The organism is Paraburkholderia sp. CNPSo 3076 (assembly GCF_026343935.1).
Lineage (GTDB): Bacteria > Pseudomonadota > Gammaproteobacteria > Burkholderiales > Burkholderiaceae > Paraburkholderia > Paraburkholderia nodosa.
The window spans coordinates 56975-170673 of sequence record NZ_JAPMAL010000005.1; the positions used below are offsets into that span (position 1 = coordinate 56975).

106 protein-coding genes, 2 tRNA genes, 4 pseudogenes and 1 riboswitch (2 of these 113 running past the window's edge) are annotated in these 113699 nt (G+C 63.0%); of the genes and pseudogenes, 42 read left to right on the forward strand and 70 right to left on the reverse strand.

Annotated features, from left to right (window positions below; genetic code table 11):
* From M3A49_RS07465 to M3A49_RS42645, 4 genes and pseudogenes are all read left to right on the forward strand, one after another.
* On the forward strand, nt 1–1023 hold the 3' portion of the coding sequence (locus M3A49_RS07465) for an NAD(P)/FAD-dependent oxidoreductase (RefSeq protein ID WP_254339537.1). 165 nt of this gene lie to the left of the window's left edge; the window shows 1023 of its 1188 coding nt (coding positions 166–1188); the start codon falls outside the window, past its left edge; its stop codon occupies nt 1021–1023.
* 44 nt (nt 1024–1067) lie between these two features.
* Nucleotides 1068–1841: an electron transfer flavoprotein subunit beta/FixA family protein gene (locus M3A49_RS07470; protein WP_266228123.1), complete on the forward strand. Its 774-nt coding sequence runs from the start codon at nt 1068–1070 to the stop codon at nt 1839–1841.
* Between the two features lie 96 nt (nt 1842–1937).
* Entirely contained in the window at nt 1938–2093 is a 156-nt protein-coding gene (locus M3A49_RS42640; RefSeq protein WP_416338929.1) for a hypothetical protein, read from the forward strand.
* 39 nt (nt 2094–2132) lie between these two features.
* A pseudogene (locus M3A49_RS42645) lies at nt 2133–2303 on the forward strand (electron transfer flavoprotein-ubiquinone oxidoreductase); the annotation flags it as partial.
* On the opposite strand, the gene M3A49_RS07475 reads toward M3A49_RS42645, so the two are convergent.
* The 5 genes from M3A49_RS07475 to M3A49_RS07495 form a co-directional block, all read right to left on the reverse strand.
* Entirely contained in the window at nt 2257–2550 is a 294-nt protein-coding gene (locus M3A49_RS07475; protein ID WP_266228124.1) for a hypothetical protein, read from the reverse strand. The pseudogene M3A49_RS42645 and the gene M3A49_RS07475 overlap by 47 nt on opposite strands.
* 80 nt (nt 2551–2630) lie before the next feature.
* The gene (locus M3A49_RS07480; RefSeq protein ID WP_254354356.1) at nt 2631–3044 is read right to left on the reverse strand and encodes an Hsp20/alpha crystallin family protein; all 414 of its coding nucleotides are present in this window, start codon (nt 3042–3044) and stop codon (nt 2631–2633) included.
* Nucleotides 3045–3078: 34 nt separating this feature from the next.
* The gene (locus M3A49_RS07485; RefSeq protein WP_266228125.1) at nt 3079–3519 is read right to left on the reverse strand and encodes an Hsp20/alpha crystallin family protein; all 441 of its coding nucleotides are present in this window, start codon (nt 3517–3519) and stop codon (nt 3079–3081) included.
* Nucleotides 3520–3825: 306 nt separating this feature from the next.
* Nucleotides 3826–3898, reverse strand: a tRNA-Lys gene (locus M3A49_RS07490).
* A gap of 45 nt (nt 3899–3943) precedes the next feature.
* Nucleotides 3944–4507 (reverse strand): Hsp20/alpha crystallin family protein, encoded by a 564-nt coding sequence (locus M3A49_RS07495; RefSeq protein ID WP_266228126.1) that lies wholly within the window; start codon nt 4505–4507, stop codon nt 3944–3946.
* Between the two features lie 227 nt (nt 4508–4734).
* On the opposite strand from M3A49_RS07495, the gene M3A49_RS07500 reads away from it, so the two are divergent.
* Nucleotides 4735–5379 carry a diguanylate cyclase gene (locus M3A49_RS07500; protein ID WP_266228127.1) on the forward strand — a complete coding sequence of 215 codons (645 nt, stop codon included), beginning with the start codon at nt 4735–4737 and terminating at the stop codon, nt 5377–5379.
* Between the two features lie 63 nt (nt 5380–5442).
* Here M3A49_RS07500 and M3A49_RS07505 read toward each other — a convergent pair whose 3' ends face one another.
* The 3 genes from M3A49_RS07505 to M3A49_RS07515 all read right to left on the reverse strand — a co-directional run bounded on the left by M3A49_RS07505 (nt 5443) and on the right by M3A49_RS07515 (nt 8848).
* Nucleotides 5443–7569, reverse strand: coding sequence for an acetate--CoA ligase family protein (locus M3A49_RS07505; RefSeq protein WP_266228128.1), 2127 nt, complete (start codon nt 7567–7569; stop codon nt 5443–5445).
* A gap of 14 nt (nt 7570–7583) precedes the next feature.
* Nucleotides 7584–8366 (reverse strand): enoyl-CoA hydratase/isomerase family protein, encoded by a 783-nt coding sequence (locus tag M3A49_RS07510; RefSeq protein WP_266228294.1) that lies wholly within the window; start codon nt 8364–8366, stop codon nt 7584–7586.
* A 194-nt stretch (nt 8367–8560) separates the two neighbouring features.
* Nucleotides 8561–8848 carry a hypothetical protein gene (locus M3A49_RS07515; protein WP_266228129.1) on the reverse strand — a complete coding sequence of 96 codons (288 nt, stop codon included), beginning with the start codon at nt 8846–8848 and terminating at the stop codon, nt 8561–8563.
* Nucleotides 8849–8976: 128 nt separating this feature from the next.
* Between M3A49_RS07515 and M3A49_RS07520 the strand changes: the two genes are divergently transcribed.
* Nucleotides 8977–9771 (forward strand): IclR family transcriptional regulator, encoded by a 795-nt coding sequence (locus tag M3A49_RS07520; protein ID WP_266228130.1) that lies wholly within the window; start codon nt 8977–8979, stop codon nt 9769–9771.
* A 1-nt stretch (nt 9772) separates the two neighbouring features.
* Here the strand turns inward: M3A49_RS07520 and M3A49_RS07525 are convergent, their stop codons facing one another.
* On the reverse strand, nt 9773–11101 hold the full coding sequence (locus tag M3A49_RS07525; protein WP_266228131.1) for an MFS transporter: 1329 nt from the start codon (nt 11099–11101) through the stop codon (nt 9773–9775).
* A 283-nt stretch (nt 11102–11384) separates the two neighbouring features.
* On the opposite strand from M3A49_RS07525, the gene M3A49_RS07530 reads away from it, so the two are divergent.
* From M3A49_RS07530 to M3A49_RS07550, 5 genes are all read left to right on the forward strand, one after another.
* On the forward strand, nt 11385–12326 hold the full coding sequence (locus M3A49_RS07530; RefSeq protein ID WP_266228132.1) for a LysR family transcriptional regulator: 942 nt from the start codon (nt 11385–11387) through the stop codon (nt 12324–12326).
* 73 nt (nt 12327–12399) lie between these two features.
* Nucleotides 12400–13809, forward strand: coding sequence for an FAD-dependent tricarballylate dehydrogenase TcuA (gene tcuA / locus M3A49_RS07535; RefSeq protein ID WP_266228133.1), 1410 nt, complete (start codon nt 12400–12402; stop codon nt 13807–13809).
* Nucleotides 13796–15010, forward strand: a complete 1215-nt coding sequence (gene tcuB, locus M3A49_RS07540) for a tricarballylate utilization 4Fe-4S protein TcuB (RefSeq protein WP_323183116.1) — start codon at nt 13796–13798, stop codon at nt 15008–15010. The genes tcuA and tcuB overlap by 14 nt, the downstream gene beginning before the upstream one ends.
* A 68-nt stretch (nt 15011–15078) precedes the next feature.
* On the forward strand, nt 15079–16395 hold the full coding sequence (locus M3A49_RS07545; protein ID WP_266228134.1) for an MFS transporter: 1317 nt from the start codon (nt 15079–15081) through the stop codon (nt 16393–16395).
* A gap of 1139 nt (nt 16396–17534) precedes the next feature.
* Entirely contained in the window at nt 17535–19445 is a 1911-nt protein-coding gene (locus tag M3A49_RS07550) for an SMP-30/gluconolactonase/LRE family protein (RefSeq protein WP_266228135.1), read from the forward strand.
* A 452-nt stretch (nt 19446–19897) separates the two neighbouring features.
* Here M3A49_RS07550 and M3A49_RS07555 read toward each other — a convergent pair whose 3' ends face one another.
* A complete protein-coding gene (locus tag M3A49_RS07555; protein ID WP_266228136.1) occupies nt 19898–20938 on the reverse strand; it encodes a transposase in 1041 nt (346 codons plus the stop codon).
* Between the two features lie 284 nt (nt 20939–21222).
* Between M3A49_RS07555 and M3A49_RS07560 the strand changes: the two genes are divergently transcribed.
* The 3 genes from M3A49_RS07560 (at nt 21223) to M3A49_RS07570 (ending at nt 24525) form a co-directional block, all read left to right on the forward strand.
* Nucleotides 21223–22827 (forward strand): PQQ-binding-like beta-propeller repeat protein, encoded by a 1605-nt coding sequence (locus tag M3A49_RS07560; RefSeq protein WP_266228137.1) that lies wholly within the window; start codon nt 21223–21225, stop codon nt 22825–22827.
* 234 nt (nt 22828–23061) lie between these two features.
* Entirely contained in the window at nt 23062–23343 is a 282-nt protein-coding gene (locus M3A49_RS07565) for a hypothetical protein (RefSeq protein ID WP_266228139.1), read from the forward strand.
* Between the two features lie 294 nt (nt 23344–23637).
* Nucleotides 23638–24525, forward strand: coding sequence for a hypothetical protein (locus tag M3A49_RS07570; RefSeq protein WP_266228141.1), 888 nt, complete (start codon nt 23638–23640; stop codon nt 24523–24525).
* A gap of 135 nt (nt 24526–24660) precedes the next feature.
* On the opposite strand, the gene M3A49_RS07575 is transcribed toward M3A49_RS07570, so the two are convergent.
* The 13 genes from M3A49_RS07575 to M3A49_RS07635 all read right to left on the reverse strand — a co-directional run bounded on the left by M3A49_RS07575 (nt 24661) and on the right by M3A49_RS07635 (nt 36802).
* Nucleotides 24661–24993: a cache domain-containing protein gene (locus M3A49_RS07575; protein ID WP_266228143.1), complete on the reverse strand. Its 333-nt coding sequence runs from the start codon at nt 24991–24993 to the stop codon at nt 24661–24663.
* Between the two features lie 74 nt (nt 24994–25067).
* Nucleotides 25068–25484, reverse strand: coding sequence for a PaaI family thioesterase (locus M3A49_RS07580; RefSeq protein ID WP_254354366.1), 417 nt, complete (start codon nt 25482–25484; stop codon nt 25068–25070).
* 55 nt (nt 25485–25539) lie between these two features.
* The gene (locus M3A49_RS07585) at nt 25540–26316 is read right to left on the reverse strand and encodes an enoyl-CoA hydratase/isomerase family protein (protein WP_266228144.1); all 777 of its coding nucleotides are present in this window, start codon (nt 26314–26316) and stop codon (nt 25540–25542) included.
* 8 nt (nt 26317–26324) lie between these two features.
* Complete coding sequence (locus M3A49_RS07590; protein WP_266228145.1) at nt 26325–26987, reverse strand: 4-carboxy-4-hydroxy-2-oxoadipate aldolase/oxaloacetate decarboxylase; 663 nt, start codon at nt 26985–26987, stop codon at nt 26325–26327.
* The gene (locus tag M3A49_RS07595; protein ID WP_266228147.1) at nt 26984–27652 is read right to left on the reverse strand and encodes an RraA family protein; all 669 of its coding nucleotides are present in this window, start codon (nt 27650–27652) and stop codon (nt 26984–26986) included. The genes M3A49_RS07590 and M3A49_RS07595 overlap by 4 nt, the downstream gene beginning before the upstream one ends.
* Before the next feature lie 34 nt (nt 27653–27686).
* Complete coding sequence (locus M3A49_RS07600; RefSeq protein WP_266228149.1) at nt 27687–28340, reverse strand: RraA family protein; 654 nt, start codon at nt 28338–28340, stop codon at nt 27687–27689.
* 40 nt (nt 28341–28380) lie between these two features.
* A complete protein-coding gene (locus M3A49_RS07605) occupies nt 28381–29379 on the reverse strand; it encodes a protocatechuate 3,4-dioxygenase (protein ID WP_266228151.1) in 999 nt (332 codons plus the stop codon).
* A gap of 43 nt (nt 29380–29422) precedes the next feature.
* Complete coding sequence (locus M3A49_RS07610) at nt 29423–30661, reverse strand: CaiB/BaiF CoA transferase family protein (protein WP_266228153.1); 1239 nt, start codon at nt 30659–30661, stop codon at nt 29423–29425.
* A 13-nt stretch (nt 30662–30674) separates the two neighbouring features.
* A complete protein-coding gene (locus M3A49_RS07615) occupies nt 30675–31118 on the reverse strand; it encodes a Zn-ribbon domain-containing OB-fold protein (RefSeq protein WP_266228155.1) in 444 nt (147 codons plus the stop codon).
* Between the two features lie 2 nt (nt 31119–31120).
* A complete protein-coding gene (locus M3A49_RS07620) occupies nt 31121–32284 on the reverse strand; it encodes a thiolase domain-containing protein (protein ID WP_266228157.1) in 1164 nt (387 codons plus the stop codon).
* Entirely contained in the window at nt 32281–33426 is a 1146-nt protein-coding gene (locus M3A49_RS07625) for an acyl-CoA dehydrogenase family protein (protein WP_266228159.1), read from the reverse strand. Before M3A49_RS07625 ends, M3A49_RS07620 begins: the two co-directional genes overlap by 4 nt.
* An 18-nt stretch (nt 33427–33444) precedes the next feature.
* On the reverse strand, nt 33445–34626 hold the full coding sequence (locus M3A49_RS07630) for an acyl-CoA dehydrogenase family protein (RefSeq protein WP_266228161.1): 1182 nt from the start codon (nt 34624–34626) through the stop codon (nt 33445–33447).
* A 16-nt stretch (nt 34627–34642) separates the two neighbouring features.
* A complete protein-coding gene (locus tag M3A49_RS07635) occupies nt 34643–36802 on the reverse strand; it encodes an acetate--CoA ligase family protein (RefSeq protein ID WP_266228163.1) in 2160 nt (719 codons plus the stop codon).
* A 311-nt stretch (nt 36803–37113) separates the two neighbouring features.
* Between M3A49_RS07635 and M3A49_RS07640 the strand changes: the two genes are divergently transcribed.
* From M3A49_RS07640 to M3A49_RS07670, 7 genes are all read left to right on the forward strand, one after another.
* Nucleotides 37114–37878, forward strand: coding sequence for a GntR family transcriptional regulator (locus M3A49_RS07640; protein WP_266228165.1), 765 nt, complete (start codon nt 37114–37116; stop codon nt 37876–37878).
* A 16-nt stretch (nt 37879–37894) separates the two neighbouring features.
* Nucleotides 37895–38272, forward strand: a complete 378-nt coding sequence (locus M3A49_RS07645) for a RidA family protein (protein ID WP_254354379.1) — start codon at nt 37895–37897, stop codon at nt 38270–38272.
* A gap of 70 nt (nt 38273–38342) precedes the next feature.
* Complete coding sequence (locus M3A49_RS07650) at nt 38343–39347, forward strand: amidohydrolase family protein (RefSeq protein WP_254354380.1); 1005 nt, start codon at nt 38343–38345, stop codon at nt 39345–39347.
* 2 nt (nt 39348–39349) lie between these two features.
* The gene (locus tag M3A49_RS07655) at nt 39350–40588 is read left to right on the forward strand and encodes a Rieske 2Fe-2S domain-containing protein (protein ID WP_266228166.1); all 1239 of its coding nucleotides are present in this window, start codon (nt 39350–39352) and stop codon (nt 40586–40588) included.
* A 47-nt stretch (nt 40589–40635) separates the two neighbouring features.
* Nucleotides 40636–41622: a PDR/VanB family oxidoreductase gene (locus M3A49_RS07660; protein WP_266228167.1), complete on the forward strand. Its 987-nt coding sequence runs from the start codon at nt 40636–40638 to the stop codon at nt 41620–41622.
* A 31-nt stretch (nt 41623–41653) separates the two neighbouring features.
* Nucleotides 41654–42457 carry a crotonase/enoyl-CoA hydratase family protein gene (locus M3A49_RS07665; protein ID WP_266228168.1) on the forward strand — a complete coding sequence of 268 codons (804 nt, stop codon included), beginning with the start codon at nt 41654–41656 and terminating at the stop codon, nt 42455–42457.
* Between the two features lie 24 nt (nt 42458–42481).
* A complete protein-coding gene (locus M3A49_RS07670; protein WP_266228169.1) occupies nt 42482–43816 on the forward strand; it encodes a 3-hydroxyacyl-CoA dehydrogenase in 1335 nt (444 codons plus the stop codon).
* A 75-nt stretch (nt 43817–43891) separates the two neighbouring features.
* On the opposite strand, the gene M3A49_RS07675 is transcribed toward M3A49_RS07670, so the two are convergent.
* The 12 genes and pseudogenes from M3A49_RS07675 to M3A49_RS07730 form a co-directional block, all read right to left on the reverse strand.
* Nucleotides 43892–44638, reverse strand: a complete 747-nt coding sequence (locus M3A49_RS07675) for a GntR family transcriptional regulator (protein WP_266228170.1) — start codon at nt 44636–44638, stop codon at nt 43892–43894.
* A 472-nt stretch (nt 44639–45110) separates the two neighbouring features.
* On the reverse strand, nt 45111–46253 hold the full coding sequence (locus M3A49_RS07680; RefSeq protein WP_266228171.1) for a porin: 1143 nt from the start codon (nt 46251–46253) through the stop codon (nt 45111–45113).
* 80 nt (nt 46254–46333) lie between these two features.
* Nucleotides 46334–47728, reverse strand: coding sequence for a spinster family MFS transporter (locus tag M3A49_RS07685; protein ID WP_266228172.1), 1395 nt, complete (start codon nt 47726–47728; stop codon nt 46334–46336).
* A 563-nt stretch (nt 47729–48291) separates the two neighbouring features.
* Nucleotides 48292–48565: pseudogene (locus M3A49_RS07690) on the reverse strand (LysR substrate-binding domain-containing protein); the annotation flags it as partial.
* A gap of 676 nt (nt 48566–49241) precedes the next feature.
* Nucleotides 49242–51056 (reverse strand): allophanate hydrolase, encoded by a 1815-nt coding sequence (gene atzF / locus M3A49_RS07695; protein WP_266228173.1) that lies wholly within the window; start codon nt 51054–51056, stop codon nt 49242–49244.
* Nucleotides 51057–51074: 18 nt separating this feature from the next.
* Nucleotides 51075–54674 (reverse strand): urea carboxylase, encoded by a 3600-nt coding sequence (gene uca, locus M3A49_RS07700; RefSeq protein WP_266228174.1) that lies wholly within the window; start codon nt 54672–54674, stop codon nt 51075–51077.
* Nucleotides 54675–54846: 172 nt separating this feature from the next.
* The gene (locus M3A49_RS07705) at nt 54847–55488 is read right to left on the reverse strand and encodes an urea amidolyase associated protein UAAP2 (RefSeq protein WP_266228175.1); all 642 of its coding nucleotides are present in this window, start codon (nt 55486–55488) and stop codon (nt 54847–54849) included.
* A 14-nt stretch (nt 55489–55502) separates the two neighbouring features.
* A complete protein-coding gene (locus tag M3A49_RS07710) occupies nt 55503–56207 on the reverse strand; it encodes an urea amidolyase associated protein UAAP1 (RefSeq protein ID WP_266228176.1) in 705 nt (234 codons plus the stop codon).
* 13 nt (nt 56208–56220) lie between these two features.
* A complete protein-coding gene (locus tag M3A49_RS07715; protein WP_254354392.1) occupies nt 56221–57009 on the reverse strand; it encodes an ABC transporter ATP-binding protein in 789 nt (262 codons plus the stop codon).
* Nucleotides 57006–57821: an ABC transporter permease gene (locus tag M3A49_RS07720; protein WP_254354393.1), complete on the reverse strand. Its 816-nt coding sequence runs from the start codon at nt 57819–57821 to the stop codon at nt 57006–57008. The genes M3A49_RS07715 and M3A49_RS07720 overlap by 4 nt, the downstream gene beginning before the upstream one ends.
* 33 nt (nt 57822–57854) lie before the next feature.
* Nucleotides 57855–58925 carry a putative urea ABC transporter substrate-binding protein gene (locus M3A49_RS07725; RefSeq protein WP_266228177.1) on the reverse strand — a complete coding sequence of 357 codons (1071 nt, stop codon included), beginning with the start codon at nt 58923–58925 and terminating at the stop codon, nt 57855–57857.
* 58 nt (nt 58926–58983) lie between these two features.
* Nucleotides 58984–59083: riboswitch (guanidine-I (ykkC/yxkD leader) on the reverse strand.
* A gap of 546 nt (nt 59084–59629) precedes the next feature.
* The gene (locus M3A49_RS07730; protein ID WP_266228178.1) at nt 59630–60541 is read right to left on the reverse strand and encodes a YihY/virulence factor BrkB family protein; all 912 of its coding nucleotides are present in this window, start codon (nt 60539–60541) and stop codon (nt 59630–59632) included.
* A 997-nt stretch (nt 60542–61538) separates the two neighbouring features.
* Between M3A49_RS07730 and M3A49_RS07735 the strand changes: the two genes are divergently transcribed.
* Together M3A49_RS07735 and M3A49_RS07745 are read left to right on the forward strand one after the other, a co-directional pair.
* Nucleotides 61539–62558 (forward strand): hypothetical protein, encoded by a 1020-nt coding sequence (locus M3A49_RS07735; protein WP_266228179.1) that lies wholly within the window; start codon nt 61539–61541, stop codon nt 62556–62558.
* 818 nt (nt 62559–63376) lie between these two features.
* Nucleotides 63377–63877 carry a DUF421 domain-containing protein gene (locus M3A49_RS07745; RefSeq protein WP_266228180.1) on the forward strand — a complete coding sequence of 167 codons (501 nt, stop codon included), beginning with the start codon at nt 63377–63379 and terminating at the stop codon, nt 63875–63877.
* Nucleotides 63878–64046: 169 nt separating this feature from the next.
* Here M3A49_RS07745 and M3A49_RS07750 read toward each other — a convergent pair whose 3' ends face one another.
* Nucleotides 64047–64370: a hypothetical protein gene (locus M3A49_RS07750; protein WP_266228181.1), complete on the reverse strand. Its 324-nt coding sequence runs from the start codon at nt 64368–64370 to the stop codon at nt 64047–64049.
* A 144-nt stretch (nt 64371–64514) separates the two neighbouring features.
* Between M3A49_RS07750 and M3A49_RS07755 the strand changes: the two genes are divergently transcribed.
* From M3A49_RS07755 to M3A49_RS07765, 3 genes are all read left to right on the forward strand, one after another.
* Nucleotides 64515–66044, forward strand: a complete 1530-nt coding sequence (locus M3A49_RS07755) for a CYTH and CHAD domain-containing protein (RefSeq protein ID WP_266228182.1) — start codon at nt 64515–64517, stop codon at nt 66042–66044.
* Nucleotides 66045–66123: 79 nt separating this feature from the next.
* Nucleotides 66124–66351 carry a hypothetical protein gene (locus M3A49_RS07760; RefSeq protein WP_323183119.1) on the forward strand — a complete coding sequence of 76 codons (228 nt, stop codon included), beginning with the start codon at nt 66124–66126 and terminating at the stop codon, nt 66349–66351.
* A gap of 149 nt (nt 66352–66500) precedes the next feature.
* On the forward strand, nt 66501–66974 hold the full coding sequence (locus M3A49_RS07765; protein ID WP_266228183.1) for an SET domain-containing protein: 474 nt from the start codon (nt 66501–66503) through the stop codon (nt 66972–66974).
* Nucleotides 66975–67257: 283 nt separating this feature from the next.
* Here M3A49_RS07765 and M3A49_RS07770 read toward each other — a convergent pair whose 3' ends face one another.
* From M3A49_RS07770 to M3A49_RS07790, 5 genes are all read right to left on the reverse strand, one after another.
* Entirely contained in the window at nt 67258–67731 is a 474-nt protein-coding gene (locus M3A49_RS07770) for a PRC-barrel domain-containing protein (protein ID WP_254354401.1), read from the reverse strand.
* 145 nt (nt 67732–67876) lie between these two features.
* Complete coding sequence (locus M3A49_RS07775) at nt 67877–68188, reverse strand: hypothetical protein (RefSeq protein ID WP_266228184.1); 312 nt, start codon at nt 68186–68188, stop codon at nt 67877–67879.
* A complete protein-coding gene (locus M3A49_RS07780) occupies nt 68185–68559 on the reverse strand; it encodes a phage holin family protein (RefSeq protein WP_266228185.1) in 375 nt (124 codons plus the stop codon). Before M3A49_RS07780 ends, M3A49_RS07775 begins: the two co-directional genes overlap by 4 nt.
* 53 nt (nt 68560–68612) lie before the next feature.
* On the reverse strand, nt 68613–69047 hold the full coding sequence (locus M3A49_RS07785; protein WP_266228186.1) for a DUF883 C-terminal domain-containing protein: 435 nt from the start codon (nt 69045–69047) through the stop codon (nt 68613–68615).
* A gap of 149 nt (nt 69048–69196) precedes the next feature.
* Nucleotides 69197–69358: a DUF1328 domain-containing protein gene (locus M3A49_RS07790; RefSeq protein ID WP_254354405.1), complete on the reverse strand. Its 162-nt coding sequence runs from the start codon at nt 69356–69358 to the stop codon at nt 69197–69199.
* A gap of 448 nt (nt 69359–69806) precedes the next feature.
* On the opposite strand from M3A49_RS07790, the pseudogene M3A49_RS07795 reads away from it, so the two are divergent.
* Together M3A49_RS07795 and M3A49_RS07800 are read left to right on the forward strand one after the other, a co-directional pair.
* Nucleotides 69807–70112: pseudogene (locus tag M3A49_RS07795) on the forward strand (divalent metal cation transporter); the annotation flags it as partial.
* An 847-nt stretch (nt 70113–70959) separates the two neighbouring features.
* Nucleotides 70960–71418, forward strand: a complete 459-nt coding sequence (locus tag M3A49_RS07800) for a response regulator (protein WP_266228188.1) — start codon at nt 70960–70962, stop codon at nt 71416–71418.
* Between the two features lie 703 nt (nt 71419–72121).
* Here the strand turns inward: M3A49_RS07800 and M3A49_RS07805 are convergent.
* Nucleotides 72122–72574 (reverse strand): annotated as a pseudogene (locus M3A49_RS07805) (manganese catalase family protein); the annotation flags it as partial.
* Between the two features lie 15 nt (nt 72575–72589).
* Nucleotides 72590–73090, reverse strand: coding sequence for a ferritin-like domain-containing protein (locus tag M3A49_RS07810; RefSeq protein ID WP_266228189.1), 501 nt, complete (start codon nt 73088–73090; stop codon nt 72590–72592).
* A 365-nt stretch (nt 73091–73455) separates the two neighbouring features.
* Between M3A49_RS07810 and M3A49_RS07815 the strand changes: the two genes are divergently transcribed.
* Both M3A49_RS07815 and M3A49_RS07820 read left to right on the forward strand, forming a co-directional pair.
* Nucleotides 73456–73656, forward strand: coding sequence for a CsbD family protein (locus M3A49_RS07815; RefSeq protein ID WP_266228190.1), 201 nt, complete (start codon nt 73456–73458; stop codon nt 73654–73656).
* Nucleotides 73657–73792: 136 nt separating this feature from the next.
* Nucleotides 73793–73864: transfer RNA gene (locus M3A49_RS07820), tRNA-OTHER, on the forward strand.
* A 510-nt stretch (nt 73865–74374) separates the two neighbouring features.
* Here the strand turns inward: M3A49_RS07820 and M3A49_RS07825 are convergent.
* The 5 genes from M3A49_RS07825 to M3A49_RS42650 form a co-directional block, all read right to left on the reverse strand.
* Nucleotides 74375–74671: a hypothetical protein gene (locus M3A49_RS07825; protein WP_254354410.1), complete on the reverse strand. Its 297-nt coding sequence runs from the start codon at nt 74669–74671 to the stop codon at nt 74375–74377.
* 103 nt (nt 74672–74774) lie between these two features.
* Nucleotides 74775–75053 carry a hypothetical protein gene (locus M3A49_RS07830; RefSeq protein ID WP_266228191.1) on the reverse strand — a complete coding sequence of 93 codons (279 nt, stop codon included), beginning with the start codon at nt 75051–75053 and terminating at the stop codon, nt 74775–74777.
* An 80-nt stretch (nt 75054–75133) separates the two neighbouring features.
* Nucleotides 75134–75547: an Hsp20/alpha crystallin family protein gene (locus tag M3A49_RS07835; RefSeq protein WP_266228192.1), complete on the reverse strand. Its 414-nt coding sequence runs from the start codon at nt 75545–75547 to the stop codon at nt 75134–75136.
* Between the two features lie 32 nt (nt 75548–75579).
* Nucleotides 75580–76020 carry an Hsp20/alpha crystallin family protein gene (locus M3A49_RS07840; protein WP_266228194.1) on the reverse strand — a complete coding sequence of 147 codons (441 nt, stop codon included), beginning with the start codon at nt 76018–76020 and terminating at the stop codon, nt 75580–75582.
* A 218-nt stretch (nt 76021–76238) separates the two neighbouring features.
* Nucleotides 76239–76427: a hypothetical protein gene (locus M3A49_RS42650; RefSeq protein WP_416338930.1), complete on the reverse strand. Its 189-nt coding sequence runs from the start codon at nt 76425–76427 to the stop codon at nt 76239–76241.
* A 402-nt stretch (nt 76428–76829) separates the two neighbouring features.
* On the opposite strand from M3A49_RS42650, the gene M3A49_RS07850 reads away from it, so the two are divergent.
* The 4 genes from M3A49_RS07850 to M3A49_RS07865 all read left to right on the forward strand — a co-directional run bounded on the left by M3A49_RS07850 (nt 76830) and on the right by M3A49_RS07865 (nt 79498).
* Nucleotides 76830–77147, forward strand: a complete 318-nt coding sequence (locus M3A49_RS07850; protein ID WP_254354414.1) for a co-chaperone GroES — start codon at nt 76830–76832, stop codon at nt 77145–77147.
* 75 nt (nt 77148–77222) lie between these two features.
* Nucleotides 77223–78845 (forward strand): chaperonin GroEL, encoded by a 1623-nt coding sequence (groL, locus tag M3A49_RS07855; protein ID WP_266228195.1) that lies wholly within the window; start codon nt 77223–77225, stop codon nt 78843–78845.
* A 111-nt stretch (nt 78846–78956) separates the two neighbouring features.
* A complete protein-coding gene (locus M3A49_RS07860) occupies nt 78957–79211 on the forward strand; it encodes a hypothetical protein (protein WP_266228196.1) in 255 nt (84 codons plus the stop codon).
* A gap of 20 nt (nt 79212–79231) precedes the next feature.
* Nucleotides 79232–79498, forward strand: coding sequence for a hypothetical protein (locus tag M3A49_RS07865; protein ID WP_266228198.1), 267 nt, complete (start codon nt 79232–79234; stop codon nt 79496–79498).
* Nucleotides 79499–79777: 279 nt separating this feature from the next.
* Here M3A49_RS07865 and M3A49_RS07870 read toward each other — a convergent pair whose 3' ends face one another.
* Nucleotides 79778–80026 carry a hypothetical protein gene (locus M3A49_RS07870; RefSeq protein WP_266228199.1) on the reverse strand — a complete coding sequence of 83 codons (249 nt, stop codon included), beginning with the start codon at nt 80024–80026 and terminating at the stop codon, nt 79778–79780.
* A 482-nt stretch (nt 80027–80508) separates the two neighbouring features.
* Between M3A49_RS07870 and M3A49_RS07875 the strand changes: the two genes are divergently transcribed.
* Entirely contained in the window at nt 80509–81690 is a 1182-nt protein-coding gene (locus M3A49_RS07875) for a cation:proton antiporter (protein WP_266228200.1), read from the forward strand.
* A 24-nt stretch (nt 81691–81714) separates the two neighbouring features.
* Here the strand turns inward: M3A49_RS07875 and M3A49_RS07880 are convergent, their stop codons facing one another.
* The 8 genes from M3A49_RS07880 to M3A49_RS07915 form a co-directional block, all read right to left on the reverse strand.
* Nucleotides 81715–82131, reverse strand: a complete 417-nt coding sequence (locus M3A49_RS07880) for a universal stress protein (protein WP_266228201.1) — start codon at nt 82129–82131, stop codon at nt 81715–81717.
* Between the two features lie 102 nt (nt 82132–82233).
* A complete protein-coding gene (locus tag M3A49_RS07885; RefSeq protein WP_266228202.1) occupies nt 82234–82935 on the reverse strand; it encodes a response regulator in 702 nt (233 codons plus the stop codon).
* Nucleotides 82932–85751, reverse strand: a complete 2820-nt coding sequence (locus tag M3A49_RS07890) for a DUF4118 domain-containing protein (protein ID WP_266228203.1) — start codon at nt 85749–85751, stop codon at nt 82932–82934. The genes M3A49_RS07885 and M3A49_RS07890 overlap by 4 nt, the downstream gene beginning before the upstream one ends.
* Before the next feature lie 82 nt (nt 85752–85833).
* Nucleotides 85834–86415, reverse strand: coding sequence for a potassium-transporting ATPase subunit KdpC (gene kdpC, locus M3A49_RS07895; RefSeq protein WP_266228204.1), 582 nt, complete (start codon nt 86413–86415; stop codon nt 85834–85836).
* A 3-nt stretch (nt 86416–86418) separates the two neighbouring features.
* The gene (gene kdpB, locus M3A49_RS07900; RefSeq protein ID WP_323183120.1) at nt 86419–88569 is read right to left on the reverse strand and encodes a potassium-transporting ATPase subunit KdpB; all 2151 of its coding nucleotides are present in this window, start codon (nt 88567–88569) and stop codon (nt 86419–86421) included.
* Between the two features lie 13 nt (nt 88570–88582).
* On the reverse strand, nt 88583–90391 hold the full coding sequence (gene kdpA / locus M3A49_RS07905; protein ID WP_266228205.1) for a potassium-transporting ATPase subunit KdpA: 1809 nt from the start codon (nt 90389–90391) through the stop codon (nt 88583–88585).
* A complete protein-coding gene (locus tag M3A49_RS07910; protein WP_254343476.1) occupies nt 90388–90483 on the reverse strand; it encodes a potassium-transporting ATPase subunit F in 96 nt (31 codons plus the stop codon). The genes kdpA and M3A49_RS07910 overlap by 4 nt, the downstream gene beginning before the upstream one ends.
* The gene (locus M3A49_RS07915) at nt 90480–90617 is read right to left on the reverse strand and encodes a hypothetical protein (RefSeq protein ID WP_266228305.1); all 138 of its coding nucleotides are present in this window, start codon (nt 90615–90617) and stop codon (nt 90480–90482) included. The genes M3A49_RS07910 and M3A49_RS07915 overlap by 4 nt, the downstream gene beginning before the upstream one ends.
* A 300-nt stretch (nt 90618–90917) precedes the next feature.
* On the opposite strand from M3A49_RS07915, the gene M3A49_RS07920 reads away from it, so the two are divergent.
* Entirely contained in the window at nt 90918–92885 is a 1968-nt protein-coding gene (locus tag M3A49_RS07920) for a potassium transporter Kup (protein ID WP_266228206.1), read from the forward strand.
* Between the two features lie 45 nt (nt 92886–92930).
* On the opposite strand, the gene M3A49_RS07925 is transcribed toward M3A49_RS07920, so the two are convergent.
* Genes M3A49_RS07925 through M3A49_RS07945 form a run of 5 tightly spaced genes read right to left on the reverse strand, consistent with a single transcriptional unit; the run spans nt 92931 to nt 98314 of the window.
* The gene (locus M3A49_RS07925; protein WP_266228207.1) at nt 92931–94904 is read right to left on the reverse strand and encodes a glycoside hydrolase family 127 protein; all 1974 of its coding nucleotides are present in this window, start codon (nt 94902–94904) and stop codon (nt 92931–92933) included.
* Between the two features lie 15 nt (nt 94905–94919).
* Nucleotides 94920–95861: a carbohydrate ABC transporter permease gene (locus tag M3A49_RS07930; RefSeq protein ID WP_266228208.1), complete on the reverse strand. Its 942-nt coding sequence runs from the start codon at nt 95859–95861 to the stop codon at nt 94920–94922.
* On the reverse strand, nt 95854–96795 hold the full coding sequence (locus M3A49_RS07935; protein WP_266228209.1) for a carbohydrate ABC transporter permease: 942 nt from the start codon (nt 96793–96795) through the stop codon (nt 95854–95856). Before M3A49_RS07935 ends, M3A49_RS07930 begins: the two co-directional genes overlap by 8 nt.
* Before the next feature lie 32 nt (nt 96796–96827).
* A complete protein-coding gene (locus M3A49_RS07940) occupies nt 96828–98072 on the reverse strand; it encodes an ABC transporter substrate-binding protein (protein ID WP_266228210.1) in 1245 nt (414 codons plus the stop codon).
* 50 nt (nt 98073–98122) lie between these two features.
* Nucleotides 98123–98314: a hypothetical protein gene (locus tag M3A49_RS07945; protein ID WP_266228211.1), complete on the reverse strand. Its 192-nt coding sequence runs from the start codon at nt 98312–98314 to the stop codon at nt 98123–98125.
* On the opposite strand from M3A49_RS07945, the gene M3A49_RS07950 reads away from it, so the two are divergent.
* The gene (locus M3A49_RS07950) at nt 98313–99149 is read left to right on the forward strand and encodes an AraC family transcriptional regulator (protein ID WP_266228212.1); all 837 of its coding nucleotides are present in this window, start codon (nt 98313–98315) and stop codon (nt 99147–99149) included. The genes M3A49_RS07945 and M3A49_RS07950 overlap by 2 nt on opposite strands.
* An 85-nt stretch (nt 99150–99234) precedes the next feature.
* On the opposite strand, the gene M3A49_RS07955 is transcribed toward M3A49_RS07950, so the two are convergent.
* Genes M3A49_RS07955 through M3A49_RS07965 form a run of 3 tightly spaced genes read right to left on the reverse strand, consistent with a single transcriptional unit; the run spans nt 99235 to nt 102127 of the window.
* Nucleotides 99235–100239, reverse strand: coding sequence for a substrate-binding domain-containing protein (locus M3A49_RS07955; protein WP_266228213.1), 1005 nt, complete (start codon nt 100237–100239; stop codon nt 99235–99237).
* 29 nt (nt 100240–100268) lie between these two features.
* Complete coding sequence (locus M3A49_RS07960; RefSeq protein ID WP_254354421.1) at nt 100269–101309, reverse strand: ABC transporter permease; 1041 nt, start codon at nt 101307–101309, stop codon at nt 100269–100271.
* Nucleotides 101306–102127 (reverse strand): ATP-binding cassette domain-containing protein, encoded by an 822-nt coding sequence (locus M3A49_RS07965; protein ID WP_266228214.1) that lies wholly within the window; start codon nt 102125–102127, stop codon nt 101306–101308. The genes M3A49_RS07960 and M3A49_RS07965 overlap by 4 nt, the downstream gene beginning before the upstream one ends.
* 380 nt (nt 102128–102507) lie before the next feature.
* Between M3A49_RS07965 and M3A49_RS07970 the strand changes: the two genes are divergently transcribed.
* Nucleotides 102508–102945 carry a GNAT family N-acetyltransferase gene (locus tag M3A49_RS07970; RefSeq protein WP_266228215.1) on the forward strand — a complete coding sequence of 146 codons (438 nt, stop codon included), beginning with the start codon at nt 102508–102510 and terminating at the stop codon, nt 102943–102945.
* A gap of 174 nt (nt 102946–103119) precedes the next feature.
* Here the strand turns inward: M3A49_RS07970 and M3A49_RS07975 are convergent, their stop codons facing one another.
* Nucleotides 103120–105330 carry a beta-glucosidase family protein gene (locus M3A49_RS07975; protein ID WP_266228297.1) on the reverse strand — a complete coding sequence of 737 codons (2211 nt, stop codon included), beginning with the start codon at nt 105328–105330 and terminating at the stop codon, nt 103120–103122.
* Between the two features lie 385 nt (nt 105331–105715).
* Between M3A49_RS07975 and M3A49_RS07980 the strand changes: the two genes are divergently transcribed.
* The 3 genes from M3A49_RS07980 (at nt 105716) to M3A49_RS07990 (ending at nt 109930) form a co-directional block, all read left to right on the forward strand.
* Entirely contained in the window at nt 105716–106873 is a 1158-nt protein-coding gene (locus M3A49_RS07980) for an AraC family transcriptional regulator (RefSeq protein ID WP_266228216.1), read from the forward strand.
* A gap of 141 nt (nt 106874–107014) precedes the next feature.
* Entirely contained in the window at nt 107015–109330 is a 2316-nt protein-coding gene (locus M3A49_RS07985) for a sigma 54-interacting transcriptional regulator (RefSeq protein ID WP_266228217.1), read from the forward strand.
* A 261-nt stretch (nt 109331–109591) separates the two neighbouring features.
* On the forward strand, nt 109592–109930 hold the full coding sequence (locus M3A49_RS07990) for a hypothetical protein (RefSeq protein WP_266228218.1): 339 nt from the start codon (nt 109592–109594) through the stop codon (nt 109928–109930).
* Nucleotides 109931–109962: 32 nt separating this feature from the next.
* Here M3A49_RS07990 and M3A49_RS07995 read toward each other — a convergent pair whose 3' ends face one another.
* The 4 genes from M3A49_RS07995 to M3A49_RS08010 all read right to left on the reverse strand — a co-directional run bounded on the left by M3A49_RS07995 (nt 109963) and on the right by M3A49_RS08010 (nt 113148).
* On the reverse strand, nt 109963–110175 hold the full coding sequence (locus M3A49_RS07995) for a hypothetical protein (RefSeq protein WP_028203895.1): 213 nt from the start codon (nt 110173–110175) through the stop codon (nt 109963–109965).
* Between the two features lie 408 nt (nt 110176–110583).
* On the reverse strand, nt 110584–111216 hold the full coding sequence (locus M3A49_RS08000; RefSeq protein ID WP_028203894.1) for a response regulator: 633 nt from the start codon (nt 111214–111216) through the stop codon (nt 110584–110586).
* Nucleotides 111191–112702 (reverse strand): ATP-binding protein, encoded by a 1512-nt coding sequence (locus tag M3A49_RS08005; RefSeq protein WP_266228298.1) that lies wholly within the window; start codon nt 112700–112702, stop codon nt 111191–111193. The genes M3A49_RS08000 and M3A49_RS08005 overlap by 26 nt, the downstream gene beginning before the upstream one ends.
* 137 nt (nt 112703–112839) lie before the next feature.
* On the reverse strand, nt 112840–113148 hold the full coding sequence (locus M3A49_RS08010; protein ID WP_028203892.1) for a hypothetical protein: 309 nt from the start codon (nt 113146–113148) through the stop codon (nt 112840–112842).
* Between the two features lie 288 nt (nt 113149–113436).
* Between M3A49_RS08010 and M3A49_RS08015 the strand changes: the two genes are divergently transcribed.
* Nucleotides 113437–113699 carry the 5' portion of an ABC transporter substrate-binding protein gene (locus M3A49_RS08015; protein WP_266228219.1) on the forward strand. Its footprint extends 859 nt past the window's final position, so 263 of the gene's 1122 nt are visible here — the first part of the coding sequence; the start codon lies at nt 113437–113439; its stop codon lies off the right edge, out of view.

Below are 113699 nucleotides of genomic sequence, written 5' to 3' on the forward strand. Positions count from 1 at the left end.
GTGCGCCAGAACGTCGAACTCGCCCGCGCTTCCTGGTGGGCCTTCAACAATTTCGCCGACTATCTCGGTGACGACGAAGCCTCCTGCGGCCTCGTCAAATGCGGCTACATGATCAGCGCGCCCGAGGGCGACAAGCTCGACCCGCTGGCAGCCTCGCTGCGCGCCCAGCAGGAAATGGGCATCGAGGTACAACTGCTCGACCGCCAGACGGCGCAGGCGCGCCTGCCGATCGCCACCTTCGACGACGCTGCGCTGATCGGCTTCGAGCCCGAAGCCGGCTTCGCCGACGCCTACCTCGTCGCGACCAGCTTCGCACGCTCTGCGCGCCGCCGCGGCGTGAAGATCATGGAAGGGGTGCGCGTGACCGGCCTCGTGCGCGAAGGCCGCCGCGTGGTGGGCGTGCAAACGTCGGCGGGACGCTTTGGTTGCGGCACGCTCGTCAGCACGCAAAACATCTGGACGCCTGAACTCTCCGAATGGATCGGCGTGCCGCTGCCGGTTAAGCCCGAGCGCCACACCGTGCTCGCGCTCGAATGCGAAGCCGCCCCCTACACGTTCGCCATGCCCGCGTTCAAGGACCTCGGCTCGCCGGGCATGCTCTATTTCCGCAGCTACGGCGGCAGCCAGATGCTGGTCTCCGAAGGTGTAGTGGGCGAAACGCTCAATGCGCCCGAGACCGAGCAGGGCGAGATCTCTCTCGACTATGTGGCCGAAGTCGGCGCACAGGTGGCCGAACATTTTCCCGCCTACGAAACGGCGGGCCTCGCCTCGTCGTGGACCGGTGTGTACGACGTCACGCCCGACTGGAACCCCGTGCTCGGCAACGTTGCCGACGTGGAAGGCCTCACGGTGGGCTTCGGCTTCTCGGGTCACGGCTTCAAGCTCTCGCCGGGCATCGGCAAGCTGCTCGCCCAGCACGCGCTCGGCCTGCCCACCGACGTCTCTCTCCAACCGTACGCACTCGAACGCTTTGCAAGCGGCGCGCTGCTGACCGGCAAGTACGGTCTGGGCGCGGTGTCGTAACGCCAGCACGCAATGTGCTTTTGCATGCAAACAGGAGAAAACAGATGACTGTCCGCATTCTCGTGCCCGTCAAGCGCGTGGTCGATCCGAACGTGCGCGTGCGCGTGAGCGCAGCCGGCGCGATCGAAACGGCGGGGCTCAAGATGTCGCTCAATCCGTTCGACGAATGCGCGCTCGAAAAAGCGCTGCAACTGAAGGAAGCCGGGGTGGCCTCGCACGTCACGGTGCTGACCTGCGGCCTGTCCGCGCACCAGGACGTGCTGCGCACCGCGCTCGCCATGGGGGCCGACGACGCGGTGCTGATCGACACGGGGGCGGCCACGGCCACGCTCGATTCGCTCGCCGTCACGCGGCTCGTGGCCGCACACATGAACGAGGTCGACTACGGTCTCGTGCTGTGCGGCAAGCAGGCCATCGACGGCGATGTGGGCGGCGTGGCCGCCATGCTCGCCGCGCTGCTGGGCTGGCCGCAGGCGCTCAACGCGAGCACGCTCGACGCCATCGACGGCGGCTGGCGCGCGAGCTGTGGCGACGATGCGGGCACCGCCGCGTGGCAGTTCGACGGCGCCGCCGTGATCAGCGCCGATCTGCGCCTGGCCGAGCCGCGCCGCGTGACGCTGCCGAGCATCGTCAAGGCAAAGCAGAAGGCGCTCGCCACGCGCGAAGCGGCGGCGCTCGGCGGCGTGTCGAACGCCCGCAGCCACGTGCTGAAACTGAACGATCCGCCCGTGCGCGGGCCTGGCGTGAAAGCGGACAGTGTCGAAGCGCTGCTCGCAGCGCTCGCCGATCAACGCGTATTCGAAACCGTGGGAGTTTGACTATGAGAACGCTGGTCCTGGCCGACACCGACGTGGGATCGATTTCCAATGTGACGCTGCGCGTGCGCGGAGCAGCACGGTGCCGCGCCGTGGTGCGTGAGCATCGCGACCCTCGATGGCCCCGCGAAGTTCTCGCAGTTCGCAGGCTACGACCGTACGCTGCTGCCCCATCGACGCCGCAGCGATCGACCTGCATTCGCAGGACGGTCAGTTGCTGGCGCGCGCCGGCCAGCCAGTGCATTTTTCCGGTAATCGTGAGTCTCGCCGGACAGTGGAATGTGGAGAGCGCGTTACAAGGCGCGCAACTTCAAGCAGTGGATGAGCAAGGGCCTGTACCTGGGCACGCTGATGGTGGGCATCGAGCAGAAGCTGCTGGGCGGCAACGTGCCGTGGACGCTGCATCACCAGCATCACTTCACCCGGCTGATTCCGGTGGCCTCGCATCTGCGAAGCGTTCCGTATCTGCGAAGCGCCCCGCATCGATCGCGCGTATGGCGTACTCGACCGTCTCCTGATGTGCGTCGTCCGCGCTCGCCCAGCGCTGTGCGACGCAAGGCAGGTGCCAGTCCTCGACCGTCTGCTCGCCGCGCCGGATACGCACAATGGCCATGTACCTGCCTGATCCCTGCGGAAGTACGCAGTGCCGCACAGCAATAGCGCTGGTTTCGATCGCGAAGCCTTTCCAGTTCTGATTGCGTGTATCGTCCATGGTTGTCTGAGCGCATGTGCCGAAACGGCGCGGACCCGGCGGCCTGCGCCGCACGACCGGAAACATTCCTGTGCATGTGCCTAACCAACGCTCACCTCGATACGACGGGGTTTCGCTTCCTCACGGCGAGGGATAGTCAGCCTGAGCACGCCATCGCGCAGTTGCGCGTCGATGCGCGAAACGTCGAAGTCCGGGCTGAGCGCGAAGGCGCGCCGGAATTGCGGGTGGCGAACTTCGCCATGCTGCAGCCTCAGCCCGGATGGTGTCGGAATCACCGCCTCCGCCTCGATGGTCAGATTGCCGTCCTGTACCCGCACATCGAGCTTCTCGCGCGGTACCCCCGGCAGGTCCGCATATAGCGTGATGCCCCTGCTGTCCTCCAACACGTCGACTGCGGGCGTGAGGCGGGCCGGCTGCTTCGCGGGTTCGCCGCGCTCACGGTCGGCGATGTCGTTGCGCGTCGCACCCGTGGCCAGTTCAGTGCGGTCGTTCATGGTGTCCTCCGTGATCTCATGGTTCACACCGTGCTCACTGCACGGTGACCGCGCGCGGCTTCGACGCCTCGGAACGTCCGATGCTGATGGTCAGGCAACCATTTGCATAGCGCGCATTGACGTTCCCGGGATCCGCGTGCTGGGGCAGCTCGATGACGCGCCGGAACGCGCCCATGAAGCGTTCGCTGGCATACACGCGCGTATCGTCACCCGCTTGCTGCTCGGGCGGCCTGCGTTCACCACTGATCGTCAGCAGTCCTTTATCAATCGAGACGTCGATCGCCGCCGGATCGAGCCCCGGTGCAAACGCAACGATCTCGACACTGTCGTCGGTGCTGCCGATGTTGAGTAGCGGAAACGTCTCGGTGCGCGTAGCGCGCAGGCTTGCGGGAAACCCCGCAAAGAGGCTGGCCATCTGCCGTTGCAGGCGGTCGAATTCGCCCAGCAGATCGGTGCTGAAGAAGGGATCGCTCATGACTGGCTCCTGGAAAACCGGGGCCGACACGGAGGACGAACGGAACCACGCGCCGAATGGAACCACGCGCTCCAGTCCGCCTGTCCGTGGGAAACCCCGCCGACAAACAAATCGAAACACGCAGCGCTTGTCGCGACTGCCTGAGCGATGGATAAAATAGCGCATGGAACGGAAATTTCAAGAGGCGCCGCAGCATGTCACGAGCGAAGTTTCATAGACGATGGCGACAGGCTTCAGGGACCGGCGCGAGTTTGCGCACGCCGCTGCGTCCCGTGGCCGCTGCGACGCACAACCCCCGGTTTGATGTGGGCCGTACTGGATTCGAACCAGTGACCAACGGATTAAAAGTCCGCTGCTCTACCAGCTGAGCTAACGACCCGGTCGACTTTTACCCTCGCCGTCACAGCGCTTTCGCGTCCTTGCCCTAACCGATATCGATCGTCCGGCGCGCGGACGGCGCTGGTTCCATTTTCGGAATGGTCAGCGTGAGAACCCCATTGTCGAACTTCGCCAGAGCGCGACCGGGATCGGCGTATTCCGGCATCGGAATCGTGCGCACGAAGCGCCCGTGGGCACGCTCCAGCCTGTAGCAGCCGTTCTCCTCACTGTGTACATCCTGCTTCTTCTCACCTTGGAGCACGATCGCGCCGTCCTCGACGCTCACTTTCAAGTCTTCGCGCTTCATTCCGGGCAGTTCGGCAGTCACACGCAGCACCGGTCCTTCATCGACGACGTCGATACGCGGCTGGAAACGCGACGAACTGAAGTCGCCAAACCACCGGTCGAGCGCGCCACGGCCCGCAAACGGGTCAAGAAAAAATTCCTCCATTGCGCGCCATGGTTCGCGTGAAAACAGTCGCGCGATGTCGGGCATTGAGGCACGTTCGTTTTCGCTCGCCGACGTGCTTTCCCGGCCTTGCGCATCGGACTTGCGGGAGGCTGCTCGAAGGAACTTGAAGGGATTCCACCTTTTCGGATCAGGGCTCATCGTATCCTCCTCCATGTTCTGGAAGGACAACCGGATTGCATCGACTGCGCCAATTGCGCGCCCCGGCGACCTCGCGATCCGTAAAGGGTAGCCGCAAGCGCCAGTGATTTCGCACCGGAGTATGGCTGCATGACAGCAACGCTTGTCGCGGCTGCCGGAACGATGCATAAAATAGCCCATGGAACGGAAATTTCAAGTGGTCTTTGCAACATGCCACAGGAGGCTTCATGGACCTATTCGACAGGCTTCGGGAACAGGCCGAAAGCGTGCGCCTGCCGCTCTTCGCGGTCACTGTCAGCGCCGCTGCGCGGGTCAATACGCCGCTCATCGCGATACTCCACTGGCACGGTTTCCGGCGCGCAACGCCGCTCATGCTGCCCGGCGTGGAGATACCGGCGCGGCCAGTCCCCGGCACCGCCATCCAGATTGATGCGCCCTGGCAGAGCGTGGAAGCCGTCGACGCCATGCTGCTCGACGCGGCCTGGCAGTTCGGTGCCTGGGAGGTCGAGCGTATCGAGCGGCGCGGCTGCAATGCGATCGGCGCCGGCGCTGCCGAAGCGCTCGCCTGCCGCCAGGCGTTTGGCGACTACGGAAACGGCATGCCGCCCGACGAAGCGCTCATCGACGGTGCGAATGATCGCGATGGCCTGATGCGACTGGCCGCGCGACGCGGCTACCTGCGGTGGCTCTTCCGACCGGTGAAGGGCGGCGTGTGGCGGGCGCTTGACGAAGCCGACGACAGCCTGGATGCGGACGGCGGTCGGCAGCCGCCCTGCCCCGTGGAGCCGCAGCCGCGCAGCGCGCGCAAGCGCGCCCTCGGACGTACGGTCTACCGCCTTGGGACCGTCCGCCGTATCCTTTTGCCGCGTTGAAATATTTTGTTACATTTGCGATTCGCGCCCCCTCTTGAACCGAGCGTTTGCTGGCAACACGTGCTAGTGCCCGGGTTGCGGGACCTCCGCAAAAATCTGCCCGATCACCGCGACGCCATCCGCAGCCCGTACGCCCTGGCCCTGAGGCAATACGAAGATCGGATTGATTTCCGCCTCGATCAGCCGGGAACCCGGCTCGGTCGCCATCCGGGCGAATGCGACGATCGCAGACGCCAGCGCATCAATGTCCGCGCGCGGGCGTCCGCGGAACCCGTCGAGAAGGGGAAACGTCTTCAGCTCCCGGATCAGCTCCAGTGCCTCTTCGTGCGAGAGACCGCACTCGGGATCGAGCATGCGCATCGAGGTGTCCTTGATCAGCTCGGCCGTGACCCCGCCCATGCCCAGAAGCACGGCAGTACCGAGTGGATCGCGGTGGAGTCCCAGAATCATTTCGACCCCTCCTGCCACCATTTCCTGGATCAGGAAAGCCCGCACAGGCACGCCCGTTGCCGTTTCAACATCATCGCGCATCCGGTTCAGACGCGCGCCGACGGAACCCCCGGGCACGCCCACGGCAACGCCACCGATGTCGCTTTTGTGCGTGACGGTGTTCGAGAGCATCTTCAACACGACCTTTTCGCCGAACGTACGCGCCGCATCTTCAGCCTGGGCGGCGTCACTGACCACCACCTCCCTCACTGACGGCACGCCAAACCGTGCGAACAGCGCTTTCGCCTGTGCTTCATCGAGCGAGCCTGAGGGAAGTTCGCTCTGGTCGAAATGAACACGCGCGGGCGGTGTCGGCCCCGAACGCCCCGTATGCAACGTCTGGCCATACCGCCACATCGCTTCGATCGCGCTCGTTGCACTTTCAGGGCTCGTGAACGCCGGGACACCCTCACCGTTCAGCAAACGGGTAATCGCCGGCGCGTGCGGACTCACGTACGCGACTACCGGCTTGTTCGTGCCTGGCAGGGAATCGCGAATCGCCCCCGCCATCAGATCGGGCATTGCCAGTCCCGATGATCCGACAATCACGGCGACTGCATCATAGCTGGGACTGTCAAGCAAGGTTCGAATCGCACCACGCAACAACTCGGGCTGCAGGCCGGCAAGCGTGACGTCGATCGGGTTGCGATCGAGCACGGCGTGGTCACCTGTTTGCAGGGCCCGCAAACAGGCCGCCGTCGCATCGTCGGGAGCGGGCGTTTCAAAGCCGGCGACACCCAGACTGTCGGCAACAAGGGTGCCCGCGCCGCCGGTCGAAGTCAGAATCGCGACGCGCTTACCCGCTGGCCGCCGGCCGATGGAGAGTGCATTGGGAAGGTCCAGCAGGTCCGCAAAAGTAGCCGCCCGGATCACGCCAGTCTGGCGGAACAACGCGTCGTACATGCGATCCGAGCCGGCAAGCGCACCCGTGTGCGACACGGCCGAACGTGCCCCCGACTCCGACCGGCCAATCTTGAACGCAACCACGGGCTTGCCCGCTTGCGCGGCGCGCAGTGCGGCGGCGCGAAATTTCTCCGGATGGCGTATCGCTTCCATATACAGCGCAATGACGGAGGTTGGGTCGTCGTCGATGAGATAGTCGATGAAATCCGCCATATCCAGATCGGCTTCGTTGCTGGTCGATACCAGCTTCGAGAGTCCAATGCCGCACGCGGCCGCGCGCGACAGCAGCGCGCCGAGAATGCCGCCGCTCTGGGACACCACACCGATAGAGCCCGCGCGGAACCCATTCGTTTCCAGCGCGCCGCTTGCCGAGAGTGTGATGCGGTCAGTCAGGTTGACAAGGCCGATGGTATTGGGACCAAGCAGCCGCATCGAGCCTGCCGCCTCCAGCAGTTTCGCCTGGCGTTGCGCGCCTTGCGCGCCCGTCTCCGCATAGCCGCTTGCGAGCACGATCGCCGCGCGCGTGCCGCGCTTCGCCAATTCCGCGACTGCGGTATGCGCACGCTCCGCACCGAGCAGCACGATACCGACGTCGGGCGCAGCGGGCAGCGACGCGACGTCCGCATAGCACGTCAGCCCTCCGATGGCGTCGTAGCGCGGATTGACTGGATAGACGGTTCCTGCGAAGCCGTGCTTCTTCAGGTAGGCCACGGGCCGGCCGGACGTCTTCGAGGGATCGGACGATGCACCGATCACCGCGACACTTTCCGGACGCATCAGATGGGCGATTGCGTTCATGTCGGTTTCCATTCTCATTGCGCCTTGTTCAGGAAAGCGTGCACCGCTTCGCGATGCTCACGGCTCGTATAGCAGACCGCTTGCGCCTGGCTGCCCTGAGCAAATACCTGACTGGCGGACAGTTCATAGCTCTGGTTCAGTAGCGTCTTGCCAAGCGCTAGCGCCGTCGCGGAACCCTGGCCAAGCTCCTGCGCCCAGGCTTGTGCCTCCTCGAGCAACCGCTGCGGAGCACATACGCGATCGGCGATACCGAGGTCGAGCGCTTCCTTCGCATCGACCCGGCGGCCGCTGAAAATCAAGTCCTTCGCGCGCGGCAACCCCACGCGCCGCGGAAGAAAATACAGGCCGCCGCCATCCGGAATCAAACCGCGCCGGATGTAGCTCCATGCAAAACTGGCGTATTCCGAGGCGATGACGAAATCGCAGGCCAACGCCATGTCGGCGCCAAGACCCGCCGCTGCCCCGTTCACTGCTGCGATGATCGGCTTGGGCATCGAATAGAGCAGGTTCACGCTGTGATGCACGCGCTGTTGCCGGGACCAGCCGTTGAACGCGACCTCACCCGTCGGCGCGTTCATGCGCTGCGCCATGCCGCCCACGTCACCGCCTGCACAGAAGCCTTTGCCATTGCCAGTCAACACGACGGCTCGCACTTCCGGATCGGACGATACGTTTTCGAGCGCGTGAATGAGTTCAGTGCGCATGTCGTCGGTAATTGCGTTGCGCTTTTCCGGGCGGTCTAGCGTAATGACCGCGACGCCGGACTCCACTGCAAGTTGAATCATTGGGGTATTCATGAGGGTGATGCCTGTTCGGTGTGGACGATCTGAGTTGGGTGCCGGCGCTGCCGCACAGGCAGCGTCTCGTGTGATGGAGCATAGCGTTGGCTGTCTCGATTCGAACGGGGGTCGTTCCACTGTGTGAAACAGGAGCTCTTTCACGCTCGACATGGCGAACCACGGCTCACTGCGGCTCGGGGGCCTTGACCGGATCACGACCGACCTCTTTGAAGGCGCTCCTCGCCCCGGGAGTTTGCAGGTAACGGATCAGAGCCCTTGCGGCGTCGGGCTTGGCGGCGTCGCGAGCGACGGCTGCGGAAATCGATCAGCCTGTTGCCGGTTGACTTCTCGAACGCCGGAGCGATCGTTTTAAACGCCGCTGACAAGGCGCCGGTTGCGAGAACGTGGATGTCTGCGGCCTGCGCGCTCACTGCACCGCACAGCGCGACCAGCATCGGTGCGACAATCCGTAGACCGACACGCCTGACCGGAATATTCATAACTTTTCAATGCTCCTGTTGATGAAGACAATTCATGCCGGACCGCGACGGTCCTCGCCGCTTCGGTTGTGCGAGTCTCGCTGCTGCCCCGTCACTGCGCGTGTCGCGCAACACCTCACGTCGATACGATGAACGCTTCCGAAAAGATGCCTCGCCATGCCTCTGAAACCGTGTTGAACCGCTCCCTCGAACGAGGGCTGCTATTGCTGCGAGCTTTCGGGCCGGGTGCAGACGCGCTCGGCAACGGCGACTTCGTCGAACGCACCGGATTGCCGAAATCCACAGTGAGCCGCCTTGCTCGCACGCTGGTGGAGTGCGGCTTTCTCCAGCACGATGCGGTGCGCCAGGTCTACCGGCTTGGCATTCCGGTACTGAGCGTGGCCCATGCGATGCGCACGGGCTCCAGAATCCTGCAGGCCAGCACGCCACTCATGCGCGAAGTCGCCCAGAAGCGCCAGATCAACGTGGGACTTGCAGCGGCCGACGGCGACGACATGGTCTATCTCGAATCCTTTCGCTATAACCAGCGAGCTTCGCTGCGCACGGTCGTCTCCGGCCAGCGGGTACCGATGGAGCTGACCGCGCTGGGACGCGCACACTTGTCGACCCTGGGCGATGACGAACGCGCGCAGCGGCTTGCATCGCTGGAGCGCCGCGGCAGCCAGCACTGGAAGCCAATCCGGCGGCAGATCCTCGAGGCAATCGATCACGTTCGTCGTCTTGGCTACTGTGTGGCGAGCTGGCAGCCCGAAGTTGTCGCACTTGCGACGCCGTTGACGGTACCTGGGCATCCGCCAGTCATGCTGAATTTCAGTGTGCGCACGACCGATACCCCATCAGACGTCTCGACCGCCCTCGCGGCCCCGCTGCTGCAGTTGCGCGACGCCATCGTTCATGCGATGGCGGTGCTGGAAGACGACTGAGTCATCGCTCGCTGACCGAGCGCTTCGGTACGCCGAGCACGACGGCCAGGCCACCGAGCAGGGAAACGAGCGCGACGGCGTAAAGCCCCATCGCCGTGCTGCCCAGACGCGAGGACGCAAGACCGATGACCGTCGGCGCAAAGATGCCGCCAAACTGCCCAAGACTGCTGATCAGGCCAATCCCGCTCGCTGCCACGGCCGGTTTCAGATAGGCCGGCGGCAAGGTCCAGAAGAGCGAAAGCATGCCGAGATAGCCAGCCGTAGCGACGCACAGCAGCACCATCAACGCGCCAACGTCATGCGCAAACAACGGCAGCAACACGACCCCGGCTGCGGCAAGCGTTGCACTGACCATGAAATGCCAGCGCCGTTCGAGCCTGCGGTCGGAACTACGTCCCATCAGATACATGGCGGCCGCTCCCACCACGTAGGGAATCGCCGAGAGTGCTCCGATATGCCAGAAGTTCGTCACGGCGCTGTTCTTGATGACGCTGGGCGCCCAGATATGGACGACGATGCTGGCCCACGGGACGCTGAAATAGGCAAACGTCAGGAAGTAAAACCTGGGCTCACGCAATGCAACCCAGATGGACCTCGGTGCTCGCGTCTCTTTCAGCGCAGCCTCACGCCGTAGCGCATCGAGCACAATTTCCTTTTCTTCTGCGTTAAGCCACTTCGCCTGTTCGGGCCGATCGGTCAGGCAGCGCCACGCAGCGATACCAGCCAGGATGGAGGGCGCGCCCTCGAGGATGAACATCCATTGCCAGCCGTTCAGCCCGAGTGCGCCCGTGAGCCGTTCGAGGATCAGCCCGGACACAGGTCCGCTGACGATGCCCGACACGCAAATCGCGCTCATGAAGAGGGACGTGACCCGTGCACGCCGTCCTGCGGGAAACCAGTAGGTAAAGTAAAGGATGACACCCGGGAAAAAGCCAGCTTCGGCGACTCCGAGAAGTACGCGAGCGAAATAGAACTGCATCGGGGTACGGACGAATGCGGTCGAAACCGACACCAGGCCCCAGAAAGTCATGATGCGCAACAGGGTCAAGCGTATGCCAATACGCTGCAGCCAGAGATTGCTGGGCACCTCCAGCAGCATGTAGCCGAGGTAGAAGAGGCCCACGCCAAAGCCGAATGCCGCTTCGGACAAGCCGACATCGCGCCGGAGCTGAAGGTGAGCAAACCCGATGTTTGCCCGATCGATATAAGCGAAGACATAACAGACGAAGAGCAGCGGCATCAGCTTCCAGGTTACCTTGCGGTAGACCGCGTCGGTCATTGAATGCTGCGCGGCGGTCGCCTCGGGCGAGGGACTTGTCACTGCTTGCATGGCGTCTCCGGTCATTTATTGGCTGCGGAATGTGAATTCCCGCCCGGACCGCCCGGTCGGATCCCGCATGAGCACGACTATGGTTGCCGCATGGAGAATGCCAAGCCACCGGTTCCACTGTATGGAACAGCAAAGCTGGCTAGACCACCCCATGTGTGAGCGCTTCCTCATGTGTCCCCCGGGGTCACCGCACATGTCTCATTCTCACGCCGGACGCGATTCGTGATGAAATGGCACGTCGCAAACCTGTTACGTTAGGGGACCGCAAACTCTGAGACTTTCGATGGAACTTCGGCAGTTACGATATTTTGTCAGCGTCGTCGAACACGGCAGCATGGGCAAGGCCGCGCTCGAGTTAGGTATCGTCACGTCGGCGCTCAGCCAGCAGATCAGCAGGCTGGAAGGCGAACTCTCGACGCGCCTGCTACAGCGAACTTCGAGCGGCGTCGTTCCCACCGACGCGGGACTCGCCTTCTGGCGCCAGGCGCAACTCGCGCTGCGCCACGTCGACGATGCCGCACTGGCCGCGCGCCAGGCTCGCCTCTCCGGCCATGTCAGCGTGGGCCTCGCTCCGAGCACGACAGGTGTGCTCGGTCTCGCGTTCATGCAGGCGATGCGCGAGCGCTATCCCGACGTGCGGCTGCGCATGGTCGAAAGCCTCTCCGGTTATCTCGGCGCGATGCTCGGCGCCCGGCAGATCGATCTCGCGATTCTGTTTCGTGAAGAGCCCGCACAGCGCTGGAGCGTCATGCCCTTGCTCGATGAGCGGCTGTTCGTGATAGGCGCGTCGACGCTGCAAGGCATGCCCGGAAGATCGCGCACGTCGATCGCGAAGCTGGGCGCCCTGCCGCTGATCCTGCCAAGCGGCACACACGGCCTTCGCGCACTGCTCGACGCCGCATTCAAGCGCGCTGGCTACACCCCGTGCATCGCCGCCGAAGTCGACGGCCTCGCCATGCTCATGGACGCCGTCCGCGGTGGACTCGGCGCGACGATTCAGCCCGGAGCGGCGCTCGCACGCGCAGAAAACGTTTCACTGGTGAGTGTGCCGCTCGTCGAGGCATACGCGACAAGACCGAACCTGATTGCGAGCGCCTCGGACGACGAACTTTCGCCCGCGGGGCTTGCCGCGCGCGTCGTACTCGCCGATATCGCGCGCGATACCGTCATGGCGGGCCGCTGGCCTGGCGCAACGCTGCGCCAACCCACCCTTCACGAAACCTGAAGACCCCTTGCCGCCTCCCTGATGGCCGCGCCGGCTGTAGCTTCTTATAGTTGTCTCAAAGGAGACAACTCAGATGGTGGACGTTCTTGTAATCGGCGGAGGCAATGCCGCGCTGTGTGCCGCTTTGATGGCGCGAGAAGCCGGCGCCTCGGTCCTGCTTCTCGAATCGGCACCGCGCGAATGGCGCGGCGGAAATTCCCAGCACACTCGCAATCTGCGCTGCATGCACGACGCGCCGCAAGACGTGCTGTTTGATGCTTATCCGGAAGAGGAATATTGGCAAGACTTGCTCAAGGTGACCGGCGGCATCACGAATGAGGCGCTCGCGCGGCTCGTGATCCGGGCATCATCGACGTGCCGTCCGTGGATGCGCAAGCACGGCGTGCGCTTTCAGCCGCCGCTTTCCGGCGCCCTGCATGTCGCGCGGACCAATGCGTTCTTCATGGGCGGCGGCAAGGCGCTCGTGAATGCCTACTACCGCAGCGCCGAAGCGCTCGGGGTGCAGATCCGCTACGACACGCCAGTCGACGCAATCGAACTCGACGCAGGCCGCTTCGTCGCAGCGCGCAGCGGCGTGCAACGTTTCGAGGCGCGCGCCTGCGTGCTCGCGGCCGGCGGATTCGAATCTAATCGCGAGTGGCTGAGAGAAGCGTGGGGACAGAACGAGCGCGGCGAATGGCCCGCCGACAACTTTCTCATTCGCGGCACGCGCTTCAATCAGGGCCTGCTGCTCAAGCACATGATCGACACAGGTGCGGATACGATTGGCGATCCGTCGCAGTCGCACTGCGTCGCCATCGACGCCCGCGCGCCGCTCTATGATGGCGGCATCTGCACGCGTATCGACTGCGTGTCACTCGGCGTAGTCGTCAATCGCGACGCTCAGCGTTTTTACGACGAGGGCGAAGATTTCTGGCCGAAGCGCTATGCGATCTGGGGGCGGCTCGTCGCGCAGCAGCCAGGCCAGATCGGCTATTCGATCATCGACGCGAAGGCCATCGGGCGGTTCATGCCTCCTGTCTTTCCGGGCGCGAAGGCTGATTCGCTAAACGCTTTGGCGCGTCAACTGGATCTCCCCGAAGCGGCGTTCGTCGAGACGATTCGCGCCTACAACGCCGCGTGCCGGGACGGTACCTTCGATCACACGGCACTCGATGACTGCCGCACCGAAGGCCTCACGCCAGCGAAAACCCACTGGGCGCGGCCTATTGATACCCCTCCCTTCTTCGGCTATGCATTGCGGCCGGGCATCACGTTCACATACCTGGGACTTAAGGTGAATGACCGCGCCCAGGTGCATTTCGGCGGACGCCCAAGTGAGAACCTTTTCGTCGCGGGAGAAATGATGGCCGGCAACGTGCTCGGCAAGGGTTATACAGCCGGCGTCGGCATGTCGATTGGCACCGCGTTCGGACGCATTGCCGGCACACGGGCCGCGATGGCTGCTGCTCATCACACTGGAGTTCAACGTGCAAAAGCTTGAAGCACTTGCCCGCGAGGCGCGGGAACTCGCCTCGCCTTCCGTCATCACCCGCCACACGGCCACGAGCGAGCCCGCCACGCCGGTCATCCGCGTGCTCCCCCTCACGCAAAATGAAGCGGAAGTCGCACGGCAGATGCAGATCTGCAATGCGTGCCGTTACTGCGAAGGATTCTGCGCGGTCTTTCCCGCGATGACACGGCGCCTCGAATTCGCCAAGGCGGACGTCAATTATCTCGCCAACCTGTGCCACAACTGCGGCGCGTGCTATCACGCATGCCAGTATGCGCCGCCACATGAGTTCGCCGTGAACGTGCCGAAGGCGATGGCCAAAGTCCGCGTCGAAACCTATGCGGAGTATGCGTGGCCCGCGCCGATGGGCGCACTCTACAAGCGCAACGGATTGACCCTCGCGCTTGCGCTCGCGATCGGACTCGCCCTCTTTCTGGTGCTTGGCATCGGGTTCAAGGGTACGCTGTTCGCAGGCATATTGGGCGGCAATTTCTATGCGATTTTCCCGCATAACCTGCTCGCGGCGATGTTCGGTTCGGTCTTCGGCTTCGCGATCCTCGCGCTCGGCGTCGGCGTGTCGCGATTCTGGCGTGACGTGTCTGCGGGACCGGCCAGCGCGACGGCCATCGCCGAGGCCGCGAAGCACACGCTTACCCTGACGTATCTCGACGGAGGCCATGGCGACGGCTGCAACGAGTCGAATGATGCCTTCACGCTTACCCGCCGGCGTTTCCATCATTTGACTTTCTATGGATTCATGCTGTGCTTCGCGGCTACGGCGGTGGCCACCTTCTATCACTATGCGCTCAATCTGCACGCGCCTTACCCGGTCCTGAGTCTGCCCGTGATGCTCGGCACGGCGGGTGGAGCCGGTTTGCTCGTCGGGCCGGCGGGCCTGCTCTGGCTCAACCTGCGCCGCGACCCGAGCCGGGGCGATCCGAAGCAGCGCCCGATGGACCGCGGATTCATCGCGCTGCTGCTCTTGACCAGCGTTTCGGGTCTAGCGCTCCTTGCGTGGCGCGACACCGCCGCGATGGCGTGGCTCCTGGCCCTCCACCTCGGCGTCGTGATGGCGCTCTTCGCCACGCTGCCTTACGGCAAATTCGCCCACGGGATCTATCGCTGTGCGGCGCTTCTCAAGTCGTCGATCGAAAAGCGACAGGCCAACCGCCTGCAACCTGGCTCGGACTAACGGCGGTCCTCGAGGCAATACCTTCGATGGGCGGCCGCACTCACATAACACATCCATGGAGACAACTTATGCATCCCTCATCGCTCAACGCCGGGGATAACGCGCATGGTCGAACGTCGAAGTTTGGCGCAGTGCTGCGCGTGACCAGCGGCAATTTTCTCGAGCAGTTCGACTTCTTTCTTTTCGGCTTTTATGCGACTAACATCTCGCGCATCTTCTTTCCGTCCACGAGCGAGTTCGCCTCGCTGATGCTCACCTTCGCCGTGTTCGGCGCGGGCTTCCTGATGCGCCCATTGGGCGCGATCATGCTGGGCGCATACATCGATGAAGTGGGCCGCCGCAAAGGGTTGATCGTCACGCTGTCGATCATGGCGAGCGGAACGATCCTGATCGCGTGCGTGCCCGGATATGCGACGATCGGATTTCTGGCCCCCGCTCTTGTGCTGCTCGGTCGCCTGCTGCAAGGCTTTTCCGCTGGCGCCGAGTTGGGCGGCGTCTCTGTCTATCTGGCAGAAATGGCGACGCCGGGGCACAAGGGCCTCTATACGAGTTGGCAATCCGCGAGCCAGCAGGTTGCAATCGTTGTCGCAGCCGCTCTCGGCTATCTGCTCAATCATGTGATGACGGCCAGCGAAATTGGCGCATGGGGATGGCGCATTCCCTTCTTCGTCGGTTGCGCTATCGTGCCGGTTATCTTTCTGTTGCGACGCACGCTGCAGGAAACCGACGAGTTCAAGGCGCGCACCCACCATCCGCGCGCACGCGAAGTGTTCGCCACGATGCTGCAAAACTGGCGGACGGTGCTCGCGGGCATGTTGCTCGTCGCCATGACGACTACCACGTTCTACCTCATCACGGTCTATACGCCGACCTTCGGCAAAGCCGTTCTGAAGCTCACTACCGCAGACAGCCTGATCGTCACGCTTTGCGTGGGCCTCTCGAACTTCTTCTGGCTCCCGGTCGGTGGAGCGCTCTCGGATCGCATCGGCCGCAGGCCGATTCTCATCGCCATCACGGCGCTCGCTATCTGCACTTCGTATCCGGCGCTCTCCTGGCTGTCATCGGCGCCGAGCTTTGCTCGCATGCTCGTCGTGCTGCTGTGGCTCTCGTTCTTCTTCGGCATGTACAACGGCGCGATGGTTGCAGCACTCACTGAAGTCATGCCCGCCGAGGTCCGCGTGGCCGGTTTCTCGCTCGCGTTCAGTCTCGCCACCGCGGTCTTCGGAGGCTTCACGCCCGCCGTATCAACGTTTCTCATCGAGATCACTGGCGACAAGGCCGCGCCGGGATACTGGCTGAGTTTCGCCGCCGCGTGCGGGCTCGTCGCGACACTCATGCTGTATCGCCGGGGCGGCGCAGCCGGGCGGTCCACATCGCTCGCCTGAACGCTACTCCTGCGTCAGCCACCGCAAGCGCGGCCGCCGCGCCGATGCGTTACCCGCTGCGGTGCTCCTCTTGCGTGTCGGCATTGATAACCATTGAACATCGATGCTTCGAAAAATTGCACTTCTCGTTTTGAGCGTCTTGCGCAAATATCGTTCTCAAGACGTTCACAACAGAGAACGCGTCGGAGACAGGCGCGAAGCGCAGAACCGCGTTTCGCCTCATCCCAGTGCAAGCCCGATTATGGCCGGCTATATGATTATCAAAACCCTTCGAAGCGCGTCCTGTACGCTCTGGTGAGCGCTTTCTGGTTTAGATTAACCTGAACTCCGTGCTCTCTGACCAGGGTTGCGTTATATCAAGAGATAAAAAAACAGAGGACTCCGACTAACGCGAAAACAACCCATACAGCAAGTGCACAATCGGCAAGACACGAGAGGGCAACGTCATCAAGTTGCCGATGCTCGCGTCGCATGAAAAAGCGCAGGCCTTCCCCTGTCAGGGGGCCGCCTGCAACTGGTCGACCCAGCTTTTCATATATGGATGGATGCTGTTTTTCGAGCCGGCTGAATGCTACGCGGGCCAGCCTCTCCCCAGGCAACCCACAGTAGAAACTGGATCAGGACATAGATAACAGCGTGGTAGGTTTGCATGCTTTCGGCCGGAGTTGGGTGCGCACGCTCATGCGTGCATCGGACTGCTTCGGGGTTCGGCAACGCGAGCGCCGAAGCCGAGGAAAATGCCTCCGGATCCCATCGGCACCACCAGCCCCGAGTTGGCTTCGGACAAAACCCGCAGCACAGCTTCGAACGCAAAGCTGCGAACGCGTCGGACGCTTCACCTCGTCGCGTCGTTGTCCAAGGTCGAACCAAAGTAGCAGGGGGGAAATAGAAACAATATAAATCTTTTTATTACGTATACCCTGGCATCCGGGAACGCACTACGTCTGTGCAGAGGCAATCACCGGATCAGCTGACCGACAGCATTGCGCGATCCGGGTTTGAAAACGGGGCGCATCACGACGACCATATTATTCTGCTTTTCTTTTGATTTTTTTAGGCTTAGCGTGCTTCGAGTGCCAACAGGGCGCTGGCAGGGGACGCAATCATGCAGGCCGCTGTATTCAGGGGGAGCATCGCTCATGCTGAGGAAGCGAATCCGTGCTGCCTTTCTTGCCGCCGTGAGCATCACGATTGCGTCAGTCTGCCAGGCACAGTACATCACCGACTGGCTGGCGAATACGTTTGGAACGCTTGCCACTCATGTGGGCAACACCGCGCGCTCGATGTGGGTCGCACCCGAAGGCGTCATCTATACGGCTTCCATGTGGGACGAGAACGAGGGCGGAGTCGCCATCTACGTGAATGGCAAGAGCGCCGGTTCCATCGGCATTCACAACGAGTTTCAGGGCAGCGCCATTACCGGCAGTGCCACCTCGATCTTCGCCGCGCTGCAGTACAGTAGGAAGTACGGCGGCGGTGCGGTCGGGCGATACAACCGGACTACGCACCTTCGTGATCTTTTCATCCCGGTCAGCGCGTGGACTAACTTACCCCGGGTCGATGTCATCACAGGCCTTGCAACGGCGGGCTCACTGCTCTATGCAAGCGACTTCTTTGGCAATCGCGTTCGGGTCTTCACCACTGACGGCGCCTGGCAGCGTGACATCAGTGTCTCAGGTCCCGGTGCACTCGCCGTGGATGCTGCGGGCAACATCTGGGTAGCCCAGAAAGACACGGGCACAATCGTCGAATTCGATCCGGCAGGTTCCTTGTCAAACACCATCCAGATGTCCAGTGCCTCGCGGCCGTCCGCGCTGTATTTCGATGCGTCATCGGGACAACTCATGGTAGGCGACGAAGGACCCGACATGAACATCAAGCTCTACAATATTTCGGGCATACCGACGCTGGCCAGCACGTTTGGCGTTAAGGGCGGTTACCTCGACAGCACTACCGGAGTCAAGGGACAGGTCGGTGACAGGCGCTTTACCCGCGTCTCCGGCATCGGCAAGGACGCTGCGGGCAACCTGTACGTCCTCAACAATCCGTGGGGCGGCGGTTGGGATCTTGGCCGTAACGGCGGCACCGACATTCATGCCTATGACCGTGCCGGCAACCTGCATTGGAAGCTTCAGTCTCTCAACTTCGAAGCCGTCGCAGCGCCCGACCCGGCCACGGACGCAGCCTTGTTCTATGGCGGCACCAACGTCTACACCGGCTCTGCAGGAGGCACGTTCATCGCGAACACGGTTGATCCGTTCACCTATCCGGCAGATCCCCGTCTCAACATGAAGGACACCACGCAGCGTGACGAACACTTTGGCCAGATTGTCGCAGTGGGGGGCAAGCGGATCCTCGTGGCGTCTGCCCAGAACCCCGATATCTTCTATCTCTTCCACTTTAACCCGGCGAGTGGTTTCATTGCGATACCGGATGCGTCAATTCCTGGCCCTGCTTTCAATACGACCCGCCCGGTGACGGGCGGATTCTGCATCGACAGCAAGGGGGATGTGTGGGCCGGACTGGACGGGACCAACCACATTTACCATTACCCATTCACCGGCTTTGACGCCGCCGGCAAGCCGAACTGGGGACCGGGCATCACGGTCCCCACTCCAGTCAGCATCCGGCCGCTGGAACGCATTGTCTACCTTGCCGAAAGCGACACCATGATCCTGGCGCAGGGGATCGTCGGCAGTATGGACTGGACGTCGATGGGGACGCGGATTGAGGTGTACCATGACTGGAGCGCAGGCAACACAACGAGGCCCGGTCCGGTGATCACCGTCACCAGCGCCAAATCGATTGCCGCAGCCGGCAACCATCTGTTTGTCGGCTATGGTAGCGTGCCCAACATCGACACCTTCAATCTCACCACTGGCAGACTCGACACCACGCTGCTCAATAGCAGCGCGGGCACCGTGGACGTCGGCCCCAACGTGGATTCGATGTATGGCATCCGTGCGTACCTTCGAAAGACGGGTGAATACGTGATCACGAAAGACAACTACGACGGCTCCAGCATCATCGTTTACCACTGGAAACCCTGACTTACTGGTCGAGGGGCTGTCTGGACAACACCGGAGGACTTTACGCGGTATGCCGATAAGGCGGCATCACGTGTGATTCGCGATATGAGTAGGAATCCTTATATAACAATGCATGGACCTGCCCAGGGATCATTCGAATATTGCCGTCGTCTGTCAACGGTCTCTTGAGCCTCATACGCATCGGTTCTCGCAGAAACCAGTCCATCCGCGAGATGGCACGCCAGTATGCGCGCGCAACGACAATGCTGGAAGAGACCCTCTCCTGTGCAGCGTGGACAGCCAGCGGCTGCGGCCTGCTGTGTTACTCATGCCCGCCAGCCCCTTGCCCTTGCATTTCACGCATTGTCGACAGTCCTGCTCACGCGTTCCTGACTCGCCTCACCGGAATGTCGGTCCTTGCGCATGTGCAAACGCCGCAGAATCAGCGTCTGCAGCCCTGGTCCCGGCAGCTTTCAGCGGTGCACGGCGGGCAACGCCGGTGCTGCGAGCGCGCGCGTCCGGGTGCACATGGTGATCGATGCGGGCAGGGTGCGGCATTCGCGATCGACCCATTGACTGGCCCAGTCGAGCCCGAACTGGCAGGCCTCGCGGTAATCCTCGAAGCGTGGACCGATGAGGCCGGAACGCTGGACACGTTTGCCGTCCTTCATGATTTCCACCCATGCTCGAAACTGGGTACTCCTCATCGGGTACACCGCGACCCGGATCTCATAGCCACGGCCATCCGTCACATGGGTGCCGTACGCGGCCAGAGAGTCCCATGAGCGGTAACACTGAATGCTGCCAGGACATGAATCGCCAGTTGGCTGCGGCAGGACGGAGCTAGCCTGCGGTGTGTCACACGCCCACGGCCGGGCGATGTCTGCCATTTGATCCGGGGAACACGCGGTCCGCACAGGGTTCGTTCTGCATGGTGGTGCCTGCCACGTCTCGGGGCTTACCCAGCACACACCGACGGTGTCACGCTTACGCTCGTGCCGGACCGGAGCGGGTTCCGGAACACAGACAAAGGTCCGGCCGGACTGCGTCAGCGTCTGCACCATCAGGGCGAGCGTCCCGCTCATCAGCCATTCAACAAACCGGTTGCGGCAGGTGACGCGGGAAGGATATCGCGCGGGCAAACTTGACCAGGGCTGGCCGGTCGTGAGCACCCAGAGCACGGCATTCGCCACAATGCGCGGCTCGGTACGAGGTCGACCGCGATTATTCCGCCGTACGACGGGACCGCCGGAAAAGAGCACGCGAAGCCGTGCCCATTCTTCATCGCTTAACTCGGTAAATGACATGCGCTTCTCCACACGGTGTCCGACCGGGCAGTCGTTTCGGATCGTCACGCATTTGTGATTCAGCTCGTATTGAGCAGCTGCTGGTTGCAGCGAATTGCCGGAACACCTTGGTCCGTGTTTGCCCGAAAAATGGAATCGGGCATAAGCGACCAACCAGGGAAAATGCCGACGCAAATTCATCGTGGCGGCGTCAAAAGACATTTTCATGACAACAGGAAATACCCGTTGGCCTCGGCTTCGATACAGCAAGTTTACCGGGAGCACCAAGCATTTTTTTCGTATTTTTTCCCGTTTTCTTCCCTGTACCTTTGCCGTGCATCTTTGCGCCTGCTTCGGGTACTAGACCATTGCCCAAGCCCCGAAACGAAGATGTAGCCATGCGAGCACCACGCGCTTTCTTCGTCTGCCGGCCTGCACTCGCCCGGTGCGTCGATGGGTTCGCTGCGCACGGACAACATAAACGAACAGCCTGACGAACAGGAGGTATCTCCATGACCCGCCTGCAATCCCGTCTCATAGCCGCTGGATTCGCCGTCGCTGTAACGATCGCCATTGCCGCTGCTCCGGGCGCCCGGGCGCAGACTTCGCCAGTAACCGAGTCAGCCAGCGGGGACATGCTGTCGGTGGATCCACCCTATCTGGCGCCTGCGAATGTCAGTGCAGCGGCGCGTTCCGTGACGCCCGGAGCAGTCGCGGCCGCAACCTTCACCGCGACTGACTGGCCGACGTTCGGCATGAACGCCCAGCGGACCGGCTACAACCCCGTTGAGACCGTGCTGACCACGTCCAACGTGATGAGCCTGCGAACGCATTGGACAACCGATCTTGGGGGCCCCATCCTGACCCAGCCGACGCTGGCCGCAGGCGTGAGCATCAGTGGCGTGCCAACCGATGTCGTATATGCGGCCACCCTGCTGGGCGACATGTACGCGCTAAATGCCTCGAGCGGAACGGTCATCTGGCACCGGCACGTCGCGCCTGTTCAATCCAGCTGCAGCGACTTTGCCGCGTCGGGCGGAAATATCGGATTCGTCGGCACACCCACCATCGACCGCACCAGGAACCAGTTGTACATCGTGAGCGGGGACGGCTTCTTGCATGCCTACAATCTTGCCACCGGTGCCGACCTGCCTGCCTTGCATGTGGCCATCCCTGATGCAGCGAATGCGCCTCCACGGACCTTCGTCTATGGAAGTCCTACGATCAGTACAATTTCATCCGGCACATCGCTATACATCGCAACGGCTAGCGCCTGTGATACCCCGCCCTATCACGGACAAGTTGTGCGTGTCTCAATCCCTGACGGGACGATTCTGGGACGTTGGTATCCGACCGGCGCAACTGGACCCAATGGCGGTGGTATCTGGGGGCCTGGCGGTGTGTCGGTGGTTCGTGGTGGTTCAGCTGTGTATGTGCTAACGGGTAACGCAATCGCCAAGCCACAGACCTTTGGCTATTCAGACCAGGCCGTTGAACTTACCAGTGATCTTAAGGTGCTTGCCTCGAACATACCGGCACCTCCGCCTATTGCGGATGCAGACTTCGGTGCAACACCAACTCTCTTTACGGCTCGTGGTTGCGCGCCAATGCTAGCGGCATTTCAGAAGACAGGCAATCTGTATATCTATGGTCAAAGCTCCATTCATTCTGGCCCGCTTCAAACGCTCAACATCAGTCAACCCAGATCCTCTGGAACTAACATAGGCCTGCCAGCATTTGACCCAGTGCTCAATCAGCTGTATATGGCATCACCATCCCATTCATTCACTGGATTCGACAACCATGGACTCCTGGCGCTCGGTTTCAGTGGTAGCTGTTCTATCAACCTGACCTGGCAACAGCCGGTTGGTAAGGATTCGGTGTCTGACAATCCGGCCATATCACCGGTCGCCGCAAAGGGCGTGGTGTACTACGCCGATGGCATCGCCAGCCAGGTGTTTGCGATGGACGCAAAGAGCGGACAGATACTCTGGAGCACCAATAGCCTTCCGCTGCCGGAACGTCCCACTGGGGGCATCCTCGCGTCGCCGACGGTTGTGAACGGACAGCTTTTCGTGGCAGGCATGGACCACAAGATTCATGCGTTTGGCCTGTGAGGCATCGGCAACTTCCCGAGTCCCCCAGCATGGGGGCTCGAACAGCCCGAATAGCTCCGCGAGTTCCATCGCACGTTCGAGACGGCCTTTATGGAAGAAAAACGTTAGTTGCGATTCCACCGCCCAACCCACCTGGCGCCCAGTTGCGCAGCTACGCTGATTCTCTGGCGCGGTTGTATACCTGAGCCTAGACTCTCAGAAGGACCGCCAACGGCGACTTATGGGGAGATCATCGTGGAGCGCACTAAGTTTGTCGCAGCCTCCCGGCAACTGGCAGCCGCCGCCGAAATTCTGGCCAAGGCTGGTCCTGAAGACTGGCGGTTTGATGCCTTCGAAATGCTCGCGTTCTTTCGCCAATTCGACCAACCTGGTCTCGGTTTGAATGCCAGTCGGACTTCCGTCGACGAGCTTTTCGCGCGCACCGGCGACGCCGCACTTACTATGGCTGGACGTAATGAGTTCGCCGCGTCGCACGCACTTCTTAAACAGGCCCGGTCGCTCCTGGCCGCTACATGACCGGCATCCATGTGTGCGAGCTTCCGTCAAAAATCGCTCGATAACTGCGCTATTACGATAAGTATTCTTATCACAACGCATCTGTTCTTAACGAAAACTAAGAAAAATGAAAACGCGCCCAGATCATCAGCCCAGCGCTCTTCGATAAAACCGCGCAAGAAGCTAATGCGCGATACCGAACATAGCCGAATGAAAAGCGTAAGGCACATATGCGGCTCAGTGTAAGCTGACCCAGCGATGTCCCGTACCACAAAACAATGTCAGAGGAACAGGCAGATGTCGTCAGGAACGTTTTTGGACGAAGCAGAGGCGCACTTCGATTCCGGAGAATGTAATCTTGCGATGCACCTGCTAGCTTCCGGCCTTGAAGAGCTTCGCAAAGAGATGTCGAAATCCGCGTGGCAGCGGTACGTTTCAGAGGTTCGGCAACATAACGCTCTCAAGACAACGCTACTTTGTCCTTTTGTCAGCCACGCTTTTTCGAGACCTTTCGGATACCCCGGCGACGCCACACTGATAGACCACATATACGGGTACGTGAAGCCGGTTTTAACAGGTTTGCCGCAGTCACTCTACGCATACATGACGGGCGCTTCGGCGCCAAGGTCTGTGAGATTCAGACGCCACCTCCTGGCCCACTACGTTGACAAAGTCCTCCACGAGCGCGACATCGACGCAAACATTCTTTCCGTCGGCAGCGGACATTTGAGGGAACTCGACGTAAGCCGCGTTATTTCCCAAGTCAGGCCGCGCCGATTTCTTGCATTGGACCAAGACGCAAACAGCCTCGCCGAAGTTGAGCGATGCTTCATGCCGTTCGGGGTCTCCACGGAAAGACGCAACATAAAGGACGTGATTGCCGGGCGGCTCACATACAACAACCTGGACCTCGTGTACGCCGGGGGCCTTTATGACTATCTGCCGATAAAAGCCGCTCGAAGTCTCACGCTGTGCCTGTTCAGCATGCTGGCGCCTGGTGGCACGCTCTTCGTGACGAATTTTCTATCGGATATCCCCGATGCCGGCTTCATGGAGGCTGCGATGGATTGGTGGCTGATATACCGGGAGGAAAGCGAAATGCTTGCGTTACTGTCAGGTATCGCAGAGTCGAATATCGCTTTGATTCAGCAGTACCGCGATCCGGATAACAACATCACGTTTCTCGAGGTACGGCGCCGTTGAGAAGACGGTGTCCAAGGGATGCCCTTGTTTTTTCCCTGTTGTTCGCTGCCTCAGAAGCGATGAATGTGGCGATGATGGGAACGCAACCACTGGAGAGCGCAATCACGCCCCATCGACCCAACACAGGCGATCGTGCTACGTGGAACATCCCGCAAGGCAAGACGACAGGCGCGGTGGATTCATCACGATCACGAGATGCGAGTCGATGACCGCGACATAGCCGTCCTTGCCGTAGTGCAGCGCGGCCAGCGCCTGTTTTTGCGCGTCGGTGTCGCTGAGCCCCCCTTGCTGGGCGAGGCGGTAATAGTGCTCGACCAGCGTTTCTGCCTGCTGAACGAGCGACTTCAACTGATCACGCCGGTCGTCCAGCATGGTCGAACGCATCTGCCATGCGTCAAAGCCGCCGATCAATACGAGGCCGATCCACAGCACGGCGATCATTGACAGGAGCTTGCGATTCAACGTCATGATTGTGTTTTTTTATAAGGATAGCGAATCAGATACAGAAAAGTGCCACGACCTGCGCCGTGCGCGGTGGGGCCTTACCGCGCGACGATCATGCACACTGCCGTTGCCGTTGCGATGAGCTTGTCTTCCTGCCAGAGTTCGCCGTGCACGTTGCATACGCCGCGCCCCCTGCGCACGAGGGTCGCGCGGCCGGTCAGCTTCCCCGGCTTCGCGGGCCTCAGGAAGGACGTGTTCAAGCTCAGCGTCGCGCAGTGCTCCCCTTCGGCGAGCGTGGAGGTAACGAGCGTTGCCGTCACGTCGTCGAGCATGGCGCACAGCATGCCGCCCTGCACTTGTCCCGCGGGGTTGCGAAACGATGGGGCGCCCTCGTACTCGGCTTCGAGTGCGTCGTCGCTCAGCGAGAGAAACGTGGCGCCCAGCGTGGTCGTGATCGGCGGCGAGCCGTTCGCGCCATACAGGCGCGCGAGAGCCGGGTTGTCTTCGATTTCCATGAATGGCTTCCTTTTGGTGTTCTTCGCGTGTTACCTGCGTTTTGATTCCGGGGGCTCATTCGCCGCGAAATACCGGCTTTCGCTTCTCCTTCCAGGCGAGCGAGCCCTCGCGCAAGTCGTGCGAGGCATCCGCCTGCTTCACGTCGCGCTGGAATTCGTCTTCGTCGAGCGTACCACTCGCGATCCGGTTCAGGTGCTTCTTCATACCGAGCAGCGCGAGCGGAGCCATTGCCGCCAACTCGCCGCTCATGCGCTCTACTTCCTCGTATAAAGTTGCTCGTGCAACAATGTCATCGAGGAAGCCGCAAGTCTCCATCTGCGCTGCATCGAAGGTCGTGGCACACAGCAGGAGCCTCTTCGCCACATTCAAGCCGAGCCGAGACACGTAGCGCTGCAAGCCGCCGCGGTAGAACAGCAGGCCGAGCCGTGCGGCGGGCACGAACATCTGGCTCGTTTCGACGCCGATGCGGAAGTCGCACGCCAGCGCCAGATCGGTCGCGCCGCCATACACCCCGCCATTGATCGCAGCGATTGTCACAGGCCGCGCCTGCTCCAGTTCGTTGGTGAGCGCCTCGAAACTCGCCCCCGCATTCTCGTCCGCCACGTTGCCGATGTTGAAGCCCGCACAAAAGTGCTTGCCTTCGGCACACAGGCGCAGCACGAGCACATCGCGCTGCGCATTCACTTCGCGAATGAAGCCGCGCAACGTGGCGAGGTCTTCGAACTCAAGGCGGTTCGCCATTTCGGGGCGGCGCAGCGTGATCGTCGCTATCTTCCCGGCGACGGTGAGTTCAGGCGCCTGTCCTGCCGAATGCGCGGATTTCGAGGTCATCATCAATCTCAGTGGAAATTGTAGATCTGCATGGTGGTCTCGCCGGCCTCGATGCGCTTGCAGATCGCGGCTTCGTCGGCTTCACGCCGGGCGCCTTTCGCCACCACTTCTGCCGCACAGGCACGCGGAACGGCCACCACGCCGTCGCGGTCTCCGACAATCAGGTCTCCCGCACAAACCGTAACGTTACCGATCATCACCGGCTCGTTGATCCAGCCAATCGCGCCATAGTCCTTGCCCGTGCCGCGAATGGAAAGCCCGCGCGAGAACACCGGGAAGCCGATCGACTCCAGCAGATCGGCGTCGCGCACCGCGCCGTCGATCACGAGCCCCGCAAGACCGCGCACCTTCGCAGCGGTCGTCATCACCTCGCCCCAGTAGCCGTGTTCATACACGCCGTTCGTGTAGACCACCAGCACGTCGCCCGGCTGCGCAAGCAGGATGGCGCGGTGCAGCCAGAGGTTGTCGCCGCCCGGCGAATGGACGGTGACCGCCGTGCCACAAATCCGAAAGCCTGGCGCCACCGGCTTGATTGCGGCGGGTAGCGCACCGATCTTGCCGCCGGCTTCGTGCAGCGTGGCTGCGGGCACCTGGCGGGCCGCCTCGACCACACTTGCCTCGACGCGTTCGATCGCAGTGCGAATCGTGGTTGCCGAATCGTGTTCTTTCATGCCTTTTGCTCCCGCGTTTGCAACTGGTGGTACTTGAACTGCTTGCGCGCTTCATCCAGACGCATGCCACCCCGGCACGCCTCGCGAATCGCTTCCTCTGCGTGATGGATTGCCTCCGCGGCATCGAGCACTGCGTCTTCGTGCTCACGCGGAATCACGAGCACGCCGTCGGCGTCGCCGCGCAGGATGTCGCCGGGCTGCACGCGCGCTTCGCCCAGGTTGACCGGAATATTGGTCGCCTCGACTTGCACGCGGTCCTTGCCGGTACGCATCCAGTGACCACGGCTGAACACCGGATAGCCGAGCTTCAGGCACAGCGAAACGTCGCGGCAAATGCCGTTGATCACCGTGCCCGCGATGCCGCGCCGATGCGCGATCTCGGTGAGGATGTCGCCCCACACGGTCGCGTCTTCACACCCGCCGTTGTCGAGCACGATGACCGCGCCTTCAGGAACATCGTCGATATAGTCGCCCACCGTGCCGGGAGGATTGGCGGCTGGACCGTACTTGAGCGTCCAGGCGCGGCCCGCGAGGCGGAAGTCCGTGCTGCGCGCCTTGATCTTGTAGCACTGCCCGTTGATACCGAGCTTGTCGAGCGCGTCGGAAAGCGTAGCGGTGTCGAGCGTGCCGGCGCGCTCTACGTTGCGGATGTCGTTCGTCGTCATGGTTCTAATGAGTTTCCGTGAATTGGGGATGCGCTCAGGCAAGCATGTGTTCGTAGTTGCCGCCCATGACCTTGGCAACGGGTACGCCGGCGAGAATCGCCTTGGCCATCGAGGCTTCCTTCGCCACGATCACCTCTGCGGTGTCCAGCACGAGGCCGATATCGGCAGCGCGGATGAAGATCACGGCGCTGTTGTCGGCCACGACGTAGTCGCCCGCCTCGACCTGCACCTCGCCGACCTGCACCGGCACGTTGGTGCCCTTCTCGACCACGCGGCCGCGCGCTGTGCGTGCCGTCGTGGCGCGGCTGAACACGGGCAGTTCATAGCCGATGGCCTCGTCGATATCGCGCACCGGGCCGTCGGCCACCACGCCCGCGACCTGGCGCACCTTCGCCGCGAGCGAGAGCAAACCGCCCCAGCAACCCGCTTCCACGCCGCTGCGCTGCTCGACCACGATCACGTTGTCGGCGTCGGCCTGTTCGATCGCGCTACAGCCCAGGTGCACCGGGGGCCCCGGCCGCGCTTCGCCGGTGCCGAGCTTGACGGTGATCGCGCGTCCCGCGATGCGGCCCTGGCCCGAGCGCTGCGGCAACCCGCTCACCACGCCGGGCAGTTTGAGTTTGTCGAGCGCGTCCGAGACGGCGCAGCAGTCGAGCCGCCGCAGGCGCTGTACGTTTTGGTCATCCATGTTCTTGTCTTCCGTGAATGTCTTGCGCGAATGAAGCGGGTCAGTCCAGCGTGCGCCACGCGGCGAAGCAAAGGCCCGTGCCGGTCAGGGCGGGGCTGCGATAGCCTGGCGTGTACGAGACCCATTCGAGGTCGAGCGAATTGACCGCCTCCACCGCGATGATCCAGTTGCGAATTTCCGAGCTGCCCGCCTGGAGTTGCTTCGGGTCGAGCGCAGCAAGCCATGCGCTGTCCTTGCGGCGAATCGCTTCGATAATGCCGTTGTCGAGTTCCTCGTCCACCACGAAGTGCGACAGGCCGCCCGATGCGAGCACGCCCACGCGCAGGTCTTCGGGGTAAGCCTCGATCAGCTCACGCAGCGCAGCGCCAAGCTGAATGCAGCGCCGCGGCGTGGGCTGATTGGGCGGGTCGAAGGTATTGACGATCACCGGAATCACCGGCAAATCGAGGCCTTGCAAGTAGCGGCGGTGAATGAACGAGAACGCGTGGCCCTCGTACTGACCGCGTTCCAGACCGTCCATTGCCGCCATGTCGAAGTCGCGTTCGCAGAGCTCGCGAATCATCCAGCGCGCCATCTCCGACTTGACGGGATAGTGCACGTCGGCATCCGGTTCCTGGCGCATGGTGCGGGCGCGGGCGTACCAGCTGTCGTTCGGGCCCGTTTCATGCTTCGCGTTGCGGATCGTCTCGCCGTAGTAAATGGCGAACGCAGGGTTATTCGTGGTGCGAAACAACTCGGTCTGATCGTCGCCAACCACGATCAGCACATCCAGCTTCGCTGCGCGAATACGTTCGCGCAACTCATCCATCGCCGCTTCGGACTGGTCGTAACGCTCGCCCATGCGCTCGGGCGTGACCATCGCTTCGGCGTCGGCGGGCGCGCGTTCCAGCAAGTCGTCGTACGTGACATGATTGCCCGCCTTGTCGTAGTAGTGCGGGTTCTTCGGGTCCACCGCGCGAAAACCGTGCTGCCAGTCTTCGCGCTGCGACACCAGCATAATGCTGTGCGACGAGCCGAATGCAGCTACCAAACGTGCCATTTCGTCTCCTTCTCCTGTGCGTTGTTGCCTTGCCGGCGTTCGTTCACACCACGAACGCCGCGCGCCATTGTTCGATTTGATCGTCCGTGTAACCGAGTTCGCGCAAGATGGCCTGCGTATGCTCGCCCTGCTCGGGCGCAAGCCGCGGCGACGCTTCGCGCGGATACCGCGAGAGCCGGAACGGCTGGCCCACGAAAGCGACCTCGCCCATGCCCGGCAACTCGACCGGCCACGCCATGCCGAGATGCTTGACCTGCGGGTCCTCGAATACCTCGTCGATACGGTGAATCGGGCCACACGGCACGCCGGCTTTGATCAGTACGGCGGTCCATTCCTTCGTCGTGCGAGTCTTGAAGACTTCGCTCACGGCGCGATTCACCGCATCGCGGTTCGCCACGCGTGCCGGATCGGAATCGAAGCCCGGTGCGCGCGCCAGGTGTTCGAGGCCGAGCGCCTCGCACAAGCGCGTCCACATCGTCTGACCAATGGCCGCGAGATTCAGGTAACCGTCCTTCGTTTCGAACACGCCGGTCGGGACCGTGAGCGGATGCTCGTTGCCGACCTGCTGCGGCACCTTCTTGTCCACGAGCCATTGAGCGGCCTGAAAGTCGAGCATCGCGAGCTGCGCTTCGAGCAACGAGGTCTGCACCCACTGGCCTTCGCCAGACGCTTCGCGCTCGAGCAACGCGGTGAGAATCGCCATCGCGCAGAAGTGGCCAGCACAAAGATCCGCAATCGGAATGCCCACTCGCATCGGGCCTTCGCCGGGCTCGCCGGTCACGCTCATGAGACCGCCCATGCCCTGAGCGATCGAGTCGAAGCCAGGCCAGTTCGCATAGGGACCGTCCTGGCCAAACCCCGAAATGCTCGCATAGACGAGACGCGGATTGATCGCCCGCAGCGCATCGGGGCCAATGCCGAGACGGTCCTTCACGTCGGGGCGGAAGTTCTCGATGAACACATCGGCGTGGCGCACCAGCTCACGAAGAATCTCGCGGCCCGCGGGGTCCTTCATGTTCAGCGTGAGGCTTTCCTTGTTGCGATGCAGGTTTTCATAGTCGGCGCGGTTGTGGTCGCGGCCGCCGATCATGTCGTCGCCACCCGGCGCGCCGGGCGGGATTTCAAGCTTGATCACGCGTGCGCCCATGTCCGCAAAAAGGCGCATGGCGGTCGGACCCGCTCGCACGCGCGAGGCGTCGATGATCGTGAAGCGTGACAGCGCGCCTTTGCGGGCGGTGGCCGTCGCCTGGTCGTGCTGGTTGTCCTTGATTGGTGCGCTCATGGGCGTTTTTTCCTCAGACCGGAGTGAACATCGGAACCGGATAGCCGCCGTCGCTCGGCTTGAACACGACCTGCACGCGCTGGCCGATGGCGAGCGTGGCCGGGTCGCAATCGACGATATTGGTGAGCATCGTCACGCCTTCATCGAGCGTCACATAGGCCAGCGTGTAGCGCGCTTCTTCCCTGCCCATCGTGCTGCACGAGTAGATCGAGCCCTTGCCCTTCGACTCGACCCACTCCGTGTTCGCGCTCAGGCATTGCGGGCAGATGTCGCGCGGATAGTAGTGCGTCTCGCCGCAGTCGGCGCAGCGCTTGGCGAGCAGGCGTCCATCCTTCGCCGCTTCCCAGAACGGCATCGCTTCGGGCAACACCCGCGGCGGCGCAATGCGGCGCGGACCGGTTGGCGCTGCGGGCTTGGCGGGCTTTTCCGCTACAGGATTCTGATTAGTCGTACTCATCGTTAAACCCGTTCCAAAATGAGCGTTGCGGCCGTATGACGCGAAGCCAGTGCGCCGCCAATTCCGTTTGCGAGCGCGATATCGCAGTTCGGCACCTGCACGGCGGGGTGCGCTTCGCCACGCAACTGGCGCACGGCCTCGATCACCTTCGTGACGCCGCCCCGATTGGCGGGATGGTTGTTGCACAGGCCGCCGCCATCGGTATTGAAGGGCAGCTTGCCCACACCCGAAATCAAGCCGCCGTCCTGCACGAACTTGCCGCCCTCGCCTTTCTTGCAGAAGCCGAGGTCTTCGAGCTGCATCAGCACGGTGATCGTGAAGCTGTCGTAGAGCGACGCGTACTTGATATCGGCGGCCGTCACGCCTGCTTCGGCGAACGCCGCCGCGCCTGACCACTTAGCCGCCGACCACGTGAGGTCGATCTTGCCGCCAGCCGCGTGCTTGGGCGCCTCACCCGCGCCGCGCACCTTCACGAGCGGGCGCTTGAGCAGTTTCGCGATCTCGGGACGCGCGACGATGAGCGCGCCGCCGCCGTCGCTCATCACGCAGCAATCGAGTCGATGCAGCGGGTCGGCGACCATCGGCGAATTCACGACGTCTTCGGCGGTTACGACGTTGCGCAGCATCGCGTTGGGGTTGTGCTGCGCGTGATGGGAAGCGGCGACCTTGATCCACGCGAGCTGCTCGCTCGTGGTGCCATACTCGTACATGTGACGCTTCGCGACCATGCCGTACAAGTTCTGCGTGGCCGGGCCGAACGGCAGCTCGAACTGCACCTCGGGCGCGTCCGGGTCCGGCGCCTTGAGCGAAAGCGCCGCGCCCGCCGCACGCGGGCGGCCCGCCAGCGTGATCAGCGCGATATTGCAGCGGCCCGCCGCAATCGCCTCCGCCGCGTGCGCGACGTGCAGGATCGGCGCCGAGCCGCCGCACTCCGTCGAATCGACATGGCGCAGCTTCAGGCCAAGGTATTCGGCGATGGTCGTCGTGCCGAGGCCGGGCGCGTCACCCGCGCAGAAGTAGCCGTCGATATCGTCTTTCGTCAGGCCCGCGTCTTCCAGCGCACCCTTCGCAACGTCGGCGTGCAGGCGCGCGACGGAGAGGTCGTCGGCCTTGCGCGTGGGGTGTTCATAGGCGCCGACGATGCAGGCTTGTCCATTCAGGCTCATATGGATTCCTTAGCGAGTCGTTGCGCCGTAAAGCGGTTCAGATGCCAGGTGGCGTCGCCGTAGGTCATGTTGATCGCGAACATGCGCTTTGCGTAGTGGCCTGCGCGGCACTCTTCCGTCATGCCCATTGCGCCATGCAGTTGAATTGCCCATTCGCCCGCGGTCTTGCACGCATCGCCGATGAAGGCCTTCACCGCCGAGACGAAGCGGCCACGGCGCGCCGGGTCGTTTTCATCCACGGCCATGGCCGCCGCGCACGCCATCGACTTGCCCTGTTCGAGTGCGATCAGCATGTCGGCCACACGGTGTTGCAGCGCCTGAAACTTCGCCAGTGGCGCGCCGAATTGCGAGCGCGTCTTCAGGTGCTCGGCGGTTATATCGAGCAACGCTTCCAGCGCACCGACCGACTCCGCGCACAGCGCAGCGTTCGCACGGTCGAGTGCCGCGTCGATAAGCGCATGCGCTTCGCCGGCCTCGCCGATCAGGTCGGCCTTCGTCACCGCCACGTTGGCGAAGCTCACGTGGGCCGCTTCGCGTGCGTCGATCGTCGCGAAGCGGCGCAGCGTGATGCCTTGTGCTTTCGCATCGAGGAGGAAGAGCGAGAGGCCATGCGTATCGCCGCGCTCACCCGATGTGCGCACGGCCACGACGAATGCGTCGGCGATCGCGCCGTCGAACACGAGTGTCTTGGTGCCGTCGATGCGCCAGCCGTCGCCGGTTTCCTTCGCCCGCACCGCGATGCGTGCGACGTCGTAGCGCGCATCGGCTTCGCCCACCGCGAGCGCAAGCACTTTGTCGCCGCACGCGGCCGCTTCGAGCCATTGCGAGCGCTGTTCAGCGCTGCCCGCGGCGCCGATCAACGCAGCCCCCGGCAAGCCGCTCGACAGCCAGCCTGCGCCGCCGAGCGCGCGGCCCAGTTGCTGCGCGACGAGCATCGTTTCGACCGCGCCGTAACCGCTGCCGCCCTGGTCGGTATCGATGGTGAGGCCGGTGATGCCGAGTTCGGCGAAGCCCTTGCGGCGATGCGCCGCAAGCGCCGCGTCTTCGGTGTTGCCGCGCTGGTGCGCGGGAAATTCGCCGTCGCAGAAGCGGCGTACCGCGTCCTGCAGCGCGACGTGATCTTCAGTCAGAGAAAAGTCCATGATTATTCGTGTCCCGCTTCAGGCATTGAAGAACGCGCGGCTGATCAGGTTGCGCTGCACTTCGTTGGTGCCGCCGTAGATCGACAGCTTGCGTGCATCGAAGTAGTTGGCCGCGACGGCAACGGTCTCTTCCAGGCTCGGCGGCTCGTGGCCCGCCTGGTCGAGCAGCGCGGCTTCGTCGAACGGAATGCCGTCGGGTCCGGCGACATCCGCGAGTAGCGCGTAGATCGCCTGGCGCAGCTCGGTGCCGCGCACCTTGAGCATTGACGCCTCGACTGCCGGGACGCGGCTCTGCTGGTTTGCGCTCAGCATGCGCAGGCCGGTGAATTCGAGCGCCATCAGTTCGATTTCGAAGCGGCTCACGCGCGCCTCGAAAAGCGGATCGCCCGCGAGCCCCTGCAGCTTGCCAAGCTGCTTGACGCGCGCAAGCTGCTGCTTGCACGAGCCGATGCCCGCAATGCCCGTGCGCTCATGGCCAAGCAGATACTTGCCGTACGACCAGCCTTTGTTGACCTCGCCCACGAGGTTCTCGACCGGCACGCGCACGTTATCGAGATAGACCTCGTTGAGGTCGGTGCCACCCTCGAGCATGCGGATGGGGCGCAGCTCCACGCCCGGCGACTTCATGTCGATGAGCAGGAACGAAATGCCTTCCTGCGGCTTGGCGTTCGGATCAGTGCGCACGAGTGCGAACATCATCTCGCACCAATGCGCATACGAGGTCCACACCTTATGGCCATTCACGACGAAGTAGTCGCCGTCGCGTACCGCCGTGGTGCGCACGCTGGCGAGGTCGGAACCCGCGCCCGGCTCCGAGAAGCCCTGCGCCCACCACGTTTCGCTGCGGCGGATTGCGGGCAGGTAGCGCTCCTTCTGTTCGGGCGTGCCGAACGCGTTGAGCACGGGGCCCAGCATGTTGATGCCGCTCGCGATGATGCGCGGCGCGCCGCCAACAAGCGTTTCCTCGTCGAAGATATAGCGTTGCAGCGGCGTCCAGCCGGGACCGCCAGCCTCCTTCGGCCACGACGGCGTGATCCAGCCGCGCTCATACAGGTGCGTGTACCACTCGACATAGTCGGCGCGCTCGATGCGCAGGCCCAGTTCGGCCTTGCGCTTGAGTTCGGGCGAGAGGTTCTTCTTGACGAACTCGCGCACCTCGGCGCGAAACGCCTCGTCCTCTGCGGAGAATTCCAGTCTCATTGATTCATTGTCCTTATTAGTGATGCGCACCGCTGTTTTCACCCTGCGAGCCGCACACGACGAGCGCGTCGAGCGCGAGCACGCGGTCCGGGTAAGCCACGAGCGGGTTCACGTCGATCTCGGTGATCTGCGGGTTCGCGCGCATCTGCGCGCCGATCGCGGCCACGGCCTTCGCGATGGCGGCCACGTCCACACCTTCGGCGCCGCGCACGCCGTCGAGCAGCGCAGTGGCCTTCAGGCGGCGCAGTTCCACCACGATGTCGGCTTCGGCCATGTCGGCGGGAATCAGGCGCACGTCCTTGAGCGCTTCGATCCAGATGCCGCCCAGGCCGACCAGCACGACCGGACCCCATTCGGCGTCACGCTTGGCGCCCACCACGAGTTCGAGACCGCCCGGGCCCATCGCCTCGACGAGCGCACCGTCGAGCCTCAGTTCGGGACGATGCAAAGCCACGCTCGCATGCAGTTTGTCCCAGCCGGCGCGCAGCGCGTTCGCATCGGCGAGACCGACCACCACGCCGCCCACGTCGCTCTTGTGCGGCAGTTCGCTCGCCTGCGCCTTGAGCACGACCGGATAGCCGATTTCATCCGCAGTCGTCAAAGCTTCCTCGATCGTCTTCGCGAGACGCCCCGGCGGCACCGGCAGACCCGCCGCGGCAAGCCATTGCTTGCCCTGATATTCGGCGTAAATACCGTTCGCCGGCACGGCGCCCGGCAACGCGATCGCGGCTGGCTGCGCGGTTTGCGCGCGCTGCGCGCGCTGAAGCGATTCGCCGTAGGCCGCCACGCGTGCGCAGGCGCGCAGCGCGCGGTCCGGCGAACGGAAGAACGGCACGCCGCTCGCGGCAATCGCTTCTACGAAGAACGGCTCCAGCACGTTGTTGTCGCCCATCACCGCGAGCACCGCGGGCTTGGTGGCGCGCGCGAGCGCAGGCACGAGGTGGTCGGCCTTGTCGCGCTGCGCGATGGGCGGGCCGCCCATGATCGAGAGCACGAGGCTGCCGATGTTCGGGTCGGCGAGCACCGTGTCGATCAGTTCGCCGATCAGGCCGGGGTTGCGCACCCCGATCGTCGTGTAGTCGAGCGGGTTGTCGGCCACAGCGAAGTCCGGCAGCAGTTCGGTGAGCTTCCTGAGCGTAGGCTCGGCGAGCGGCGGCAGGTTCAGGCCGATGTCGTCGGCGAAGTCGAGCGTAATGTTCTTCACCGCACCCGATGCCGTCATCACCGCCGTGCCCGCTGCGGGCGGCACCGGGAAGCGCGCGAGGATCGTCGTGGTGTCGAACAGTTCGTCGAGTGAATCGACCACCACCACGCCTTCACGCGCGAGCAGCACGCTCGCCGTGGCATGGTCGCCTGCGAGCGCACCGGTATGCGACTGCGCCGCTTCGCGCGCCCGCGCGCTCTTGCCCGGCATCAGCATCACGATCGGTTTGCCCGCGGTACGCGCGTCGCGCGCCAGCGCGAGGAAAGTCTGCGGGCGGCGCACCTGCTCCGCATACACGGCGATTGCGCTCGTCTGCGGGTCGGCGATGAACCATGCGAGATAGTCTTCGATGCCAAGCACGGCTTCGTTGCCGGTCGAGACGGCCGCCGTGATCGGCTGGCCACGCCCCATGAAGGCGTCGCGCAGGTTCGCGGCCATCGCGCCGCTTTGGGCGACCACGCCCACGCCCCTGCGGCCCGCGCACGGATACGGCGCGAGTACCTCGAAGGTGACAGGCACGCCGGCCTCGAAATTGGTGAAGCCCATGCAGTTCGGGCCGATCAGCGCGATGCCCGCGGCGTTCGCGGCCTCAGTGAGTGCCTGTTGTTTCGCGCGGCCTTCCTCGCCCGCTTCGGCGTAGCCCGAAGCGAAGATCACCGCCGCGCCCGTGCCGCGTGCGCCCAACGTGCGTACAGCGTCGAGCACGCCGGCCTCCGGAATGCACAGCACCGCGAGGTCGATGCCTTCGGGCAGCGCGTCCACGCTCTTCACGCACGGGCGGCCGTTGATTTCCTCGCTGCTGCGCGACACGAGATGGATCGCGCCCGCAAAGCCGAAACGCTCCAGGTTCTGCAGCACGAAGTTGCCGAACGAGCGGGGATCGGCGGAAGCGCCGACGATCGCGATCGATCGCGGCTTGAGCACGCGCTCGACGGACATCACGCCGTCTGCTTCGGAGAGTGACTTACTCATCAGGTCATGCCTCTTCTTGATTGGGATCCCGGCGCTGGCGTACCAGGATCAGTTCGATTGAGAGCCATTCTGGCATACCAGAACTGGTTTCTCAATACACCAGAGCCCGATTTGCAGGGTTGGTGTTTTCCCCTAGCGGCACCCATCCGCACCGCGATTGCATCTCCATCCCTTTGATTTTAATGCGTTTATGTTCCCCCTCAGTGTACATCCATTGGCCTACGCATCCGTATAAGAAAAACACCATCTTGAATACCACAGCGTCATATTGGTATATTTCGTTCATCCGAACACCAACAACCGCGCTTCTCATGAAACCTGTAGCCGACCTGACCGCCGTGCGCGAGGGCGCAGCTCCCGACCAACCGGCAGCCGCGCCGCGCATGCGCGCGAGTCTGGCGAACGACGTTCGCGAGACGCTGCAGGCCGAGATTGAAACTGGCCAGCTCGCGCCTGGCATGCCGATCGACGAGCGCGCGCTCGCGGCGCGCTTCAACGTATCGCGCACGCCGGTGCGCGAAGCGCTTCAGCATCTCGCGGCGCGCGACCTCGTGGTGATCTCGCCGCGCCAGGGCATGACCGTGGCACGGCTCTCGATCGCGAAGGTGCGTTCGATGCTGGAGTACATCGGGGAACTGGAGGCGCTGTGCGCACGCTTTTGCGCGAGGCGCGCGAGCGACGCCCTGCGCGACGCGCTCGACCGCGCGCTGCTGGCGTGCCAGCAGGCCGCCGTGGAAGGCGACGCTGGCGAGTACGCACGCGCCAATACGCTCTTTCACGACACGATCTACGAAGGCAGCCGCAACGAGTGCCTCGCCGACCAGATTCGCGCGGCGCGCCGCCAGTCGGCGCGCTACCGCGTGGCCGACCTGCGCAACCGCAGCCAGATCAGCCGCTCTTTGCAGGAGCACTTCGAGATCGCCCGCGCCATCCAGGCCGGCGACGAAGCGAAAGCCGCCGAGGTGATGCGGCGTCACGTTCCCGCGGGCACGACCGGCTTTTCCGAATTCCTCGCCGCCGTGCCGCGCCATTTCTTCGACTTCGGCACCGACAAGATAGGCGGTCAACCTGATTAATCAACACGGAGACAACATGCCCCGCTCCATCGACGTCCCAGGCCTCTCGCACAACGCTCCGATTCCGGTGGGCGCACGCGTGTCCAACGTGCTGTGCTCGTCGGCGATCGCCGGCAAGGACCCGGCCACCGGCAAGCTCGCCGCCGGCCCCGCGGACCAGGCCCGCCTCGCGTTCGACAACCTCGAGCGCTTTCTCGACGCCGGCGGCGCGACACTCGCGGACGTCGTGAAGCTCACGGTGTACGTGAAAGACGACAGCGTGCGCGAGCACGTCAACGCGCACTGGCTCGCCTTCTGGCCCGATCCGGCACAGCGCCCCGCACGCCATATCGTCGTGCACGACCTGCAGCACGGCATGGCTCTCCAGCTCGAAGCAATGGCCGTCGCGTCCTGAGCGCGCGGCCTACTCCACCAACGTCAAACAACGTTAGCGCATCCCTCCATTCATTGAGAAAGGTTCCAACGTGATCATCGATTCCCACGCCCACGTCGTCATGCCCCCGCAAAGCTTCCGCTACATGGCGGAACTCATTGGCGGCCGCGCCAACCCGTCGACCAACCCGAACATCCCGGACGAAGCCGTGCGCAAGCAAGCCGAGGAACTTGTGCGCAGCATGGACGCCGTCGGCACCGACGTTCAGTTCATCTCGCCGCGCCCCTACCTGCAAATGCATTCGGTGAAGCCTGCGCGCGTGACCGAGTTGTGGACGCGTCACTGCAACGACCTGATCAAGCGCTTCGTCGACATGTTCCCGGACCGCTTCCGTGGCGTGGCCGGCCTGCCGCAGTTCATGAACGAATCGCCTGCTGAAAAATGCGTGGCCGAACTGACGCGTTGCGTGAACGAACTGGGCTTCGTCGGCACACTGCTGAACCCCGATCCGACCGAAGGCGAAGGCCCGGCGCCGGCCGGTCTCGGCGATCCGTTCTGGTATCCGCTCTATGAAGCGATGACGGCGCTCGACGTGCCCGCGCTGATCCATTCGGCAGGCAGCTGCAGTCCGCGCGAGTCGTACACGCTGAAGTTCATCAACGAAGAAAACATCGCGGTCATTTCGCTGCTCGAATCGGACGTGTTCCAGAAGTTCCCGAGCCTGAAGATTGTGGTGGGCCACGGCGGCGGCGCGATCCCCTACCAGATGGGGCGCTTCCGCTCGTGGGCCGTGCGCCGCAACCATCCTCAGACCTTCGACGAGCAACTTCGCAAGCTCTACTTCGACACCTGCAACTACTCGAAGGAGTCGATCGAGCTGCTGCTCAAGGTGGCAGGCACCGACAACGTGCTGTTCGGCACTGAAAAGCCGGGCACGGGCAGCGCGCGCGATCCGATCTCGGGCCGCGACTACGACGACATGAAGCCGGTGATCGAAAGCATCGAATGGCTCACGGAAGCGCAGCGCAAGAACGTGTTCGAGTGCAACTGCCAGCGCGTCTACCCGCGCGCGTTCCGCCACTATCAGGAGGCCTGACCATGGCCATGACCGCTGAAGAAAACGATCTGCTCACGCGCGTCGAAAACGGCGCACCGATGGGCGAGATGATCCGCCAGCATTACTGGATTCCGGCGGTACCCTCGGCAAAGCTCGCAGCGGACGGCGCGCCCGTGCTGGTACGCCTGCTCGGCACGAACTACGTGGCGTTCCGCACGACCGACGGCAAGGCCGGCCTGGTCGACGAGCTTTGCCCGCACCGCAAGACCTCGCTGATGATGGCGCGCAACGAGAACAACGGCCTGCGCTGCATCTTCCACGGCTGGAAGGTGAGCGGGGAAGGCCAGGTGGTCGAGGCGCCGAACCAGGTGGGCGACCAGGCGCAGTTCTGCAAGCGCGTGAAGACGAGCCAGTACGGCGTGGAAGAGCGCGGCGGCATCCTCTGGGTGTGGCTCGGCAAGGGTGATACGCCGCCGCGCTTCCCCGACCTGCCGTTCACGCAACTGCCCGCCGACCAGCGCTCGGTCACGAGCGTCGAAGTGCCGACCAACTGGGTGCAGGGCGTCGAGGCGTCGATGGATTCGTCGCACGTGGGCGTGCTGCACGAATCGACCACGCAGATCACGGCTGGGGGCGGCAACGAACGCATGCACATGACGAAGGCGCTCGCGCCGCGTCTGGAGTTCGAAGAGCGGCCGTACGGCTATCGCTACGCCGCGCTGCGCGATCTGCCCGACGAGAACGTCTATGCACGCGTGAACAACTTCGTGATGCCGTGGTACGGCATCATCTGCGCGCCGGACTCGAACGGCCCGAGCACAGTGTTCTTCTCCACGCCCGTGGACGACGTCACGCACCGCGCCTGGTTCGTGCACTTCAACCCTACGCGCAAGCTCGGCATGACGGTGATGTCGGCCACGCCCGATGTGTGGAACTTTCCCCCGCTGCCGCCCGGCACGCGCGAAACCGGCTTCGGCCAGAACCGCGATCTCATGAAGCGCGGCCACGCCACGGGCTTCCACCAGCACCTGGGCACCGAAGACTTCGCGATGTTCCTGGGCCAGGGGCCGATTGCGGACCGCACCACCGAACAGCTTTGCTCCGCCGATGGCGCCGTGCTGCGCGTGCGCGTGCTGCTGCTCAAGTCGGCGCGCGAGTTCATGGCGGGCAAGACGCCCACGCTCGCCGACAGCCCCGAGCTCGACTACTCGCGCGCGATCTCGATCGGCGGCGTCCTGCCGAGCGGCTCGGACTGGCGCTCGCTGACCGAAACCGCCTGAGCGCCACGTAGTCGCCCGCACAACACAGTATCTCCGGAATGACTTCGATGCTTGTCCCACTGCTGCTCACGCTGCGCGTCGCCGCGATCGACTCCCCGACTTCGCTCGTCAAGTCGTACACGCTCGAAGCAGCCGACGGCGCGCTGCTGCCCGGCTTCGAGCCGGGCGCGCACCTCCAGATCGAGATCCCGTCCGCGACGGGCAGCGCGCCGCATTGGCGTTCGTATTCGCTGATCCACCTCGATCCGTGCGTCGATCCGCGCGACGGCGTGCACGCCTACCGGCTCGGCATCCGCCGCGAGGACGAAGGCCGTGGCGGCTCGCGCCACATGCACGCGCTGGAAGTGGGCGCCACGCTCAACGTGCGCGCGCCGGTCAACCACTTCCCGCTCGCAGCGCCGCCGCGCGTACTGCTCATCGCGGGCGGCATCGGCATCACGCCGATCGTCTCGATGGCCAGCGCCCTCGCGGCCCAGCAACGCGAATTCGAGCTGCATTTCAGCGGCCGCACGCGCGAGGCGCTGCCTTTCGTCGACGAACTTCGCGCGCTCGCGGGCGAAAAGCTCGTGCTGCACGCCGATGACGATCCGGCCACGCGCCTCTCGGTCGACGCGCTGCTCGACGGCGCGCAGGTGAACCAGCCGATCTACGTATGCGGGCCGGCGGGCATGATCGAAGCGGTGCTCGCAGCGGCGCGCCAGCGTGGCTGGCACGAATGCGATCTGCACTACGAACTGTTTACCGAGGCTGCGCCCCAAGAAGGCGACGCCGCATTCGAAGTCGAGCTGAAGTCGTCGGGCAAATGCTTCACGGTGGCCGCCGACAAGTCGCTGCTCGACACCCTGATCGAAAACGGCGCCGACGTGATGTACGACTGCCGCGCCGGCTACTGCGGCCTGTGCACGACCAAGGTAAGCAGCGGCCAGATCGAGCATCGCGACGTCTATCTCTCCGAGGCCGACAAGGCGGCCGGCAAGGTCATGCAGGTTTGCGTGTCGCGCTGCAAGAGCGGCCGCCTCGTGCTCGACCTCTAACACTTTCAACGCAATTCAAGCGGAATTCAGAATGAGCGAAATCCTGGTTACTTATGAACTCGACGGCCCGGTCGCCCTCATCGGCCTGAATCGCCCCGACAAGCGCAACGCCATCAACGAAGAGGTGATCGCGCAACTGCGCGCCGCCATCATGCGCGCGGGCGAGGAAGCCGACGTTGGCGTGCTGTTCGGGCACGGCGGCAACTTCAGCGCCGGTCTCGATTTGCGCGAAGCGCTTTCACGCGCGACCGGCGAGACCGCAGCCCCGCGCAAGCGCCGCCGCCACTCGTGGCACGAAGTGTTCGACATCATCGCGCGCGGACCAATTCCGTTCGTCGCGGCGCTGCACGGAGCCGTGGTGGGCGGCGGCCTCGAGCTCGCCACGGCGGCACACGTGCGCGTGGGCGACTCGACGGCGTTCTTCGGCTTGCCCGAAGGCCAGCGCGGCATTTTCGTGGGCGGCGGCGGCACGGTGCGCATTCAGCGCGTGATCGGCTACACGGTCATGGCCGACCTCATGCTCACGGGGCGCCTGCTTTCCGCCGAGGAAGGCTTGCGCGAGCACGTCATCACGTATCTCACGCCGCCGGGCGAAGCGCTCGCCAAGGCGAAGGAACTCGCCGCGAAAGTCGCCCAAAACGCACCCGACACGAACTGGCGCATCACCAACCTGCTGCCGCGCGTGAACGATCTTTCGCACGAGGACGGCCTCTTCCTCGAATACATGAGCTCTAACATGGCGCGCTCCCCCGAAACCGCGAAGCGCCTGCAGGAATTCGTGGACGGCAAGGCTAAGCCGCTGGAGCGTCCCGACGCCCAGAAGACCCCGGCATAACGACAGCGTGAGGCGCAACGAATCATGAATGCAGCAAACGAACTGAATCCGCAGGAAGCGGCCGCGCGCGAAGCGGCGCTCGCGCACGTGAAGGCTGCCGAGAAGGCCGCCGCGCAAATCCCGGTCGGTGACGCTACGCCGCGCCCAGTCGCACAGGCCGCCGTGATCGGCGCGGGCACGATGGGTGGCGGCATTGCGATGGCGCTCGCCGCCGCGGGCATCCCCGTCACGCTGGTCGACGCGAACGAGGAAGGCCTCGCGCGCGGCCTCGCCCGCATTCGCGACAACTACGAAAGCAGCGTGAAGCGCGGCAAGCTCGACGCCGCCGTGCGCGACGAACGCCTCGCGCGCATCACGGGCTCGCTCTCGATCGCCGACGTGAAGAACGCCGACATCGTGATCGAGGCTGTATTTGAAGACCTCGCGCTCAAGCAGGGCATCTTCCGCGAGCTGGACCTGCACGCGAAGCCGGGCGCCGTCCTCGCCACCAACACCTCGGGCCTCGACATCGACGAGATCGCCACCATCACGAAGCGTCCCGCCGACGTGGTGGGCGCGCACTTCTTCAGCCCCGCGCACGTGATGCGCCTGCTCGAAGTCGTGCGCGCCGCGCAGACCGCTGACGACGTGATCGCCACGCTCATGGATCTGGGCCGCCGCATGGGCAAGGTTTCGGTGCTCTCGCGCATCTATCCGGGCTTTATCGGTAATGCGCTATTTCGCAACTACAACCGGGAAGCGCACTTCCTTGTCGAAGACGGCGCGCTGCCGCACGAAGTGGACGCGGCGCTCAAGGAATTCGGCTACGCGATGGGCATCTTCGCCGTGCACGACATGGCCGGCAACGACGTGGGCTACCAGACGCGCAAGGCGCAGATGGCGACGCGCCCCACCGACCGCCGATGGAACGATCTCATCATGAAGCTCGTGGAGATGGGGCGCCTCGGCCAGAAAAGCGGCAAGGGCTGGTATCGCTACGAGGCGGGCAGCCGCGAGCCGCAGCGCGATGCGGAACTGGAGCGCTTCATCGTCGAGGAATCGGGGCGCATGGGCATTACGCGCCGCCCGATTTCCGCGAATGAAATCGTCAAGCGCTGCGTGTACGGCATGATCAACGAAGGCGCGAAGCTGCTCGAACAGGGCATTGCGCTGCGCGCAAGCGACATCGACGTGGTCTACGTGACGGGCTACGGCTTTCCCGCGCGGCGCGGCGGCCCGATGTACTACGCAGACCAGATCGGCCTCGCGAACGTCTATCGCGACATCAAGCGACTCCATGAGGAGTATGGCTACTGGTGGAAGCCCGCACCGCTGCTCGAAAAGCTCGCGGCGGAAAACGGCCGCTTCGGCGATCTGTGACGCAACCTTTGTCCTGCAGGCGCCGCGCGTTCGCGCACGGCGGCCGTTACGCATGCGCCCGGGCGGGCAACGCTTTCACTCTTCGTCCTGCTCTCCGTCGCGCGGCTCGGCTTCGGCCGACGCCGTTTCGCGCGCGTGGCTCATCGGCGCATCGTTGAAGAACTCGGCCGGCAACGTGGCGAGGAACTCCGAGAAGCCCGCGTCGCCGCCGGGCGAATGCTGTGCCATGACCTCCTCGGCGGTCGCCTCGTCGCCCGAAAGAAGCGCTTGCGCGAGGCGCTGGTGGTCGGCGATCACCTTTTCCCGGCGGCTCGGCGCCAGAAACAGCTTGGGGCGGTAGCGTGAAATCAGGCGGCGGATCGCCCGGATCTGCTCGGCCAGGTAGTCGTTGTGACATGCCTGGCAAATTACCTCGTGGAATTCGGCGTTGCTGCGCGCAAAACGGCGGGCGTCACTCTGGTTCAGCGCTTCCACGCCTTCGTCGATCGTGCGCTGCAGTTCCACGCGCTGCTCGTCGTTCATGCGGCGGGCGGCCAGGCGCGCCGAAACGGATTCCAGCTCGTGCAGCAGTTCGAGCATGTTCCGCAACTGCGGGACCGTCATCTTTGTCACGAACACGCCCTGGCGCGGCACGATCTGCACATACTGCTGCGCAGCAAGCTGCTGCAGCGCCTCGCGTATGGGCGTGCGCGACACATTGAAGCGGGCGGCGAGCGCGCGCTCGTCGAGCGCCGCGCCCGGCACGAGTTCGCCTCGCTCGATTTCCGATTCCAGGAGCGCCTTGATTTCGGCCGAGCGGCTCAGTTTGGGTGGCAGACTCATTGAATGGCTGACAGTGGGATCAAAGGGCCATATCGGCGGCTCGCAACCGCCAATAGCGTTTAAAATTCATATGATACCGTGCAGGTATACCAAACGCCCAGCTGTGTGTTACCCCAATAAAAAGAATGACTGATTCCCCCAGTATCGGGCTTCGACGCACTCGCGACGCTGCCATCGCGAGAGCCGTGAGACGCCACAGTGGCCGCGGCGCGTTTGCGACAGCACGTGTTCGCATTGACTCGGCAGGGCGTCCGTGCACGAACGTCGACTCAACCCGCGCAAGCGAAATTGCATTCTCTTTGCCCCGGCTTGCCACCGCTCGCCTTGAGCGCGAATGCCCGCCAGGTCCATGAGACTTTGGCGGGCACGCGGATGAGTCAGCCTGAACTAGCCGAGGTTACTGAATAGGATTCCTAAAAAATGCGCCGACATCCAGAGATCCCAATCCAGCTGCCGGCGCGTCGCGAAATCTTTAGAAAGTGTGTCGAATACCGATCTGCATGGCCAGTTGGTTGGCCGTGGTCGATGCGAGGTTGCCGTACAGAGAACCACCCGCGCCCGGAACCGAGTACGGCGTCGAAACGAGGAAGCTGTCCGCGAACTTCTGCCCTGCGAACGCATGCTGGAATACACCGAACATGTAGACATCGGTGCGTTTCGAAAGGTGATAGTCCACGCCGGCACTGTAGAGGTTGTACTTGCCGAGGCGGTGCTGGTCTACATAAGTGAAGCCGCCACCTACCGTGAGCATCGGTGAGATCCTGTAGCTCGTGCCGACCTCGTAGGCATTTACCGTGACGACACCGAGCGGGCTCTTCGACGCATTCGTGTACGTGTACACACCATTTATCGACCACGCCTCGTTCAGGTTCACCATGCCGCCAACGGCGACCGTGTAGATCGATTCCGCGTCGAGCGCAACCTGTGCCATCGTGCCGACGCCGCGCGTTGCATTGCCCCCGTCCGTCTTTGTGATCACGGCAGCCATCGAATATGGTGCGTTGAAAGTGCCGGTCGGGCTGTACTTGATGCCGCCGCTAATTACCCGCGGGTTGCCGGTCGGCGTGCCGCCGAAGGCGCCCGCAATATTGCTGAAGCCATACATCACGCCCGCGCCGAAGCCATGCCAGTTAGGCGTTTCGTAGCGCACCATGTTGCTCACCGGCTCGCCCGCGAGGCGGTCGATGTCGTAGGCGCCGTGGAACGCGTATGAAGGCGCGAACTGAGCGACGTTCGTGTAATAGGAGATGTAGTCGTAGGTGAAATCGTAGTCGTAGCCGGCGATCAGCGTACCGAACCTGTCGCTCGACAGACCCACGAACGCGCGGCGTCCGAACAACGCGCCACCGTGGCCCGCAGCGCCGGTGTTCAGCGAAAAACCATTCTCCAGAGTGAAGATCGCCTTCAGTCCACCGCCCAGATCCTCCACGCCTTTCAAGCCCCAGCGTGACGCCTGGTTGATACCGTCATCCATTTTCCAGAGCGAATGACCGCCCGCGTTGCTCACATAGGTGAGGCCATTGTCGATGATCCCGTACAGCGTCACGCTGCTTTGCGCGTGCGCGCCACCCGCCACCACGGCCGCTATCGCGCCCGCCAAAAGCTTCTTCTTCACTTGACGATCTCCTGAAATTGCGGGCTTTAGCACCCGCTTTATTTACTGCTGCATTTCCGTCGGCCGCCGCCGGCTTCGAACTACTTGCTGCGAGAGAGGTGGCGCGAGGCGAGGAAGTAATGCACGGCCGACCATACGAGCGCCAGGCTGACCGCCAGCATCGCGTAGCGAATGCCGTAAGCCGAAGCGTCGTGACACGCTGATGCGAAGGGCCCCTGAACGGCGGCGACTGCGCCATGCGGACCGTGTGCGCCGCCCGCCGCACAAACCAGCTTGTACTGGCCTTGCGTGAACTGGCGTACCGCAAGACGATCGCTAAGGAATCCTACGGTTGTCGGCCCCAGGCCCTGACCCACCAGATTCATGAGCAGGAACACACAGGCCGACGCCGTGGCGCGCATGCGCGGTTCGACGATGCCATGCACGACAGCGAAGGTCGGGCCGTTCCACATGCTCAGCAAGATCGTGGCGCCGAAGATCAGCGCGACCGCGGCGGGCCATTGCTCCAGAGTGAGCGCGAATGCCACGAGCGGGAAGCCGATTGCCGTGCCGAGCGCGGGCACCCAGGCATACCAGCGGCGATTCTTCGCGCCCAGCGAATCGGCGAGCAGGCCGCCCAGCGGGTTGCCGAGAAGGCCGCCCACGCCGATCATGAGGCCGAAGATCAGACCAGCCTGCGCAAAGCTCAGGCCGTACACGCGGTTCAGATAGATGGGGATGAACAGGTTGACGCCGTACTGCGCGAAGCCGCCGATCACGGTGCCGAGCAGCATATGCACGAATGCGCGGCTCTTGAACAGAACGGCAAGCACATCGCTCAGCGGCGGCACGGGGGCCGCGGCGTGCGCACCGCCCTCCTCCGCCCCGCCACGCTTCGGTTCGCGCAGCGTGATCCAGGCAAGCAGCCCAAAAATGAGTCCCGGCAGGCCGACCACGAAGAACACTGGGCGCCAGCCCATGTGCTGGACCATCAAGCCGCCGCCTAGCGCGCCGGCAAGCACGCCGATGGGCGGCCCGAACGCATAGATGGAGAGCGCGCTTGCGCGGCGGCGCGGGCCGAACTGGTCGGAAATCAGCGAATGCGCGGTGGGCGTGCTGCCCGCCTCGCCAATGCCCACGCCAAGCCGGTAGAGCAGCAGTTGCCAGTACGCGCCAGCGGTGCCGCACAGCGCCGTCATGACCGACCAGGCGCCAATAGAAAGCGCGATCAGCACGACACGGTTGAAGCGCTCGGCAAGACGCGCGATCGGCAGACCCAACAGCGAATAGAAGATCGAAAACGCGAGCCCATTCAGCAAGCCGAGCTGCAGATCGCTCAGGTTCATCTCGATTTTCATCGACTGGCCGACGACCGCGATGATGATCCGGTCGACAAAACTCGATGCGTAGATCAGAACCAGGAGCAGCAGAAACCAGCTGCGGTACCAGCCAGCTTCAGACCGGGCTCCGATGTTCTGGGCTGTCAGTTCCTTCATTGTGGTGTCTCCGAGGTGAGCCTCAGTCATGCTTGGCTCGCCGTTTGTATGCCACAAAGCGTCTGTGGGATTTTTTATGGATTCTGTAGCATAATTTTTGGGCGCGCAAGGCTAACTCGTGTCAAAGGCATCCTCGTTTTCACTAGGGCGAATCATCTAATCAATGCAGCCGCCGGAGACCGGAAAAGTCACAGCGGGCCGCAAAGGCGCGCTGGCCAAGGCGCTGCCGGGCGCGAGGCGGCCAACTGCAAAAGGATGAAGAGGGTGAGACGCGACAAGCAGCAATTTGTTGCGCACGCAACGAATATGATCGACCAGCGTGTCACTCATCTGGTGCCATTTAAAGTTTTATGTTTGGTGCCGCGGATACTGCGAGTGGCGTGCCTGGTATGAGTCGCCAGTTTTTCCCGCGCAGGACTGTGGCAGGAATCCGGTTCCTGTAGCTACGTCTGGTCCACTGGACGAAAAACCAGCTCAATAACGTTCAGGTCGCTCTCGGCCGATTTGTCGCCGCAGGCACAAATGCAATGATTCATGCACGCTACGCTTGCAGCAGCAGCAAGTTATTTCGGCCACCGCCACGACGGTTCGGACAGATGTTGCGCGAAGTAATCGGAGAGCGCGGTTACCTTCGCGGGCCGCGCACGCGCCGAAGGCGTCACGGAGCTCCCATGGATGCGAGGGCCGGCCTTCGCGCTGCAGATATTGCGGCGACGCCACCACGTACTGCGAGACCGCACACAGCCGCCTCGCAACCAGCGACGAATCCGGCAGCGCGGCAATGCGCAACGCCGCGTCGAAGCCGTCAGCGACGAGATCGACGCTCGCATCGGAAAGATCCCGGACGCTGACCATCAACGCTCAAGACGCCCCGGCCAGCCCGAGGCAAACGACCGTACACGCCGCCCGCCCTGCGGGCTGAAGTAATGCGCCGGGAGCCCGTCGCCGGGCGGCTCAGTATTCGGTGATGCCCGATATGGCATGACGGGGCGAATCGCCATTGACTCGCCTCGAGGTCAGACAAGGCAAGTGCTGTGCCAGTGCGTTCCGCCCATCGCCGGCCTGGGTATCGCTGCACGGCGGCGCAGCTCGGTTCTGGTGCGCAATAGCACCCAGGAGGATCATGCTGCACTACAGCGCACTGCCCGGCGCCTTGTCGTAACGACGCCGGGTTTCTGGCACGCACGAAGCACATACGCTACCGCGGTCGAGCACCGACTTGAGTGCCGCGTGGACTGCACCCTGAAACGATTGCTTCCACGAATTGCGCCTCGGCGACCAGCCTGCAATTGCGGACGATGAGCGCGTGCCGCACGCGCGGCCCCTCGGCGAACGCACTGTGTCGTGGGCTGGGCATCGCACAGGCGCGCAAGCAGATCCATCGAGCCAATAACTTACGTCAGAAGTCGAGACTGAACAGCGTCTACACACGGCGGCGGCAGGGAACCCGCGCGCCGCCTGGCGCATGAAGAAGGCGACACCCGAAGCCCCATTCCCCCTCCCTGCAGGCCCCTCATGCGTTAATGTCGCGCTCGCTGGCGAGCCACGCTCGCCATCCACCAAATCCGGATATATCGGTTCCCGACAGCACGCCATAGGGTTCGCACAGGAAGCCGGTCACCCACGAGCCGTCCGACAGTTCGACCTTCCCCAGTACGAGCGGAGACGGCACGGTTGCCATGAACGAGCCCAACTCGACGCTCGGCATTTCCCAGACTTCGACGGCAACCCTGGCGCCGTTCTCAGCAACTCGCCACAGTCCCGGGCGTCTAGTGCCGTCCGCAGAAGCCGGCAGCGCGGCCAGCCGATAATGGGCTGCCGTATGCGTTACCTGCATCCGTTGCGCGCCTCGCGAAACCAGGTCCTTGTTCAGCGGCAGCCCTTGCATGTGAGCGCCGCACACCGCAACGCGAATCCGGTCGTTGGCCGCTACTCGTCGCGAGGAAGGCTCAGGGTAGCTTCCGCCAACGCATTCGATGCCACTCGCCGTTTGCAGCATATCGGCAACGCCCAACAGATACTGGTCGGTGAACGCGCGGCCGAAGACCGTTACGCCCCACGGGAGTCCGTTCTTCATGAACCCAGTTGGCGTGGCGACAGCCGCGTAATCCAGCAGATTCATGAAGTTCGTGTAGTAACCGAGCAATGAATTCGGCCCAATTGGGTCCTCTTCCAGTTCAGCCAGCGTCACAGGGCGCGGAAAAGTCGGCGTTAGTACGAAGTCCAATGAATCGACCACCGCATCGCAAGTTGCCTTCAACGCCTGCAGGCGATATTGCGCGCGAAACAGTTCAACCGCCGTCGTACCCGGCGCCTTGGCCAGGACGTCTCGAATGACAGGAAGCACAGCGTCTGGCGTCCAAGACATCAACTCGCCGGCCACGCTGTAACGCTCGGCAACCCACGGGCCCTGATAAAGGAGATTCGCGGCCTCGACAAAGGGTTCGAAATCAATCTCCACAGCCTCGCCACCTGCTGCTTCCAGCCGCGCACGAGCCTTCTCGAACAGTTCCGGACTCTCAGCGCATCCCGCGAATTCAAGCCTCGCCGGAACCCCAAACCGGAACGATGCTGGCGTGCCGAACGCGCCTGCCGTGTTCCACTGCGGGTTTTTGCGACTGTATGCATCGCGCGAGTCGGTTTGCGCGGTCAATGAGAGAAGCTCACTGGCCTCTTCAGCGGTGGCCGTGAAGAACGTCACGCAATCAAGCGTGCGGCAGGCCGGGACTACACCCGCCGTCGACAGGATGCCCCTGGTCGGCTTGAGTCCGATGAGATTATTCAGGGCGGCGGGCACGCGGCCGGACCCTGCCGTGTCGGTCCCGAGTGCGAAACTTGCCACGCCTAATGCGACGGCAAGCGATGAACCGGCGCTAGAACCACCCGACGGGTAGTCAGGTAGCACACTGTTGCGGCATTTTCCGAATGGCGAACGCGTGCCGTTCAGACCCGTAGCAAACTGATCGAGATTGGTCTTCCCAATCGGGATCGCGCCAAGCGCAATCAGTTGGCTGACGAGAGTCGCGGACTCCTCCGACGTATACGCAAAGTCGGGGCATGCGGCGGTCGTGGGAACTCCGGCAAGGTCGATGTTGTCCTTGATTGCGAACGGCACACCGTACAACGGCAGACGCTCAAAGTCTTGCTTCTCGAGCCAGTCAAGGTACGGCGCGACTTCGCTTTCGTCCAGAAGATGAATAAAGAGGTTGAACTCCAGATTCAGCGCGCTCGCCTTTCCGAGCAGTTCTGCCACAAGCTTGCGCGGCGTGAGGCGTCCATCACGATACGCGCTACGGAGCGTGGAAAGTCGCAGATCGAATGTCGGCATGGTTCTCTGTCCTTGTAATTAGTGACGGTCAATGACTGCGACTCGCTGCCCTGCGCGCACGGGCGCGCCAGGTGCCACGTAAATTTCGCCGACTGTCCCCGCACACGAGGCAAACACCGAGATCTCCATCTTCATCGACTCGATAATGAGCAGTACGTCGCCAGCGGCAACGACGTCTCCAGTCTTCACCTTCACCTGCCAGAGGCTGCCAGCGATTTCACAGTCCACCGGGACTTGTCCGTCTTTTAGCGGAGCCAGTTGGGCGTTCTCCAGATCCGGTGCCTCGCTTGCCTCTCCCGGGGTGCCCGCTTCGCGCCAACGCTCGCGCTCGGCCTGGAAGGCCGCTTTCTGTCGCGAACGGAACTTGCCAATGCTGACCGCTTCGCTCTCAAGAAACGCTTGATAATCCGGCAACGAGAGTTCCGACTCTTCAATCTTCAACGGATAACGCCCAAGCGGAAAATCAGCGCGGATGCGAAGCAGTTCGTCGGCCGACACTTCGTAGAAGCGAATCTGGTCGAAAAAGCGCAGCAAATAGGGCTGACCGGCGAAATCTGCGACCTTGCGATAGCGATTCCACATCTGCAGCGTGCGACCGACGAACTGATAGCCGCCGGGCCCTTCCATGCCGTACACGCAGAGATACGCGCCGCCAATGCCGACCGAGTTCTCCGCGGTCCAGGTACGGGCCGGGTTGTATTTGGTCGTCACAAGGCGGTGACGTGGATCGAGCGGTGTCGCAACGGGTGCGCCCAGGTAGACGTCACCGAGGCCCATCACGAGATAGCTCGCGTCGAAAACGATCTCTTTTACGGCTTCGATGGACTCGAGGTCGTTAATCCGGCGAATGAACTCCAGGTTGCTCGGGCACCACGGCGCGTCTTTGCGCACCGTGGTCATGTATTTTTCAATCGCGAGCTGGCACGCCGGGTCATCCCAGGAGAGCGGAATGTGAACGACTCGCGACGGCACGCGCAGATCCTTCTTCAGCAAGACCTGCTCCCACGCCTGACGTACAACGTCCAGCAATTGCACGAGCGCCAGTTGCTCCGGTCGATAGTGAATCTGGAGAGAACGGATGCCAGGCGTCAGATCGATAACGCCGGCAAGCGCCGTGGCCTCGAGAGACTGCATGAGCGCGTGCCCACGAAAGCGCGAGACGAGGTCCAGCTCGGCAGGTCCAATTTCGAGCAGCAGGTGCGTGTCGCCGGACATGCGCGCCACGAGCCGCTCGCCGCCCGAACCCATGTCGAGCACGATCGGTGATGTGAGGGACGACCGTCTGCAGATCGGCGCGCTCGACTCGACCTCGAGACTGTCCAGTTCGCGGGCGCGTTGACGTGCGGCTTCACGCGCCTCTTCCACCTCCACCGGAACAAAGCGGATCTTGTCGCCGGCCTTCAACTGCCCGATGTGCCAGAGGTCGGCCTCGATGATCGTGACCGGACAGACGAAGCCGCCGAGACTCGGCCCATCGGGTCCGAGAATCACTGGCATATCGCCGGTGAAATCGATCGCGCCGACCGCATAGGGATTGTCGTGAATGTTCGATGGGTGAAGCCCCGCCTCGCCGCCGTCTTCGCGCGCCCACTCCGGTTTCGGCCCGATCAGGCGAACACCGGTACGGCTCGAGTTGAAGTGAACTTCCCAGTCGGTGTCGAGGAAGCGTTCGATGTAGCGGGAGCTGAAGTACTCAGGCGCGCCATGTGGACCATAGATCACACGGATGCTCCGAACCTCTTCGAGCTTCGGCACGTCGTTGAGCGTCTTGCCAGCCCGCGAGTTCTCGAGTGTATAGAGGTGAAGCACGTCCCCCGCGCGTATTGCGCGGCCGCCATGTCCGCCGAACTGACCGAGCGTGAAGGTGCTACGGCTGCCGAGATACACGCCGACGTCCAAACCGCCGCGTACGCACAGATAAGCGCGTGCGCCGGCGCCGCGAATGGTGCCGAGCGACAACGTCGAGCCTGCCGGGACAGGGAGACTCGTATTCAACGGTTGCTTGACGTCGTCGAGCAGTACGGGAATTTCTGCCCCCGTGATGGCGACGACCGCGTCCGTATTGAAACGCAGCGTCGGGCCGCTCATGGTGATTTCGAGCGCAGCGGCATCCGGGGCGTTGCCAAGCAGGCGGTTGCCCAGCCGCATGGCGCGGTCATCCATCGGCCCGGAAGGCGGAATGCCGACTGCCCAGTATCCCTGGCGGCCGGGGAAGTCCTGTACCGTCGTCTGCGTACCGCCGCTGACGACTTCGACCGTACTGGCCTGGTACTTGAGTCCCTCGAGGCACCGGGTCCATGGCTCGCCCGATGCAAACGGCTTGTCGTCCAGGATCTGACGCAGATAGTCGCGGTTCGTCTCCACGCCGTAAATGCGCGTGTTTTCGAGCGCGTCATTTAGCGCGCCGCGGGCCTCGTCGCGAGTCGGAGACCAGGCGATCACCTTGGCGAGCATGGGGTCGAAGTACGGCGGCACTTCGCAACCGGCTTCAATCCACGTGTCGATGCGAAGCGCGCGACCGTCGGCTTGCGGGAACACAACGTCGGTCAGCAGGCCGGGGCTCGGCTTGAAGTCCCGACCGGGATCTTCCGCATAGAGCCGTGCCTGAATCGCATGGCCGCGCGGCGTCAGGTTCGCTGCGAGTTCCTGCAACGGCTTGAGCGTGCCCGCTGCCAGCTCGATCATCCACCGCACGAGGTCGACACCCCACACCTGCTCGGTAACGCCATGCTCCACCTGCAGGCGCGTGTTGACTTCGAGGAAGTAGAACTGCCCGGCTGCGCTGTCGTACACGAACTCGACAGTGCCAGCGGAGCGATAGCCCACCGCCTTCGCGAGCTTCACCGCAGCCGCACAGAGTGCCCCGGAAATCCCATCCGGCAAGCACGGTGCGGGCGTTTCCTCGAGCACTTTCTGGTTGCGCCGCTGCACGGAGCAGTCGCGCACGCCGAGTGCGATGGCATCGCCCTTGCCGTCTCCGAAAACCTGCACTTCAAGATGTCGTGCCCGCTCGATGTACTTTTCGAGGAAAACGCCGGAGTCGCTGAAATTGTTTTCGCCCAGTCGCTTCACGGCTTCGAAATGCGCACTGAGTTCGGCCGCGTTCCAGCACACACGCATGCCGATACCGCCGCCGCCGGCCGTGCTCTTCAACATCACCGGATAGCCGATCCCTTCTGCCGCTTCCAGCCCGGCCATCAGGTCACCGAGCAAGCCGGTGCCCCTGAGCATCGGCACGCCTTCCTTCTCCGCGATTTCACGCGCCGTGTGCTTCAGGCCAAAGGCACGCAGCTGCGCGGGCGTGGGCCCGATGAACGCAATCCCTGCCGCTTCGCAAGCCTCGCCAAAGGCAGCGTTCTCGGACAGGAATCCATACCCCGGATGAATGGCCTGCACGGCCTCGCGGCGAGCGATCTCGAGGATTTTATCCGTGTCGAGATAGGTCATCGCGGCGGGGCCATCGCCCAGGCAGTGCGCGATGGGCGCCTCGCTCACATGACGGCTCGCTCTATCCGCCTCGGCAAAAACGGAGACTCCGGTGACATCGAGTTCGCGCAGCGTTCTCAGAATCCGGCACGCGATAGCGCCACGATTGGCGATAAGAATCTTCTCGAACATGGGAGAAATCTTGATTCAGGGGCGGGCCGTCCCGCCGTGGGAGATGCGAGCCGCGGTCGTCCACGGCCGTATTCGCGTCAGCGATCTGCCTGAGTCAGCGCTTCGCTGGTAAGCGTGAAATGACGTCCCGCGCGCACGAGCATGACGAACGAGATCCAGCTGCGCATACGCTTCAGTCCCATATCAGGAGTTCCGCTGGCGTCGGGTTATAGGCGTTGCACGGATTGTTCAACTGAGGGCAGTTGGAAATCAGCACAATGACGTCCATCTCGGCACGCAGTTCGACGTACTTCCCCGGTGCGGAAATGCCGTCTTCGAAGCTGAGCCCCCCTTCCGCCGTCACGGGCACATTCATGAAGAAGTTGACGTTCGCGCCAATGTCCTGCTTCGAGAGGCGGCCGTCATGTGCGCAAGCGCGCAGGAAGTTGTCGCGGCAGCTGTGCATATAGCGCTTTCCCAGCGCATAGCGCACGGTATTGCTCTCCTGTGCGCAGGCGCCGCCGAGCGTATCGTGGCGTCCGCAGGTATCCGCAACGACGGTCAGCATGGGATTGCCGAGATTCGAGTACAACACGGAGCCCGCCGTCAGGTAGAGCCTCTTCTGACGACGCAAGGTGCGTTGTGGGTCGAAGCGCTCGCGCGGGTTGGCGACGCTGTAGAACAGGGTATCGACCGCCTGGTTGCCTTCCAGATCGACGATGCGCAGTGTCTGGCCCGCCCTCACCTCGTGAAGCCAGGGCTCACCCGCAGCCACCGTCTCACGGTAGACCGCGCTCTCGGGCTGTTTGTCGCTGACGACAAGCGTGCTCATCATGAAGTCGCCTCCGCTCAAAGAAAGAATCGCTCGGTGTTGATAAAACCGCGCACGTTTTCCTCGCATGCGGTACGACATACTTCGGCCACGCTGGGCAGCGCCTCGCTCAATTCGAGTTTCACCGCTTTGGGCGCATATTCGGGGTTCGGGTCAAGCGGGTGTTGAATCGCGGTGAGCACGACAAGCGTGTTCATTGGCGCATACAGTTCAACGTAATCGCCGGCCTTCGAGTTGTTGCTCACAAAATTTAGATCTCCAACGCTAGTGACATCGACGCGGCTGAAAAGATTGAGCGTCATCAGCAGGTCTGATATCTCAAGCCCCCATTTGCCCATCTCGACGAGCAAATTGTCCGTGCCATTCCGGTAGAACGCGTTGCGCAGTTCCTGATAGCGGCCAGCACCATACCGCGCCGTGACCTCCCCGGCGTTCGAGACGCCGCCAATGCTGTCATGCCACCCGCACGTGTCGTCGACGATGGCAGCGAGAACACGCCCCATATCGGAGTACAAACAATGACCCGTCGTGAGCTTTGCGGTGTGCTGGCACTTCAGCGAATCCGGGAGGTTCAGTCGCTCGCTCTTCTCCGTTGCATTGACCATCATGACGCTGACATTGGCGCCACCGTGCAGGTCAGTCACGCGCAGAGATTGCCCGCGCTTCACGATGAGCGAGGTATGGCCCCCGCCCGGTACGGTTTCTTCAAGCAATAACTTCATGTTCGAATTCCCTTCATGAAACCACTTCGATGCTGGGCGCGCCTTGAACCGCCGCGCGCGCCAGATGCACCGCGGACACCGATTCGCGGCTGCGGTCGAGTGGAATGTTGTAGGTAATACGGGCTCCGTAGGCGCCCGGGGCGTGGGGGTCCACGCGTACCTTGTCGAAAACCAGCACACGGCTTCCCAACGTGAAGCCTTCTTTCAAGTCATGCGTAACCATGAAGATGGTTAGCTTCGCTTCACGCCACAGATCCGAGAGCAGTGCGTGCATGTCCTTGCGGATACCGGGGTCGAGTGCACCAAACGGCTCGTCGAGCAGGAGGACGCGCGGCTTCATCATCAACGCCTGCGCAATGGCGAGGCGTTGTTGCATACCACCGGAGAGTTGCTGCGGATATTTGTTCAAGGCCGCACCGAGTCCCACCCGCTCGAGCATTGCCGCAGCCTCGTCTCGCGCGGCGCGCCGTTGCGCTCCGAAGAGTCTGCCCGTGAGCTTCGCTTTCGGAAGCTCAAGTCCCAGCATCACGTTGCGCAATACGCTAAGGTGCTCGAACACCGAGTAGCGTTGGAACACCACGCCACGATGGGCATCCGGTTCGCCGGGCAGCGGTTGACCGTCCAGCAGGATCTCGCCGCGCGTCACTTGCTCCTGACCGAGCAGCAGTCGCAGAAATGTCGACTTTCCGCAGCCGGAAGCGCCGACCATGGAACAGAACTCGCCCTCCTGGATCGTCAGATTCAAACGTTCCAGAACCACCTGGCCGCCGTACTCTTTCCATACATTGCGGACTTCGATCATCGTCCACCTCCGCCGTACCAGGGGAACGACCACTGCGTGATCCGGCGAAGCAGTTCATCGGTGAGCCACGCGAGCAGCGTTATCCAGGCGACGTACGGCAGAATCAGGTCCATGGAGAGGTAGCGGCGCACGAGGAAGATTCGGTAGCCAAGGCCATCCGTCGACGCGATCGCTTCCGCGGCGATCAGAAACAGCCATGCAGCCCCGAGCGAGAGACGCATCGCCACCAGCAGGCGCGGCAAAAGTTGGGGCAACACCAGACGCAGAATCACCGTCCAGCTCGTGGCCCCCAAGGTCTGGGCCTTGACCCACAGCTCAGCGGGAATATCGCGGGCGCGAGCATGCAGGTCGCGAACGATCATGGGTGTAATGCCGAAAACAATGAGCACGACCTTGGATAGCTCATCGAGCCCGAAGACAATGAAAAGGATCGGCAGGACCGCCAGCGGAGGCACCATCGAGACGACGGTGATGAATGGCGAGAGCGTTGCGCTGACGAGCGGAAACGAGCCGGTGGCGATAGCGGCCACCAGTGCAATCACCGCGCTCACGACGAGGCCGATACCCAGTCGTCGCAAACTCGAGAGGGTGTCGTCCCACAACAGATATTCACCCGTGCGCTTGTCTTCGGTAAATGCGACCGCCTTCACGGCATCGCTCATTTGCACCGCGCCCGGAAGCAGCTTGTCATCGGGATTGAGCTTGAGCCGCGCCGCAGACCCCGTGAAATACACGGCAAACAGTACGACGAACGGCAGCAGGAGCAGCATCATGCTGCCGATTCGGCTCGGATGTCGATTGATGAGTCGCATGGTGACCGCCTGGTTGTTGCTTCGGAATCAGTCTCAGAGCTTGCCCGCAGCGGCCATCTCGACGTAGCTCGGGTCGAAACGCAGCTTGACGTTGTTCTTGTCGCCGACGATCACGTTCTTGTCGAACGCCATGCCTATGGAATCGGCACTCTTGGCATCCTGGCCGAGCAGACCGTGGTCAAAGGAGAACTTCGCCACGCGCGTCATGATCTTCGGCATGTCCGGGCTCGTGACGAAAGCGACTGCCGCCTGAGGTGTATAGAAGAGCGCGGTGGTCGACAGCTGCCCCTTGAAGTTCGCAAGGTCGGTACCGGAGGCCTTCGCCATCGACGTGAGCGCGCTGGTGCTGGCCGCCGAATTGCTGTGCATCAGCGCAACCATCTCGAACCATGCGCCCGTCAGTGCCTTACCGAGTGCCGGGTTCTCTTGCAGCGTCTTCGTGTTGACGACCATCATGTCCATGATTTCGCCGGGAATCTTGCTCGAATCGAAGACTTCGGTAACGTTCGGCTGCGCCTTCAGATCGGCGAGCATCGGATTCCATGTCACCGCGTTGTGAACTGTCGGGGTCGCGAATGCGCCTGAGATATCCGCGTCGGATGTATTCACAACCTTGAGATCACGCTCGCTCATATGCGCGCTTTCCAAAGCGCGTGCGAGCAGGTAGTGAGAGACCGAGAACTGCACGAGGTTGATCTGCTGGCCCTTCAGGTCGGCGATCTGCTTGCCCTTGCCCTTCATGAGCACGCCGTCGTTGCCGTTCGAGTAGTCGCTCACGATCAGGGCAGTCGAATCGACGCCGCCCGAGGCCGGGATGGTGAGCGCATCCATGTTGGTCATCGCGCAGCCGTCGAACTTGCCAGCCGTGTACTGATTGATGGATTCAACGTAGTCGTTCAGCTGGATGACATCGATCTTGATGCCATACTTCGTGGCCCACTTCGAGATGATGCCCTGGGTTTTTGCCTGCCCCCACGGCATCCAGCCGGCGTAGATGGTCCAGCAAACCTTGAAGTCGCTGCGGCCCGCGGCGAACGCGGTACTAGAAGCGAAGGTGGCGAGGGAGACGGCGGCGATGCCAAGACAGCGAACGAGCTTGCGCATGAGGTTGACCTCGAAGGGGACGGTTAGCAACGGCAGGGAGCAGCGCAAACATCGCGTTCTCTCCCGGGCTTTTATCCCGCCGTGTAACCTCGCCTGAGGTCGCCAGCTCTCGGACCAGCACCTGCGAGAAGCAGGCCGGAACCCTAGCTGTCCATTTCCAGATTGTCTGACGAACCGGATACTGCGCCGGCTCCTTGCCCATTCCTTAAAGCGAGAAGCGTGCCAATGAAAAAAGGCAGGCATTTGTGGCGCGTGAGGCATTTCCCCTGCCCTGCGCCGGTACCAATGTGCACTGGCATGCATCATGGCGCACCCGTTTCGGGCGCTGCGACGGTCGGATACAAATGCGACATCGGCAACGAATAGCCGCGCGCCGCCTGGCTGGATATCCAATGCCTCCTCGACGAATTCCTTGAGATAGCGATGTGACGACTCGACGCTACCGTTCTCGTGAGCCAGACCACGATTGTTGGGAGTTCCGCTATCTGCAAAACTCCGGCAGCTCAATTGTCCGCCGCGTTCTCATCGATGCCATCAGCAACCGGAAGCACAGATCGTCGCCCTTGTCCGACGGTCAACGTGATTCCTGGACGTGGAGCGCCTGGAAGTTCCGGCTCGCCTTCCCTGTACATGAGCGCCCCTTCGAGAAGTGCGCCGCGCATGCAAGGGATCAGCCCAGCCTTGCGGCCGGCTGCCTCCTGTGGTCAGCCGGTCACCACCGGCCGCGATGCCGGCTCACCATTACCTGTATCGAGGCGCTCGTACTCCGCAATGAGTTGCGCACCGAACAGCATCAGGGTCGCGAGGGTTTCGAGGCTGAAAAGCACGACGATCGCCGTCGTCAGCGTCCCATAGACGACGCTCACCTCGGAAAGCGTCGCGAAATACCACACCAGCACGCGTCGCGTGATCTCCCACAGCACGCCGGCGGTGACCGCGCCGACGAACGCATGGCGCAGCGTCGTGCGCCCCGCCGGTATCACCAGGTAAATCGCTGTCAATACCAGAATCTCTCCCGCGAAACCGCACAGATACAGCACGACCCGGGTCGCGCCCGTCAACGACACCGCATGACCGAACAGCACGATGCTGTCGCTTGCTACGGCATGCAGGCCGCTGGAGACGAGCGTCACCACCAGCACGCCGATACCGAGAGACAGGCTGAACAGATAAGGCACGATTGCCGACAGCAGAAAGTGTCTGCGCCGGATCGCGACCCGATGTACGAAAATGATCGAAAGTGCGTTCTCAAGCACCGTGAACGCAAGTGAGCTGAAAAAGATCATCGTGACAACGAGAAACCAGCCAATCACGGAGCGATGTGCGAGAAAGCTGGCAAGCTCCGCCACAATCGCTTTCGACTGCCCCGGTACGAGCCATTCGAGCAAACGGGCGAGGGTATCGAGCAGCAACTGCTCTCCGACGAAATGACTGAACGCGATCGCGACGAGTATCAGGAGCGGGACGATAGACAGCAACGCGTAGTACGCGATCGCCCCTGCCAGCAGCAACCCCTGGTTCCTGCGGAACGCCGTGCACACCTGGAAGACGAACCGGAGGGGATGCCGGGTAACAAAGCGCAGCGCCTGTCCGCGTGGATGATCGGTGTTGCTCACGTGAAGCTATCCTGTTTCGTCCGCTCCGAGCAGCGTTCGCCTGCGCCCGGCGCGAGGCGCGCGCCCAAGGCCGCACCGCCTGGGCTCATTGTGCAGGTGATGTCCTGAAGCACACAGCGTACGATCCGCCCTGCGCGAAGCCAATTGCGGCGCCCCCCGGCCCTGCATATCGAGTGCGATGGAAAGGGCTTTGCCTCGCGTACGAACTGCCCTTCTCGCGTCGTCGTCCCGCCCCCGTGCATAAACCTTCACCTTCGTCCACATTGAACTCCGACCTGTCAGCGAACATCGGCGCGCAGAAATCGGTACTTAACGGTGCGCGGGCCTGACTCCTCCCTGGCAGCAAACAGCGGACCTGCCTGTGCAACGCAGGTTGTAGATACGGTGAAACGCGAACGCGACAAGGAATGACCGGACATGACCGACCGGTCTGCGATCACGTACCAGGACCGGGCCACGGGAGGAAGGCCAACGAGGTGCGTAAGCGCGCGTGTCGGCGCTGACCGATCGCTTGCGTCACGGCGCGTCCCAGGCGCAGGGATCTGCTGCTCCGCGTGCCGATTGTCCGAGGACACCGGCGCCAGGAAAGCATGACGGAGGCCCTGATGCCGGCAGTCATACGATTGGCCACGCGCCCGCAACCGCCCGTTGCACTCGTGCCCGAACCCCAAAAACATTCGCGCGAGCGCGCCGGCACGCTGCCAGCCTCGCACTGCAAGGCTGTCTTCGTCGGGCTGGCCATTGGCGTCCACGCCGCCGCCCAGCGCGGCGCCTGGCTTCTCCGCGTGCCGGATGAAAAGAATGCGATGCGGTCCCATCTCGGTCCTCCAGGCAGTCGGCGGGTATTAGCACTTCGCCAATATTGTTCCCACGGTTGCCCTCCTCCCGCGGTCCCCGGGCGTTCGCACGTGCGGCACGTTTTGTGCTGTTTCGCTTTTGACCCGCCTGCCGCTGCGTGGCTTCGTATGCAGGCTCACGACCAAAACGAGGGTTAGCCATGGATGAGATCGATCGACTGGGGAGTAACGTCGCAGCAGCGCGCGCCGCCGAGCCACCCTATGGACGCCCACGCTCCGCCGTTTCCTGGAGCGCTGTCGTGGCGGGCGCCGTGGGCATGGCGGCCTTCGCCCTCATCCTTCTCATGCTCGGCACGGGCCTCGGGCTTTCGTCGCTCTCGCCCTGGCCTGGAAGCGGCGCGCACGCAAAGACGTTCGGCGTGGCGGCCGTCATCTGGATTTGCGTGACGCAGGTGATGTCTGCCGGTCTCGGCGGCTATCTCGCGGGGCGCTTGCGTCGGCACTGGCCCGGTATTGGTACAGACGAGACCCACTTCCGCGACACCGTACATGGCTTTCTCGCCTGGGCGCTCGCCACGCTCCTTTCCGCCATCTTGTTCAGCGCGGCCATGTCCGGGCTGGCCCGAGAGGGCGTGAGTGCAGGCGCAGAGAACGCATCGCACGTCGCGAGCGGAGCCGTCGCCCTCAATCGCGGCAACGCCCCTGCCGCATTTGGCACCTGGCCCATGGGCTATCTGATCGACGGCATGCTGCGTCCGGTCGCGGGCGCCGCCGCATCCGATGCGTGGGGTGCCTCGGGCGCCTCGGGTGCCTCGGGTGCCTCGGGTGCCTCGGGTGCCTCGGGTGCTTCGAGTTCGCCGAATACTATGCATGCCGAACAGGTCTTCGAGACCGCGCAACAGAAGCAGGAGATCGCGCGAATTTTCCTCAACAGTCTGCCTGCAGGCGGGGCGCTTTCAGCCGAGGACACCGAGTATGTAGCGCGCATCGTGGCCGAGAAAACCGGGCTCGCACCGGCCTATGCCCGCGCACGCGTCACGACCACCTGGTCGCGCCTGCAGGAAAAGGTCAATGCCGAGGAGAACGCCGCGCGCGCAGCCGTAGAAGCGGTCCGCAGGGCCACCGTCCACGTCACGCTGTGGCTCTTCATTTCGCTGCTAATGGGGGCCTTCTCCGCCAGCCTCATGGCGACGATCGGCGGCAGGATGCGCGAATTTTGACGGCTCGGCAATCCCACTACTTTCGATCTGAGAGGAGACAAACATGCGCTCAATTCTTCTTTTTCTGCTCGGCGTTCCGATTCCGATCATCATTCTTATCGCGCTCCTATGGCATTGACCTGCACACGCACCCCTGTACCCGGACATGGCGGCTGCCACTCTCGTTAGCGTGTCTGCTCATATCCGGAAGGTTCAGACGCGCGTCATGGGCCAACATCAAGAGGCTAGTCATGCAGCCTTCCACGCCGGCATCCGGGCGGAACGAAGCCCCGTTGAATCCGGGCGACGAAGGTCACCGGAATGCACCGGGCGTCGGCGAGGACCTGTGCGGCTCCGGCCACGGAACCGGCCTCGCATAGCGCAAAGCGCTGTGCCTTCTGCGGCGGCACAGGGAACGTCATGCAGCGAATCGCCGGCGGCCGAGCCATTTCGGGCGCCACGCACGTCCGATGCGAGACCGCGGGGGCGAGGCCCAAACGCTGCGCTTTCTCGTCGATCCGCCCGGCACCCACGCACGGCGATAGAGCGCCGTTACGGCTGCAGAAGTCCGGGGCGGGCGCATGTCGCCGCCCAGGATGCCGTGCATCGCCGCTCCACGCTCGCAGCAGTGGCGCGAGCACCCCGCTGCGCCGCTCGCATCGGCCGAAGAAACCGCGCAGCGGCTGCCCCACGGCGCGCTCATGACGATCGAGGGCAGCCCGCATACGCCCAACTATGCCGAGCCAACACACTCGCCTTCGCGATCACGCCGTTCCTCAAGGCCGACGCCGACCGCGCAAAGCAAGGGAGCCATTCGAAGGGTAAGCAGGGAGAGAATCATGGACATTCTCGTTGCGCTGTTCGGTGCCGGAAAGGAACTCGATTCGCTGCAGATGGCATTGCGCGCAGCTCTTGCGTTCGTTTGCACACTTGCACTCATCCGCATATCTGGCAGACGGTCGTTTGGCCAGCGTTCGCCTTTTGATTATGTGGTCGCGATCCTGCTCGGCGCGACACTTAGCCGCTTCATTGTCGGCGCCTCGCCCGCGGTAGCAACGTTTGTGGCGTCGCTGGTCCTCGTGCTCATGCATCGGGCGCTCGCATGGCTGTGCGTTCGATACCGATGGCTGGAAACGCTGGTGGTCGGTGTCGAGAGGGAGGTCTACCGCGACGGCACGTTCAACCGCGCCCAGATGTCCGCTGCCCTCATCACGCGCGCGGATGTACTTGAGACGGTCCGACAGGAACTCCATGCGACGCAACTAGAAGACGTCGAGGCAGCCATCCTCGAGCGTAACGGAGAAATCAGCCTGATTCGCAGGCGTTCTGCCAGGCCGTAGCCCCGAAACACCGCCGCTATCGCGCCACGCCAGGGTTCTCGCGGCACCCGCAGCCGACGCGTCCGAGAGCGATTCGAGGGCTTGCTGCCCGTGAAAAGTAACGGCGACACAGAATTCCTGCGTGCCAGCGCCGACGCGCTTACCGGGTACCGCGATGGCGCGACGCGGTTCACGGCCAGCGTCGAATGATCTGGCGTTTGGCGCCGTCCTTGGGGAAACGGCCCCATTTGCCGTCTATTCGCGGCATCGACGCCTCAAGCTGAAATGTAACGGTTTGAATTCCCAATTGTTCAAATACCTCCAGCTGAAACGCAGCGGGTTGAACCCCTGACTGTTGAAAAACGCGTCCGGCGGTCACAACGGGTAGCCAGCGATGAGCTGTGTCCACGGAACGCAAAATGCTGTTGCTGCTCTGGCTTGCCTCAACACAGACGGTTCGAGCTGAACGCTCCTTCTGCGGCGCCCCATCGGTTACTTCTTTCTCAAAGATCAACCGAACGGTCCAGCGGGCGGCTAAGGCGCGCTATCCGTTGCGCCTGGCGTATTGCGCGTCCTGGCAGTACCCGTTTGAGCACGGAGCCGGACTGAGACTTGCTGCAAATGTGCCATCGGAGCGCAGCCTGGAAAGGGAGACGTGATGGAACGGGAACTCAAACTGAGGATTACCTCCAGGGATCTCGCCAAACTGCGCCGGGCGCCATTGCTCGCCCACGGCAAGCGCGACGCCAGTCCGGCGAAGTTGCTATCCAGTACCTACTTCGATACTCCGGAACTGGCCTTTCACCAGTGCGGAGCGTCGCTTCGAGTGCGTGGCGTCGGACAGCAGCGAATCCAGACACTGAAGTTTGGTGGCTCGGCTCAGGCCGGAATGTTCGACAGGGACGAGTTCGAGACACCCATCGACCGGGACACGCCCGACCTGACGCTGTTGCACGATGTGCTATCCGCCGCTACGGATTGCGGCCAGCTCGTTCGAGATGAAGCCGTTGCGGCCAACCTCGCGCCGATCTTCGTCACACGGATCAACCGGTCAACGATCGCGCTGCGTACGTCGGCAGGGAACGAAATCGAAGTTGCGCTGGACGAGGGAACCATTGACGCTCGCACAGGTTCCGCACCCATTGCCGCCGTCGAACTCGAACTCAAGCGTGGCAAGCCGCAGGGACTCTATGCCCTTGCGCTCGAACTCCTGCAGACGGCGCCGCTTCGCATCGACCGTCGCAGCAAGGCCGATGTGGGTTATGGGCTACTTGTCGCGGAGCACGCTGATTGCATAAAAGCCCGGCCTGTGCAGCTCGGGAAGAACGACTCTATCGAGGAAGCGTTCCGTACGATCGCGCACAACTGCCTCGACCAGGTGCAAGCCAACGAGCGCGGCGTCGTCTCGGCTCACGATCCAGCGTGTGTCCACCAGATGCGGGTGGGGCTCCGCAGATTGCGCTCGGCGCTCGGCCTGTTCGGGAAAGTGATACCCGCATACGAGGGTCTCGACGGCGAACTCCGTTGGGTCGCATCGGAGCTGGGCGCCGCGCGCGATTGGGAAGTGCTGGCGGGACCCACGCTCGACCGGGCCGGAGCGGACGCACACGCAGACGAAGTGAAGCCTGTGCGGCAGGCATGCCGAGAGCTCGCTAGCGAAAACCGGCAGCGCGCCGCAGCCGCAATCGAATCGGTGCGCTATACCCGACTGGCTCTGGAGCTGACGTTATGGCTGGACACAAAAAAGTGGCGCAACACCATGACCGACGAAGCGCGCGCGGAGATCGAAAAACCCGTTTCGCAGTTCGCTGCAAAAGTCCTGCGCAATCGGCACCGAAAGTTGATCAAGCGCGGCAAGCGGCTTGCCGATCTCGACGATCATCTTCGACATCGTGCACGCATCGCGGCGAAGAAGGTTCGATATGCGACGGAGTTCTTTGCGTCGTTATGCCCGAGACGCGCTGTGCAGCGCTACGTTGATGCGCTGACGGCGCTTCAGGATGACCTCGGATGGCGCAATGACGCCGTCGTCGCTGAGCGGTTCCTTCAGACGTTGCCGAACACGTTCCCGGAAGCGGCTCGAGGCGCCGCCTTCGCTCGAGGCTATCTCGCTTCGCGCGTCGCGGCCGATCATCGGAAAATGACGAAGCTATGGAAGCGTTTCAGACGGCTTTCCGCGCCGCACTGAGCACCTCTTACGGAGCGAATGCGAAGACGACGATGCGTACGGGGCAACGCCGCCGACCAGCAGCGCGCGCTTGCGGTGCGTGCTGCGGCGCTCCTTCCTGCTGGCCGCCCAGGCCATCGAGGCCGATCATGCACCTCTTGCAGAAAAGCTGCGCCGCGCGAGCCTGCACTGGATGCGCCACACGCATGCCACGCACGTGCTCGGCGGCAGTGCGGAACTCGCCACCGTCGGCGACAACCTGCGATACGCTTCTGTCCCGACCCTCTCGAACCATCTGCACACCGACGACGCCGAACGTGCACAGTAGATCGCTGACGCGTTTGCCAGGATGAAATGAGTGGCTGGGGACCATATGCGCCTGCTCATGACCAGCTCGCCCGTAACGGCCCGCTGCCACATGTTGGGCGCCCTTTCTGCGGCTATACTCCGGACCTCTCTCCTTCAAATCTTCCCTGCATGAAACGCGTTTCCGTACGGCAGTCTCCCATCCACGGAAAGGGTGTCTTCGCCCTGCGGGCACTTTCCGCCGGCGAACGCATCTTCGAATACAAAGGGCTTGTCACCACCTGGCGCGAAGCGACCCGCGCCTGTGCGCAGCGCACCGACGCCGGACACACTTTTCTCTTCGGATTGTCGGATGGGCGAGTGATTGATGGGGGCCGTGGAGGAAACGGCGCGAGGTGGCTCAACCATGCGTGTATGGCGAACTGCGAGGCGATCGAGAAATCGGGCCGCGTCTACATCGACGCGCTCAGGGACATCCAGCCCGGCGAGGAACTCTTCATCGACTACGCGCTTGAGATCCCGCCGAAAGCGCACGACGATGCGACCCGTGAGTACACCTGTCGTTGCGGCAACCGACGTTGTCGCGGGACCATGCTCGGTCCGATCCAGGTACGCCCCTCCGACCGTACCCGCCACCGCGTATGAGACTGCGCATCCAGACGCCCTGGCCTTGGCTCAGCGGGCGCGCGCGAAGGCGCCCCCCGGCGGCGCACCGGGTTCACGTCGAGCGCTGCACGTTACCCCCAGATCTTCGTGAGTTTAACCGGCGTGCGCAGTTGCTGCGTGAACAGCGCGGACGGCACGGAACCGCTCGAATGGGAGACATGGTGGAATAATGGGGCATCGACCGATGGAAGCCGATGCCCAAGTGGCCGCACAAGATAATGTTTTACAGAAGGCCACGAACTCCATAAAAACCCGGTTGCCTTCAGACGTCCACCGGATTGTTCACTCCGGGATCACGTCCCGGAAGCTCCCCGGTCGCCAGCCAGTACGGACGGCGGTTGTAGTAGTCATGCAACTGCGTGCCCCACGTCGAATCCGCCATTGATGGCCAGTGATCCTTATCGAAGCCGGGATCGTCCTTGATACGTTGGGCCGGAATGTCGACACGAAAGCACTCCTCGTTGGTGTCCAACGTCAATGCGTTCCAGGGGATCGCGTGAAGGGTGTTGCCCATGCCGAGAAATCCGCCCTCGGCCAGAACTGCGTATGCGACGCGGCCACTACGCACGTCGAGCATGATGTCGGAAATCTTGCCGACATGTTCGCCGTCAGCGGAAATCACCTTGTTGCCGTCGAGCGTGGCCGCGGCCATGATCTCCGGGCCTGGACCTTCGCCGGTGCCCCCGCCGACGATCTGTGCACCGGTGGCTCCTGATTGGGGATGAAGAATAGTCATGGCTGCGCTCCTTTCGGTTAAGAGTTGCGATGACTTCTAGCGCATGCGGTGTGCCACGCCGGGAAACGATCGGCATGTCTTGTCTGGAGAACTTGGCCCCTTCTGGTTGACCCCGTCGGAGCATCCACACCTTGAGACGTTCCAGTCAACGTGTGAAAAGCATGCGGATGTTGCGCGCAATCCAGCCAGTCAGACCTGTGCGCAACACGATGGGCACGACGCGCCTCGGACCAATCAGCAGTGAGCCCAGCAAGATGGATCCGAGCATGGTGACGTAAGGCGCGGCCGACAACGCGCGGCCAAGGTTCGCCAGGCTAAGCGATTTCGCGCGGGCAGGAGCGTACTCGGCGCCCCGCGAGGCAATATTGGCCGCAAGCAAACGCGAGCGGGTCAGCTCCATGTCGCTGAGCAGGACGGCTTCAGATGTCCGCCGGTTCAAACGGGCGCGACGACTCATTTAAGTGCCTCCTTGAGCGTTTCCAGATCCGCTCGCAGCTCGCCCTTGAGCACTGCAAATGAACGTATTGGCCTTTGCGCGCGGAAAACCAGCAATGCCGTGATCGAAGCGACTAACCAGAGCACCGCTATGCTCCAGACGACAGCGAGGAAATAGCGCGTATTCCAGGCGGATGCGATCAGCGCGATGCAGAAGAATGAAAGCGTAAATAGCCCACTGACGGCGAGAGCCACGAGCGCGAGGATCTCGCGCGTCACGTACGCGCGGGCCTCGGACAGTTCGAGCGACAGTAGTTGCCCGTAGTCCGTCGTACGGACGGCGAGGAACCGCAATACGTTGCGCCAGCGGTCGAGCTTCGCGTGAATTGTCATGGCCCACCTCGCCCATGCGGTGTGCTCAAAACGCCCGTCGGGTCCGGCTCCGCTTATTCGCGATTCGCGGCCCACAACGCGCCGAGCGCGAAGCCGATGCCCACAGCGATGCCCAGCGTCGCCAGTGGGTTGTCCGCAATCGCCTCGCGCGTCACAACCGCCGCGTCGGTCGCAAGCTGTTTTGACTTACCGCATAGCGCCCTTGCGTTGCCCGACAGCCGCATACTGGCGTCGCCGAGCATTTCGCCGACTGCCTCCGGCGCGTTGGCTGCGAGTTCACTGACCGCGCTGTCGGTCTTCGTTGATCCCATGCTCATGTCATTCTCCCAGTCAGTCTGCCTACGCAACGCGCGAAAAACCGCGCAAATCCGGTATTCGACGAGTGCCCATTCCTGCCGGACCAGGCCCCCGAATGCACTTTCCGCGGCTACTACAAATGCGGTGCGACCGGCCCGAAAACCGCACGGCAGATCCTGGTGCTTCGGCAACCCCGCCCACTTTTGGCCCGGCACCGGCGGCCGTGCGATGCAGCGACGTCGCACTGAGGAGTCGATTTCGGCCCTCGCACCGGCCGCCTGCTTCCGCACGATACGGAAAAACGTTGGCGGCCCGGGGCATCCAGGACGCCAACGGCCATTCAACGCCGCCTGTAGCCGTATAGCAAACTGACGAGGAACAACACGAGGAAGATCACGAAGAGGATCTTGGCAATGCTCGCCGCACCTACCGCGATGCCCCCGAATCCAAAAAATGCCGCGACTATCGCTATCACCAGAAAAACGACCGCATAGTAAAGCATGGTAACTCTCCTCTAATTGCACCCTCTCCCGTTACGCGATAGAGCCGGAAAAGTGTCCGCGCTACGAGGTAGCAGCAACCAGCGTGCCTTGCATGCGTGTGCCTGGGCGAGCCTGAAAAGAATGCGCAGGTGCCTCGATATGCGCGCGCAACCCTTCAAGCGAGAACGGCTCGCGGGGAAGACACACTCGAAGTCCAGGTCGCCCGGACACAAAGGTTCGATGCTCGATGCTCGATGCCCGTTGCCCGATGCCCTACCTCGGGTCATCGTCCACCATCAGTAGGGCCGTCAATCTGCGCCCCCGGCACGGTCGAAAACGTTCAGCGAGATGCATTTCCGAACGGTCAGCGTCTGCCCCCGCGGTGCGGCATAAAACTTGCGGAAATGGCCTGTGCCGCGCTGCGGCCTCGAGAAGGAGAGCCGCTCCGTGCCAGACGATCCGAAGAATCTGGAGCCTGAAACCACGGTCACTGACCGGACGGAACGCACATGGCTTTCGCGCCTCGGGCCCGGCCTCGTGACGGGCGCGGCGGACGACGACCCGAGCGGCATCGCCACCTATTCACAGGCGGGCGCGCAGTTCGGCTTCACGCTGCTGTGGACACTGCTGCTGACGTACCCCCTCATGGTCGCGATCCAGATGACCAGCGCGCGGATCGGTCGGGTCACGGGCAAGGGGCTCGCCTCGAACATGCGCGCGTTCGGCCCAAAATGGCTCGTCGTGCTGCTGCTGGCTGTGGCCAACACCATCAACTCGCCGCGGGGCACAGCGATCTTCAGCGGCGTCAGGCCGGGCCCTGAGCGCTTCTTAGCCCGCGGCGGGCAGGCTTTTTGCGCCGCTCGGGCGTGGCAGTTTCGAGCGCCTGGGCCGCCGGCGCTCGAACCGCCCTTCGATCCAGCGACGCGCACCTTGCGGCTCGAACGCTGAAGCAATTCGGTGAGCTCCGCATCGGCCACCGCAGCGCCCTCGCGGTTCTGACGGGCTGCCTCGCGCGCGCGGCGCCTGGCGTCCTTCTCAAGAAAGATCAAGAGCGCCGCCTTGTCCGTCTTTAGTCCGCGACGCAGAGCGGCGACAATGAATTGCGCGAGCGCACCGCACTCGAACGCCTCGATCACGGCCGGATGTACATAGCATTTGCGACAGACCGCAGGCGTGTTGCGTAACAGCTGCGCGACTTCCCTGATCGTCGCAACGACGTGGCCCCGCGCTTCCGGGTCGGTCGACTGCGGCGGAAGCGAGCTGGCCGGTGCCGAAGGGAGACCTCAGGGCGGGGCACCGGTCGCCCATCTCACCACACCTGGCGGCGTGCAATCGCGCATCCTTGCCATTAAGGCGCACCCGTCGGCGGCACGCCCGACAACCTCATACGGCGCGTGTGAAACCCGATTGTTCCGGATCGCCAGGCGATGCCCGAAGAGCAGGCAATCGTCGGGGCAACGTTCGCGCTGGCATTCTTCCCGCGCATAAAAACCATCCGCATTTCCGGAACAGTGCGCCCTCCTCACGGCACGGCCGTTGCGAGAAGCCAAACAGCGGCAGCACTTCACCAGCACTCGCTGCCGCCCGAATAATGGTCGAGCATGAATCCGAGGGAGTGCCCATGGCCAACGTGCTGCTCGTTGACGACGACCCCGAGAGCGTCTGGCCACTTGCGCTTGCGCTGGAGGAAGATGGTCACCGGGTGACCGTTCTGGCTGGCGCGCACACTGCCATCGCTTTCATGCGCCGGGAAGTCGTTCAGTGTCTCATTACCGACTATCAGATGCCGGACATCGACGGCATCAAGCTGTGCCAGATGGTGCGGGCCCATCCCGTGTTCGCGCAATTGCCCATCGTGCTGCTTTCTGCGGCTGCGGAGCCCGACTGGTGCCCCCGGTGCTGGTCCCGGTTCCTGCGAAAGCCAGTGCAGGTGAGCGAGTTGCTCGAGGCCGTGGATGCGTATGTCGCGGCGCGTCTGACCAGCGCCGAGTCCCGCTCTCCTTCCTGGCACATGGGGGAAAGATTCCAACACCTGGCGCCGGCGAGGTGGGCGCCCGTGAATACTGCCTGCGGACCGTAGCGGGGAGAGCGTTCGAAAGCTGGGACCTCCGCAGTGAGCGCCGCATGCGCTTGTGGCAGCATCACCGGTCTCGTGTGGAGTCGGCTGACCCGGTCTTGAAAGGGTGTGAGCGAACCATGCGAATAATCATCGAAGCAAGGTTGGCAGACGAAGAGAGCGTTACGCCCGGCCAGACCGATGGGGTGATGGCCGTGATTAAGCGTCGTGACTTTAGTCTTGCCGAAGTGAGCCTCACTCTTGCGCAAGGACGGTCGATACCGGCAAGGGGTTGCAGGCCGGCGAAATCGAAACAAGTGCAGTGCTGACGTAAACGGGAGCGCGCAAAAACCGGGGTCGAGTTATTTCTTTAGGATTCCTTTTTCTGGTCATGCGGTAGCCGACTGATGGTCGGCATGCCCTTGCGAGGACGGGCGTTGTTGGCCAGCGTGCGCACGTTGCTCCTCAGGTCTTACGGCGTCAGCGAAGTGTCCAATGAACGTCCTTGTTCTGGAAAGTACAACGGGAACAGCACCATTCAGCTCCGCAGCCCGGGCAGTGGTAGTACTGGATGCGTACGCTGCCGAGATATGCCGGTTCGCCGACATCGCGTAGAGGGTGTGTCACGTCGAAATCGGGATGGCTCAGCAGAAGGCTGCAGGACGCGCAAAGATGTGATGGATCGCTAATCATTTTCATTCCCTCAGCTCTACACGCAGCTTTTCTCATTGATCAGCCGCTCATAACCGATCTTTGCCCGTGCCTCGGCGGCGATGTTCGAGTGCAGGTCAGCTGTCGGCTCACCGATCGTGTCGATGTAGCCCGCGCTCCACGGCACGCCGGCCGAGTTGACCAGCGCGGGGCCGCCCCCGAACAGGACCTGAGTGACGTGGCTGTCGTTACCGGCGCCGTTGAGCTTTCGGTAGAGTTCTGCCTGCTCGTCAACGGCCTCGGCGAGCTCACCCTTCCCTCCCTTGTTGAGCATGGCTACGATCGACCCAATGATTGCCAGGTGGCTGAGTTCCTCGGTTGCGATGTCAAACAGCATGTCCTTGCGGCCGGGATCCTCTTCGGAAACCGCCTGGGTGAAATACCGCATCGCGGCGGCAAGTTCTTCCTGAGAGCCGCCGAACTGCTCCAGCAGCAGATTGGCGAGACCGGGGTTGGCCACGTCGACGCGTCCCTGTCGCGTGGCTTACTGCTTTCCGGAAGCCTTTGCGTTGCCTGCCGACTCGGCGAACTTCGACAGCTTCAGATCGGTAGCCTTTTCCTCCTCAAGCGTTTCCTTGAGCAGCTTCACCGCCTCGCCGTGCCCGAGCAGCTTGCCGAGTGCACAGAGGCTGCCGTACGCCGCTATCTCGTAGTGCTCCACCTTCTGTGCGGCCGCAATGAGACCCGCATCGAGCACCGGGCCCTTTTCGATTTCCTCGATCAGTTCGTCCGCTTCCTCGATGAGACCTTCCATCGCGACGCACTTCATGCGCTTCAGGCGTAATCCCGTGACTTCGACCGCCTTGTCGATGCGCTCGATCTGACCGTGCGTCTCTTCCAGGTGCGTCTTGAACGCCTCCGAAAGCTGCGGGTCGGTCACGGTGCGCGACAGCTCTGCGAGGGCGCGGGTCAGCTGCTTTTCCGCGCTGTAAATGTCCGACAGCATGTGGACGAACAGGTCATCCAACGTCTTTCTCTGGCTCATGATCACCTCCGTGGTAGGGTGAGGCGTCCTCCGCAACGGTCATTCCTGCGGCGACAGCCGGGTGACATAACGGATGCGGATAGTTGGCGATGTCCCGGTCCAAAGGGTGTACTTCCGATGCAACGGCCCAGTAGAAGCGAAGGCTTTTGCAGCTGCGCGCGGGACCAGGCTGGGAGCGTCCTTTCATCGCATGGCTCCGGAGGCTCAAACGATGGGGGTAGAACACCCGCAAGCGTTATGCCTCCTGACACGAACGCACCGGAGCGAGGTCCGACTGGCTGATTCCCTCTCCTAAAGCTGCATTCAGGCACGGCCGTTGCGGAAGGGATGCGCGCGTCCGGCGCGAACATATTGGGAGAGGTGTCATGAACAAGGACCACGTGAAAGGCGAAGCTGAAAAGCTCAAAGGCAAGGCAAATGAAGTCGCTGGAAAAGTCACCGGAAACAAGTCCCAGGAACTCAAGGGCGATGTCCAGCAGGGAGCGGGTGAAGCACAAAAGAAGGCAGGCGACCTGAAGGACGCCGCGAAGGATGCCGCCGATGACCTCGAGGAGGACCGCGAGTAAGGCGAGCGTGGCATCGCGCGTGCGGGTGGCGCAAAACTGCCCGCACGCCTTCGTGCAACTCAAGACCCGCAGTGAATCCAGGAGCATCGCTAGGACAAGCCCGCAAATAATCCGAGCACACCGCTTCGGGTGAGCCGGGCCGATAGCTCAGCTGGTAGAGCAGCGGACTTTAATCCGTTAGTCACTGGTTCGAATCCAGTACGGCCCGCATTCAGCCAGCCGTTCCTGGAGGCCCATCCCGGCCTTGTGAGGCGAAGCACCGTGCCGGGACGGCGAAGCGCCGGTTATCCAGCACACTGCATGGCCGACCTTTGGACCGGATCACGGCGCCACGAATCCCGGCGCTCCGCGCCGACCCGATTTTGACTTGGGCGCCGCATCAGCACCTGCATAGGTGCTGCGCAATGTCCATTGCTGCCCGCGACGGTCCCGCTCAACGCGACGCGGTCCTCTCGCAGGCGTGAAGCCTTCAACCCGGTGTCATGCAGATCGACGCGCGTCGTCGTTCCGCCCTCGCGAAGATCGCCCGCTGGGATCAAGATTTGCCCGTTCTGGTCGCGCTAGCGCGAGCGACTGGTCTGGGGAAGCACGTCGCAGCCAACCGGCAGGCCAATCGCCGAGAGCAGGCATCGGGCTTCGGCGCATCCGCTCCCGGGATGGCGCTCGAATATCCGGTTGAACTCCGCGACGAGCGGACGGGCACGTTCGGGCAGCTGCGCTATCGCACCGCGATATCCGTCGTGCGCTCGCCTGATCGCGGAGGCGGCGCCTGCGATTCGTCAGCCCCGCCTGTATCGGCCTTGGGCCTTCGGCGCGGCGAGCCCTCAGGGTGAAGCGACTGGAGGAGCGTCTCTCCTTTGCCGGTCAGATACGCGCGTCGTGCGCCGGCAGCACAATGTTCGAGCATGACCAGCTGGCGCTCCAGCAGCGCGTCGAGCTCGGCGCGGTTCATGTCGAGCTGGTCCGGCGCCTGGCGGACGAGCATCAGGGTTGCAAATTCGTGTGGACTGAGCATTTCCGTCTCCTGAAGACCTCAAACTAAAGCAGGGGCGCGGTGAAGAAAAACGACACATGGTGCACAGCGCATTCGGGCCGCGTCGCGACGCAGCGACGCACCTTCATGCGACCAGCCCCGGCGATACCGTGCCTGCGAGACAGCCCGAATTGATGGCGCGTATCGCATATTCCGTCGTTTGCCGGTGCGCCTCGTCCGCGCTTGCCCAGTGCTGGGCGTAACGCGGCAGGTGCCACTTCGCGATCACGTGCTCGCCGCGCCGGATGCGGACCAGGGCCATGTAACTGTCCGGGACGCTCCCTGGCAGCGCGCAGTGCCATACGGGAAATGCGCGGGTCTCGATCGTGAAACCCTTCCAGCTTTTGCTTGCTGTGTTGTCCATGGGTGCCTCCACGTGGCCGGTGAGGCAGCGCAGGCCCGGCGGCCCGCGCTGCATGGCTTGAGCCGTTCGTGCGCATACGTTTAGCCAACGCTCACCTCGATGCGCCGCGGCTTCGCCTCCTCCCGGCGGGGAATGGTGAGCGTCAGGACACCATCGCGCAGTTGCGCGTCGATGCGCGACACGTCGAAGTCCGGGCTGAGCGTGAAGGCGCGCCAGAAGTGCGGATGGCGCACTTCAGCGTGCTGCAGGCGCAGCCCGGATGGCGTAGGAATCACCGCCTCCGCCTCGATGTTCAGACTGCCGTCCTGCACACGCACGTCGAGCTTTTCGCGCGGCACGCCTGGCAGGTCGGCATACAGCGTGATGCCGCGGCTGTCCTCGAATACGTCAACTGCAGGCGCGATCCGGGTGAGCTGCTTCGCTGCTTCGGCACCCTCCCGCGAGGCAACCTCCGTTCCCGCACGACGGGTGGCCAGTTCAGTGCTGTCGTTCATGATGTCCTCCGTGATTCTGTGTATCGGGTGGCTTACTGGACAGTGATGGCACGTGGCTTCGAGGCCTCAGAACGTCCGACGCTGACCGTCAGGCAACCGTTCACGTAGCGCGCGTTGACCTTGTCAGGATCCGCGTGCTGGGGCAGCTCGATCACCCGCCGGAACGCGCCCATGAAACGCTCCCTGGCATAGACGCGCGCCTCGTCCCCGACTTCGGTCTCCGGGGGCCTGCGTTCGCCACTGATCGTCAGCAGTCCCTTGTCGATCGAGACATCGATCGAAGCCGGATGCAGACCCGGCGCGAACGCGACGATCTCAACGCTGTCGTCAGTACTGCCTATGTTGATGGAAGGAAAGGTTTCACTGCGCATGGCGCGCAGGCTCGCGGGAAATCCCGCGAAGACGCTGGCCATCTGCCGTTGCAGGCGGTCGAATTCGCCCAGCAGATCGGGGCTGAAAAAGAGATCGCTCATGACTGGCTCCTTGAAACCGGGGCCTCTCACGAAGCTTCGAACCGGACCACGCGCTCCAGTCCGCCTGCCCGTGGGATAGCCCCGCCGACAAACAAATCGAAACACGCAGCGCTAATCGCGACTGCCTGAGCGATGGATAAAATAGCGCAAGGAACGGAAATTTCAAGGGGCCCTGCAACATGTCTTTCGGGGAGTCTTATGGTTCTTTTCGATACGCTTCAGGAACGGATCGACAGCGCGCGCCTGCCGCTCTTTGCTGTCACGCTCACGGCGGCTGCGCAGGTGATACGCCGCTTCTCGGCTGCAATGTCATCGGCGCCACGGCTTGCGAAGCACTCGCCTGCCGGCAGGCATTCGGTGATTTCGGAGGGGACACTGCCCACGGCGAGCCGCTCCTCGATGGCCATACCGATCGCGACGGGCTGATGCAGCTTGCCGCGCGCCGGGGCTATGTTCGCTGGCTTTTCCGCCCCGTCAAGGGGGCCTGTGGAGCACGCTCAGTCAACCGGACGACACCCTGGACCCCGACGGTGGGCGCCCGCCACTGTGTCCCGTCCCGCCTGCGCCCTGCAGCCCGCATCGCCGCCGCCGCACGGTTTGTCGCCTTGGGGCGGTCCATCGCATCCTGCTGCGGCACTGAAACAATTTGTTACAAAGAGGCATTTTCGCATCCCTTGAAGCGCCCAGGGGGCGCCCCTATTTCGCTTTCCGCCAGACATTGGCTCGGCTGCACGGAGGCAAATCACGCGCCCCGGTACCCGCAGCCGGATTCCCTTATTGGTGATCCTTTAATCGCTCAGGAGATGGAAATGCAGATTCGTCCCCTCTACGACCGGGTTATCGTCAAGCGAATCGAAACGCAGCGGACGACGGCCTCGGGCATCGTGATTCCCGATTCAGCGGCAGAAAAACCAGAACAGGGCGAAGTCGTTGCGGTCGGCAGCGGCCGGCCGCTGCAGGATGGAACGCTGCGCGCGCTCCAGCTGAAAGTCGGTGACCAGGTGCTCTTCGGCAAATACGCAGGCCAGACCGTCAAGGTCGATGGCGAGGAACTCCTCGTCATGCGCGAGGAAGACGTCATGGGCGTCCTCGAGGCTGACGCCGGCGCCGCCCGCAAGGCCGCCTGATCATCCGACCGGTCGCGGACACCCGCCCGGTCGTTCGCGACGTGTCGAGTCAACGACTTTACCCGGAGCAACAACATGAGTGCAAAAGACGTCAAGTTCCACGACAGCGCCCGCGCCCGTATCGTCAACGGCGTGAACGTGCTCGCCGATGCCGTCAAGGTCACGCTTGGGCCCAAAGGCCGCAATGTGCTGATCGAACGCGGCTTCGGCGCGCCGACCATCACCAAGGATGGTGTGTCGGTCGCAAAGGAAATCGAACTGAAGGACCGCTTCGAGAACATGGGCGCGCAGGTAGTCAAGCAGGTCGCGTCGAAGACCGCCGATGTGGCCGGCGATGGCACCACCACGGCCACCGTGCTCGCGCAGGCGATCGTGCAGGAGGGCATGAAGCACGTCGCGGCGGGCATGAATCCGATGGACCTCAAACGCGGTATCGACAGGGCCGTGGCCGCCGTGCTCGACGAGCTGCGCAAGCTCTCCAGGCCGATTTCCACCAATCGCGAAATCGCCCAGGTCGGATCGATCTCGGCAAATTCCGACGAATCGATCGGGAAAATCATCGCCGACGCGATGGAGCGCGTCGGCAAGGAAGGCGTAATCACCGTTGAAGACGGCAAGTCGCTCGAGAACGAGCTTGATGTGGTCGAAGGGATGCAGTTCGACCGTGGTTACGTGAGCCCCTACTTCATCAACGATCCGGAAAAGCAGGCCGCGCACCTCGACGATGCACTGATCCTGCTGCACGACAAAAAGATCTCGAATATCCGGGATCTGCTGCCGGTTCTCGAAGCGACCTCAAAGGCCGGCAAGCCCCTGCTGATCGTCGCGGAAGACATCGACGGTGAAGCACTGGCCACGCTCGTGGTCAACGCGATGCGAGGCATCCTGAAGGTCGCGGCCGTCAAGGCGCCAGGGTTCGGCGATCGCCGGAAGGCCATGCTCGAGGATATCGCGATCCTCACTGGCGCGACCGTGATCTCCGAGGAAACCGGCAAGCAACTGCAGAAGGCCGCGCTGGATGATCTCGGACGTGCGAAACGTGTTGAAGTCCGCAAGGACGAGACGATCATCATCGACGGCGCGGGTGAGGAGAAGCGCATCCAGGAGCGCGTATGGTCGATTCGCAGGCAGATCGAGGACACGACGAGCGACTACGATCGCGAGAAGCTCCAGGAGCGTCTGGCGAAGCTTGCGGGAGGCGTGGCCGTCATCAGGGTCGGTGCAGCGACTGAAGTTGAGATGAAGGAGAAAAAGGACCGCGTCGACGATGCACTGCATGCCACGCGTGCGGCAGTCGAGGAAGGGATCGTACCTGGCGGCGGGGTAGCGCTGCTGCGCGCGCGCGAGGCGGTGTCCACTCTTAAGGGCGTGAACGGCGATCAGGACGCGGGCATCCGCATCGTGCAGCGCGCGCTCGAGTCGCCGCTGCGCGTCATCGCCGCGAACGCCGGTGACGAGCCTTCTGTGGTCATCGCGAAGGTGCTCGCAGGCAAGGGCAACTTTGGCTACAACGCCGCTACCGGTGAGTACGGTGATCTCGTCGAAGCGGGCGTGGTCGATCCGACCAAGGTCACGCGCACCGCGCTACAGAATGCGGCGTCGATTGCCGGGCTGATCCTGACGACGGACGCGACGATCGCCGACGCACCGAAGGACGAAAAGCCAGTGCAGGCGAGCGCGCCGGAACTGGAATACTGACCGCATCGGTCTTGCTGTGTGCACCGCTCACCTGGCCCGGGCGCTGCGTTTCCTTCGGCACCGCTCTTTCTGTCTTCGCGGGGGCGGTGCCGCTTTTTACCTGGGACTGCCATGAAACTCGAACTTCGCATTGATTCAAGACCGCTCGACATCGAGATCGATGACGTCGTGGCGGGACTGCTGGCCGTACGGCTCGGCCTGCCAGCAGGCGAGGACAACCGGGACGTCCTCGCGCGCTATCTGAGCGAGAAGGGCGAGCCCTGGATTCTGGACGAGGAACACATGCGCCGACGCATCCTGCGCCGGCTGATCCTGGACATCGCCGACCCGGCGCTCGTAATCCGCCATCTCATGGCTGACCAGTGACCCTTGCGCCTGTGCGGTCAGTGGCGAAGCTTCCCCCCGGAATACTCGGGCGCGACTTCCTCGCGTTCCTGCAACTTTCTTTTGGTGATGAGATTCGCGCCGCCCAGGCCATCGACGATTCCGCGCTGCGCCAGGCGATGCGCGCCGTTGCTGGTGTACTGATGCTGCGCCCCCGAATGGCCGATTCGTTCGTCCGCTTATGCCCCTCTACTTACCGCCTGGCCATGGGATGCGGGTTCAGGCGGGAGGTGGCCGGTGCGCATGACGCCGAGGCCGCCACCACCTAGCCGCGCCGATGACGCAAACTTCCTCCGCACAGCGCAGCGGGCGCTAGCCAGCGCAGGACGCCTCACTGCGCGAGTTGACATCGCGCCCAAACCCGACACGTTTTCCGGGCTCACGGTCCCGCTTGATCTAACCACAGCATTTGGTCACCTCTAATGATATGCCGTCTCGCAATATGTAGAATGCGGCGCGCGAGCTTGTCATACTCCTTGGGCCTCGTCGTAGCGAAACCCGCAGATAACGCATTCCCAGATCTTCATCGCTTCTTCTCCCACTCCACACTAGCGGACATACTTCTGACCCAGCCCGATCTCCGCGAGTGCGCTGCGGTACGCGCCGGACGAGCGGTCAGCGAGAATCGGCGCTTCGAGCGAGCGGTCGATGGGCAGATCCTCAGGGCACTGCAGCTCGACGATTGCGAGGTCCTCCTCGAACACCTGTCGGTTAAACGCGTAGACGTCGTCGAGCGGCAAGTCCGTATCGAAATTGCGCGCGATCGGAACGAAGAGGCGCGTGAGCCGTGCCGACACCGGGCTCGCGGCATTGAGGATCGCGAGGCGTCCGTCTTCGGGAAAGTGAACGGTTAGTCATACGAATAACGGAACATCGACCTCGAAAACCCGCCGCCAGAGGAAACCTTCGGCGCGCGATGCTGCATCGACTTCGGAACGTTGCTCACGGTGCTCGCGTAGTCCGCACGCAAGCCGTTTGGGCGGCGCTCGACGGAGTATTGCGGAACGACCGGATTCTGCCGCCAGGCGACACCCACACGAGCCCACAGGCTTCCTGGACGGCATACGTCGCCAGGCACAGGCGCTCGGGTATCGGGCCTTCGGGTTGCGAGGGAATGTAGCTGCATTTGTTAGCATGGTCGAAGTCATTGCGACTACCTGCGTATGATCTGATAACAGCGCAGCGCCTTTACTGCGGGATTCGCCCAGCAACGCAATGCATTGGCGAGAACGGGCCAGCCGCAGCGAAATTTCCGCTTCCCTCGACCGGAGCCGTCCGGATGGACTTTAACGTCGGCCTTTTCGAAGTGCTGTTGCTCGTTTCGGCATTGGTGGCAATGCTCGTGCGGCGTTTACACATGCCGTACAGCGTCGGTCTGGTCATCGCTGGAATCGTCCTCTCTTTCCTCGCCTCTTCCCGATTTCCCGTTATCCCGCTCAACGAGGATTTCATTTACAACGTCCTGCTACCGCCGCTCATTTTCGAAGCGGCGTTTCACATGCGTTGGGGAGAAATTCGCAGGGACTTTGCCGTAGTCCAGACGTTAGCTTTCGTCGGCGTGCTCGTGTCGGCTGGCGTGACGGCAATGGGCATGCATTACCTGTTGCACTGGGAATGGATTTCGGGCCTGCTTTTCGGCATGTTGATCGCCGCCACGGATCCGGTCTCTGTGCTGGCTAGTTTCAAGGAAGCCGGCGTAGCGGGCCGCTTCAGGAATTTGATGGAGGCAGAGAGCCTCTTCAACGACGGCACGGCCGCGGCAGGCTTTCGCGTCGTGCTGGCATTCGTTGGCGGCGCGCACGTTCATCCGCTCGACGTGCTGAAGATTACCGGCGTCGTGCTTCTCGGTTCGGTCCTTTGCGGCTTGCTGATCGGCAACGTGGTGCTGTCGCTGCTACACCGTACCGACGATCACCTCGTCGAGATTGCGTTTGCAATGATCGCGGCCTATGGCTCGTTTCTGCTCGCCGAAAATCTTCATCTTTCGGGGGTGCTGGCGACGCTGGTTGCGGGCCTCGTGATGGGGACGCGCAACGCCGTCAATCCGATGACGAAGAGAGGCCGCGGAGCCGTTGAGAACGTACTCGAATACGCGGTATTTGCGGCGAATTCGTTCATCTTTCTCTTCATTGGCATTCAGCAGGCTCAGCGGAAGTACGAAACGGTGTGGGCTGCGATCGGCATCGCCGTGGTCGTCGTGATGCTCGCCCGCGCGGTGGCTGTCTACCCGTGCTGCATGCTTTTCGCGCGCTCACCGCTGCGCATCGACGTGCGGCATCAACATATCCTGTTCTGGGGGGGAATGCGAGGCGCGCTGGCTTTGGCGCTCGCAATGGGCTTGCCGCCCGGTGTGCCGCGTCGCGAGGAAATTGTCACGGTGTCGTTTGCCGTGGTCGCCTTTTCGATCTTCGTTCAGGGCACCACGATGACAGCATTGCTGCGGCGATTGCGGGTCGTGTGACGTTACGTGGGCGCGGTGACGATGTTAGTGGAGCATCGTGACAGGGGTTGAAGTCAGGCGCCATAACCTGGCGAGGACGGTCCATTTGTGGAAAAAGCCGAGGTGGCTTGCGTCAAGCACCACAATATCCGCATGCCCCTTCTCTGCACACTGCGCGATGGTCCGCTCCGCCGGCCCGAACACGCGTTTCCATGTGTACGGGACGCCGGCGTCATCGAGAATCGCCCGCGTCTGCATGAGCGCATCGAGTGCTGCCTGCTTCTCCCGCCTGTGCAACGCTGCCGGTGAATGAAACGCTACGGCACGGCCTTGCGCCACATCGTCGAGCACTTCGACGATCTCAATCTCGGATACGCATCGCTCGGAAAACAGGAATGCTCCGTGGCGCGCCGCTTCGGTTGCCCCTTTGGCACCGAGCACGGGAATAAGCAGTTTCAGCACAGCCAACCTCCAGTCCACATCCATCCGTCATTTTCAGCTTGATTGAAGCACGGACCTCGCCAGGATGACGTAAAAGTACAAGGGCAGTGTATAAAAATCTCATCAACATCCTACGCCGACGAGGCAATATCCAACCCCGGTCTCCGTCACGATATGCTCGGGCCGGGCCGGATCCCCTTCGAGCTTCTGGCGCAGGTGCGCCATATAGATGCGCAGGTAGTTCGCGTTTTGCGCATGGGCGGGTCCCCAAACCTCCTCGAGGAGTTGGCGATGGGTCAGCACACAGCCCGCGTGGCGAACGAGCGTGACCAGCAGGCGATACTCGATGGGTGACAGATGGATCGTCGCGCCGTCGCGCTGCACCGACCTGGCCGCCAGATTGACCGTCACCGCGCCGAACGACACCCTGGCCGAATCCGGGGTCACGGAGCGATCCTGCCTGCGCAGGTGCGCCCGGATTCGTGCCAGCAATTCGGCAATGCCGAACGGCGTGGTCATGTAGTCGTCGGCCCCCGCGTCGAGCGCCACCACCTTGTCCTTTTCCTGGGAGCGTGCCGACAGCACGATGACCGGCACAGCGGACCAGGCGCGCAGTTGCCGGATCACCTCCACACCATCGATATCCGGCAGGCCCGGGTCGATAATCACCAGATCGGGCCTGGCGGTAGCGGTGATGACGAGCCCTTCCTGCCCGGTGCCGGCAACGAAGACGCGCATCGCCTCGCTTTCAAGTGCGGCTCGCACATACCGGCGAATCTGCCTGTCATCCCCGATCAGGACAACCGTAACGCTCGGATCGCTCATGGCATGGATATGCGATTCACGGGACTACCGGAGGCGTCCGGCGACCAGCTCTGGGACGTCCCCGCATCGGGAAGTTCCGGGACTTCGGTTTCCGCAGGGGGTGTTTCGTCCGCAGGCAGCATGAACCAGAAACAGGCGCCGAGCACGTTACCGTTCATATCCGTGCGGTTGGACGCGCCTATCCTGCCCCCGTGCGCCTCCACGATCGCGCGGCAGATGGCAAGCCCTAGACCGATGCCCGGCAGTGCCGATTCTTTCTCACCACGGGTGAACTTGTCGAACACCCGTGTTTCCATTCCCGCAGGCAGACCCGGCCCGCCATCCTGGACCTCGACCCGCACGTACCGGTGTGCCTCCTCCTGCAACATGGACGCATCAATGGTCAGCGGCGACCCTGCGGGCGTATATTTGGCCGCGTTCTCGAACAGGTTGGCGAAGAGCCGTTCGACGAGTACCGCGTCGAACTGCACGAGCGGGATATCCGCGGGCACACGCGCCTGAACCTTGCGTTCGCCCAGCATGCGCCGGCAGCCGGCCAGCGCGGAGCCGATCACCTCCTCGATCGACGACCATTGCCGGTTCAGCCGCATGCTGCCTTCCTCGAGACGCGCCATGTCGAGCAGATTGACGACGAGCCCATTCATCCTCAGCGCCTCCTCGCGGATCGCCTCCGAGAGCTCCTGTGCCCTGGGCCCGCCCGTCACGGCGGCGCCCTGCTCGGCAAGCACCGAGGCAAAACCCACGATCGCCGTGAGGGGCGTGCGCAGGTCATGGGAAATCGCGGACAACAACGAGTTGCGCAGTCGTTCCGATTCCATGCTGACCAGTGCGTCCTGTGCGATCTCGACGTAGTGCACCCGTTCGAGCGCGAGCGCGATCTGCGCGACAAAGGTGTCGAGCATGCGCCGCTGCTCGGGCACGGCAAACTCCGCCATCCGTTCAGACAGCAACGCGATCACGCCGCGCGTGCGCATCGGCGCCTTCAGCGGCAGGTACAGCGCCGTCGCGGCAGGAAGAGTCTCCGTGCCTTGACCGGCCTGTTTCTGCTTGTCGTAGACCCATTGGGCGATATCGAGGTCGACGTCGTTGAGTGCGGTCACCGGATCGGGATTCTCGACCTTGGGCCGCACCTTCTCCACGCTATCCGGCAGCAGGATCGCCGTGCGTGCCTGGAACACTTCGCTCACGTGACGCATGCCGATCTCGATGATCTGGTCCGTCATCAGTGCGCCCCCCAGTTCGCGCGTCATCGCGAACATTGCCCCCGTGCGGCGCTCGCGCAGCGTAGCGAGATGCGCCTGACGCTTGAGACTCGCCGTCAGGTGACTGATCATCAGCGAGGTCATCAGCATCACGGCGAAGGTGAGCAGATATTGCGTGTCGGCGACCGTGAACGACATGCGTGGGGGCACGAAAAAGAAGTCGAACGCCGCCACACCGAGAAACGAGAACAGCACGCCCGGCCCGCGCCCGAGCCGCGCGGCCGTAAAGACAGCGCCGAGCAGGTAGAGCATCACGAGATTGGTCTGCGCGATCCGGTCAAGCAGCATGCCCGCAATCGCCGTAATGGCCGCACAGATCGCGAGTGCGTAGGCATAGGAGACCGGTGTGGAGCGGTGCGCTCCCATAGCGGGCCCCGCAAAGCCGCTCACGGCATCGTGGCGCTCGGCGGCTTCGCGCACCGCGCCGGAGTTGACCACCGTGACGTCGATATCGCGCGCCGACCAGACCATCTGCTGCGCAACGGACGGACTGAGGCGAGCGCGCCATCCCCTCACCGATGACGCGCCCACCACGAGCTTCGATACGTTGCGCATGCGAGCGTACGCCAGCACCGTCGGCGCGACCTCGTCGCCCTGCAGCGTGACCGTTTCCGCGCCCAGCTCGGACGCGAGCTTGAGCGCGTCGAGCGTGCGCTTGCGAATGGCATCGGGCAGCCGCGCCAGCTTCGGCGTCTCGACGTAGACCGCCAGCCAGTCCGCTTTCTGGTTCGAAGCGAGGCGCGCCGCCGCGCGCACGAGATTGCTGCTCGCCTGGCCCGCCCCGACGCACACGATGATGCGTTCGCGCGCCTGCCAGATCCGCTCGATCGACTGATCGGCGCGATACTCGCGCATCTGCGCGTCGACGCGGTCAGCCGTGCGGCGCAATGCGAGTTCGCGCAGCGCGATCAGGTTACCCTTGCGAAAGAAATTGCGGACCGCATGCTCCGCCTGCTGCGGCATGTAGACCTTGCCTTCGCGCAGCCGGTCAAGCAGTTCCTCGGGCGGCAGATCGACCAGCGTCACCTCGTCGGCAAGATCGAACACGCGGTCGGGCACTGTCTCCCACACGCGAATGCCCGTGATCTGCCCGACCACGTCGTTCAGGCTCTCGAGATGCTGGACGTTGACCGTCGTGAACACGTCGATGCCGGCATCCAGCAGCTCCTGCACGTCCTGCCAGCGCTTCAGATGCCGGCTGCCCTGCACGTTCGAATGCGCGAGCTCGTCGACAAGGATCAGTTGCGGCTTGCGCGCGAGCGCGGCGTCGAGATCGAATTCGGCAAGCAGGCGGCCGCGATATTCAATGCGCGCCGGTGCGATGACCTCCAGGCCTTCGATCAGTGCGAGCGTCTCCTTGCGCCCATGCGTTTCGACGATCCCCACGACGACGTCGGCACCTTCGTCCGTGCGGCGCCGCGCGGCCTGCAGCATCGCAAACGTCTTGCCGACGCCGGCCGATGCGCCAAAGAATATTTTGAGCCGTCCTCGCTGGCTTTTCTCCTCGTCACGCTGCATCCGGTCCAGCAGTTCGTCGGGATCGGGCCGGTTCATCGCACGTCTCCTTGCGAGTCATCCCATTGTCATGTTGTCGGAGGGACGCGCGTTGGCCAGGTCACGCCGCGCCAGCAGAACCTCAACGCATCGGCTTGATCTCGTCGAGCGCGAGGTTCAGCGTCAGCACATTGACGCGAGGCTCCCCGAATATGCCGAGCTGCCGTCCAGACGTGTTCTGCGCGATCAGGCCATTGACCTGGTCGAGCGGCAGTCCGCGCGCTTTCGCCACGCGCGCGGCCTGATACGCCGCCGCGGCCGGCGTGATGTCAGGGTCCAGCCCGCTGCCTGACGAAGTCACGAGATCCACCGGTAACGGGGTGGTGTTCGACGGATCGGCATCGTGCAGCGCCGCGATGCGCCCTTTCACTTCGTCGGCAAGGGCCGGATTCGTCGGTCCGAGGTTCGAGCCGCCAGAATTCTGTGCGTTATAAGGATTCGGTGTCGTGGCCGACACGCGGCCCCAGAAGTAGTACGGTGCGTCGAACTGCTGGCCAATCAGCGCGGAGCCGACCGGCTTGCCGTTCTTTTCGATCAGGCTGCCGTTCGCGCGATGCGAAAACATGGCCTGGGACACTGCCGTCACCACAAGCGGATAGACACCGCCCGTGATCACCGTCAGCAACACAAACAACACCAGCACGGGGCGCAAGGAATTGTTCATGGTTCAAACCCATCCAAATGCGGTAAGCACGACATCAATGAGCTTGATGAACGGAAATGGCAACAGGATGCCGCCAAGACCGTAGATCAGCAGGTTCCGGCGCAAAACAGCGGCGGCGCCGAGCGCGCGATACTTTACGCCCTTGAGCGCAAGCGGGATGAGCGCGACGATGATGAGCGCGTTGAAGATCACCGCAGACAAAATGGCCGATGACGGGGACGTCAGGTGCATCACGTCGAGCACGCGCAGATTCGGGTAAGTCGAGGCGAAGGCCGCCGGAATGATCGCGAAATACTTCGCGACGTCGTTCGCGATAGAGAACGTCGTCAGCGAACCGCGTGTCATCAGCATCTGCTTGCCGATCTCGACGATCTCGATCAGCTTCGTCGGGTTCGAATCGAGATCGACCATGTTGCCCGCTTCCTTCGCCGCCTGCGTGCCGCTGTTCATCGCCACTGCGACGTCAGCCTGTGCGAGCGCGGGCGCATCGTTGGTACCGTCACCCGTCATCGCGACGAGCCGCCCGGCCGACTGATGCGTGCGGATCATCTTGAGCTTGGCTTCCGGCGTCGCTTCGGCGAGGAAGTCGTCGACACCGGCCTCAGCGGCAATCGCTGCGGCCGTGAGCCGGTTGTCGCCGGTGATCATGACCGTGCGGATGCCCATCTTGCGCAGTTCGGCAAACCGCTCCTTGATGCCTCCCTTGACGATGTCCTTCAACTCGATCACGCCGAGCACGCGCGCCGGACCACCTTCGCCGCTGCCGTGACCACCCGGCTTTTCGGCGACCACCAGCGGCGTGCTCCCGCGTCGCGCGACATCCGTCACCGCGTTGTTGACCTCTCCCGGATAGCGGCCGCCATGGGACTCGACATACAGCTTCACCGCATCCGATGCGCCCTTTCGGATCTCGCGCTCCGGCAGGTCGACGCCGCTCATCCGCGTCTGCGCCGTGAAGCCGAGGAACGTGGCGTGCAGCGCGCCCATGTCGCGCTCCCGGATATTGAAGCGCTGCTTGGCGAGCACGACGATGCTGCGGCCCTCCGGCGTTTCGTCGGCGAGCGACGCCAGTTGCGCCGCGTCGGCAAGGTCCTGCTCCGAGACGCCGGGAGCCGGCACAAAGGTCGACGCCTGCCGGTTGCCCAGCGTGATGGTGCCTGTCTTGTCCAGCAGCAGCACGTCGACGTCGCCCGCCGCCTCGACAGCGCGCCCCGAGGTTGCGATCACGTTCGCCTGCATCATGCGGCTCATGCCTGCCACGCCAATCGCGGAAAGCAGCCCGCCGATGGTGGTGGGAATCAGGCACACCAGCAGGGCGACGAGGGCCGTGATGGTCACGACGTGGCCCGCCTGCGCGGCTGCCACGGAGAAGATCGAGAACGGCAATAAGGTCGCCGTAGCGAACAGCAGCACGAGTGTCAGCGCCACCAGCAGGATCGTCAGCGCGATCTCGTTTGGGGTCTTCTGCCGCTTGGCTCCTTCGACCATCGCGATCATCCGGTCGAGGAAAGCCTCCCCGGGATTGACCGAGACGCGCACGACAATCCAGTCCGACAGCACGCGCGTGCCGCCCGTCACCGACGAAAAGTCACCACCGGATTCGCGGATCACCGGCGCGGATTCGCCCGTAATGGCCGATTCGTCAACCGACGCAACGCCCTCGATGACCTCGCCATCGGCCGGAATCGTGTCTCCCGTCTCGATCAGCACGATATCGCCTTTCCGCAGATCGGTGGAGGCCATCACCGTGACGGGCGATTTCGGATGCGGGTCGTTGAGCTTTTTCGCCATCACGTTGTGCTTCGCGCTGCGCAGCGACGCTGCCTGTGCCTTGGAGCGGCCTTCGGCGAGCGCTTCCGCAAAGTTGGCGAAGAGCACGGTGAACCACAGCCACAGCGCAATGGCGAGGATGAAGCCCGCTGGCGCCTCGGCCTGACCGGCGAGCGCGGCGAACCACAGTATCGTCGTCAGGATGCTGCCCACGTACACGCAAAACATCACGGGATTGCGCAACTGGGTACGCGGCCTGAGCTTTCTGAAGGACTCGGCGATTGCGGGCTTCACGAGCACCGGATCGAACATCGAGCGTGCGGCCGTGCGTGCCTGGCCGAGATTGTCTGGGCGATGGGCAGGCGGTTGAGTGGGCGTAGTCATGCTTTCCTCGTACTCAGTGACCGGCAATCATCGACAGATGCTCGGCAACGGGCCCAAGCGCAAGCGCAGGCACGAACGTCAGCGCGCCAATCAGGAGCACGGCCCCCAGCAGCAGCACAACGAACAGCGGACCGTGCGTGGGCAAGGTCCCTTCGGTCACCGCAATGCGCTTCTTTTCCGCGAGCGAGCCCGCGACGGCGAGCACCGCGACCGCCGGCACGAACCGCCCAAACCACATGGCGATGGCCAGCAGTACGTTATAGAACGGCGTATTGACGGAAAGCCCCGCGAACGCGCTGCCGTTGTTGTTCGTAGCCGACGTGAACGCGTAGAGAATTTCGGAGAATCCGTGCGGGCCGGGATTGGCAATGCCCGCGGTGCCGAGCGGAGACAGCACGCCGATCGACGTGCCGACAAGCACGATCATCGGCATGATGAGGACCGCAATCGATACCATCTTCATCTCGTAAGATTCGATCTTCTTGCCGATGTACTCAGGTGTGCGACCGATCATCAACCCGGCGATGAACACCGCAAGCAGCGCAAAGACCAGCATCCCGTACAGCCCCGAACCTACGCCGCCGTAGACGACCTCGCCCAGTTGCATCATCAGGATCGGCACGAAGCCGCCCATCGGCGTGAGCGAATCGTGTGCATTGATCACCGCCCCGCACGACGCAGACGTGGTGGCGACCGTAAAGATGCCGGAATCGGCAATGCCGAATCGCACTTCCTTGCCTTCCATGTTGCCGCCGGTCTGCAGCGCCGATCTCGTCTGGTCGACGCGCAGCGAGGTAAACACCGGATTGCCGGCCTGCTCCGCCGAGATCTCGCCCCAGCAGCCAATCGCAAACGCGATGGTCATGGCCGCAAGCACCGCATAGCCTTGCCGGTTGTCGCCGACCATCCGGCCGAAGACGATGCACAGCGCGGCGCCGATGCACAGCATGGCGATCATCTGGACGAAATTCGCCAGGGGCGTCGGGTTCTCGTACGGATGCGCGGAATTGGCATTGAAGAATCCACCGCCATTGGTGCCGAGCATCTTGATCGCTTCCTGCGATGCCAGCGGTCCCATCGCAATGGTCTGCTTGTCCGCCTTCATGTCCTGCATCACGGGGTTGCCCTTTGCATCCTTGATCGGGTTGCCCTGTGCATCGGTCTTCGGCACCTGGTAGGTCGTGACTTGCAGCGTCGGCACGTCCACGTACGCCCTGAAGTTCTGGATCGCCCCCTGACTCACGAGCACCAGCGCGATGACGAACGCGATGGGCATCAGGATGTACAGCGTGGAGCGGGTCAGGTCGACCCAGAAATTACCGATCGTCTTTGTCGTGTGGCGTGCGAACCCCCGTATGAGCGCAACGGCCACGGCAATTCCGGTCGCTGCGGAAAGGAAATTCTGCACAGCGAGCGCCGTCATCTGGGTGAGGTAGCTCACCGTCGTTTCCGGCGTGTAGTTCTGCCAGTTCGTGTTGGTAATGAAGCTCACTGCCGTATTGAAGGCAGCATCGGGTGTCATGGGACCGAAGCCCTGCGGGTTCGCAGGCAGCCATTGCTGCAGGCGCAGAAAGCCATACACCGCCAATGCGCCCAGCGCATTGAACAGCAGCACTGCGAACGCGTACTGCTTCCACGACATCTCGACATCCGGATCCACCCCAGCAAGCTGATACAGAGAACGCTCGACTGGCCGGCCGACCTTGCGCACGACGACAGACGAGCCGTCGAGCACCGAAGTCATGTAGTGACCAAGCGGAATGGCGACAGCAGTCAGGACTACGATGAAAAGCACGACGTGGAGCAGGTTGTAGGTATTCATTCGAGTTCCTCCGCGCGCAGTAGCGCGTACACGAGGTACACGAGCAGGAGCAGCGTCGCGGCGGCGGCGAGCCAGATCATCCATGCGGTCATGGCCGGCCTCCCGGTGCATGCCCGTAAAGTTTCTCGCAACCGATGACAAGCGCGACACTGAGCCCGAGGAAGACCACAATGCCGGCGATGTAGATCAGGTCCATATCGATGCCCCGCAACGGATCGGAAATCACGACGTGAAGTCGGCCCCTTCTACTGGCCTTGTCAAGACTAGGAAACCGCGAATAAAAAAGGTGTAAATATCGAAGCCATGGAAAAAGGCAGCCGTCGACACAGCCGGGTGCGGGGCGCCACCTGGTTCGATTGCGTAAGCTGTTTAATTCATCGGCCCGGGGTCTCGACATGACGGGATAGCCTGCACAATCTTTCTCGTGTGACCTACGCTACGAACGACAGCGTCACGGAACTGATGCAAAATCCGCGCACTGACGTCTGCGAATTGCAGCGATTCGAACCACACGACCTTAGCCAACATGTCGAACCCGACCAACGCCAGCGTCGATCCGGCTGACCCGCGCGGGAAGAACGCAAGTCCTCCTCATGCGCCGCCGTCCGCGCGCGGCGCGACCGCAATGGCATCGCTGGCGCTCGCCGCGCTTGGTATCGTTTTCGGCGACCTCGGAACGAGTCCCCTGTATGCATTGCAGGAGGCTTTCAATGGGGCGCGTGGCGTGGCCGCGACGCCGGAAAACGTGGTGGGCATCGTCTCGCTCTTTTTGTGGTCCCTCATCCTGATGGTGAGCGTCAAGTACGTTCTCGTTCTGATGCAGGCCGACAACCGTGGCGAAGGCGGGTTGCTGGCGCTCCTCGCGCTGCTGGTGGGAGAGCGTAGCGGACGCGAGACGCGGCGGGGCGCGCTGCGCTGGGTGTTCCTCGCGATGTTCGGTACGGCCATGCTGTATGGCGACGGCGTCATCACGCCCGCGATATCCGTGCTGAGTGCGGTCGAAGGCATCGAGGTCGCCACACCGGCCCTCTCGCACTACGTCGTGCCAATCACGGTGGTGATCCTCGTGGCGCTGTTCGCCGTTCAGCCCCTCGGGTCGGGCCGGGTCGGTGTGGCGTTCGGGCCGATACTCGCCATCTGGTTTGTCGTGATCTTTATCCTCGGCGTCGCGTCCATTGCGGGAACGCCCGGCATTCTTGCAGCCTTCAACCCGATCAACGGCATCACGTTCTTCATGCACAACGGCTTCAGAGGCTTTCTCGCGCTGGGCGCCGTGGTGCTGTGCCTGACCGGCGGCGAAGCACTGTACGCCGACATGGGACACTTCGGTGCCAGACCTATCCGTCTGGCCTGGTACGGGTTGGCACTGCCCGCGCTGACTGCCAGCTATCTTGGACAAGGCGCACTTTTGCTGCGCGATCCCAGCGCGGCATCGCGGCCCTTCTATACGACCGTGCCCACGTGGGGACTGTATCCCATGGTGGTCCTGGCGACGCTCGCCACCATCGTCGCGTCGCAGGCCCTGATCTCTGCGGTGTTTTCGCTTACGCGACAGGCGTCACAACTCGGCCTCTCGCCTCGCGTGACCGTCAGGCACACTTCGTCCAGCACGGCCGGACAGATCTACCTGCCCGGCCTGAACTGGCTTCTCATGGCGGGCACTATTGGCGTGGTGCTGCTCTTCCGCTCGTCAGACAGTCTTGCGGCCGCTTTTGGCATCGCGGTGTCCACAACCATGGCGATTACCACCTTGCTGTTCGCCGCGTTCGCGCACGTGCGATGGAAGTGGCCGGTGTGGCGTGTCGCACTCGTCGCCGGCGTTTTCATGCTGGTGGACGCATCGTTTGTCGCCGCCAACGCGATGAAATTTGCGGATGGCGGCTGGCTGCCGCTGGCGATCGGCGGCCTGACGTTCCTGGTATCGACGTCCTGGCTCGTCGGGCTGCGGACAATGCGCCGTTCACGGGGGGATTCGGGCTTGCCGCTCGACGTCTTTATCGCCAGTCTCGCGAAAGACGCGCCATACAGGGTGACGGGCACGGCCGTGTTTCTGATGGCCGCCGGTGACTCGGTGCCGACGACCCTGCTTCATCACCTGAAGCACAATCAGGTCCTCCACCAGCAGGTGATTCTGCTGACCTTGCTGACTGAGGAAATCCCGCGCGTATCGCAGGAGGACCGGTTCGATGTCCAATGCTTCGATCAGGGCTTCGTTCGCGTCGTGGGTCGCTACGGCTATATGGAGTCGCTCGATGTCCCGGAGTTGCTCAAGCAAGCCTTGCAGAAAGCCGGACGAAAAGCTTACGACCCGATGACTACGTCGTTTTACCTCGGGCGCGAGTCGCTTACGGTATCCAGCCATCTCAATCCCGGTCGCCGTTTGCTACTGAGTCTCTTTATTCTGCTGCGCAAAAATGAACTCGATGCGACCAACCACCTGAAGGTGCCGCCCAACCGTGTAGTCGAGATGGGGGCGAGGCTCGACCTCGAGTGAGCGAAACCCCGTCCTCGCTTACGGTCGCGAAGGCTCTCGCCAGCTTCACTCCCCTCGGTAGTTCAGCCAGACCTTCATCGGTCCGCTTTCGCGGTTATGCCAGGCGAAGTAAGGAATAGCGATCAGGGTGGCATCGTTGCGCGGCGTTGCGTCATCGGCTTCAGTCAGGGGGCGGTAAAGCGCCGCCGTCCAGTCCGGATCGATTTCGCGTTCGTGCGCAGCGCCCTTCAGCACCACCACGCCCCCGAGTTGTTCTTCCCGCCATTGCGCTTCGAGCAAATCCGGGTCGACATAGAGCTCGTCGAGATCGACTCCCGGCATGTCGGCGCGTTCGACGCAGTACAGCAGCGGTCCGCGACTCAACGCAATCCGGCCACGATTGTCGGGCACCTTCGGGTGGCTTTGCCAGGCGCGCAAGGCCATGGGCAGCGTCATGCGGATCACATCGCCGGGTTGCCACAGGCGCTTGACCACGATGTAGCCGTGCGCGTCCGCGGTGGTGCCGATCGCCTGCCCGTTGACGGTCAACGCGATCGACGCATTCGCCCGCGTGGCGGCTGATGCGCCGTCGCGAGCCGTCACGAAACCGGCGGTGCCGTCGATCCATCCCGGAACGCGCAACTTCACCGCGAACTCGCCTTGCGCATCGACGGCGATTTCGATGGCGCCATCCCACGGATACCGCGTGCGCTGGCGCAGCGCCACCGTGCGCCCGTTGAAGTCGATACGCGCGTCGCTCTCCATATACAGCTGCACGTAAATCGAGTCGGCGTCGGTCCCATAGACGTAGCCGGGCAGCGACGCAATCGTGCGCGCGACGTTCGGCGGACAGCAGGCACAGTAGTACCAGGGTTGCCGGCGATGTCCGCCGTCGTCCTCGAGCGGATTCACGTAGTAATACGCGTCGCCACCGAGCGACCAGCCCGGCAGCATGCCGTTGTACAGCGTCCACTCGAACAGGTCGGCATAGCGTGCGTCGCCCGTCGCGGCAAGCATCCGGTGGCACCACATCATGCTGCCGATCGCGGCGCACGTTTCGGTATAAGCCTGGCTATTCGGCAACTCGAAGTCCGCGCCGATCGACTCGCCGTCATGCCGCGCGCCGACGCCGCCGGTGATATACATGCGATGCGCGACCAGCCGGTCCCACAGCGTTTCCAGCCGCGGCAGCAGGCCGGCTTCGCCGGTCTCCAGGTAGAGATCGGTGACACCGCACGACATGTACAAGGCGCGCACCGCATGCCCGGCCAGTGTTTCCATCTGCTCGAACGGCACGTCGTCCTGGAAATACGCGTCGCCGAACCGGCCGCCCGCGAGCAGGCCGTGACCGCGCGCCTTGATGAAAAAGCGCGCCAGCGCGAGATACTGGTCATTGCCGGTTTCGCGCGCGAGTTCGACGAGCGCCATTTCGATTTCCTCGTGCCCGTCGATGGCCTCGACCTTCCCTTCCGCCTCGGGCCCGAAGCGATCGCACAACAGGTTGGCGAAACGGATCGCCACGTTCAGCAGGCGGCGCTTTCCGGTCGCGCGGTGGTGCGCCACCGCAGCCTGGATCAGATGGCCCGCACAATACATCTCGTGCAGGTCGCGCAGGTTGCTCCAGCGTTCCGCCTTGCGCTCCACGCTGAAATAGCTGTCGATATAGCCGTCTTCGTCCTGCGCACGTTCGATCAGGGCGATGCCTTCGTCGATGCGCGCCTCCAGCAGCGCGTGAGGCCCGCGCGCCACCACCCACGACGCGGCTTCGAGCCACTTGTACAGATCGGAGTCGTTAAAGAAGATGCCTTCGAAGGGACCATCGTAGTCGCCGGACACGCGGCGAAAATTGTTGAGCCGCCCGGTGCTTTCAAGCAGGTCCCACTGGCTCGGCAAGGTCTTGTCGATGTTCGTCGCAACCCGTGGCCCCCAGAAGTCGCCGCGCAGTTCGACCGCGGTCACGGCAACGGGTTTGATGCGCGCGTAGCGCGTGGAGGCGGAATCGACGACTACGGACTGTCGCAAGGTTCTTGTGTCGTTCATGATGTATGGGGAAGGTTATGCCTTGACCGCGCCAGCAATCAGACCGTTGATATAAAAGCGCTGCAGCAGCAGGAAGAGGAGCGCGCACGGCAGGATCGAAATCGTGATGCCGGCCTGCATCAACCCCCAGTCGATCGCGCCGAGCTGTCCGCTTTGCGCGTTCAGGAGCATGACCGGGAGCGTGTAGTGCCTGGCGTCGCCAAGCAGGATCAGCGCGGCCAGCAGTTCGTTCCAGGAACCGAAGAACGCGAACAGTCCAGCCGTGACGAGCCCCGGCATGACGAGCGGCAACATGATCATGCGCAGCGACTGAAGCGAACTGCATCCGTCGATCAGCGAAGCGTCCTCGATTTCAAGCGGCACCGAGTCGAACGAGTTGCGCATCATGAACACGGCGAACGGCAACTGGAACGTCGTGTAGACGAGTGCGAGCCCGAACAGCGTGCCTTGCAGATGCATCCAGCGCAGCAACACGAAGAGCGGGTTGAGGATCGACTGGAACGGAATCATCAGCGTCGCGAGGATGACGACGAAGATCAGATTGCGCCCCCGGAAGCGGAATCTCGAGAAGCCATAACCGCCGAGCGTCGAGAGCACGAGTGTCATCGCAACCGTCATCAGCGACACGGACGCACTGTTGCCGAGATACCGCCAGATCCCTTCTCCGTAGTCCGCGAGGTTCCGGTAGTTCTCGAGCGACAGACGCGACGGGATCCAGCGAGGCGGCGACGCGCTCGCATCGGCTGCCGAATAGAACGAGGTCAGCGCGGACCAGGCGATCGGGAACAGAAACAGCAGCGTCAATACCCCGCAGATCAGGTAGTAAAGCGCCACCGAAAGCTGCTTCTTCAGCCGGCTTGCATGGCCGGCATAGTTCAAGGCGGGCACGCGGGCCTTCAGCGCGGCCGGCGGCATCTGCACGAAGCCGGTCTCGGCGGAACGCAGCTTGTTACTCATCGTCGTCTCGCAGAAGAACCATCTGGATCACGCTCAGCGCGAGCAACACGATCAGCAGCACCACCGACATCGCGGCGCCGTAGCCGAGCTTGAAATATGTGAACGACGCGCGATAGATCCAGTGGACCACCGTGATCGTGCTGTTCATCGGCCCACCTCGCGTCATGACGTAGAACTGCTCGAACGCGAGATAGGAACCGATCACCGCCATGATCAGCGCGAGCGCGAAGGTGCGCCGCATCATCGGCAGCGTGATGTAGCGCTGTTGCGCCCACCACCGCGCGCCGTCGATGCGCGCCGCCTCATAGAGATCCCGCGGGATGGCCTGCATGCCGACCAGCAGGATCACCATCGTGAAGCCGCAGGCTTTCCACACCACCATGACGATCAGCGAGGCGAGCGCGGAATTCGTGTCGCCGAGCCATTGGACCGGTTCGCTGACGATGCCCAGTTGCATGAGGATCGCACTGAAGATGCCGACCTGGTCGTTGAAGAGCCAGACCCACAGCAGGCTCGCCGTCGTCATGCCGATGACGACGGGCAGAAAAAACGCCGTCCGGAAGATGCCGACGAAGCGGCTCGCCTGATTCACGAGCAACGCCAGCAGGAACGCCACCACGAAGATGGCGGGCGTCACGAGCAGCGTGTACTCGGTCGTGAACCACAGCGCGCCCCAGAACGACGCGTCGTGCAGCAGTTCCAGATAGTTGCGCAAGCCCGCAAACGAGGGGACGCCCATCAGCGGCCAGTGGTAAAACGACATGCCGATCGTCATCGCCAACGGCAGGAGGAAAAACACCACCGTGAATGCGAAGCATGGCAGCACGAACCAGTACCCTGCGCGGCGCCGGCCGACTCCTCCACGCTGCTGCCGACGCCTGGCCGGCAACGCGAAACCCGTGCCGCCGGGCGGCGCTTCGTTCAGGACGTCCATCGTTTTCGCCTCCGGATGCGCGTTATTCAGCGTTATTGGGCGTTCAGGATTTCGGTGAAACGTGCCTGCGCAGTCGAGACGGCGGTATTGACGCCCTTGCCGAACACCGCCTCCTGAATCATGGCGAGCCAGGGACCGTTGGGATCGTTGATCAACTGATTGAACTTCGTGCTGTACGGCGTGCGGCCTTTGCTCATCGCCGTGGCCGCCAGCAGATAGCGGCCGTCGAGCTTGCTATAGGCGTTGTCGGCGAGGTCGACACGCACGGGAATACTGCCGTTCTTCGCGAACTGATCGACCTGGACCTGCTCGCCGAGGCTCCATTTGATGAATTCGAGCGCGTCCTGCTTGTGCTGCGAACCGACCGGAATCGCGATCGAGTCGCCGCCGGCGAAGCTCGCCCAGCCACCATTCTGTCCCGGCAAATAGGCGAGACCGAAGTCGATCTCGGGATGCGTTTTCTTCAGGATACCGATAGAAAATGCGCCGGAACCGACCATGCCGATCTTGCCGGTCAGGAACGCATTGATGAAGTTCGCGCCGCTGTCGGTTTTCGCGCTCGCGGGAATATCGCCCGCTTCCCACATGCGGCGATACATGGCGAGCGTGCCTTCGAGCGCGGAATTATTCAGCGTCGCCGTCTTGCCGTCCGCCGAGAGCAGGTCGCCGCCCGAAGCCCAGACATAGGGCGTCAACGTAAAGATGTTGCAGCCGCCGCACGCGCCGGAAAAATAGAAGCCCTTGACCCCGTTGCCGAGCGCGGTGATCTTTTTGGCGTCGGCTTCGAGTTCGGCCCACGTCTTCGGCGGCTGATCGGGATTCAGGCCCGCACGCTTGAAGAGGCTTTTGTTATAGAGCAGCATCGAGCTTTCCGCGCTGAAAGGCAATGCATATTGCTTGCCGTGGTAATTCCCCAGGCGCAGATGAGAGGGACTGAGGCTCTGGTAGAACGGCAGCTTTTTTGCCTGGTCGGTGATGTCGGTCAGTTGCCCCGCGCGGGCAAACTGGGGCACGAAAATCAGGTCGATGGCGATCACGTCAGGCGCTGCGCCGCCCGCCGATGCGGTGCCGAACTTGGTGACGAAGTCGTCGTTCGGAATGACGGTCAGATTGACCTTGGTGGGATGACCTTGATTCCATGTGGCGACGAGCGGTGTGACGAACGCCGCATCCGACGCGCGCACCCAGAAGGAAATGCCATCATCGGCCTGTGCGTGGGTCGCGGCGAACAGTGCCACGCATGCCAGGCGGCCAAGCCACCGCTTGCATCGATTCATGGATGTCTCCTCTTGTCATCGACATGCCGCTTGCGACGTCCGCCAGACCGTCATGCTGGCTTCGCCGCGCGGGACATGCCGCCAAACTTCGGGAAAATGGGCTTTTTTCTACCTTTGTGCGTTGCAGCAGCCTTTTCCGGCTTTCCGCGAACGGCCGGTGCGCAGAGATTGACATGCCCCATTTGCCGCCGCAAGATGAAGAAACCGCAGTAAAACAGGACAATTCCGACTTTTCCGCCCATGACAGATCCAGCACTCCGCCTGGCCTGGTCGCCGCCTGTCGAAGCCAGCAATGGCGGCCTGTTCGTATCGCGCGGCGTGGGCGTGCATCCGTCGCGGCGCATCCAGTCATACGAGTTGATCTATGTCCGGCAGGGCTGCCTCGAACTGCACGAGGACGGCAAACAATTCGAGGTGAATGCGGGGGAAACGTTATTGCTCTGGCCGGGCCGGCTGCACGGCGGCACGTCGCCGTTTGCCCCCGATCTCAAGTTTTACTGGGTGCATTTCACGTTGCCCGAAACGCCGCTTTCTGGTTCCGCATGCCGTGAGTGGCTCGAGATTCCGCAGCACGCGCGGGTCGAGCGGCCCGATCATTTATCGGGCATGTTCCAGCGTCTCCTGAACGACCAGCAAATCTACGGCGTCCAGCCATTGCCGGACAGCCTCACGATCGTGCAGATGCTCTGCGAACTGAAGCGCTCGCGCGTGGCGGCCACCGCTGTCGACGGCGCGCCGCAGCAATTGGCGGCAAGCGCCGACCGGTGGATTCGCACGCACTTTCACGAGCCGATCAGCGCGTCGTCGATTGCGGCGCACCTCGGCTGCAACGCGGACTATCTAGGACGCGTCTATCGCGCCGTCTATGGCCGTACGCTGACCGACGCCGTCCATGAACGTCGTATGCTGCACGCCGCCATCGTACTTGCCGAAGACCGGTTGACGATCGCGCAGGTCGCCTACGAATGCGGATTCGAAGACAGCGGCTATTTCCGGAGGCTGTTCAAGAAGAGTAAAGGCATGACGCCGAATGCATTCCGGCGGCTGCACTTGCGCGTTCACGTCAATACAGCCTGACACGCGCGGAAGGCCGGGATACCTGCGCCAGATCGGTTCGATGTGACGACGGCACCCGGGCCATTCCATTTCGCATCATTCGTCCTTAGCGGATCCCGCGCTTGATCAGCGGAATGAGCGAGTCGATCGTCGCGGGTGTCTGGACGCCTGCGCCGGTGTTGATGGTCAGTCCCGCGAAGTGATAAGCCGCCGAGAGCACGCACTGCGTGACCGGCAGAAAGCCCTGCAGATAGAGTTGCTGGTCGAGCGTCGCGGTAAGGTATTTGCTCTGCAGCCCGGAAATCGTGGCGGGCGCCAGATCGATACCGCCCACGATGATTTGCCCCGGCTTCTTGCCGGCCTGCTGGAGCGCCTGCGGAATGAACCCGGTCACGCCGCCGTGCTGGGTGCCAATCGCCTTCAGATCAGGGTGCGCCTGAATAAAGGCGACCAGGATCGGCACGGCCAGCGATGAATCGGAATCCACCTGGGGCGAGATATTGAGCCGGGTCACCTTCACGCCGGCCTTTTCCAGCGTCTCGGCAAGACCGCGGTCGGACTGGCTGCGCACGCTCTCGTTGAAAACACCATATTCGAGCGCCTCGTCGCCCTTCTTGAGCCCGGCGTTGAGCATGGCCTGAGCGGTGATCTGCCCGCCCACGTAGAGTTCGACGCCGGCGTAGCCGAAGCCCTTCGCGTCGTAGAGCTTCTGGTTGTCGGGTAGCGGCGTGTTGCCGACGGTCACGATGATGCCCTGGTCCACCGCCTGCTTGATCAGTGGGGCGAAGGCCGGATCGCCCGGGTGGCCCATGATGCCGATACACGTCGGCTTTGCCGCCATCGCCTGGCGAAACTGCGCAAGCATCGTCTCCGGGCTCCAGGCCGAGAATTGCTCGATCACCTTGATGCCGAAGGCATGTCCCGCATCCGCCGCCCCGGTCTGACGTGGCAGCGTCGCGCCATCGCCGGGGTTTCCGCCCATCTGCATATACATCGTCATACCGGCGCCGAGCTGCCCCGACGTGGTCGGCTCAGTGGCACCGGCAGTCGGCGCGAGGCCGAACGCAAGCACGCTCGTCCCCAGGAGGAATCCCGTCATGATCTTGTTCATTTCCGCTCCTATCTCCTGATTTAACGGCTTTATCGCCGCCCAAGCCTCAATCTTTCGCGCAGCGCGCGCAGCCTGGCGGGATTCTCGACCAACAGATGCAGGATCACGGCGACGATGAACACGACCCCTTCGATCGCCTGGACCCAGAAGCCGGCGATACCGGTCGCAACGATTCCTGCCTCCAGCATGCCAATCACGAAAGTGCCGAAGAAGGTGCCCACGATCGTCGCCGTGCCGCCGAACACCGAGGTTCCGCCGATGAACACACCGGCCAGCGCCGGCAGCAGGTAGCCTTGCCCCTGGGTCGAGAAGTAGTTCAGATTCTCGAGCGTGAGCAGGACCGTGGCGAAACCGGCCAGCACACCCATCAGCGTGAACAGTTTCACCGTCTCACGCAGCACGTTGATGCCCACGACCTTCGCCACGTTGCGGTTGTCTCCGATGAACAGCACGTGCTCGCCGAAACGGTGGCGATTGAGGATGAACCACATGAACACGGCGAGGCCGAGCGCCCAGAGCGCTTGCATCGGGATCAAACCGAACAGCGTGCCCGTGAATACTGCATAGGCTGAACCGCTGGCGAGCTGCTGCAGAGCATAGGAGAGCCCGCCGGAAAGGATCGATGCGACACCGGCCCAGAGGAACTGTGTGCCAATCGTCACGATGATGGACGGCATGCCGACCACCGCGACCAACACCCCGTTCACCACGCCGACCAGCGCACCGCCCGCCAACGCCGCAATAATGGCTAGCCAGGCGGATCCGGTGGTGTTCACGCACCAGGCGAACAGAAAGCCCGAGAATGCCATCACCGAGGGGAAAGACAGATCGATCTCCCCTGCCGCAATCACCAGCGTCAGCCCGATTGCCAGCACCACCAGCGGCGGCACGGTGGTCAGGAAGGAGAAGTAGATTGGCCAGCCCAAAAAGACGCGTGGCGCGGTTGCCATGAACAGGCCGACCACCAGCGCAAATACGACCAGGCTCGGCAATCCCTCCATGCGGGCAAAACCCGGCAGGCGCAAACCCACCAGGCGCACCGGCCGCTTTTCTTTTATCGGATCGCTCACGTCCTTGTCCCCGCAACCGGCGCCGGGCCGTGCCCGCTTTGCTGTAGCGAAATCAGGAACCGCGTCAGGTCTTCGAGGCTCATTTCACCTGACTTGATGTCCGCGACGATGCGGCCGCGATCGAGCACGACCAGCCGATCGGCGAGTTCGTGCACATGAGCGAGGTTATGTTCGATGTAGACGCAGGCGCGGCCGGACTCCTTAATGGAGCGCACAAAGTCGAGAACCTTGCGCACCTCGCTGATGGCAAGCGCCACCGTGGGTTCATCGAGAATGATCAGATCGCTGTCGAAATGCATCGCCCGTCCGATCGCGACGCCCTGGCGCTCGCCACCGGAAAGTTTCGCAATCAACGAATCCGCGTCAATCCCCACGCCGCGAAAACCGAGTTGTTGTTTCAGAATATCGTTGGCTATGCGCCGCTCTTCGGCGACATTGATAAAACCGAATCGGTTGGTGATCTGCCGGCCGACAAAAAAATTACGCCACAGCGGCTGCTTCTCGCCGAGCGATTTCTCCTGATACACCGTCTCGAAGCGCAACCGGTGCGCCTCGCGCACGGAAAAGCGGCTCCAGTCGACCTCCTCGTCGCGGATGAACAGCTTGCCCGTGCTCGGCCGCACGACCCCGGTCAGTACCTTGATGAGCGTCGATTTACCCGCGCCGTTATCGCCGATCAGGCCGACGATCTCGTTGCGGCCAATGGCGAGGTCGATGCCGGAGAGCGCGCGTATCTTGCCGTAGGACAGGCTGATGCCCTGCGCGCGCACAATATGCCGCCAGTCGCTCGTCGCGCGCGCGGCATCGCTCGCCGTCACGCTACGCTCCGGCGCAAATGACCTACAGGGATGTTGTGTACGACGATAGCCATAAAACTTTCCCCTTGCTTATCGATCGCCGCATCAACTTACATTGGAAAGTCTCTTGAATTCAGCAAGATTTACAGTCTAGTTCAAGAATCGCCTGACGAGACCCCTTATTTCATCGGGAAACCACTAGTCCTCGGCATCTGAATAACGGAATATAAGGGATTCAGACGCGCTCACGATCGATAGCAAACTTTGCGCATCTCCTCTGACACGGCAACTCGTGCAGGAGGCACGACAGCGCCGTTCGCTACCACGGCATCGAGGTCGACAACGAGTTAGAGATGGTCAACAATCACCGGGCCCGCCTATGCCGGTTTCGACCGCCACGAATGAATCAACCTGAATTCACACTTCGCGCAGCGACGCCCGCCGACGAGCCATTTCTGTTCGATTTACGCAGGGCAACGATGAACGAGCACCTGGAACGCGCGGGCGAAGCGACCGACGAGCACGCGCATTGGGAGCGTCTGCGCTATCGCTACAACGACGCTTATGTCATCTGTTGCGGCTCGGAAAAACTCGGACTCTTCAAATTCTTTCGCGACCCGGACGCATGGACCATCGTGCAAATCCAGATCCTGCCCGAACATCAGGGTCGCGGTATCGCGGCCCATATTCTCGGTGATTTTCTACGCCAGGCGGACGACGCTCGCGTACCGGTCAAACTCAGCGTTCTGAAGGGAAATCGGGCGATAAGCCTTTACCAGCGCTTCGCGTTTCAGGTGGTCGATGCGACTGACACGTCGTTGCTGATGAGGCGGCGGTAACGCCGCCCAAGGAGGCGCTCGCGTCCGCTTGCTGCAGCCTCGCCCTCGACCGGCCGATGGCGGTGGCGTGCCGCGAGCACCTGCGATGCGGTCGTTTGCCGGCCGAAGGTATCGGGCGGAAGCCGGCAGTGTCCACAAGGCCTGGGCCCCCAGTCCGCCCAGGCCGCCCCCGCCTCAGTGCATATCGCCAACGACAACGCGTGCCGACAACGCGTTCGTATCACGCGACGACGACGCGGCGCGGATCTCGTAGCTTCCGCCATGCACCTGCCACGCGTGCGTGGTGGCGTTCCACGTCGCGAGGCGCCGCGCCGGGATGACGACGCTCACCTGTTGCGACTGCCCAGGCCGCAAGGCGACCTTCGCCCATCCCACCAGGCGCTGCGGCGGCTCGCCCAGACCCGGCGGCAGCGTGGCGTACACCTGGGCGACTTCGGCGCCGGCACGCGAGCCCGTGTTGGCGACGGTGAACGAGGCGATTACGTTGCCGCCCTGATCGGTATGCGTCCTGAGCCCCGAGTACGAGAAAGTCGTATAGGAAAGCCCATAGCCAAACGGGAACAACGGGTCGATGTTTTTCGCATCGTACCAACGGTACCCCATCAGGAGTCCTTCGCTATAGACGACGTTCAGGTTGTTGGGGTCGATGGTCGGCTGCGGCAGATCGGCTTCCTGGCGCGGGAACGTGATCGGCAGCTTCGCGGACGGATTCACGTCGCCGAACAGAATGTCCGCGATCGCCTGGCCGCCTTGCACACCCGGATACCACGCTTCCACGACGCCGTGAACGCTGGCGAGCCACGGCATCGTGACGGGACTGCCGTTCTCCAGCACCACGATGATCCGTTTGGCCTTCGCAGCCACCGCGTTGATCAGCGCACTCTGGTCGTAAAGCTGATTGCTCGGGTCCGCCTTGTTGTCCGGCAAGGACAGGTTCGCCAGATCCGTGCCCTCGCTTTCCCATTGCGTGGCAAACACGATCGCGACATCGGCGCTGGCGGCTGCGCTAGCCGCGGCGGTGGCGTTCGTGCCGTCGAAGTACGTCACCGTGGCCTGAGGCGCCTTGGCCTTGATCGCGTTGTACGGCGAGGACTTGTACCAGGTCGCGCAATTCGAAAGCAGCGGGTTGCCGGACTGGCATCCCGACACCGCATTGCCGTCTGCCGCGGGCACGCCTCCCGACCCGCCTCCGGACATCACGCCGACATCGGCATGGCCGCCGATCACGACGACCGAGTGCAGGCCGCCGGCGGCGAGCGGAAGGACCGGCTGGTTGCTGCCCGACGCCGGTCCATTCTTCAGTAGAACGATCGACTCGTGCGCCACCGCCAGCGCGTCACGGTTGCCAGCCGTCTGGTCGACCGAGCCGCCGGGGGGTGGCGGGTTGTCCATGACGCCAAGGGCGATCATGGTGCGCAGCTTGCGAAAGACCATGTCATTCAGACGGGCGACCGGAACGCTACCGGCCTGGACCGCGGCCTTGAGCGCGCTGCTGAAATACGACTGAATGCCGAAGCCCGCCCCAGCCGTGCCGAGATCGCCTGGCTGCTCTTCGTCGAGACCCGCCATCGCGGATGCGACGGTACTATGGTTGGCCGTCCAGTCCGACTGCACTTTGCCCTTGAATCCCCACTCCTGCTTCAGGATGGTCGTGAGGAGTTCCGGGTTTTGGCAGGCATACACACCATTGACCAGGTTGTACGAGCACATCACGTTGCCAGGGTGCCCCTCGCGCACGGCAATCTCGAAGGCCAGCAGCTCCGTTTCCCGCATCGTCCTTTCGTCGACCACCGAATTGCTCGTCATCCGGTTCGTTTCCTGGTCGTTCATCGCGTAGTGCTTCACCGTGGCGATCACATCCTGCGACTGCGTGCCCATGGTGCGCGCGGCGCTCATCGTGCCGGTCAGGACGGGGTCCTCGCCCATGTACTCGAACGTGCGGCCGTCGCGCGGCTCACGAGCGAGATTGACGCCGCCACCCAGTCCTTCCGCATAGCCGAGCACGCGCAGCTCACGGGCAATACGCGCCCCGTAGGCCCCCGCGAGCGCCACGTCCCAGCTCGAGGCGAGCCCGATCGGTGCGGGAAAGGCCGTGGTATGCGCGTTCTGCACGTTCACGCCGCCAGCCGAATCCGCCGTGGCCAACGGCGGAATGCCCAGACGGCTGACGCCGGGGATATAACCGGCGCCCTGCACCCACGAAGGAAACGGGCCGCCCAGCCCGACAGTGGGAATGCCCGTTCCGTGCACCAACTGGATCTTTTCGTCGAGCGTCAGTTGCGAGACCAGGACTGCCGCGCGCCTGTCGGCCTGGTCGCCCTTCGCCTTCCAGTCAAAGGCCGGCTGTGACGCACCCGAAGCATGGGAAAAGAACTGCGCCACCATCGAAAATGGGCTGGCGCCCCATGTATTGCTGCTGGCGGCTTGATCCGCGTACGCCACGGAGCCGGCACACAACGCGCCGGCGACGGCAACCACTATTTGCTTCGCATTCCTCACGGTGTCTCTCCTGTTTTGCCGATTGCATGAGCGATGACCCGCAGGATTGCGGGACCGTAATCGGACTACATTTTTCTTCTAGTTTTGTGTTGAATTGCCCTACGTAGCGAGATGACGATAGCACCCGGCGAAACGTTTGCGCTTATCGTGCCGTCGCAGAACTTAACCTTGCGTCGCGGCACCAGGGTTTGCCTTAACCCCGCGCCGAGTGCCATTTCGTCGTTACCTTGCAGGCGGTTTACGGCGTCGTCGTACGGACTCAGGCCGCCCGATGTCGATTCATGCGGATTCGATATCCGGACCCATCGGGCCGTTTGAGGATTGGGGCAAGGATGCTAAAGTCACCAGCTACCAGCGGTTAGCCGAGGCGACGTTTCTCCGTTCCATGGTGTCTCCCATGACGACCGATCAAAAGACCGTTTCAAACGTCCTTGCCCAACTCTCGCTCAAGTCCGCCGTCGAACACGGCATGTCGCCGCACGATTTCACGCGCCTCACCGGCATAACGGAGGCGGAACTCGCCCATCCGGACGGGCGCATCGCCGCTCACAAACACATTGCGATGCTCAATCTGCTGGAGCCTGGCTACCAGGCTTCGGAGCGGCTCGAAATCTTTTCCAGTTACTCCTTTCGGGCACCCATTAGCACGTTATTGGCCATCGTCACGAATAGCCCGACTTTGACGAAGGCCTTTGACCAGTTTCTGCGCTACCGGGTGCTGATCGGGAATGTCGATACCGTGAAGGTCAAGCGGGCAGGCCAGACGTTCGAATTCGAATACGTTCTGGACGGCGCGCGCAGAAGTTCGTCGAGCGCCTTCTATAATTTTCTGCTGCTCATTCGCCTCGCCGAACAGTACTACGACGGTGAGCCCTATCCCACCCAGATCGAGCTGACTGGCGAATCGTTTGCGCCCGTCTCCCAGCTCTCGCACCTGTGTGGCGCGACGGTGAAATTCAGGCAAAGCCGCAACCGCATGCTGATAAAAACTGGAGCGGCGGACCTGCCGTATCGCAAGTACAACGAGATCACCGAAAACATACTCTGCGGGCAGGCCGACGCCGATATCCGACGCTTCGTTGTCGGCCATTCGTTTTCTTCGAGAATCGAAGATTTCGTGACGAAGATGATTCGTGAGGCGCATGCCGGCCTGCCGTTTTCGAACCCCATGGAGGAAGTCTGCGGCCGCCTTGGCATTTCACGCTCGACCCTGCACCGGCGCTTGCAGGGTGAAGGGACGAACTTCCAGGCGATCCTGGCTCACGCGCGGCTCGAGGAGGCCAGGCGGTTGCTGCCGCTGGCCGATTATTCTGTGGCCGCGGTGAGCGATCTTCTCGGCTTTTCTTCTCCCTCCGCGTTCTCGCGTTTCTTTCTCGAGAACAGCGGCAAGTCCCCTTCGCGCTACAAGTTCGAAAACTGCAGGTTCTAGTGAGCTTTCTCGACAGACTGCGCCTGCGTTGTCCGCCCTCGAACCGAAAGGCGGAGGGCGGGATCGATGCGCGGTCTCCGATCGCAGACTCCGGGACAATCATAAAAGCATGCCACGCGTTAATCTGGAGTCCACGAGGCAATGAGTACTTTCCCCTTCGTTCCCCCATCCGGAGAAAAGGCGGACTACGACGCGTTGATTGGCGAGGCGCCGGCGTTTCGTCAGTTGGTCAGGATGATCGATCGCGTCGCGCCCACCGATCACGCCTTGCTCATCATCGGGCCGACGGGCTCGGGCAAGGAACTGGTCGCGTGCCGCGTGCACAGGCGCAGCCTGCGCCGCGATCAACCGTTCGTTGACGTCAACTGCGGGGCGATTCCCGAGCACCTCGTCGAAGCGGAACTGTTCGGGCACGTCAAAGGCGCTTTCACCGGCGCCGGCGAAAGTCGTCCCGGGCTCTTGCAGCAGGTCGGCAAAGGCACGCTGCTGCTCGACGAAATCGGCGAGCTGCCGCTCGCGCTGCAGCCCAAGCTCCTGCGTGCGCTGGAAACGCGGACGTTCCGCCCGGTCGGCGCCTCGTCGAGCGTGCGTTTCGAGGGGCGCGTGGTCGCCTCGACGCACCGGGATCTGCGCGAACTGGCGCGCCAGGGGCTGTTTCGCGAAGACCTGTTCTACCGGCTCGCGGTGTTCGTGCTGGCCGTGCCCGGGCTCGACCAGCGCGTCGAGGACATTCCTGCGCTCGCCGCCCATTTCGCCTCGCAACAGGAGCGCCGCATCGAGTTTTCGCCGGCTGCGCTGCGGCGGCTCGGCCGGCATACCTGGCCGGGCCACATCCGGCAATTGCGCAACCTGGTCAGCCAGTTGAGCGTGCTTGCCGAAAAGCCGCTGATCGAGGAAGACACGCTCGAACCGTTTCTGCTTAGCGAAACGGCCGGAGCGGTTTCGCGCGCCGCGCTCGCCGACATGCTGCTGCAACTCGAAGGACGCGACAAACTCGCCGCCGCCGAAGACCTCCTCATCGACCGCGCGCTGGAGCGGACCACGGGGAACAAGAGCGCCGCCGCGACCTTGCTCGGGGTGGGTCGCAAAACAGTCGAACGCCGCCTGAAGTCGCGCGAGGAACACCATCGCGAAGCGCACAAGAGTCTCGAACATGCGATGGCGCTGATCGATGCAGCGCGCTTCGCCGAGGCCATTCCCCATTTGCGGCGTTGCCTCGACGTGCTGCAGACGAGCCGTGACGAGGCCGGCGCGCGCCGCGCCCAGTTCGATGCCTACCGGCTGCTCGGCATGAGCCTGCGCAGCGTGCACGGCTGGTTGTACGCAGAAGCCACGGCCTGCTACGCGGCGGCGCTCGAGGTCGGAGAAGGGATCTGCGAGCCTGGCGAAATCGCAGCGATCCAGTTCGGCGTCTGGACCACCCAGTTGACGACGCTCCAGCTCAAGCAGGCGCGCGCGAGCGCACAGGAGATGCTGCAGCGCGCCCAGAACAGCGGGGACCGCGTATCGCACGACGAAGCGCACGTCGCCATGGCCAACACGCTCTACTGGCTGGGCGACAGCGAAGAAGCCCTCGCCTGCCTAGCGCGCGGCAATCTGCTCGGCGTGACGCGCGACGATGCGCGCACGGGTTCGCAGGGAATCGATCTGGCGAGCCTCGCATTGACATTCGAGGGGCTGGCCGCCTACCAGATCGGCGAGTTCGGGCAAGCCCGGCGCGCGATGGATATGCTGATCCTGCGCGCGGGCGAGCCGGGTGCGCATGCATTGGCGCACGTTCTCAACCTGCAGGGCGCCGCGTGGCTGGCGTCCCTTTTCGACGATCAGCGGAGCGGGCCGCTCGCGAGCGAACTCGAATCGGTGTCGATCGCCAACGGCTTCCCTTTCTATCGGGGCATGGGTCAGATCCTCCGCGGCGTCGATCTCAGCGCGCAAGGCTTGAACGCGGAAGCCGAAGCCGTGATGCTCGACGGTTACGACAACCACATGGTCTGCAACGGCGGCGCGCTGTTCCATTCCTTCAAGATGTGGCAGCACGGCGAACTGCTGCTGCGATCCGGCCGCGCGCAACAATGCGCAACGATGCTGTCCGCCGCGGTCGACGAAACCCTCGCGCGCCAGGAGCGCGCCCACCTTGGCGAACTGCTGGTCACCCGCGCGCGGGCGCAGTGGGCGCTCGGCGATCTGACGTCCGCCGAGCAGGGATTGCGCACCGCCCTTTCGACGGCGCTCGCGTTCGGTTCGGTGCCCGCGCGCGTGGAGGCCGCGCGCTATCTCGCCAACCTCCTGCGCGCCACGGGTCGCCGCAGCGAAGCGATCGACACGCTCGCCCGCGCGTTGCGGGATCAATCGGCCGATTCCACCCGCCGCATAGCGGACGCTATCGCGTTGCTGGCCGAACTGCGCCATGAAGCGTCTGCCGGACCGGGCGACCAGGGACCCGCCGCGGGCCACTAAGCCACGCAAGCTACGCCACGATGTCACCCAAGCCACGCCACGCCACGCCGGGAACTGGACGAAATCGTCCAGTTCCGGCAATTTCTCCGGTCGAAATCGTCCTGCGCCGCCCTCCCACGCGCTGCCGTAACCCGTCACCACGGGGCCGCGCAGCGCGGGCACGATCGTTGCTCACTGTTGAATATTCGGGACCAGAAAGAAAGCCGACACGCGCACGAAATCACGACGGGGTCGATGAACAGAGCGCAATACGCAATACGCGTGGATGGCGAATATATTCGACGGCAAGGCAAAATAATGATAATTGCAATTGAACGGGAAACATCGCAGCGTCCGCAGTCCGCCAATCTAGATGCGAAGCGTGTGACCGCACGCGAGGACGCGAAAACCGGGGCGCAGGGAGTCAGTCCGTATACGGCGAAAAATCTCGACGGCGCCATCACGCACCTCGAAATCGCCATCGCCTTCGACGGCAACATCGCCGTGTTCGGCCAGCGCTACTGGCTCGATCGCGTCCAGCGCATTGCGTCCACTCCGGAGATCATGCCCGCCCAGGCCCGGCGACTTCGGCACTTGCTGGATCACCTCAAGGTCGCATGAGCGCCCGACCCACCCTGACGAAGGCGCCACAGTCAATGCGCAGGGCCGAAGAAGGCCTGCGCACCTTCCGATGGCGTCAGTCCGGCGGCGAAATAGCCTTCGAGGCGTTCGGCCTTGGCGTCGTCGAGCAAGAACGGCGGACGCACGAGCCCTTGTGCAATCGCGTGGTCGTACCACCGGCTCATCCACTCGCGCAGCTTCGTTTCATAGGGGGACGGCAATTCGTCTGGCGCGATCTCTTCCATGCGCAATCTCCGCTCGCGGCCTGCCTGCCGCTATATTCTTGTCGCTACACGTGCTGCGCCCATCGAAGGACGCAGGATATCGGGTGGAAACACTTGCCATCCACGGTCGGGATGGCGGAAGAAAAACAGCGCGCGCGGTCCGTCCGCTGTTTGCGCCTCGATGAATACCCTCGCGATCCGCCCGGACGGCGAACGATGCACCGTCACGACCCGCACTGTCTGTCTGCTGGTGGGGTTCAGCCACTTCACGACTGCTGCCCCCAACGACTGCCGCACCGCCATCGCCGCCCCCCCGCGCTTCATGTGAAATCATCGTAGACAGCCGTTAAACCGGCCGCCATCGGGACGGGTAGATAGTTCCCTCGGGATTGTCTGGTTCGCTTGTCAGGATTTCCTTCTCGCCGCGCGTCACTCGCCGACCAGACCATGCCGGATCGCATAGCGGATCACCTCCGCGTTATTGCCCAGCCCGAGCTTTTGCATCAGCCGCATCTTGTGCGTGCTGATCGTCTTGGCGCTAAGGGCGCACGCATCGGCGATATCGTTGATGCTCTTGCCCGACGCCAGCATCTGGAGCACCTGGAATTCGCGGTCCGAGAGCACCTCGTGCGGGGGCACGTCGCCCGCATGCTTCTCGAACACCATGGCGTCGACGAGTTTCGGGTCGATAAAGCGCCCGCCGTCCGCGAGCTTGCGAATCGCGGCGAGCAGCACCTCGGGATCGCTGTCCTTCGTCACATAGCCTGTCGCGCCGGCCCGCAGCGCTCGCGACGCGACCTGGGCTTCGTTGTGGATGCTGAGCACGAGCACCGGCAACGCAGGTTCCTCGGCGCGCACGCGGCGGATGAGATCGACGCCGCTGATGCCCGGCATCGTCATGTCCAGCAGCAGCAGGTCGACTTCGCAGGTCCTCAGCTTTTCGATCACCTCCGAACCCTGCCCGGCCTCCGCGGTCACGACCATGTCGGCAGTCGTCGCGAGGATCTGCTTGAGTCCGCCACGCACGATGGCATGGTCATCGGCGATGAGTATTCTGATCATGGGGGTTTTCAAGCGGAACGTGGATCGAAATCGTGGTGCCAGACGCAATGCCAATAGTCAGGTCTTTGCAGGGCTGACTGTCGATGCTCAACGTACCACCAATCAGTCGCGCGCGCTCTGTCATGCCAAGCAGGCCGTATGCGTACCTTGCATACGCGGCGGCCACGTCGAAGCCGCGGCCGTCGTCGCGCACACGCAAGTCGAGCGAGCCGGGCCCCGTAGTGAGCGCGACCTCGACGCGCTGCGCCGCCGCGTGGCGCGCGACGTTCGTCAACGCAGCCTCCACGATGCGGAAGAGCGCCGTGGCCTGCATGTCCGACAAGGCGGGCTCGCCGCTTGCCACGTGCAGTTCGCACGGGATGGCGTTGTGCCGGCTCCATTGACTGGTCAGCCATTCGAGCGCCGAAACGAGGCCGAAGTTTAGCGCAGCGGGCCGCAGGTGGCTTGCGACATTGCGGACCATCCAGATCGTGCCTTCGACCAGTTCGCGCATGTCGTCGGCCCGGCCGACGGCCTCGGGATCGTCGGTGAGCCGCATCCTCAGCAGCGAGACATCCATTTTCAGCGCGGTCAGCAACTGGCCCAGTTCGTCCTGAATCTCCAGCGCGCTGCGCTTGCGCTCGTCTTCGCGAATCCCCTCCAGATAGGCCGACAGGGCCCGCTGCTGCTCGCGCGAGCGCACGAGTTCGTCTTCCACGCGCTTGCGGCCGGAAATATCGTGCAGGCCCACATATATGGCCGCTGCGCCATCGTAGTTCGACAGCCGTGCCGTCGCCATGGCCCAGAACTGCGTCCCGTCCGGCCGACGCAGTTTCACCTCGGCGTCGCCGAAGCTGCCTTGCGCCGCGAGACAACGCACCAGTCTTTCGCGCTCCAGCGGGTCGACGTAGAAGTCGACAATATTGACGTTCTTGCACGCCGCTTCATCGAGGCGCAGCAGTTCGCGAAACCGTGCGTTGGCATAGAGCAGATGGCCGTCGGGCATCGAGGTAATGCCCATGGCCACCGGGCCCGATTCGACGATCGCGCGAAAACGCGTTTCGCACGCTTTGAGGCCGCGCTGCTGCATGCCGAGCTGGCGGTGGGCCGAACGCAACGCGAGGTGCGTGCGGACCCTGGCCATCAGTTCCTCGACGTGCACGGGCTTGCGCACATGGTCGGCTGCGCCGGCGCTGAGACCATCGGCCAGGTCGCGATGATGGCCTGCCGGCATCATGAGCACCACCGGAATATCGCGCGTGCGCGCGTCCGACTTCAGGCTGCGGCAGGTGGCCAGGGCGCCCACGCTGGCGGCCTCTGAATCGAGCAGAATCAGTTCGGGCTGGGAGACGCACGAACGCTCCAGTACCTCGAGGCCACTGTTCGCGGCGAGCACCTCGAAGCCCTCCCATACGAGGTGATCGGCGATCAAACGGGTCTCGTTCGGCGTACCGCCCGCGACCAGAATCGTGCAGGCGTTCGTTGTCGTGGCCTGCGAGTCAGTCATCTTGCCCACGGTTGCTCCGGCCCTGGTTGCTTTGTTTTGTCCTCGTCGCCAAAGCCATGGCCCTTCGGCAACCCTTTATCACGTATGCGGGTAATACGGATTCCGCGCGCCCGTCAGCCCTCCAGGCTCCAGGTGCCCTACGTGGCGAACGAATGTCTTGCAGAGATTTCCGCGCGGTCGATCAGTTCGTCGAGACTGCGAGCGAGTTCGCCAAGCGCCGATAATGCATACAGATCGAGCTTGTCCGCATGGTTGCGGCGCAAGTCTTTCATGCTTTCCTGCAAGCGCCGGATCGTGCCCGCGCGGCTGTCCGGCAGCGGCCAGCAGTGCATCAAATAAGCCAGCGGCGTGAGATTGCGGGATTCGCACCATGTATCGAACAGGCGCATGCAGATCGAGTTCACGTCCTGCACGCGCGCCTTACGGTCGCCCCACTCGGAAATCATCGCGCGTCGCCTCTGCTGCTTCGAAAATTTGCTGACGTCATGATGATCCCGCCAATGATCGCGTGCAGTCGTCTTCGACTGCAAACGGTAAAGGGGAATCCTGAATTTTGTGTCAGGAAATCCTGAATGGCGGACTTCAACCGGCAATCGCACCCTTGAATGTCCGCCGCGAATTCCCGTCCTCGCCCGAAGTAAAGCGGATTGTCGGCGAGATTACGTCGCGTTATGCTGCGCGCGACTGCCCCTTCGGTTCCACACAATGCCGCGCATGGCATACGCTGATTTCGTATGAACAGAAGACAGATGATCGCGCAATGCGTCGGTATAGGCGCGAGCCTGGTAACGATGCGGGCGACCATGGCGTTGCCGGTCAGCCGCCCGCCAGCAAGCGTCGTATTTCTGAATCCCGGCGAAAGCGTGGAACACGATACGGGCCAGCACTGGCAACTCGTGTCGCGCTTCATGGGTGCGACTGCCAGCCGCTTCGGCATGCAACTCGAAGTGCTTTATGCGGAGCGCGATCATCTGCTGATGCTGCGTCAGGCCGAATC

Bases quoted from the DNA above. Each gene is read 5' to 3' on its own strand.
- M3A49_RS07875 (WP_266228200.1), top strand. From the start codon at position 80,509: ATGGACTTTAACGTCGGCCTTTTCGAAGTGCTGTTGCTCGTTTCGGCA.
- M3A49_RS07510 (WP_266228294.1), bottom strand. From the start codon at position 8,366: ATGAATACCCCAATGATTCAACTTGCAGTGGAGTCCGGCGTCGCGGTC.
- M3A49_RS07835 (WP_266228192.1), bottom strand. From the start codon at position 75,547: ATGAACGACAGCACTGAACTGGCCACCCGTCGTGCGGGAACGGAGGTT.
- M3A49_RS07995 (WP_028203895.1), bottom strand. From the start codon at position 110,175: ATGGAAGAGATCGCGCCAGACGAATTGCCGTCCCCCTATGAAACGAAG.
- M3A49_RS07980 (WP_266228216.1), top strand. From the start codon at position 105,716: ATGTCGATTCATGCGGATTCGATATCCGGACCCATCGGGCCGTTTGAG.
- M3A49_RS07585 (WP_266228144.1), bottom strand. From the start codon at position 26,316: ATGACCTCGAAATCCGCGCATTCGGCAGGACAGGCGCCTGAACTCACC.
- M3A49_RS07850 (WP_254354414.1), top strand. From the start codon at position 76,830: ATGCAGATTCGTCCCCTCTACGACCGGGTTATCGTCAAGCGAATCGAA.
- M3A49_RS07480 (WP_254354356.1), bottom strand. From the start codon at position 3,044: ATGAACGACCGCACTGAACTGGCCACGGGTGCGACGCGCAACGACATC.
- M3A49_RS07625 (WP_266228159.1), bottom strand. From the start codon at position 33,426: ATGGACTTTTCTCTGACTGAAGATCACGTCGCGCTGCAGGACGCGGTA.
- M3A49_RS07725 (WP_266228177.1), bottom strand. From the start codon at position 58,925: ATGCGCAAGCTCGTTCGCTGTCTTGGCATCGCCGCCGTCTCCCTCGCC.
- M3A49_RS07530 (WP_266228132.1), top strand. From the start codon at position 11,385: ATGGAACTTCGGCAGTTACGATATTTTGTCAGCGTCGTCGAACACGGC.
- tcuA (WP_266228133.1), top strand. From the start codon at position 12,400: ATGGTGGACGTTCTTGTAATCGGCGGAGGCAATGCCGCGCTGTGTGCC.
- kdpC (WP_266228204.1), bottom strand. From the start codon at position 86,415: ATGAACAATTCCTTGCGCCCCGTGCTGGTGTTGTTTGTGTTGCTGACG.
- M3A49_RS07645 (WP_254354379.1), top strand. From the start codon at position 37,895: ATGCCCCGCTCCATCGACGTCCCAGGCCTCTCGCACAACGCTCCGATT.
- M3A49_RS07665 (WP_266228168.1), top strand. From the start codon at position 41,654: ATGAGCGAAATCCTGGTTACTTATGAACTCGACGGCCCGGTCGCCCTC.
- kdpB (WP_323183120.1), bottom strand. From the start codon at position 88,569: ATGACTACGCCCACTCAACCGCCTGCCCATCGCCCAGACAATCTCGGC.
- M3A49_RS07590 (WP_266228145.1), bottom strand. From the start codon at position 26,987: ATGAAAGAACACGATTCGGCAACCACGATTCGCACTGCGATCGAACGC.
- M3A49_RS07605 (WP_266228151.1), bottom strand. From the start codon at position 29,379: ATGGCACGTTTGGTAGCTGCATTCGGCTCGTCGCACAGCATTATGCTG.
- M3A49_RS07825 (WP_254354410.1), bottom strand. From the start codon at position 74,671: ATGCTCAGTCCACACGAATTTGCAACCCTGATGCTCGTCCGCCAGGCG.
- M3A49_RS07555 (WP_266228136.1), bottom strand. From the start codon at position 20,938: ATGAAAATGTCTTTTGACGCCGCCACGATGAATTTGCGTCGGCATTTT.
- M3A49_RS08005 (WP_266228298.1), bottom strand. From the start codon at position 112,702: ATGACTGACTCGCAGGCCACGACAACGAACGCCTGCACGATTCTGGTC.
- M3A49_RS07705 (WP_266228175.1), bottom strand. From the start codon at position 55,488: ATGATGAGCACGCTTGTCGTCAGCGACAAACAGCCCGAGAGCGCGGTC.
- M3A49_RS07955 (WP_266228213.1), bottom strand. From the start codon at position 100,239: ATGAACAAGATCATGACGGGATTCCTCCTGGGGACGAGCGTGCTTGCG.
- M3A49_RS07580 (WP_254354366.1), bottom strand. From the start codon at position 25,484: ATGGAAATCGAAGACAACCCGGCTCTCGCGCGCCTGTATGGCGCGAAC.
- M3A49_RS07765 (WP_266228183.1), top strand. From the start codon at position 66,501: ATGAAACGCGTTTCCGTACGGCAGTCTCCCATCCACGGAAAGGGTGTC.
- M3A49_RS07975 (WP_266228297.1), bottom strand. From the start codon at position 105,330: ATGGTGGCGCAGTTCTTTTCCCATGCTTCGGGTGCGTCACAGCCGGCC.
- M3A49_RS07520 (WP_266228130.1), top strand. From the start codon at position 8,977: ATGAACGCTTCCGAAAAGATGCCTCGCCATGCCTCTGAAACCGTGTTG.
- M3A49_RS07575 (WP_266228143.1), bottom strand. From the start codon at position 24,993: ATGACGTTGAATCGCAAGCTCCTGTCAATGATCGCCGTGCTGTGGATC.
- M3A49_RS08000 (WP_028203894.1), bottom strand. From the start codon at position 111,216: ATGATCAGAATACTCATCGCCGATGACCATGCCATCGTGCGTGGCGGA.
- kdpA (WP_266228205.1), bottom strand. From the start codon at position 90,391: ATGAATACCTACAACCTGCTCCACGTCGTGCTTTTCATCGTAGTCCTG.
- M3A49_RS07985 (WP_266228217.1), top strand. From the start codon at position 107,015: ATGAGTACTTTCCCCTTCGTTCCCCCATCCGGAGAAAAGGCGGACTAC.
- M3A49_RS07685 (WP_266228172.1), bottom strand. From the start codon at position 47,728: ATGAAGGAACTGACAGCCCAGAACATCGGAGCCCGGTCTGAAGCTGGC.
- M3A49_RS07720 (WP_254354393.1), bottom strand. From the start codon at position 57,821: ATGCGACTCATCAATCGACATCCGAGCCGAATCGGCAGCATGATGCTG.
- M3A49_RS07910 (WP_254343476.1), bottom strand. From the start codon at position 90,483: ATGACCGCATGGATGATCTGGCTCGCCGCCGCCGCGACGCTGCTCCTG.
- M3A49_RS07635 (WP_266228163.1), bottom strand. From the start codon at position 36,802: ATGAGTAAGTCACTCTCCGAAGCAGACGGCGTGATGTCCGTCGAGCGC.
- M3A49_RS07860 (WP_266228196.1), top strand. From the start codon at position 78,957: ATGAAACTCGAACTTCGCATTGATTCAAGACCGCTCGACATCGAGATC.
- M3A49_RS07935 (WP_266228209.1), bottom strand. From the start codon at position 96,795: ATGGACGTCCTGAACGAAGCGCCGCCCGGCGGCACGGGTTTCGCGTTG.
- M3A49_RS07840 (WP_266228194.1), bottom strand. From the start codon at position 76,020: ATGAGCGATCTCTTTTTCAGCCCCGATCTGCTGGGCGAATTCGACCGC.
- M3A49_RS07660 (WP_266228167.1), top strand. From the start codon at position 40,636: ATGCTTGTCCCACTGCTGCTCACGCTGCGCGTCGCCGCGATCGACTCC.
- M3A49_RS07885 (WP_266228202.1), bottom strand. From the start codon at position 82,935: ATGAGCGATCCGAGCGTTACGGTTGTCCTGATCGGGGATGACAGGCAG.
- M3A49_RS07545 (WP_266228134.1), top strand. From the start codon at position 15,079: ATGCATCCCTCATCGCTCAACGCCGGGGATAACGCGCATGGTCGAACG.
- M3A49_RS07810 (WP_266228189.1), bottom strand. From the start codon at position 73,090: ATGAGCCAGAGAAAGACGTTGGATGACCTGTTCGTCCACATGCTGTCG.
- M3A49_RS07500 (WP_266228127.1), top strand. From the start codon at position 4,735: ATGGACCTATTCGACAGGCTTCGGGAACAGGCCGAAAGCGTGCGCCTG.
- M3A49_RS07920 (WP_266228206.1), top strand. From the start codon at position 90,918: ATGTCGAACCCGACCAACGCCAGCGTCGATCCGGCTGACCCGCGCGGG.
- M3A49_RS07755 (WP_266228182.1), top strand. From the start codon at position 64,515: ATGGAACGGGAACTCAAACTGAGGATTACCTCCAGGGATCTCGCCAAA.
- M3A49_RS07495 (WP_266228126.1), bottom strand. From the start codon at position 4,507: ATGAGCCCTGATCCGAAAAGGTGGAATCCCTTCAAGTTCCTTCGAGCA.
- M3A49_RS07550 (WP_266228135.1), top strand. From the start codon at position 17,535: ATGCTGAGGAAGCGAATCCGTGCTGCCTTTCTTGCCGCCGTGAGCATC.
- M3A49_RS07775 (WP_266228184.1), bottom strand. From the start codon at position 68,188: ATGAGTCGTCGCGCCCGTTTGAACCGGCGGACATCTGAAGCCGTCCTG.
- M3A49_RS07800 (WP_266228188.1), top strand. From the start codon at position 70,960: ATGGCCAACGTGCTGCTCGTTGACGACGACCCCGAGAGCGTCTGGCCA.
- M3A49_RS07890 (WP_266228203.1), bottom strand. From the start codon at position 85,751: ATGAACCGGCCCGATCCCGACGAACTGCTGGACCGGATGCAGCGTGAC.
- M3A49_RS07630 (WP_266228161.1), bottom strand. From the start codon at position 34,626: ATGAGACTGGAATTCTCCGCAGAGGACGAGGCGTTTCGCGCCGAGGTG.
- M3A49_RS07640 (WP_266228165.1), top strand. From the start codon at position 37,114: ATGAAACCTGTAGCCGACCTGACCGCCGTGCGCGAGGGCGCAGCTCCC.
- M3A49_RS07615 (WP_266228155.1), bottom strand. From the start codon at position 31,118: ATGAGTACGACTAATCAGAATCCTGTAGCGGAAAAGCCCGCCAAGCCC.
- M3A49_RS07790 (WP_254354405.1), bottom strand. From the start codon at position 69,358: ATGCTTTACTATGCGGTCGTTTTTCTGGTGATAGCGATAGTCGCGGCA.
- M3A49_RS07940 (WP_266228210.1), bottom strand. From the start codon at position 98,072: ATGAATCGATGCAAGCGGTGGCTTGGCCGCCTGGCATGCGTGGCACTG.
- M3A49_RS42650 (WP_416338930.1), bottom strand. From the start codon at position 76,427: ATGGCCATCGAGGAGCGGCTCGCCGTGGGCAGTGTCCCCTCCGAAATC.
- M3A49_RS07715 (WP_254354392.1), bottom strand. From the start codon at position 57,009: ATGATCGAAGTCCGCAATGTATGGAAAGAGTACGGCGGCCAGGTGGTT.
- M3A49_RS07595 (WP_266228147.1), bottom strand. From the start codon at position 27,652: ATGACGACGAACGACATCCGCAACGTAGAGCGCGCCGGCACGCTCGAC.
- M3A49_RS07925 (WP_266228207.1), bottom strand. From the start codon at position 94,904: ATGAACGACACAAGAACCTTGCGACAGTCCGTAGTCGTCGATTCCGCC.
- groL (WP_266228195.1), top strand. From the start codon at position 77,223: ATGAGTGCAAAAGACGTCAAGTTCCACGACAGCGCCCGCGCCCGTATC.
- atzF (WP_266228173.1), bottom strand. From the start codon at position 51,056: ATGCCGACATTCGATCTGCGACTTTCCACGCTCCGTAGCGCGTATCGT.
- M3A49_RS07930 (WP_266228208.1), bottom strand. From the start codon at position 95,861: ATGAGTAACAAGCTGCGTTCCGCCGAGACCGGCTTCGTGCAGATGCCG.
- M3A49_RS07670 (WP_266228169.1), top strand. From the start codon at position 42,482: ATGAATGCAGCAAACGAACTGAATCCGCAGGAAGCGGCCGCGCGCGAA.
- M3A49_RS07780 (WP_266228185.1), bottom strand. From the start codon at position 68,559: ATGACAATTCACGCGAAGCTCGACCGCTGGCGCAACGTATTGCGGTTC.
- M3A49_RS07970 (WP_266228215.1), top strand. From the start codon at position 102,508: ATGAATCAACCTGAATTCACACTTCGCGCAGCGACGCCCGCCGACGAG.
- M3A49_RS07675 (WP_266228170.1), bottom strand. From the start codon at position 44,638: ATGAGTCTGCCACCCAAACTGAGCCGCTCGGCCGAAATCAAGGCGCTC.
- M3A49_RS07620 (WP_266228157.1), bottom strand. From the start codon at position 32,284: ATGAGCCTGAATGGACAAGCCTGCATCGTCGGCGCCTATGAACACCCC.
- M3A49_RS07610 (WP_266228153.1), bottom strand. From the start codon at position 30,661: ATGAGCGCACCAATCAAGGACAACCAGCACGACCAGGCGACGGCCACC.
- M3A49_RS07525 (WP_266228131.1), bottom strand. From the start codon at position 11,101: ATGCAAGCAGTGACAAGTCCCTCGCCCGAGGCGACCGCCGCGCAGCAT.
- M3A49_RS07770 (WP_254354401.1), bottom strand. From the start codon at position 67,731: ATGACTATTCTTCATCCCCAATCAGGAGCCACCGGTGCACAGATCGTC.
- M3A49_RS07735 (WP_266228179.1), top strand. From the start codon at position 61,539: ATGGATGAGATCGATCGACTGGGGAGTAACGTCGCAGCAGCGCGCGCC.
- M3A49_RS07815 (WP_266228190.1), top strand. From the start codon at position 73,456: ATGAACAAGGACCACGTGAAAGGCGAAGCTGAAAAGCTCAAAGGCAAG.
- M3A49_RS07515 (WP_266228129.1), bottom strand. From the start codon at position 8,848: ATGAATATTCCGGTCAGGCGTGTCGGTCTACGGATTGTCGCACCGATG.
- uca (WP_266228174.1), bottom strand. From the start codon at position 54,674: ATGTTCGAGAAGATTCTTATCGCCAATCGTGGCGCTATCGCGTGCCGG.
- M3A49_RS07505 (WP_266228128.1), bottom strand. From the start codon at position 7,569: ATGAACGCAATCGCCCATCTGATGCGTCCGGAAAGTGTCGCGGTGATC.
- M3A49_RS07745 (WP_266228180.1), top strand. From the start codon at position 63,377: ATGGACATTCTCGTTGCGCTGTTCGGTGCCGGAAAGGAACTCGATTCG.
- M3A49_RS08010 (WP_028203892.1), bottom strand. From the start codon at position 113,148: ATGATTTCCGAGTGGGGCGACCGTAAGGCGCGCGTGCAGGACGTGAAC.
- M3A49_RS07600 (WP_266228149.1), bottom strand. From the start codon at position 28,340: ATGGATGACCAAAACGTACAGCGCCTGCGGCGGCTCGACTGCTGCGCC.
- M3A49_RS07950 (WP_266228212.1), top strand. From the start codon at position 98,313: ATGACAGATCCAGCACTCCGCCTGGCCTGGTCGCCGCCTGTCGAAGCC.
- M3A49_RS07655 (WP_266228166.1), top strand. From the start codon at position 39,350: ATGGCCATGACCGCTGAAGAAAACGATCTGCTCACGCGCGTCGAAAAC.
- M3A49_RS07485 (WP_266228125.1), bottom strand. From the start codon at position 3,519: ATGAGCGATCCCTTCTTCAGCACCGATCTGCTGGGCGAATTCGACCGC.
- M3A49_RS07830 (WP_266228191.1), bottom strand. From the start codon at position 75,053: ATGGACAACACAGCAAGCAAAAGCTGGAAGGGTTTCACGATCGAGACC.
- M3A49_RS07475 (WP_266228124.1), bottom strand. From the start codon at position 2,550: ATGGACGATACACGCAATCAGAACTGGAAAGGCTTCGCGATCGAAACC.
- M3A49_RS07560 (WP_266228137.1), top strand. From the start codon at position 21,223: ATGACCCGCCTGCAATCCCGTCTCATAGCCGCTGGATTCGCCGTCGCT.
- M3A49_RS07710 (WP_266228176.1), bottom strand. From the start codon at position 56,207: ATGAAGTTATTGCTTGAAGAAACCGTACCGGGCGGGGGCCATACCTCG.
- M3A49_RS07945 (WP_266228211.1), bottom strand. From the start codon at position 98,314: ATGGGCGGAAAAGTCGGAATTGTCCTGTTTTACTGCGGTTTCTTCATC.
- M3A49_RS07470 (WP_266228123.1), top strand. From the start codon at position 1,068: ATGACTGTCCGCATTCTCGTGCCCGTCAAGCGCGTGGTCGATCCGAAC.